Here is a 115,343-nt window from a genome sequence, read left to right as displayed (position 1 = left end):
TCTACATAAGCAGAAAGTGTGGAAGTAAAATGGAGGCGGAACCCGGAGTCGAACCGAGGTAGACGGATTTGCAATCCGCTGCATGGCCACTCTGCCATTCCGCCAAACTCTAAAGAGAGTTGGAGCGAGTAACGAGGTTCGAACTCGTGACCTCGACCTTGGCAAGGTCGCGCTCTACCAGCTGAGCTATACTCGCATTTTCACTTGAAAACAAGTGGTGCCCGGGGCCGGACTTGAACCGGCACGCTGTTACCAGCGAGGGATTTTAAATCCCTTGTGTCTACCAATTCCACCACCCGGGCATCGGGTTTTTGCAAAAGCCAACCTTAAAGTAAAGTTGGAGCGAGTAACGAGGTTCGAACTCGTGACCTCGACCTTGGCAAGGTCGCGCTCTACCAGCTGAGCTATACTCGCATAATGGTGCCCGGGGCCGGACTTGAACCGGCACGCTGTTACCAGCGAGGGATTTTAAATCCCTTGTGTCTACCAATTCCACCACCCGGGCATCGGGTTGCTTTCGCATGTGGATTTTGTTGAGAAAATGGAGGCGGAACCCGGAGTCGAACCGAGGTAGACGGATTTGCAATCCGCTGCATGGCCACTCTGCCATTCCGCCGATGTATCAAAAGTTGGAGCGAGTAACGAGGTTCGAACTCGTGACCTCGACCTTGGCAAGGTCGCGCTCTACCAGCTGAGCTATACTCGCAACATGTATTCAAAGCAATATAAAGTGCTTTAGCTACATTTCGTTTTGATGACTGTTGTCTCTCAACACGGACGCATTCTACAGAACTTCTTGATTGCGTCAATATAAAAAATGAATGTTTTTAACTGTTTGCTTATTTTTTATCTAAACCGTACTCTAATTGCTCAATATCAATTAAGATTTGAGCAACTCTCCTTTAGCAGCAAGCAAATATTGCAGCATAGACACTATCGTTAATACTGTTGCAGTTGCCAGTAATACGTAACTCAGTACCAACATCCAAGTTGAAAACTGCCAAATTAGTCCAATGATTGCCAACATCTGAGCAGCCGTTTTAAATTTCCCCAAAGAAGATACGGCAACACTCGCCCGCTTTCCTAATCCAGCCATCCACTCTCGCAGAGCTGAGATAACGATTTCACGGCTAATAATCACCACAGCAGCAAAAGTGATCCAAACATTTTGATAATGTGCTGCGATGAGCACCAATGCGACACTTACCATGACTTTGTCGGCAACAGGATCGAGAAAAGCACCGAATGGCGTTGATTGGTTTAACTTACGAGCTAGGTACCCATCTAATATATCTGTTACCGATGCCAGCCAGAAAATAAAAGCAGCGGCAAAAAAAGCCCATGAATACGGCAGATAAAACACCACAGCAAAGACGGGGATGAGAAACAACCTAAATGTTGTTAACGTGTTTGGAATATTCCACATAACTACTTAAAGAATTCTTTTTCTATATGTTCGCATGAAGTATCAAGCTTTGTCATGCAAATGGTTAAATATCTTTTCAGCCAACTGCGGACTGATCCCAGGCACTTGCCCTATTTGTTGTATATTTGCCGATTTAACGCCTTGTAAACCTCCTAAGTATTTAAGAAGCGCTTGTCTTCGCTTATTACCAACACCGCCTATCTCTTCCAATACGGACTGTGTGCGTTGTTTTTGCCTTTTATTCCTGTGTCCAGCAATAGCAAAACGGTGTGACTCGTCACGAATATGCTGTATTAAATGCAGCGCCGGAGAGTCACTTTCTAAGTTAATTGTTTTTCGACCACCATCAAACAATAGCGTTTCCAGTCCCGGCTTACGACTCGTGCCTTTTGCCACACCAATTAACATTGGGATCTTCTCTAATTGCCAATCTTCAAAAAACGCCTCAGCCCTTGCCAGCTGACCTTTGCCCCCATCTATAAAAATAATGTCAGGCACTTTGGATACATCTGTCACTTTCGCGTAGCGCTTATTTAAAGCAAAGTCCATGGCTGCGTAATCATCACCAGGCGTGATCCCAGTGACATTATAGCGACGATATTCTCTTGTATTGGGGCCCTGAGCATCAAATACAACACATGATGCAACTGTATTTTCACCCATTGTATGGCTAATATCGAAACATTCCATGCGATCTATGTCGGCTAAACCTATCGCCTCTTTTAATAAGGCATAGCGTTTACTGATCGCATCTTGAGTGCTTTGCTTAACCATAATACTATTTAAAGCATTTTTATTGGCAAGTGCCAGATACTGAGCACGTTCGGCCCGAACATTGATGCGCAGGTGCACTTTACGCTTGGCGAGTTGAGTCAAGGCTTCTGTGAGTGCATGCCGCTCAGATAACTCAAATGGCAATACAATGTCGTTAGCAATTCGCGCATTGGAGCCATTCGATACGTAATACTGACCAAGAAAAGACGTCAATATTTCATCTTCGCTTGAGTCTCTCGGTATTTTCGGGAAGTAGGTTTTGCTGCCTAGTATTTTGTGATCGCGGATCATAAGCATATGAATTGCTGACAGGCCATTGCGCTGCGCGTAGCCAATCACATCCATCTCAGCAAAATTACCAGCGACAGATTGCTGTTCTTGCATTTGTCTTAATAAGGCTATTTGATCTCGATATTTAGCTGCAGCCTCGAAATTAAGCGCCATACTGGCCTGTTCCATTCTAGACACAAGCGTTTCGATAACAAGATGTGACTTACCACTTAAAAACTGCCTAACCAGATCAACCTGCTGAGCATACTCATCATCTGTTACCTTATCGACACAAGGCGCAGAACAACGCTTTAATTGGTGTTGTAAACAAGGCCGGCTACGGGCGCGATAATAGGCATCTTCACACTGGCGCACTGGAAAAATCTTTTGCATTAACCTGAGACTTTCCGACACTGCCGCACTACTAGGAAATGGCCCGAAATACTCCCCTTTTTGCTTTCGTGCACCTCTGTGAAATGCAATTCTGGGGTGTTTATGATCAGTGAGTAAAATATAAGGGTAAGACTTATCGTCACGCAGCAGAATATTGTAACGCGGTTGGTATTTTTTAATTAAATTGTTTTCGAGCAATAATGCTTCGGTTTCTGTATTGGTCAGCGTCACTTCAATGTGGACAATATTACTGACTAACACCCGCGTTTTACTGTCGGGAATATTTGCCCTAAAGTAGCTACTTACTCTTTTTTTAAGGTTTTTTGCTTTACCGACATAAATAACCTGGTGTTCGCTATCATACATACGATAAACACCAGGCTCTGTGGTCAACGTTTTCAAAAACGCTTTGTGGTCAAACTCTGTCATTCAAATAGATATGATCAACGAGAACTATCAATATCAATCATTTTATGACGAATAGCGAGGTGCGTTAGCTCAACATCACCACTTACGTCTAATTTCTCAAACATTCTATAACGGTAGCTATTCACCGTTTTAGAGCTTAAGTTGAGCCGCTCTGCAATATCTTGTGCTTTTTCACCCTTTGTGATCATTAACATGATCTGTAGTTCTCGATCTGATAGAGATTGGAAAGGGTTTTCATCGACCTTACCACTGAACTGTGCCAACGCTATTTGCTGCGCAATCTCAGGCGCAATATAACGCTGTCCTGAATTAACCGATCGAATTGCATTGATCATCTCATCTGGCCCAGCACTTTTGGTTAAATAGCCATGTGCCCCTATCTGCATAACTTTGCTTGGGAATGGGTCTTCACAATGTACCGTGAGTACAATGACCTTAACATCTGGACAGTAACGACAAATTTTCTTAGTCGCTTCTAATCCACCTATGCCCGGCATATTCATGTCCATTAATACGATATCGGGTTCATTTTGGCGGCAAAAAGTAACCGCTTCTTCCCCAGTTTTAGCCTCTCCGACCACCTTGAAACCACGCACATCATCTAAGATGCGTTTGATCCCAGTCCTTACAAGTTCATGATCATCAACTAAAAGTACGTTAATCAATGGAACATCCTCACGCTAGCCCTTGGTAAAAAATCTTTTCTGATTCGCTTTGCGAGATTAACATATAATTTCGCAAAGCATAATCAATTACATCATGCCAACCTACAAATATACGACTATATTACTAGGTTTGATTTGGCTACTCTCCTTTTTCAGAGAATCGGTTTACCCACAACGCAATCACACCGTCACCTGTGACATTACATGCTGTACCAAAACTATCTTGTGCTAGGTAAAGTGCAATCATCAAAGCTATCGCACTTTCATCAAATCCAAGCATCGAGGTCAATAGGCCCAATGCTGACATAACGGCACCGCCTGGCGCACCAGGGGCAGCTATCATTACAACACCCAGCATGAAAATAAATGGCAACATTTCTAACAGTGATGGGACAGCCATCGTTGGAGATAAAAACATCACTGCCATTGCACAAGTTACGATGGTAATTGTCGAACCGGACAAATGAATTGTAGCACATAAAGGAACTGAAAAGTTTGCTACTTCTTCAGAAACACCGTTAGCCTTACTCGCTCTCAACGAAACAGGAATGGTCGCCGCACTCGACATAGTTCCAATCGCAGTGAAATACGCTGGTAACATATTTTTGACCAACTCCAAAGGACTGCGTTTTAGCATCAATCCAGAAACAACAAACAAAGTTGTTAACCACAACCAATGCATACCAACCGCAGCCACAAGCACCACACCAAACGTGCTAAGTGTATCAACAACCGTGCCAGCTACTGCCATCTCGGCAAATACACCTGCGATATAAAAAGGCAGCGCAGGAATAATTACTTTTGCCAACAGAGCATCAATGACGTCACGGCCTTGATCGACAACATCTTTCAACTGGCCTAAATTTAGCTGGCTGATGCCAATACCAAAAATAAATGCAGCAGCAAGTGCAGTCATCACACTCATCAGCGGCGGAATTTCTAGTTGAATATAACCTTTTAACTCGGCGCCTTTGGCAGCTTCATAGGCAACACTCCCCTCAAAGAAGCCCGTTGCAAATAATACCAGTAACACGGCCAAAGTCCCCGCGATCACAGTAGAGCTGTATGCAAAGCCGACCGTTTTACCTAAAAGGTGTCCCGATGTCTTAGGTAAACCGGCAATACCTGAAGCGATAAAGAACAAGATAATCAATGGAATTGTAAAGCTAATTAGTTGGCCTATTATGACCTTAGCCGTATATAACAGCTCGGTCAGACCTAAAGGCAAGTACAAACCTGCCAAAATACCGCCCACAATACCGGCGATGAGTTTTATTATTAGAGACATAGTTTGTCCGATCTACATTTAAACCAAGCCCCTTTTTATCATGTTTTTACCTCTTAGGTATACAAATTCGATACTTTAACTTCAGTTCGTTCACCTGAGTTCACCCGATATTAACGCAACTCAACGAGAATGAATTGTTGCTTTAAACTATTATTATTAAATTAACACCCCTTAGTTTCTGCGAATTAAACCATCTATCATGATTAGAAGTACCAGCGTTTTATGCACCCTGCTATTGTCAGCCACTGCTGTTGCCGCGCCACAGCCTATAGAGATCCCGTTTATAGACCAAGCAGCCACTATAGATGGCAAAGTTGAGGAGCCACTTTGGCAATCTGCTAAAGAAATACTCATTGATAATGTCACTTGGCCTCATGAAAACACCACAAGCCCAGTTACAACAAAGGCTTTAGTTTACGAAAATGGGGAAGCGTTGTTTATCGCATTTATTGCAAAAGACCCTACACCGAAAGAAATAAGGGCGCACTATCGTGATAGAGATAAAATCTGGAATGACGACCTTGTCGGACTCAAAATCGACTCGCTAAACACAAGTCAAAATGCCTATCAATTTTTTGTCAATCCGCTGGGCGTCCAGATGGACTCGATTGAAAACGAGCTAACCAAAAATGAAAATTCGTCTTGGAATGGCATTTGGTCTAGCAAGGGGGAAATAACACCTGATGGATACCGTGTTGAAGTTAAGATTCCATTGCGCGTGCTTAATTTTAACGATTCACAAGGCACCAAACACATGGCTATGGAGTTCCTGCGATTTTTACCAAGGGATGAAAGGCTACGTATTTCCAACATGCAACTTGACCACAATAACAGCTGCTGGATCTGCCAAATGCCAGCAGTGAGTGGGTTTGCCACAGCTAAACAAAGTAATAACTTAACAATCACACCAGCACTGGCCATTGCACACACTCAAACACGTGACATTGACGACGCTGTCGTACCTGACTTTGAAAGTGATACCAACTACGAACCTGGCCTTGATGTAAAATGGGCTGTTACACCTGATACCACTTTAAACTTAACTGTCAATCCAGACTTTTCTCAGGTTGAAGCCGACACTGGACAGTTAAGTGTTAATAACAGCTTCAGTTTATTCTTTCCTGAAAAACGCGCCTTTTTCTTAGAAAACAGCGATTACTTCTCTTCTCACTTAAATTTGGTGCATACGCGCAATGTATCTGCACCAGATTATGGCGTCAAAGCTACAAGTAGCAAACAAGGGCACACATTTGCCGGGTTTATCGCTAATGACGATTCAACACACGTGTTAGTACCCGGTAATTTAGGATCTAGTATCGTTTCGCTAGAACAAAAAAGTGAAAATGCTGCGCTGAGATATCGCTATGATGCCAATGACCAATTATCTATTGGCACAACAGGCACCATCAGGCAAAGTGAAGATTATCGTAACCAAGTCTTGAGTATTGACAGCAAGTACCGCCCAACCAAACACGATACGATTAAGCTACAAGCCATCACGACCGATACCCAGTATGACCAACACTTTATCAATGAAGTATGTGATGACGACCCTATTGAGTCTTGCGAAATTGATGAGAGCGTTTTAAGGGTGCAAAACCACGACGATCAGCAAGGGTTGGGCTATTACGCTAGCTATGAACACAATCGCAAATATTGGCGAGCATTTGGTTCATACCGTAATTACGACGCCGCACTGCGCGCTGACTTAGGATTTATTTCGCAGGTCGATTTTAATAAGTTTGTTACCGGGTTTGAATACCGTTGGTACGGGGACGAATCCAACTGGTGGAATCGCGCCAATTGGTACAGCGACTGGGATATTAGTCATAATGAGGATGGAGAGTTACTAGAAAAAGAAGTGCAATCAAACTTCAAAGTACAAGGCCCACTTCAAAGTATTATTCAGGTTGGCTTTGACCACCGTAAACGTACAGGCCAACGACATGATGAAACGCGATTAAACATAGACGGCAACACAGACATGTTCACTGAAAATTTCCAGTGGATGTATTTAGAAATGAAACCAAAAGCAGGCGTATTCGCAGGCCTTAGATTGAACACAGGCAATAAATTAGATATTGCTAACAATCGGTTAGGACAGCGATATATCGTAAAACCTACTCTAGACTTCAACCTTGGCCGCCACTTCGAAGTTAAACTGCGCCACACCTACGAACGCTTGGAGCATGACGGCGAAAATGTGTACACCGCGAATTTATCCGATGCACGTTTTACCTATCAATTTGGTATAAACAGTTATGTGCGCTTGGCAGTTATCAACCTTGATATAGAACGTAATCAAAAAAAATATATAGATGACGTCGATAGCCGCTACAAAAAGCTCAGCACCCAGCTTTTATACGCCTACAAATTAAATCCTGAAACTGTACTGTTTGTAGGCTACTCTGATAGTGGCTATCAAGATGATGATTTAAGTGATATCACCAAAGATAATAAAACCTTTTTCGCCAAATTTAGCTACGCGTGGCTACGTTGATGAAAAGCCTTGCTAATTACCCAAAGTAATTAGCAGTGCATTTTTTATTCGTTATAGCTATAAGCTTTTTTAATATATCATATAGCCATTCTTTACTTCTTGTTTTGCTACAGGATCAGTAAAGTGTGGCTATATTAAGTGTTATACACAATAGTCCTAAGCTCATTCAAGGGAACATTTATGTCTAAAGTATTTTCAGATAACAGCCTAGCAATAGGCCAAACTCCAATTGTTAAACTAAATCGAGTAACTGGCGGCAACGTATACGCCAAAGTTGAATCTCGCAACCCGAGCTTTAGCGTAAAATGTCGCATTGGTGCTTCTATGATTTGGGAAGCTGAAAAACAAGGCCTATTAGGAGATGGTAAAGAGCTAATCGAGCCAACTTCAGGTAATACAGGTATCGCCCTTGCATTTGTTGCAGCATCACGTGGCTACAAACTCACTTTAACTATGCCAAATACAATGAGTCTTGAGCGTCGTAAGTTACTTAAAGCACTAGGTGCAAACTTAGTACTGACTGAAGGTGCAAAAGGCATGAAAGGCGCTATCGAGAAAGCTAACGAAATTCTTGAAAGCGACCCTCAAAAGTATGTTCTTTTACAGCAGTTTGAAAACCCAGCAAACCCTAAAATTCACTTTGAAACAACAGGTCCTGAGATCTTTGACGCACTTGAAGGTAATATCGACTACTTCGTAGCAGGTGTTGGCACAGGTGGTACAATCTCAGGTGTAAGCCGTTTCTTGAAACAAGAAAAAGGCCTTGATGTTAAATCAATTGCTGTAGAGCCTAGTGACTCTCCAGTTATCTCTCAAACGCTTGCAGGCGAAGAGGTTAAACCAGGCCCGCACAAAATCCAAGGTATCGGCGCAGGCTTTATCCCGGGTAACCTAGATTTAGAACTCATTGACGGTGCAGAGCAAGTATCAAACGAAGATGCTATCGCAATGGCACATCAGCTAATGAAAGACGAAGGTATTCTTGTCGGTATTTCATCTGGTGCAGCAGTTGTTGCGGCTAAACGTATCGCCGAAAAACCAGAAAACGCAGATAAAAACATTGTGGTAATTTTACCAAGCGCTACTGAGCGTTACCTATCTAGCCCAATGTTCGCAGATGAATTCAGCGATCAAGAACTAGTTCAATAAACTGCCAAATATATTTATGAAGGCCGGTTTTAAACGGGCCTTCATTTCCTATCGGATAATCCAGATAATCTCCTTCGCCTTTCCTCATATTCTTACTAAACTAAATAAATAACGACAATATGGGTGCTAACTCACCACCACTGGATGGTTTACCTCCTGAAACGCTGTGGTTGAAGCATATTGTTACTCAGTTATGGTATCCGTAATATACAAAATCTGTTTAAGTCCAGTCTGTGTTTATTTGACTTGGGAAAACCAGAATGCAGCAAAATATATGCATAAGGAATTTAGTAAAATGAAATTAGTCGTAGGCCTTGTCATCAGCTATCTCATTCTGTTTACACCTCCTGCCAGCGCAAGTCTACAAGTGGGCTTTTTTAAATCAGGACAATATCAAATGATTGTCGGTGCGCCCCACGAAAACGGATACTTGTTTAGTAAGAACCCAACAAAAGAGCAACTGCATTTGGTCACACTGGACTGGCCTCCCTATATCGGCGATCAACTTTGCAATAAAGGCTGGGTATTTCAATTTACTATATCTCTGCTTGTTGATCAGGGATACCCGGTGTATGTCGAATTTTTACCTTGGGCAAGAGCTGTTAAAGCTGCCGAGTCCGGTCGAGCAGATATATTGTTCCCAGAATACTTTATTGAAGATGCATCCCCTTCTGACAACTATGAGGGGAAAACAAGACGTGAGTTACTCGCATTATCCAATGCCTACCCTGGCGGAGAAATTGGTTTTATCAAACGTCGCGGCGAGCGGGACTCATTTGAAGGAAATTTAAATGCGCTTAAGGGCACTACCATTGGCGTAGTAAGAGGGTATCAAAATACCCCTGAATTTGATGCAATGATGGACAACGGAGAGTTTGTCATTGTCAAAGCAGTTGATGACCTTCAGCTCGTTAAGCTATTAGTGGGAAAACGGGTCGACCTCATAATTGGCGATCCAAAAGTTCTGCGCTTTACGGTTAGTTACTCTAACTTATCCAAATCTGAAAAAGTGACTCTATTGCGAGCTCTTGAAGATGTTCAACCCGCGCTTCGCTACAACAACTTATTCTTCGCATTGAGCAAAAAGAAACCTCGCTGGCGGCAAGTGCTCAATGACATCAACAAAGGTCTCTATATTTTTAATAATAGTGGCGAGACTGAGCGTATTATTGAAATGGGGAGCTCAGAGTGTTATTAAAGTTTCTCTAAGCTCTTTAACAAAGAGCTTCCATAGAACCGCATGCCAACACAATCGCGTGTCACCTGACAGTATTTTTTGACTATAACTTTAACTTTCGGTAGATGGCTGATACCATGTACCCATATTAGGTCACACCTAGTATATCTATAAAAATAAAAAATATAAAAATATAAAAATAAAGGATTAAACATGAAAAAGCTTTTCTTCGCCCTTTTGGCCGTTTCCTCTTCAGCCCTGTTTACGACAAATGCGCAAGCATCAACATCTGGTCCAAAGATTGATAACCTGTACCCAACTTCATTTTACTTAAGGGGCGGTGATGGCCTGTATGTGGAGTTTCAGGCTGGTAGCATGCCTGGATGCAGTCATGGCAGAGGCGGACGCTTAGAGAAGTCAAACTTTAACTATGATCAACTGTACGCTTTGATGCTAACCATGATGACAACAAAGTCTTTCTCAGGTCGCATCATTTTCAATGAAACGAGCCACAATGGTTGGTGGAAGTGCTCAATTTCAGGTATTGAAGCATTCCCACAATAAAATGACCGTTTTTGACATTTTTTTGTAAATTAAAAGCGCCTCGAAGCGCTTTTAATTTATACCTATATACTTGTGAACTTGGATCGATAATCGCCAGTTTTTCTTAACACAGGTATCAATGGCTAATTTTGTCGCCTTCGCCTTTTGGCTGATCGGCTGTAAGTAAATAAGTTTAGGCCTAACCCCTGTTTGTTCAAACAAACCTTCTAACTCATCAATATGTTTTTGCATTGCAACTGGGTGCTTGATTTCATCCGCTCTTTGCATTGCAGAGGTCAGTACATCGTATCCACCACGCATATTAATTTTCGGTGATACCGTGACCCAAGTCTCTTTTGGAACCAAAATTTCAAATGTACCGCTGGTTTCAACTTGCGTCGTGTACCCCGACTGGTGCAATAGCTCACACAGCTCATTTAGGTCATACATACAGGGCTCACCACCGGTGATCACGATATGCTTAGCCGTATAACCTCGCTGTTCAAATTGAGTAATGATTTCCTGCGGCGTGGCATTAGCCCACCACTCTGAGTCCGCTTTTTTCTCCACCGTTTTGTCCAAACTCACTAGATAAGTCGGATTCACATCCCATGTTTGCTTTGTGTCGCACCAAGCACACCCAACAGGGCACCCTTGTAAGCGAACAAAAATAGACGGGGTACCCGTAAAGCTTGCTTCACCTTGGATGGTTTCAAAAACTTCATTAATTTTGTACAAAACAGCTCCAAACTACTCAATATATTTTGCGAAAATAACCTGCTAAAATTGTCATTTTTTCAGCGGCCGTGTAGTATATCGCGCCCTGAAGCAAACCTCTATTAAAATCGAGGCAAAACCTGAGGCATTTATCCGAGGTATCTCCAATGAGCGAAAAAGTCGTTGTTATCTATTCTGGTGGCATGGATTCTTACACCGTGCTAAACAAAGCCCTACAAGAGGGGCATGAGGTTTATGCGCTATCTTTTAACTATGGACAACGACATGTCAAAGAGTTAGAAGTAGCCAAAAGTGTCTGCGACAGTTTAAACGTAGCACATAAAATTGTTGACATATCTGCAATCAACCAACTTCTTGCTGGTTCTTCACTTACCGATGACATTGATGTGCCAGAAGGCCATTACGAAGAAGAGAGCATGAAGAGCACAATCGTGCCAAATCGTAATATGATTTTGCTCTCGCTAGCAGTTGGTTATGCAGTTTCTTTGAAAGCTAACAAAGTATTTTACGGCGCACACTCAGGTGACCATGCTATCTACCCCGATTGCAGACCTGAATTTGTAAAAAAAATGGACGATGTTTGCCGGATCGCCAACTATGACGAAGTTGAGATTGTATGTCCTTATTTAAACAATTCGAAAATTGATATTTTGACGGATGGTTTGAAGATGGGCCTAGACTATCGCCATACATGGACGTGTTATAACGGCCGTGAAAAAGCATGTGGTAAATGTGGCGCGTGCCAAGAGCGCTTGGAAGCATTTGAATTAAATAAAGCGACCGATCCACTCCCGTACGAATAAACGTCAACTGCTATGCCCAAAATTAACTTGGGTATAGCAGCTTCTGGGACTTTTTACTTCATTCATCCAATTCACAACCTGCATTTCTTCTTACATTTAATCTGACACTTGTCACTATACTCAACACAAAATTCAACTATGATTAAATCTAATCAAGTTATGGAGATTGATCTTATGTCAGGTACTACAATGGTATTTTTAATCGTACTTGTGAGTGTTGGCTTTGGTGTTATCAGTGACTTATATAGCAAGTACTTAAAAGCCAATAAACTAAGTGGGTTAAATAAACAAGAGAGCGACCAACTAAAGAACGAAATTGCACAATTAAAAGACCGTGTCGCCGTGCTAGAAAAAATTGTCACCGATGAAGGCTACCAAGTAGATAAAGAAATCAAAGGCCTTTAGCGCTTCCTGCACTCGCGCATTTATGCCATACCATCGCAAGTTTTGACTCTAGGCGAGCCGCTAATGTGCGGCTACGCCAAACCCACCGCTAAAAATGTGGCACAATGTGTATCTAACTCCACCCTAAACAACCAAGCAAAATATCCTATTCATAAACTTAAAAAAGTTGAGAATGTTAAAATACAGCACTCAAAAAATTAATATATTTAATTTTATTAATAACTTGAAAGCGGTAGGTAGCGATGTTTTTCTGATAAAATAGCCAAAGGTTAGAAGTTATAAACTATAACAAAATTGAATTTAACGACGCATAAATTACTCTTTAGTATCCCCCCTCCATAGAACAATCAGTCTCATTCATTGAGCTATTCATATCACCGAAATCAACTCGCTAGGATATACCATGTTAAAACCAAGCTTCTTGGCAGCGTCAGTTAGCCTGATACTCGCTTCTGCACCTGCTTTCACCATCACTGCGCAGGCATCTTCAAGTCAGTCTCCTGAACTAAAGCCAGAAGTTATCGAAGTAACAGGAACTCGACGCAGTTTACGTAGCATTGCCGAAAGTACAGTACCTGTCGATATCATCGGCTTGGACGAAATTAATAGCTCAGGTCAGTTGGAGTTAAGCCAAGTACTGACCACCCTTATTCCTAGTTTTAACTTTCCAAATTCACAGCTTGCCGATGGCACAGATCATGCCCGCCCAGCTGTTTTGAGAGGTTTAGCTCCTGATCACACACTAGTATTGATCAATGGCAAACGCCGCCACTCTAGTGCACTGTTAAACCTTAATGGTACTGTCGGACGAGGTTCATCAGCGGTTGATCTCAACATGATCCCTACAGCGGCAATTAAGCGCATTGAAGTGCTTAGAGACGGTGCAGCAGCACAATACGGTTCGGACGCCATTGCAGGCGTTATCAACATTGTATTGAAAGATGCGGACAGTGGCGGCTCTATAAACTTTACCTATGGTAAATATGACACGCAAATGGCCGGTGCAAAACAACTTGAAAGCGCTTATCAAGATGACCAGGGCGACCTTGCATTTAACCTAGCACAAGACCGACGCATAAGTGACGGTAACACAGGCACTCTGAGCGGTAACATCGGCCTACCTTTAGGCAAAAATGGTTATATTCACCTCAGTGCTGAAGCGCGTAATAAAGCCCCTTCAAATCGCTCAGGTTTTGACCCAAGAGAGCAGTACGCCAGAGATGAGCAAGGCAACTTAGACCCAAGAGAGTTCGAGGCCGAACGTTATAACCATAGATTTGGTAAAGCTGATATTGAAGATGTCGCATTCTTTTACAACGCAGGTTATGACCTGTCTGACACTCTGTCTGTTTATTCATTTGGCAGTTACTCAGAACGTGAAGGTAACTCGGGCGGCTTTTTCCGTCGCGCTAACGACAAAAGAAATGTCGTCGAAATTTATCCGAATGGCTTCTTGCCACAAATTACAACCAAGGTAGATGATTTTGCGTTGGCAATTGGCGCAAAATCACATCTGGCAGGATGGGATTTAGACAGCAGCGTAAACTATGGCCGAAACCAGTTCAATTTTGGTGTCACCAATAGCTTAAACACGTCAATGGGCACAACGAGCCCGACCGAGTTTGATAACGGTGCACTCATTTATGACCAGCTTACGCTCAACTTTGACGCTAAGAACAGCTTTGATTTTGGTTTGTATGAAGAAGTATTTATCACCATTGGTGGCGAATACCGCAATGAATCCTACCAAATTGAGGTTGGTGAAGAAGCGTCTTATCTGACTGTTCTCAACGCTGATGGCACTCCTGTTGCCGCTGGCGGCGCACAGGTTTTAGCAGGCTTTTCGCCGGCAAGTGCGGTTGATGAATCTCGCCATAACTTTGCACTATTCACAGAGTTTGATACGTATCTGAACGCCGACTGGAACCTAATTGCTGCTGCACGCTATGAAGATTATAGCGACTTCGGTTCTACCTTAACGGGTAAACTTGCGACACGCTATGCTATCAATGATGCTTTGTCTTTTAGAGGGGCTATCAGCACAGGGTTCCGAGCACCTTCATTAGCACAATCATCATACAAGTCAGTAGCAACAGTCTTTGAAAACGGTGTACCAAATGAAGTCGGTTTATTCCCAGTCGATACCCCGGCGGCACAAGCACTTGGCGCACGCCCTCTAGATGCAGAAGAGTCCGTAAACATGACTGCTGGTTTTATTTATACATATGATGCATTTAGTTTAACTCTTGACGCTTATCGCATAGATATAGACGACCGAATTGTACTATCAGAGAACCTAAGTGGTGACGCCGTCGAACACATTCTAAACAATGCCGGAGAGCATAATGTCCAGCGCGTCAGATACTTTACAAATGCCATCGACTCGCGCACTCAGGGTGTCGATATCGTCGCCACTTACAACTTTGATCTAAGCACTTTAGGCAGTCTTAATGTAAGTGCGGCACTTAACTTAAACGATACTGAAGTGACACGAGTCAAAAACAATCCAGCAGAGCTTGCTGCACTAGGTGATGAGTACCAATATTTTGCGCGTAGAGAAATTGCTCGCTTTGAAGAGGGAACGCCTCAAGATAAGCTCAACTTAGTTGCAACATGGCAGTATCAAAACTGGACTGCGATATTAAAAGCAACTCGCTACGGTGAAACAACAGATTCCTCAAGTACAGTCGAAAAAGACGAAGTACTAGAGGCAAAATGGATCACCGATTTAGAAGTGGCTTATCAGTACTCAGAACAGTGGCGCTTTGCTATTGGTGCAAATAACTTATTTGATCAATACCCGCAAGACACGGTTGGTAATATTGGGTTTAGTAACTTTAACCAGATCTTCCCATATTCTGCTTTCTCCGCTTACAACACGGATGGCAGGTTTGTATATGCTAAAGCCTCATATAGCTTTTAAATAAACGCCCCCTGTCACCTGTACGCATGCGTATCGGTGACAGGCATTTCCTCTCTTTCCAATCACTGCTTCGCCCCACACACAGATATTCAGCCAGTCTAAAAAACATGCTTGCCTTTTATTTTCCTTTCATGGTATTAATAAATTAATGTCACCTAAATTCACATTTACCAATAAAGTATTTAAGTGGTAATAAGGCTGAATCACCGTACTATCAGCCTGGTGAATAATAATGACATTACTTAAATATAAACCTAAGAAGTAAGTACAAACAAAAAAAGAAGGATATTTATTATGAACTTAAAGCTAAATAAAAAAAGTATTAAAAAATTAACGTCAGCTAAAAATGCACTACCTAAAGGCGCTACGCCACAAGTAGCTGGTGGCTTTGAGATGAGTGTTGATCTGTGCAATACAGATGGTGTTTGCTGGACTCAACAGCGTCCAGGCCAACCATGTGGTATTTATACGGGTAACTGTCACTAATTATATTTAGTGTAATAAAAATATGTGCGCACTAAAATGGAGCTATATCGATATTTTTTGCGCACATGCAAGCTAACCCAGCCGTACAGTTCCTATATTAAAACCAATCACAGGTAATACCCTTTCACCTTATTAAACCAGAACTTCACATCTAAAAAGTAAGATCCATAAATAACCAGTTCATTCCAAGGTGATTAAAGACCTCAAAGCAACTTTAATACTTGAAAAGAAATATAAATTTAGATAACAAATAGATAATGAAAAATATGTACTGAACGCTTTGTGCGACAAAGTTTTTATTGAAAAACATGTACCTATTTAAATTATAAATAACTGGCTTTTGTTGCAACCAAGATGGGCCAATAAAGTTTCTCCGAGCAAAAAAAATAAGCCGCATTTTTCGCGGCTTAGCTATTATTACCAGTAATGGATATATGAGTTTCTATAGTTCAAGAATTTATTTTGATATTTACATGAACCAATCGCGCGATACTCTTCACCATAGAATCCTGTGTAACGATGCACTTTAACTAACTGCCATCTGCAGTTGTCATTAAAGCTTGGATCACTTGATGACCATGCGAGCGCCTGTCCTGAGGCCATGAGTAGCCCTGCTAATACTGTACCTTGCAATAACTTATGCATGCTTAATCTCCTTAATGATTAATATGTCCGTAATGAAAAATGTTTAACTAACATTGAAAAACTTCGCTTTGTACTTTTATGGCCCTGTTCAGATTTTGACTTCTTGGACCAACTCCATACCATCGACAATACGTACAATTTATTATCGATCATCACCACTATTGAACTTATTTCGACGCCAAACACACATTGGCTACATAACACTGCTGGTCCATACTGCGCCACAATGAGCAAATAAACAGATGTACCTTATCGCTTCTTTACTGCCCTGTGTTTTGACGAAATTCCACATCAGTATTTGACAAATTAAACCCCTGCATAGTCCGCGCAATATAAACAGTCACTTCATCCGTTAATGGGTCTTTTTCTATCATCATAGGTAACGCCCCATGACCACCAGCTTGTTCATCCAGCGCGGAGCTTAAATCCATAGATAGCGTACGCACCTCGTCATCACTTGCCACAAAAACACTGATCGCACATTGATTACTGCGGCATTTTGCACGCTCGAACGGGTATATACTTAATCCGTCCGTGTCGAAAAGTTCAGTGAGTACTTGCTCTTGCGGCATCGCCCACTCTTCATCAATGGGCTCTTGTGCAAACATTGTCGCGATATTTTTATCAACCCGCTCACGTTGAGACTGGATATAAAGCTCAATGTCTTTGATAGCTAATGCTGATTGAAGTTGAGAAAAGCGCGCTTGTGATACATGGATATCTTCGTTAGGCGTGAAAAGTTGCGTCACGCCTATTTGCTCCTCAGGCAGAGAAAATACATTTGACTTTGTGCCATGCTCTGAGGAGGTCATGCTGATGGGAGCTGGGCTTTCACCCTCTAACGGTACGCCATGCTTAACTGGGACTTCGAGACATACACCGTCAACTTGATTATCAATGTGAGAGTCGGCTAGAGCGACTGCGCTCTGACGATTCGTTAAAGTATCGATAAGGTATATACTTATGAGTAAGAGAACTACGTATTTTATAGAAATTTTAGTCTTTAAAATTGCGTCGATTGTGGCCATTAAATATGCATTACATTTGGTTACCTCTTGCCGTTTTATACCGCAACAGTACAAAAAACAACCAGCAATGCAATTATTATGAGAATAGTATTGGAAGATGCGTGATTTAGTATTGTGTAATTATTCTAACGCCAATGGGTATCTTTGACTCTGGATTAAGAATTAGCACTAAAGTATTCATGGGTTCCATGCGCTTCTATCGCCATCGATAAGTTGTTCAAAGCCAGCGCATAAACAGCTTCTCGCATACCGAGGTTATCAGCTACATGCAAGGACCACGCTTTTTCAAATGCGTTGTGTATATATTCTGACAATTTTTTCGCGACTTTGTCTTCACTCCACTGCATTCCCTGACGATTTTGGCACCACTCAAAGTAGCTTACAATCACCCCTCCTGCATTGGCTAAAATATCTGGGATCACCAACGTATTTTTAGCTTTCAAAATGACATCGGCTTTTGCACTAATTGGCCCATTAGCGATTTCGACGATTGTTTTTGCTTTGATTTGTGCTGCGTTGCTGTCGGTGATCACCCCTGCGATTGCCGCTGGTACTAAGATATCGACATCGAGCTCTAACAGTGCCTGATTGGAGAGCTTGGTATGCTCTATCAATTCACATACCGAGCCTTCACAGTAAACAGCTTGAAGTTGTTTACTGTGCTGCTTTTTGAACTCAATACTTTGAATGTCCAATCCACCTTCTGCGTATATGGCTCCTTGAGAATCACTGACGGCGACAACTTTATAACCCGCTTGTTGGAGCAGTTTTGCGCATTGCGCACCACCATTACCAAATCCTTGTATGGCAACCGTTTTTTTATTCCTCTGCCAGTCAAGTTTACTGGCCAGTGCTTCAATACATAAAAACGCCCCTGTTCCTGTTGCGGTATCTCTACCACGACTACCGCCAAAGACGAGCGGCTTGCCAGTGAATGCCGATGGGGATTTACAGCGCGTAATGGTTTGATATTCATCCATCATCCAGCCCATGATCCGCTCATTGGTATACATATCCGGCGCAGGGATATCTGTATCCGGGCCAATGAAGTCGGCCATTGCGCGAACATAAGCACGGGAAAGGCGCTCTATTTCAAGTGCAGATAACGACTTTGCATCAACGGCGACGCCCCCTTTTGCCCCACCAAATGGCACATTGACCGCGGCGCACTTGAGCGTCATCCAAAGCGCCAAGGCTTCAACCTCACTTTGGTCGACATCCAAATGAAATCGGATCCCGCCCTTTGTTGGTCCCAGCAAATTATTGTAGTGGCAGCGATAGGCATTAAAGTAGGCTGTTTTCCCATTGTCTTTACGAATGGACACGTAACAAGTTAGGGTGCATAAAGGCTGACTTAAAGCCTGAAGTGTATCTCTAGAAATGTTTAGTTGATTTGCAATCGTCGCGAGCCGCACCAGTGCATCTGCCAGTATATTTTCCGCCATTGTAGGCTCCAAATGTAGGCTGTGATACTCAAACTCTAGCTCTCACTGGACGACATTTCTAATTATGTGATGAATATTCTCAATATCTTAACTAAAGGTGGGTCGATATTTCTGCAATAAAATGACTCGGCTTTTTCGGAGACATGATATACGCCTGACGCTTTGCACGAGTCAGGGCAACATAGAATAAACGCCTTTCTTCTGCATCTGGATAAGCTTCCAGATTGGGCAAAAAAGCTTCAACAAGCTCATCGTTTTTTCGCTTTGCTGGGACTGAGTCACTATCAAGGCCTGTCAAAATCGTGTAGTCAGCTTCTTTACCTTTTGCCGCATGAAATGTCATTGCACTAATATTCAAGTGTGTGTACTGCTCATTCAACAATAACAAGGCTTCTTTTGACGGCAATTGTTTATGATAACGCGCCAAAATCATCACCGACACGTTACGTGCTGAGTTGCCCGCTATTTTTTTAATTACCAAAGTGAATGAGTTCTCTGATACTTCTGGGGTGATCAAAACGGATGGCTCATCAGGCACGCTTTGTGCTCGCACTTGTTTGACAATTTGCTGAGGGTTTTGGCAGATAAAGTCACTGGCTAAATCTAACAAATCTTGACCATAGCGAAAGGTTTTATCCAATTGCATCACAGTCGATGGACCAAAGTGCTGTGCAAAATGTGTTGTTAGTGTGAGGTCAGCACCACTGAAGCGGTATATAGATTGCCAATCATCCCCAACTGCAAACAGGTGGCTACGAGAGTGTTGGGCAAGAAGTACTTTCACAAGTTCCGCACGCACAGGGGAGATATCTTGAAACTCGTCCACTAAAATATGAACCCAGGGGCTTTGAAACTGACCTGACTTTACATACTTAATCGCTCGGCTGATCATATCGTCATAGTCAATGCTCTGCTCATTGGATAAATACAACTGGTATTCAGTCAATACTGGACGAAACACCGCCAATACTGATTCATACTGCCCTTCTATGTGCTGCATATTACCTACACTTGCAGCCTGTTTATATAAACCTATCAGTTCACTAAACAGTCGCACGACACGTGACACAGACGGCGAAGCAAAATCAATTTCGGTATCACTTTTTACCAATTTAAATTCTGACTTTAGTAGCGTAAGAAAACGTGTTTTAAACTCTTGATCTTGGCACAGAGACACCAGTGTTTCATGTATAAACTGTCTTTTTTGCTGCTCGCTATTAGACATGTTTGACAATACTGGCGCACGACCCTCTACCTCCGTTAGAATAAATGTCCCAAGGCTGTGAAATGTTCGGCATGTGGCATCAAGCCTTGCATACTTTAAGCGTTGATGCATTTCATCTGCTGCGTCTTTGCCATAGGCTAACATCAGTATCTGGCTACTCTGCGCAATTTTTGACGCCAACAAATAACCCACTTTGGCAATCATCACACTGGTTTTCCCAGTGCCTGCACCGGCAAGCAATAGTTGCCTTTCATCAACCACCACACAGGCTCGACGTTGTGCAATCGTTAGCGGCTGTGCTGCTACTGAATCAAAATAGGCTTCAAAGTCATGCAACTGCTTTTTAATAAAAGCTTCCCTGAACTCATCGATATCCTGCTGCTGCCAGTGATGTACTTCTTCTAGTGTAAAACGTGTTTGACCTAGATGGGGTTCAAACCGCTTGTCTAAAGACCAAGTTAACCAATACTGGGCTAGTTCAGAGGTCATCCGCTGCGCAGCCGACAAAAGACTGTGTGATAAATAGCGCTTTTCCAGCAATGATTCTAACTTCAAAATACTTTGCTTTAGCTTGTTCACATGGGAGCTCAACCACAACTTTTGCAGCTCAAATTGTGCAAGCTCAATGTCACATGCCTGAATACGTACTTTAAAGCTCGCATCGGCTGTGAAAACCTGTATTTTTGGCGTGATCTTACCGTTGAGTATAACGGGGGGCTGAGATTGTGACTGCCACGTATACAGTTTTTTGACCGATTTAGTCTCTATTGAAATTCCTTTAGCAGAAATCGCCATGGCGCTAACGCCATCCATAATTCGAGATAATGTGTGAACAGTAAACTGCATTCAATCTTCAGCTTGAGTCGAGTGTATTGCAGAGTGTAGGGGAATCCAGCAAGGCTGTCATTGAATATTCATTGCGAAAAGCCAAATTTAAAGAGCGCTTTCAACTCTCTACAAAAGTGAAAAGGCCAGCATAGGCCGGCCTTATTGTTAAATTAGTCTAGCCAAAAGTCTTTTCTGAACTTTAAGCCAAATTCACTTCGGTCATTGCTGCGCATCACACCAACAAAGCCAGCTTGTTGCAAACGGCCAACATCATATACTTCGTTAAATACATTCTCACCATATAAGGTAATTTCTGTATCGCCTTCGCTGTTAGTATAAGAAAGATTGAATCCAAATAGCTCACGAGATTCAATGAATTCATTTGGGTTATTCACTGACTGGCCCTGCATATCAGAACGGTAAGAGTAACTTGCATTCACAGCAACCGTCGCACCTGAATCAAGGTCCATAAAGTATGAAGGGGCAACCATAACAGTCCAACGCGGCGTCAAAGCTGGTGCATTGCCTACCGTGATCCCTTGCACACCCTCATCAACATGCGTGATTTCAGAGTCTAGATAGCCCACTGAGCTGCGAATACTAAAATCATCTGTCACAGCGACTGTTGTTTCTAGCTCGATACCCTGTGCGCGTGACTCACCGGCATTTTCAATGTATGTATTGAATCCATTTGACGGGTCATTAAATGGCAATGCCAAATCTGTGTAATCTGTGATAAATACCGCAACCATCATAGACACGCGATCATGAACTTGGCCTTTAAAGCCGACTTCGTAGTTAAGCGCTTTAGTTTCATCAAATGACACAAATGCGTCTGCACCACCAAATGGGCGCGGCGGGAAACCACCACTTTGATACCCTTTTTGTATTTGAGCATAAACGTTCATATCACGATTTAATTGATAGGCCGCGTTCACATCCCAAGTTACTTCATCAAACTCAGCTTCTGCATTCTTTGCAAAGTAAGTGAAGTCCGCTTTTGCATCCTTTGAGTCTTCTGAATATCTTAAACCACCACCCAAGCTTAACTGCTCGGTAATGTCGAAACTCGCATTAAAGTAGGCTGCATAAGAGTCGGTTTCTTGTTCAATACGGAAAGAGCCCGGTGCAGCTGGCGTATTGAATGGCGAATATACGTAAGGTGCCGATGCTGTGAAGCCATCTTCGTTAAAGTAGTACAAGCCCGATACAAAATCCCAAGAATCAAATGTACCATTTAGCTGAAATTCAACTGAAAACTGATCCGCGCCACCCTCTTCAGGAAACTCTGACAAATGAAGTGGCGTGCCATCATCATCAAGGCCACCGGTGTAATCAGAACTGCGTTTGCTGGTGATAAACTTAACCGCGTAGACATCATTTACCTGCCAATCTGCGATCACTGATGCACCCCAACCAGAATAATCAGTGCTTTCAATACCAGCCACTGTTGATCCTAAATCATCAGGGTTGTCTGGTAACATGCTCTCTTTCAGTAATGGGAAGTCGCCATTGTCAGGGTTATTTGCATCAAGACCGCCTGTTACCTCAATTGTGTAAGGAGATTGTCCTGATTCGTTATCTACCCCATCAAGGGCTACATTTAAACTAAAGTCACTGCTTGGCTGCCATTTAAGCGCCAAACGACCACTCATTTCTTGTTCTTCACCAATTTCTTTTTCAGGGTTCGCTAGGTTTACCGCATGGCCAACACCATCGCGCTCTTTATAAGACGCGTTAGCTGCAAAGCTCCACTGGTCATTGATGGTTTGGTTTGTGTAGATATCTCCACCAAGTCTGCCTCGAGAGCCTACTTTCGACTCAACGCGAACAATGTCTTCACTGCCTGGCTTTTTAGTGATGATGTTAACTGCACCACCAAGTGTATTACGACCATATAGTGTGCCTTGTGGGCCACGAAGCACTTCTACACGCTCAATATTGGGCAGTGATAAGTTAGACCCCATTTGACGGCCTAAGTAAACACCATCAACATAGACACCCACGCCAGGATCTGTGGTGATAACGTGATCTTGAAGACCAATACCACGAATAAATACCGAAGCATGTGCGGCATTACCAACACCATAACGAGTGATATTTAGATTTGGAACAAATTTACCAATGTCATCTAAATTGCTCATGTTGCCTTTTTCAATAGCTTCCGAGCCAATAGAAGTGATCGCGGTTGGTGTTTCAAACAGGCTTTCAGTACGTTTACGTGCTGTAACTTCAATTTTCTCAAAAGTATTATTTTTAGCCTGAGTATCTTCAGCTGCAAAGGATGGTAAGCTCACTGCGGATAAAATCGCAGCACTAAGCGCAGATAGACCAACGCGTGGTAAAACTGTTGTCATAAAATCTCCAAAGGAATCGCCGTGTGTGTATTCAGCCTGAGGGAGGCTGCTAGCTTATGCTGTATAAAAAACAGACATAAAAAAAGATGCGTAATACGCACCTCTTTCCTCTGGAAGGTTATTATACCCAATAAATGATAAAATCTAAATAAAAATTTAATGAATATTTTTATATGCAAATATTTTACCTTTGAAAAACACTTAATTTATATAAACTGCACTTTCAAAGACAATCATTTACATCTCCAAACTCGCCATTCACTGCGTGCTCTGCCAGACTGAGCACGCGCAGATTTTATACTAAAGTAATCTTGTGTTCGCTAAGTGCCTTATCCATAAACTCGCAACTTAAAACGCCATAATCTCAACCTCATCGGCAGCTTCAAGTTCTTCATCAAGGGCTGATTGCGAGGTCGCAAGTGCCACCAGTTCAGCCTGTTGGTGAATGGTTACTGCGCTAAACAGCTCCGCAAGTTGCAACTCAACCGCCAACTGACTTTCTATATTTTGCAGTAGTTGATTCACCAACAATGAATGCCCACCTAAATTAAAAAAACTGGCTGTACAGCTGACTTTTTCGCTGTCCAAACCCAGTAACTCAGCCCAAATATACACCAGCTTTTCTTCAACTTCCGTAGACGGGGCGACATACTCACCATGTAAATTGCTACTTTCTGGGTCGGGCAATGCCTGTTTGTCAATTTTTCCATTTGGCGTAAGTGGCCACTCTTCAATAAAAATCAGTATGCTGGGCACCATATATTCAGGCAACTGGGCACCCAATGCCGCTTTTATGGCGTCAATCGAGTCCGCATTACTTGCTTCTTTGCTGTGCTGTTTTACATACCCGACAAGTTGCTGACTGTCCGCGATATGCGCTGCCACCACTTTTGCAGAGTGCACACCTGTGAGGCGGTGCAACGCACTCTCTACTTCAGCCAGTTCAATTCGGAACCCCCGGATCTTCACTTGGTCATCTATTCGCCCCATAAACTCCAAGTTATCATCTGCTAAATACCTAACTAAATCGCCTGTTTTATAAAGCTTTTTAGAACTACCTTTGACGTTATGGTCATAATATGGGTTATCGATGAAACGCTCAGCAGTCAAACTTAGCCTGTGTAAATAACCTCGTGCAAGCCCTTGTCCACCAATATAAAGTTCCCCTATCGTTCCGTGAGGCAGAACCCTCTGTGCCTCATCAAGCACATAAAACTGCGTATTTTGAATCGCTTTACCCATGTGGCAATACGACGTATCGAGGGCTGCAATGGCAGACCAAACGGTCGTCTCAGTTGGGCCATACATGTTGAAGACCTGACTGTCAGGACATTTATTGTGGAAAGTTTCTAACAGCGTCGGAGATAGGGCTTCTCCGCCACACAACAGAGACATTTTAGCGCTGCTTTGCCAGCCGAAATCGAACAAAGATTTCCATAAACTCGGCGTCGCCTGGATTAATGTGATGTGATGGTTTGTAATTAATTGGGTGATTTTTTCTGGTGTTTTGCGCTGTTCATCAGTGGCGACGATGAGTGCTGCACCTGCACCCAAAGTGACGTAAAACTCCAGAACATGAATGTCAAAATTAATGGAAGTTTGCGCTAATACCTTATCTTCACTAGATACCGATAACGCATCACACATACCTGAGATGAAATTCGACACTGATTGGTGCTCTATCATGACTCCTTTGGGTTTTCCGGTAGAGCCCGACGTATAGATAACATACGCGAGGTGTTCTGAGTTTAGCCCCAAAGTCCGTTTATCAAGATTGCGAGTATCATAGTCGACCAAAAAGTGATTCGATGTCGTCGCAAAGTCATCTAGCTCCACGACAGTCCCCTGATATGAGGTAGACAAAGATTGACCGCCAATCGTATCTGCCAGTACCACTGCGAGCTGGCTATCTTCAATCATATAGTTAAGCCGCTCTTCGGGGTAAGTCGGATCCAAAGGAACATACGCCGCCCCCGCTTTCATTATTCCGATCATGCTAATAACCATTTCTAAAGAGCGGCTCATACAAACACCTACCAAGGAGTTTGGTTGTACGCCATGATCGCCAATTAAATAATGTGCAAGTTGATTGGCCTTGTTATTCAATTCACCATAGCTCATTGAGCTGTCATGACAAATCAGCGCAACGGCGTTAGGTCTGGTATTTGCTTGGAGCTCAAAAAATTCGTGTATACACTGACTTTTTGCGTGATCAACCCAGCTGTTATTGATGCCAAGAATCAAGTGCTGAAACTGTTCATGATCAATAAAGGGAAGATCTTTCACTGCATAAGCAGCTTCGTCGCATATCGCAGAAAGTATCAGCTCGAATGATGTCAACATGCTCTGAATGGTCGAACGCTCAAACTGTTCAGCTGAAAAATGGCAGCCCAGATTCATACCGTGATAAGATTCAACCATGTTGACTGATAAGGGCACTGGAATATTTATCGGCATAGAGCGGCATTTACGAAGCGTACCTCCGATACGAGCTAATGCTTGGCTATCTCCGAGCCACTTTTCATAACTCACCACCACATCAAAAGCAGGGGCCGTGCTGTCAAAGCGAGTAAATAGGTCGAGATGCTGTTTCCCATCCACCTCATCTAATGACTCCAACAGCGCATCCCGTACAGCCCCAAGAATGATATCAAGGCTGGAATTTTCATCGACAACATGACGACTGCCAATAACCGTGTCAAAAGCCCCTAACATCTCATTTGATAAGCTGCTGCGACGAGTGGAAACCACATGACCTACATGCCAATCGGCCAAACCCGCTTTAACTAACATCACATCAAAGGCACATTTTAAAACCGTAAAAGCGGTTAACCCCTTTGATTGCGCGAACTCCTTGAGCTTACGAACTTGATTTGCGCCTATGTTGTGCTGTTCAAATAAAGTACACCTATCTTGCGGGTGCTCACTCTGAGCCAAATCTGCCCGTGTAAGTACGTCACCTTCACCCGCATGCGCATTTAATATTTGCCCCACAGGCTCTGCCATACTTTTGGCAGCATCTGGTTCCACAAGGCACGCTAAATATTGCCGCTGTACAGGTGTTAAGGCACGCCCCAAATCACGGACATAGTCTTCATATATCGAACAAAACTCTTTTAATATGATTGCTTTGCACTCTGGCTCAGCAATGGCACTGTGAACACGCAGTATCAATACACTGCCCGCGTCTTCGCATGCGCCGTCACATACAACTAACGATGCGCCAATAAGGGGCTCTGACGCGAGGTCGAAGCGCTTATTTTGCTCGGTACGTATTAACTTCTCAACGAGCTCACTATCCAACAGCTCATCCGCTGACAGGTTAAACTGTTGCAACGCTATCGCACTTTTTGGTGATACGTGCACATGCACTTGTTCGCCACTTAATACGAACCGAGTTCGAAGAATATCATGGCGAGCAACAATCGAATTTAGCGCTTTTTCCACCAACGTACTGTCAATCTGAAAGTCAAACTCCAATACCAGCGCACTATCTAAAGGTGCTTGCTCAGTCAGTGGACTTGCCAAGCTTTTTAGCACTCTTTTTAGGCGTGATGAAAGTATCCCATCAGATAGGGTGTCGCTTATTTTAGTATTCATTATTGTTTCTTTATTATTGTGATTATTTAATGAAATTTAAATCGTAAATACACCCGCCCCGTACTCTCCCATGAGTAAGTCGGCAAGAGGCTCATTTGGATTGTCTAAGGCAGCTTCCAATAAATTGCAAAATTGGTCATGCATTCGTTCAATTCTTTCTCGTTTGAATAAATCGCTCGAATATTCCCAATTGCACTCCAACTTACCGAAACTTTCAACAACGTATAACGACAAATCATATTTTGAAATGTTATCAGCAACCTGCTCTTTTTCTATACTGAGGCCCTCTAAGTCCACACTGTGATTTTGCATATAGCTCATGCTGCTCTGCTCAAACTGAAAGGCCACTTGAAATAATGCGTTATAGTTCAAATTGCGTTTTGGATTTAACTCGGTAACCAGCTGACTAAATGGCAAGTCTTGATGGCTAAAAGCATCTAATGTAGTCTTGCGCACTTTGACAAGTGCCTCACTCAAGCTCTCATCGAGGGAGACCTTTGAACGTAACACCAGCCGGTTAACAAACATGCCAATAACGTCTTTCAGTTGATGATGACTGCGATTATTGACCGCTGTGCCAACACAAATATCCGTTTCATCGCTGTACATAGACAATAGTGCTTTGTATATGGTCAATAAGGTCATAAATAACGTGCTGTCATTTTTTCTGCTAAAACGCTCCAACGGTGAAATTAAAGCATCGGGAAACGCTAGCGCCAAGGTTTCCCCGCGATATGATACCTCGGATGGTCGCGGGTAGTCGGACGGTAAAGACAGTAATTCAGGGGCACCTTTGAGCTTTTTCAACCAATACGCTTTTTGTTGCTCAATGGCGCCGCTATCAGCATGGGCTTTTTGCCAAACGGCAAAGTCTCCGTATTGAATACTCATCGCTGGCAGTGTAGCTTTATTGCCACACTGTGCACTGTATAGACTTATCAGATCACGCATCAAAACAGGGAATGATTGACCGTCTACCACCATGTGGTGCAGAGTCAGCATCAACCTATAACGCTGTTCGCCAAGTTCCACAAGCTGTGCTTTGAAAAGCCCTTGTGCACTAATATCAAATGGATACAAAGCATGCTCGGTACTTAACTTCTCAAGCGCTTCTAATTGTTCACCCCCGTGCAAATGTGCCAGCGACGTTACGGTTAATGGAGAATAGCTGTTCAGTAAAGTTAATTTTGGCTGGCCATTGACGGTAGGAAAAACTTGACGGAAAACGCTGTGGCGCTCTACCAAAGCAATGAAAGCCTGCGTCAGGGCTGGAATGTCCAGCTGACCTGTCATCAGGAAACTATCATGAATATTGTATTTTGATCCGCCTTCAATTTGCGAGATAAACCATAGGCTGCGCTGCGCAAAAGAGGGGACCCACTGTGCCTCTGGTACAGCCTCAATAGATGATATGGTGTTGTTGGTGGCATTTTCACACCATACCGACAGTGCTTTTACCGTTGGCTTTTCAAAAATCACGCGCAGTGGCACATCCATATTCATACTTTTTTGCAACTTCATGCGCAACTCACTCGCTAACAAGGAGTGCCCACCTAGACTAAAAAAGTCTGCTGTAATACAAATACTTTCCCGATTTAATAACTCTGAGAAAATGCGCAAGACTGTTTTTTCAGTGTCACTATTTGGCTGGATAATATCTGCCGTACTTGGAGCAAAGCCCGGCGCGGGTAAAGCGAGTCGATTAAGCTTGCCGCTCGGGGTCAGTGGCAGCTCGGTCATTCGTACAATTGCAGCCGGTATCATGTAGTCAGGCAAAAACTTACTAAGTTCCTCTTTAATGTCGACATCAGTTATGTTGCCATCTCTCATTTTTACATATGCGACAAGCAGTGCGCTGCTGGCAACACCTTTCTCAAGCTCCTTTATCGCAACAGCCGCAGACTCTACCTCGCCGATATTCATCAGTGCAAATTCAATCTCGCCAAGCTCTATTCTAAATCCTCTTAGTTTGACTTGTTCATCAAAACGACCTAAGAATTCAATTGCACCATCTTTTAACCGCCTCGCTCTGTCACCTGTTCTGTATACACGTGTTGGATGGCCATTTATTACAAGTGTAGGAAACCGTTCTGCGGTTAATGACTCATTATTTAAATAACACATCCCCACCTGTGGCCCACCAATATACAGCTCACCACTGACGCCGATTGGGACAGGCTGCTGCCAAGGATCAAGTACATGTATTTGCACATTCGGCATTGCAAAGCCAATGGGCACCTTTTTATCTGCTCTAAGTTCATTAAAGCGCCAGCCAGTTACATGAATCGCAGCTTCCGTAGGACCATATAGATTGACTAACTCAACCCCTTTGAGTTCGGTAATAGCTTGCGCTTGCAGCGCATAGCTTAACTCCTCGCCACTCGTAAAAAGTAGTCTTAAACCTGCTAACTCTTGGCCCTTAATTTCTTCCAAGAACAGTCTAAGCATGGCTGGAACAAAATGCACAACATTGATCTGTTCGGAGCAAATGAGCTGATAAATACGCTGCGGATCTTTGTGCGCTTCAGGCTCAGCTAACACCATTGTCGCCCCTGTGGTCAGCGGCCAGAAAATCTCAAAAATAGATACATCAAAATGGACAGGTGTTTTTTGCAGCATTCGTTCCCCAGCCTGCAATGAATATTGATGCTGGATGCCGTGCAATTTATGACATAACCCCTTGTTATGGTTCAAGACCCCTTTTGGCCGCCCAGTTGATCCGGAAGTGTAAATGGCGTACACAGGTAACTCCGGCGAGGCGCGATTTAACAAGGTGGTGGAAGGCCAACTCTGCTCAGTTGCGATCTGCTGTACTGTGATAGTCGAGCTTGCCAAACTATGACATAAATGTGTTTGTGCTAATACCAGAGAAACTTGTGCATCGGCCAACATAAAGTCCAGCCTTTGCTTTGGCAAACTGGGGTCTAAAGGCAGGTAGCAGCCGCCCGCTTTAACAATTGCCAGCATGCCGATGATCATATCCAGCGACCGCTCAGCATACAAACCGACTATCTGCCCGGGCTGAACGTCTTGAGATGTCCGCAGGCAATGCGCCAACTGGTTTGCCTTTTCATGTAGCTGACAATATGACAATGATAACTCACCATATTTGACGGCGATATTGTTCGGTGTCTGCTCGCACTGACGCTCTAACATATCGAAAAGCGTTTCATTGTTTGGACAAGCCAAATGCTGGGCATTACTTTGTGTGATCAATTGTTGCTGCTGGTTGTCCAAACTAAAAAATTGATGCATCGGTAGATCCGGGTTATTCAAAATACCATGCAGACAGCTTTCAAAATCGCGATCTAAAGCTTTGATTGTGGCTTCTTCAAACAAATCACAGTTGTAAGTCCACTCAAACTTACACCCATTTTCGAGCTCCCAAATATAAAACTCTAGATCAAACTTGCTTGGCACCTCTGTGGGAGCATTGTCTTCATCTATGGCCGATGTTACTTTCAATGTCGAGGAGCTCAGTACATCGGCCGGACCTGTTCTTTGACTCTCAAGAGAAAAAGTGATTTGTACCAGCGCATTATGAGCCATAACTCGCGGTGGATTCAGAGCCTCGACAAGCATATCGAATGGAACCAACTGATTTTCAAAGGCCTTGTGTAAGACCTCGGTAGACGATTGCAAAAACTGGTTAAAAGACTGACCAAGATCACACTCAGTTCTCAAGATAAGCGTATTGGTAAAAAAGCCAATCAACTCTGCCAGTTCTGGCCTCGCGCGGTTTGCATTAGGCGTCGCCATAACTATGTCTTTTTCACCGCTCCAACGACTGAGCACTGCCGCATAAGCACATTGCAAGACTATAAATAAGCTAACATTGTTACGCTCAGCAAACTGCTTAAGCGCAGCATAGCTTTGTTCACTAAACTTTCGACTGTACTTCTTGCCATTTAAGGTTTGTACTTCTGGCCTTTCGTTATCCAGTGGCAATTTGTGCACCGCAGGTATGTCAGCAAGGTGTGCCTGCCAGTACGTCAATTGTTTATCCAATTCCTTGTTCTCAAATTTGGATTCCATCCACAACGTGTAATCGGCAAATTGAATGGGCAATGCAGGTAATGGGTTGGCCTTACCTGAACTATAAGCAAGGTACAATAAACCGAGCTCTTTGTAGAATATCTCAAACGACCAACCATCCGCTGAAATATGATGAATATCAAATATAAGAACATGGCTTTGTGCGCTTAACTTGAGCAGTTGCGCGCGAAACATTAAGTCTTTGGACAAGTCAAAAGCAGTATTGATATCTTCCACATAGTGTTCAACTACCGCATCGTATTGCTGTTGTGGTGTTAAAGCAGTGAGGTCAACCAGCGGAAGTGAAAATTCGAAAGAGTCGTAAATACATTGATGAGGCTTACCGAACTCGTCAACTTTGATCACCGTTCTCAGGGCTTCATGACGTTGTATGATCGTTTCTATTGCTCGAAACAGCGCACTTTCATTCAACGCCCCCTCAAACCGCAAAGTGCCTGGCATGTTATAATGGATACTTGTGCCTTCGAGCATATCTATCAACCACAGTTTGCGCTGTGCATTGGACAACGGAAGTACGCTGTTTGACGTACGTTTGGGAATTTTGTCTAGTTTGGTAAAGCCCTCTTGCTGGAGCTTCAACAAGGCGATGATATCTCCTTTGTGCTTGAGTATTTTTTCTTTTAACGCAGCGGTTAAAGCCCCTTCAGGTGCCTTTAACTTAAGTTTACCCTGTTCCTGCGTTAATTGAATTCCCAAGCTTTTCAGCTCCGATAATAGAGATACTGTCATGTTGTTCATTCTTATTACCTATTTAATTATTTTTATTATTTAAAGTATGAAAATTGGCATCAATAAGCTGGTCGGTCCCAATCGATGCTATCTCAAGCCTCCAATCTATAAGTAGGTTGTGCCATTGAGTTAAATTACATGACTCAACTCCCTCTTACTCGATTGATTGGATTGAATGTCGACTAAACGCCCACGCTGCATTGTCAGCAATTGATCTGCTTGAGAGAAATACAATTCATCGTGGCCAACTACAAACACTATCTTGCCTCTTGCCTTTAGCTCGGGGAGTAATTCGGTGTAAAAGACCTTTTTAAATTCTGGGTCTTGATCTGCTGCCCATTCATCAAAAACATAAAGGCTTCGATCTTCTAAATAGCTCACTAACAAGGCCAATCGTTTTCTTTGTCCATCCGATAAACTAATTGTCGAAAACATGTCGCCTTGCAAAGACACCTTGTCATGCAGGGCCAACTTTTTAAGATATCTTTCAACCTTACCTAAATCATCTTGTGCAAACCCATATAGCTTGGTAAACAGGAAAAAATCGGTATAGATTGCACTGATGCTTTCTCGCGCTCGCCATCTGTTTTCTGGTGTGATTTGAATATCATTAAAGGTTATTTCACCTTTTGACGCGCCATAGTGGTTAGAGATTAACTTGGCTAAAGTTGACTTGCCGGACCCGTTTCCGCCGATGGCAAAAGTGATCTGCCCGCGTTGCAGCGTAAAGCTCACTGGCCCGAGATTAAACCCTTCTTGCCCTGGGTATTGATAACACAATTCCTTGATATCAATTCGGTCACACGGTAGTGGCTCATAATTTTCGTTCACTGGCTCTTGAGGCATCTCATTGATCAGCACATTGAGTTTTTTAAGTGCAACTACCCCCTGACTATAGGGCATTATTGAATTCATGATATTGGCCAAAGGCCCTATCAGATATAACGTTGCCACCACCACACTGACTAAGGTTGAATTGGAAAGTGAATAGTAGTTTCCTGCCGCATACACAATGACACCAATCGCGAGAAATCCAACTAAGTTGCCGTACTGAATTGCCATGTAAAAAATACGTCCTCCCCACAACTGCATCTCTACATAGCGGCCCTCTGCGGTGATCAATCGCTGATCTCGGTATTCTTGATATCGTTTGTGGTTCAGCTTTAACTCTTTGGCCCCGTAAATAAAACCCCTCACACTTTCTTGAATATCATCATAACTATCACGTGATTTTGCGTAAAACTTTTGTCCAAACATCATTGGGATACGATATGAAAGTACACCAAATAAAATGACTAACAATACGGTCCACAACATGTGCACATCGAGAAAAGCGATATAACCGAGCACACCTAGCACAACACTGATGTTAATAACAAAATTCGGCAAAGATGCGGCGCTGCCCGCAATCGTTGGCACATCCATTGTAATTGCGGAAATAAATCGCGAAGGTCCTATTTGCTCAAGTTCCTGAATAGGGAGCCTGTAGAGACGATCGCTCATATATACACGCAGTCCACTGGCTGCTTTGACCACAACACCTTCTAATAGGATCTGTGAAATGGCTCTTAAAATGAGCGCCGCTAAGCAAACAAAAAGGAAAGCTATCGCAAATTTGGGTTGAATGATTTCATAACCCAAAACGAACACTTTTTCTTCCTCCAAAAAATTAGCCATGAGCGCACTTTCGACACTGACAGACGCCAATATTAAGGGGATCAATGCCGCATAAGCCAACCCGCCTAACACGCCCGTAAGAATTGACAGCAATACGCGGTTTTCTCCTTGCATGATTAAAAAGTGAAAGAGCCCTTTGTTTATTTCTTCTATTTTATTGTGCCGAGGCATCTTACTTTTCTCCCGTATCCAGAGTTTGACCTAGTTCACCTTGGCCTATCGATACATATTCTCCACGCTCAAACATCTCCACCATATCTGTATAGTGCGGGCTAAACAGGTGCCCTGATTGCCCCGTATCGAGAATAAATTGCGTATCGGATAGCGCACCTAAGTCGATTAACTGTCGATAAGTTGCCCCCATGTGCTTAATGTAACCTTCATCTTTTGAGTACGAGCCACCAGCGACATTTACCGTGTACAGTCCCCCTTGAGTGGCATGTTCCTGATTAAAAAACTTTGCTAAAAATGGATGTTGTGAAAAGGTTGAATGCGGGATCGTCACCTTGTGCATATCCTGCCATTGCCACGACTTTGGGTTACCCCCAAGCATCAATTCAAGTTCATCTTTTGCATCAATCAAAGACAGCTGAGCCATTTTTTCGCAGCTTTCAATTACCTCTGTGGTGACATCGTCACACCAAGCGCGATGCGCGCCATTTATTACAGTCGCAATGAATTCAGCTTGATAGCTCGCACTGAGACCATCCAAAACGGACATCCTATTGGGGTAGCTAAATTGCACCTTTAATTCATCACCGATGATGCGACTATTAAAGTGCCGCGACCATACTCTGAAAATAACCGCCCCTGCGCTGTGCGCCGACATTTCCATGTCCCAGTCTTTTAGTACATTAACCAACTCATCCTGCGCCGATGTTTTTGCAACCGATTGAAGCAAAAACGCCACCACTTTTTCAGCGTGAATTGCATACACATCTGACTGAATTGCTGCCATATCGCCAAGCGACAACTTGTTATTTTCTTGAATATGCTGGGTCAGCAAATCACCAATGCGTTGAGCTCGAAAATCTGGTTGCCAATTGTTGGATATGATATGGGGATAAGCGGGTCCATGCATCTGGTTGTTCGCGGTAACTAGGATCCCCGACTCTGGGTTAATTTGTTGTGGCATCTCTTCAAATGGCACATAGCCTTGCCACTGATATTGAGCAGTCCACCCCGGCACTGGTAACTGACCATTTGCATCGTGACGAATTGGTATCTTACCTGCGGTAAATAGCCCAATGTTATCTGCAACATCGCCATACACAAATGCCAGTGCAGGTGCATGATGCTGCTCAAGCGCAAGGCTAAATGCTTGCTGATCACGCGCGTAGTTAACTTCTAAAAAGCTTTGCAAGCTGGTATCAACCGGATCCAATACCGACCATTTCAGTGAAAAGTGACGATCGGAACCAAATACATCGCTCAGCAAAGGGCCATTTGAGGTTGAACGCACCTGCCACTTTAAGGGTTTATATGGCGCGCGCAAAAACTCCGGGAACTGCTGAGCGACCGCTATTTCTTCAACCTTGATATTGGCTTTAAGCCATGCACCTTCGTACTCAAAGAGGTTTTCATTAACCTGATGTTGGCGCTCCAAATAAATGTCTTGCACGTCTGCCGCTAAGTTGACCCCAGACCATGCTATATGCCTATTGTGTCCAAAAATAACTGCCGGCACACCTGGGATTGTCGCACCTGTTACATCAATAAGATCCCCTTGTAATTTTGCCAAATAAAAAGTTGTTGGCAGCTGTAATCGCAGGTGTGGATCGCCACTCAATATTGGAAGACTTGACTCGGTATGTCGACCAGACACGACCCAAGCATTACTACCAACGCCCTCCCATGTAGAATGATATTGACGCTCAATCTTTTTATAAAATTCGCTAAGTGCAGCTAACTCTTGCGCTGATGCTGGCATATCGTGCGCAGGAGCAATATTGATCCCCAATAATTCACGTGCTTTGCCGCTTCCTAAATGCTTAACTACAATCGTGTTCGATAACTCCTGTTGATAATTTGCGCCTAAATTCATCGCCATTAACTTAATTAACAGCAGTGAGTCAGACTCAGACCAGGGATCGATGTCAATGTCATAATAATAAAATTCAATCGGCTTCACCTTAAGTGCCGATATCCCCTGATTCACCCCATCTGCATATGCGTTCAAAATTGCACGCGTTTTGTCGGACAGGCCATTTAACGCCAGCTCTGCGGCCGTATTTAAAGCCAAAGTTCTCATCAGTTTGTCACTAGGGAGTGCAGAGACTCCCAGTATTTCAGCCAACCGTCCTTTGCCAAGCCGACGTTGATAGTCCATTTGCCACAACCTATCTTGTGCGTGTGCCAGACCCAGGGCAAAAAAAGCGGCCAAATCTTGTTTTGCAGAGATAGTTGGCACTCCCCACTCACTTCTGGAAATAACGGCGGTGCCATGCTCACCTGCCACCTCAACAACCGAGTTGGCAGTTGGCATACCTGAACTTAACCAAAGATACATCGCCAGACATATTGCCAATAGGGGAAATAAAATCCATGCACTCAGCCGTGATAGCAGTGGGTGCTTCTCTTTTAGTGAATTAAACAAATCAATCACCTCAATAACTTGTCGCTGTCACGCAGCGCTTAAATTCAATCGAATTGTGTTTTGTACCATGCACAATACACTGTCCATTAAGCCGCACGGCTAAGTAAACCCGCCAAAGCCGCTATCGATTCGCTTCTAAAAAACTCTTTGAGCGTTACCTTTGTTTCAAAAGCGGCATTGATTTCATTAACAATCTTAATGGCTTGCATCGACGTGCCTCCCAGCTCAGTGAACCTATCGTTGATACTGATTTGATCCTCTTCCAGTACCCTGCGCCAAATGCGGTTCACATGTTTTTCCAGTGGCGTTCTCGCCCCGACAAACTGGCTATTCACCTGCAATCCTTTCAGTAATTGCTCTGTATATTCAAAGGGTTCTGTCTCTAAAACACTGCCGATGTTGTAATATCGTGGGACCATGTAGTGAGGAAGCCTGCTGCGTAAGTAGCGATATAAATCAGACTTGGTGAGCGCTGCACTGGTTGCAGCAGTTGCAACTAACACATCACCTCCACTGTGACTGCGAACGACATCGACTTTGGATGCCAACACATACCTATGCGTATCCAACACACTTTGTACTTCGATTAAGCTGGTAGGTCGGCCGTTTATTATCACCTTTTGCTGATTGTATTGGTTTATTTCCAACTCCCCACTCGCCAGTCTGCGACCAATTTCTCCGCTTTTGAACAACCGTTCTGTGGTGCAAGGATGAACGACAAATCGCGTATCTACTGTCGATGCTTTATTCCAGTATGCATCCGCGACGCCGCACCCGCTGCGATACACAGCGCCGTTAACTAGTTGGGGGCAGGCTTCTAATGCCGAGTTAAAAATATGTACTTGTTGATTGCTCAATACATTGAGTTTGTTTGCCTGCCCTTTTTTGCCATAACACCTTAACAGCGACCAACTCGCCGCTTCGGATGGCCCTTCAAAGCCATATATCAATAATTGGTCATTCCATGTCTCTATACGCGTTAACAGCTTCTGGTCTATGTGCTGTGCAACCAAGCACAGCTTATTGAGGGCTGTTGGCAACGTGACATGACTGCTTTGAAGGTACGCTAATAAAGCGGCCATTTTGTAAGGCGATGAATGCCAAGTCGTAATATCATGGTTACGGAGTGCGCGAGCCCACGCTGTTGGACTCTTTAGGTCTGCCTGATTGAGCATCACCACACACCCACCGCTGACTAAAGTGCTAAATCGCTCGAATATCGAATACTCACAATCAAACTCAGAAACCGCAAGAGTCGAGTCTTCATGGGTCACTGACAATTGTTCGTTAACATCTAATATTGAATTTATAATGCTACTTTGTGTGATTGGAATGCCTTTAGGCTCTGAGCCACATTCATCGGCTTCAAATACAATACAGGCTAAATCATTTGTCTTTGCAGCCACTTCAAGACTGATATTGGCGCTATCGGTGAACTCCTCTACTATGACCTGAGTAATGCTTGAGCATTCAACAATCTCTTCAACCAACATCATGCTCGCACCAGATAAGGTTAAAATTTGTTGCTGACGCCGAGTTGGCAGCGAGGTATCTATGGGGACAAAAGTGAACCCCGAGATCAGCGTCCCCAGCACAGCTGTGATTTGCCGCCAACCTGAGCTGATTGCAATGGCCACAATGGCATTGCTTGCCAGTTGCGCATTGTTTAGCAGTTTGGATATTTGCAATGCATCACAGTACAGTTGCTCAAAGGTAATTGAATCCGTGCCGACTCTGACCGCGGTGGCATTTGGACGGCATTTAACCTGCTCACGAATAAGTGAGACAAGTGAATGTTTTTGATAGCGGTCACAACGCTTGCCTTGCCGCTGTGCGATTAGTTCATTTTCATGGTCCGTTAGTAGCGGGACTGCACCTATTTTAAGCTCAGGCTCACTGCATAATTTAATCACAAGCTGTTTATAGTGATTAGTGAACTGTGCAATGTAGTCTTCATCAAACAGCGCAGTATTGTATTCAAGCCTCAAATTAAAACCCGTGGGCTCGCGCTGGACAAATAAGGTCAAATCAAATTTTGACGTGGCACTTGATATCGGGATTTGTGTCATTGTCAGGCCATCCAGCTCTAGCGCCACAGCGGAAGGAAAGTCTTGATAGACCAACATAACTTGGAACAGCGGTGTGTAACTCTGGCTCCGGTTTGGCTTAAGATGTTCAACAACTTTTTCAAACGGCGTACTCTGATGCTCAAAAGCCGTCCTAATAACACTATTCACGTTTTGCAATAGCGTCGAAAAACTGACTGATGGATCAACTTGGTTTCGAACTACTAGGGTATTCACAAACAAGCCGATGTTTGATTCAATTGATTTAAGCTGACGATTTGCCACAGGCGTACCTACAGCAATATCACAAGCATTGGTATAGCGATTCAATAGGACATTGAACACCGACATCAAGGTTACAAATGTCGACACTTGGTGTGAACGACTGAAAAGCTCGATTTGGTCGCGAACTTCCATCGCCAACGAGTCACGATAAATACTGCCCTGTTCGGTCAATACAGCTGGTCGCTCATAGCACGTTGGCAGAGGCAGGTAATCAGGCAGTCCAGTCAAGGACTTAGCCCAAAACGCCAGACCTGACTTAATTGCATCGTCTTGCGCTGGCTGGCGCTGCCAATGGGCGAAGTCGTGAAACTGTGCCTCAAGTGCTGGCAACGGAGCTTCTGAACGATAATAGTGAATAAACTCTTTTTTGATTACCTCTAATGACCACCCGTCGGAAACAATATGATGCATGTTTAAACAGAGCACATAGTTTTCATCGCTCAGTTTAAACACCTCAGCTTTGAAAAGGTTGCCTTTTTCCAACTCAAAGGGTTCGCTCGCAAAATCATACAAAGCAGATTGTAGCTGCGCGTCGGTGACGACCGTCACCTCTATGTTCAACGCAAACTGGGGATCTATCACTTGTCGCGGCTGGCCATTTTGCATAATTATGCGGCTGCGAAGCACAGCATGCCTGTCAACAATTGCCGCAAGAGCACGGCGTATTGATGCCATACTAACCTTGCCTTTCAGGCCTACAGCCACAGGCATGTTGTAGCTGGCTTTATCCGCTCCCTCTAATTTATCTATAAACCACAGGCGCTGCTGAGAATATGACAGCGCAATGCCCTTGGCTAATTGCGTTTGAGACACCCTTGAAACTTCGCTTTTTTGCGATGATTCACTTTGAAATGCTTTTTTTTTTAGTTGAGCCAAAAAGTTGTTCTGTTGTTCTTTAGACAACCCCGAGAACTTGCCAACTAAGTTTTTATTATTTTTCATTTTTTTAATTCGCATTTAATCTGATACTACACAACTTTGCTTAAGCCACGGTTTGCATCCGTGGCTCAATCCCCCTGCTACAGAGCTTTACAGCTTTGCTACGGGCTACCAACAAGCTTTAAAACTCGCTCTCCTGCGGCATCTCTTGCATCGCGATAGTCAGAATTTTTTCCGCTAACGCCCTAACAGTCAAAGCGTCAAAAAACGCTTTTAACGTCACTCTGATACCCACATGCTCCTCTATTTCCGCCACAATTTTTACACTGAGTAATGAATTGCCCCCGAGCTGATAAAAATTATCTTCTACGCCCACCTGTTCTAGCTGTAATACTTCTTGCCAAATATCAACTAAAAGCACTTCTAACTCGTTCTCAGGTGCCATATAGTTTGCCGCTCTAGCTTGCTCCAAAGCGATTGAAGGATCAGGAAGGCGCCTGTGGTCAAGCTTTCCAAGCTCGGTTCTTGGCAGTTGCTCTACAAACACATACACACTGGGTTGCATATACTCATTGAAGATACTCTGAGCATGCTGGCGCAAAGTGCTCTCTTCTTGAGCTTGTGTTTGCATGTCACAGCTCATTACCACATAGGCAACTATGTATTGCTTTTCTGCACTTTCTTGATGCAAACGAACAGCGACATCTTTTACGCTTTCAAGACGATAAATACCGTGCTCCACTTCGGATAAATCAATACGGAAGCCATTTAAATTAACTTGGGAATCCTTTCTTCCCAGTATAATAATATCTCCATTGCTAAGCTGCCTTGCCAAATCCCCAGTGCGATAGAGTCGCTGCTTTGCAGAAGAAAACGGGTTGTCGATGTACTTCTGCTCAGTCAATTCACTGGCATTTAAATACCCTCTGGAGATTTGATCGCCTGCCACGTATAGCTCACCTTTACCACCGCTCGGGACTGGGTTAAGGGCCTTGTCTAAAATGTAGATCTGAGTATTTGTTAAAGGCTGCCCAATCGGCGTCGTGAACGCGCCACCTTGGTAGTTTTTAGGCACTGTAAAACAGCTCACATCAGAGGTTGTTTCCGTTGAGCCGTAGAAATAACTGAGTGTCATATTACTGTGCATAAATTGCAGTTTAGAAACCAAGGTATGGTCTAAAACATCTGCACCAATAAACCAATGTCTGGGCGGCACCAAGCGAGAAAAAGCCAGCTTATCGTAGTCCAAAAGCGTTTTAATATGCGCTGGCGAGGTGGCTGTGAATGTCACCTTGTGTGTTTGCATTGCTCGCATAAACGCCGCGGGCTCATTCAGTGCATTCTGCTGCAACACAACCAATTGAGCCCCAGCGCCGAGCGCGAAACACACCTCTCGTTCAGCGCGTACAAAATTAAATGGCGTACAATGTAAAACAACATCAAGGTGGCTTGCATTAAAGGTTTCTATCATCCACTGAGTTCTATTGATCATCCCTTTGTGGATCCCCACCACGCCTTTTGGTTTTCCTGTTGAACCTGACGTATAAATCACATACGCAGCATCTGTGACAGAGACTGGCAAGTCTGGATTTTGATACTTTTCCGCACTCTCAAATAAATTGTCATCGACAATTATCTCAGTCAGCTGCTTACCACTATTGACTGACTTAGTTGCTTTATCTGCGAGCATAAATTTAGCATTTGAGTCTGCCAAAATATGTTCGCGACGCTCGCGCGGAGTCGTCGGCTCAATGAGCACACAACAGACACGCGCTTTTAACCCGCCAAGAAACGCCGCAACCATTTCTACCGAACGCTGCATACAAATGGCGACGGTACTTTCTGGTGCTAAGTTGTGTGACAACAGCGTGTGCGCAATCGCATTTGCCATGTGATTCAATTCTGAATAAGTGACTCGCTGTTGTGCGCAAACAACCGCAATTGCATCCGGTCGCACAGCGACTTGTCGTTCAAATAATTGATGCACACCTTTAACTGTGAGTGAAGCCTCTTGACCATTTGCCACTGCCAGCTGTTGCTCTGCATTATCTCTTCGAGGTAGCACAATTTGATCAATAGACTGCTCTGAATCATGAGTGAGCGACGCAATAATTTGCACGAAGCATTTTGCCAAATACTCCACCGTATCTTGCTCAAACAGCTGTGTACTGTAATTAAAACGCAGCCACACTTTTTCTGAGCACTCCACTACAGTAAGTGCTAACTCAGCCTGTGCAATCTGGCTTGGCGCTTCATAAGATGAAAGCTCGAGCCCATGCAAATTGATATTTGCGCCACTTGTTGCCAAAAAGAACTCACCCACTGACTTAAGGTCGGGCGCTTTTTGCAAGGAAAATCGTACGTTAGGGAATATATTCGCGGCGCGCAACGCGTCTCTTAACTGCGGTAACTCAAAAATACGTTGTGATGGATAGCACTTGTTTTCTAAAACTGATAGAAAAGTGTTCTTAACACTCTTAAGCAAGTCATTAAACTGCATATCTCCATATATTTTGGTACGTACAGGTTTTACATCGACGAAACATCCAGCCACTTCAGCACAGTCAACCATAGGTCGCTGAGAGATCGGCGTGCCAACAACAATATCCTCATTGCCCATAAACTTGTGAAGCAAGACATTAAAAGCACTCAATAGCAGCGTATAGGGTGTCACTCCCTGGCGCTTTGCCAGTGTATATAGGTCGCCGCGCAGTCTATCTGGCAGTTTCACGTCGAAGTTACCACCTTCAAAGTTAAACACTTTTGGGCTCTTTCTGTCCGTGGGTAATTCCGTCACCTCTGAGAATCCCTCGAATTCTCTATGCCAAAAACGCGCCGACTCTGCATACTCTTGCTGCATGCTATCGCTTGATTGCCTGTGGCAATAATCAAGGTAGCTTACATCAGAAACAACTGGCTCTGGTTGCTTGCCAGCTAAGAGCAATGCATAATTTTTTGCTACCTGCTGTATGCATTTTTGTATAGACCAGGCATCCATCGCAATGTGATGTGCCACAAAGTGGAACAAAACAGTCCCGTTATTTCTAGCAAATATCGTTGCTCTAAAAACCGGGCCGTCTTTCAAATCAAACGGTTGTGTAGCCAACGCCTGTATTTGCGCATTTAACGCTTCACGACTCCACTGTGTAGCATCTTGATAAGCTAATACCTCTTTGAACTCACACAGAGGCTTTACGACTTGTTTGGCCTCACCTGACTGCTCTTGATATACGGTACGCAGAATCGGTTGCTGCGCAATTAAAGTATCAAATGCCTGCCTAAAAATATTGATGCAAAACGCCTGCTCAGATGTACCTCTGATTAAAATTGGTAGCGATAAATTCAATGCAGTAGTATTGCTGGACTGATTGTCAATCTGCCAGAACATAGCCTGATGAGTTGACAACTCACCATTTGCTTTGGTCGCTGAGAGCTCTGTTGGCACACATTGAGAGTACTGCTCATCAACTTTCGCTTTCAGTGCACAGAGGTCATCAACCAACTGCCCTAAATTTGACGTATTTAACAACTTTTCCATCGGGTAGATGACGCCAAGTTCAGTTTCAATATCATATTGCAACTGGGCTGCTTTCATCGAGTCTATGCCATAATCTAGTAATGGCCTATTGCGTTGTGCTGATTGCTCAAAATGTAATTTCAACCAGTCAAACATAAAGTGCTCAACCACAGTATTGGGCTGCCAATGCGGGTGTTCATGGCTCCCCTTTGACGTGGTGTTTTGCGTCTTGTTCAACCCCTGATACTGATCCTGTTGATAATTTGCTTTGCACAGTGAGCGCCTCACTTTACCACTCGAAGTAATCGGGACTTGTCCTGGCTTCACTAATAACACCTCGATGTGCAAATCAAAGGTGCTGTAAATAGCCTGCTTGATACTTTTCTCTAGCTGAGCGAAGTTCACTTTTCTCAATGACGTGCGTTCTACCTCCTGTATAAGCACAACATCGGGTTGGCCACCTTGGAGTGATGATTCACCGACAAACGCAATGCCTCTGGCTGGTTTTAATGCTGCACTGACTGATTGCGCTGTGGCTTCGAGATCCTGAGGGTAGTAGTTTTTCCCCCTAAGAATAATCAAATCCTTTAACCTGCCTGACACAAAGACCTGCCCATTGTGTACAAAACCCAAATCACCAGTGCGCAAAAAACGAGCTTGATAGCCGTCCAATTGCGCGTAGAACGCTGATTGACTGAGGGCTTTTCGCTTCCAATAGCCAAGACCAATGCTGTCACCACTCACCCATATTTCACCAACTGAACCATCTTCAATTGTCGTGCCTGAATCTGGGTTGACTATTTGTAACGTCACGCCAGCTTCCACTGCCCCACAACTCACCAGTGAACACGTATCGTCGTCAGGTGCTGATTTGATCACTATATGGTGGTCTTCTAGTGCGCTTCGGTCCAGATGTACAACTGCTGGTTCGGCTGCTTTTTCAACACCGCTGACCATTAAAGTAGACTCAGCTAGGCCGTAACACGGATAGAATGCCTGCCGTTTAAAACCACAACCTTTAAATGCCTGATAAAAGTTTTCAAGGGTCTGTGGTGAAATGGGTTCCGCACCATTAAATGCTACATCCCAAGAGCTTAAATCGAGTGTTTTTTTATCCGCCTCACTGACTCGCTGCACACATAAATCAAAGGCAAAATTTGGTCCTCCACTCGTGTTAGCCTGATATTGGCTTATGGCTTTTAGCCAACGAAGCGGATTTTGCAAAAATGCAGCTGGCGACATAAGGATCGACGTCGCGCCCATATAAACTGGATGCAGTATGTTACCTATTAAGCCCATATCGTGGTATTGAGGTAACCAGCCAACGACCACGGACTCGTTAGTGTGACAAAACTTAGCTTCAATCAGAGACTGGTTGTGCAGGAGGTTACCATGACTGACCATCACCCCTTTTGGATCCCCTGTAGAGCCCGATGTATATTGCAAAAAGGCTAATTTATCTGCATCAAAAACGGGCTCGGCCCAGTTATTTTCCGCGCTGTCATCAAGCGAGTTTGTGGTGATTAGCTGAGGTTTACCTTGCTCGTCGTCTGCAAATAACCATTTGTTCACAGACTCCACACAAGATGGGTCGAGTAAAATGGCTTGAACTTCTGCGTCATTCATAATGCCGCGTAATCGTTGCCAGCTTTCAGCCCTTGCTGATGGCAAATAAACAGGCACACTGGCGACTCCAGCATATAGGCATCCAAAAAACGCTTTAACAAACTCAAGCCCCGGTGAGTACACTAACATCGCACGTTCAACGGTGCCGCACGCCTGCAAATTGCTGGCAATTGCACGCGCATCTTTATCGAGCTCTCTATAAGTAAGTGTTTGCGCTAAATCCTCACCATTTTTTAAAAAGCGATAGGCGCATTTTTCGGGCTGAACTTCAGCATAATATTTAACGATATCAACAAAACTGTTTGCTTTTTCTTTTACATTAAAACCTGTGCTTATAAGTGAATTCAATGTCATTGCTTTTCCCTAGAACCCCGCCAAATAACAACCACAAATCTGTTATTAAAATTGAATTTGAAGCTGGCCTTATTCGTCGTGGTACAACTTAATGGCATAGAGCAAAGTACTTGCACATAAAAACTATGCCTGTCCTTTGCTACTGAACAATACATAAACTTGGTTGATCAATTCGTATGAAAGACCAAAGCCGGTTTTGTATTCGCTATTTTGTATGTGTGATAACTTGTTATGAGCGTCGTCAATGCCGCTGAAGCAAGTCCGATATACACAAACAATGAAGGTTCCAGCGTGATTCGATAACTAAATTCACTGAGCCAACGACTTGCAAACATGTAAGCAATAGGCCAAGCAAGCAAATTAGCAAGCAGTAATAGTTTCAAAAAGCCGAGATTAAATAACACAGTGATATCCCATGCAGACGCGCCGACCACTTTACGTACGCTGATTTCTTTTTTCTGGTATTTCGTTGAATACGACACCAATCCAAATACGCCAAAACAAGAAATTATGGTTGTTACAATAGCCAGTGCGACCATCACCACACGATAGCTCTCCCATTGCTCAAACCCTCGTGCCAAATCGTCCTCGATAAATGTTCTAATAATTGGATACTGTGGATAGACGCTATTCCATGTGCTGTCGATATGCGCCAAACCTTCAGCAATCCCACTTTCAGACAACTCTACTGATGCATGGACAAAGCCATTAGTCTTCACCAAAAACAGGTAGGGTTTGATTGGCCCATGGCCTGCAAGCATATGAAAATCTTCTACAACACCGACAATTTTAAAAGAAAAAGGCAAACGAGAAGGCTGTATTCTATCTATGCTTTGGTTGATGGCCTCATTAGCACTGGCAAATCCAAGCTTTCGCATAGCCAATTCATTGATGATGATATTAAATTGACTTGCACCACTGTCCGGCCCGGGGTCCACCAAATCAGACGGGTGATCTTTAGAAAATAACCGACCAGCCAAAAGCTTTACGTCATAGCTTTCAAAGAATCCGTGGTCCATATCAAGTCTGTTCAATGAGATGGCGCTTGTTTCACTTTCTCCTTTGACGGCATAAGTGCCCATCAAATTGTAATCCCGTGCCGGAACGCCCGTTGAACCACCGACACTCAAAACATCAGGATGTTTTTCAAGCTCAGCTTTAAGCGTTTTGTAGTGGGGAGCAATATCGGTCCAATGGATATTATCAATCACCACCACATTTTCTTTTTCAAACTTTAAGTCCATATTTTTCATAAAGCTGACTTGTTTATATATGATCAACGTCACGATGACTAAGCCAACGGAGACTGCAAATTGTAATAACACAATTGCCTTTCTCACCCACATTGAGCCCTGCCCAAACCTCATCATACCTTTGAGTACATGTGCTGGTTGAAACTTAGATAACATAAACGCAGGATACGCGCCTGATAGTAAGCCGGTGACCAAACAAAGAAATACGAGCCACCCGATTTGTCCCATATTGCCCAATAAATCTAGCGCCATAGATTTTTGTGTCATGGCATTTACAAGTGGTAGGAAGTAATAAGTCACAATGAGCGCAAACAGTAAGGCAAAAAATGCAAGAATGAGTGATTCAATTATAAATTGAGCAAAAAGATCCCTTCTGCTGGCCCCTACAGCCTTTCTGATCCCCAGCTCTTTGGCACGCTCCGCACCTCTGGCGGTTGCCAAATTCACCACATTTGCACACGCCATCAATAAAATCGCCAGCGCCACCGCTGAAATAATATAAATTATCTGTAACCCTTTGCCGTCTTGTGCGAGTAGGTTAATACTGGCGATGGGCTTTAGTTTAAGCTCGACTTTAGTAGAGAGAGCCTCCGGTGCATTAGCAGCAACAAGCTGAGTAATTTCCCGTTCTATTGCATCAGGATCAGCCCCCGCTGTTAACTTTAAATAACTGCTTTGGTTTGCATAGTCCCAGTTTATTATGCGATCGCCATACATTTGTTTGGCACTATCCATTGATGCAAATAAACTAAAAGTGAGGTGAGAGTTATTCGGGATGTCTGCGATGACACCTGAGACTTGCATTTGATGTTTTCCATCCAACCACACCATCTGATGCAATGCGTTGCCACTGGGAAATAACTTGTTTGCCATTGTCTCTGTGATGACAACAGAGTTCGGCTGCTGGAAGGCACTTGCTCCATCTCCTGCCGTGAACTCCAAGCCGAAAACATCTACGACACTTGGATCCGTAAATAACAAATTCTCATAAAATCGGTTGTCATTTGCAGAGACCAAAAAGTTAAAGTGACCAAATCGCGTTGCACTTTCAACTTCAGCTTGGTTACTCTCGATTAAAGGAACTATTGGCCCAAATGTATATTGTGTGTGAGTCCGATCGCCATTGCTATAGCTGCGGTTCATCTCGACTCGGTATATGCGCTCTGAATCCTGCCAAAATCCATCGTATTCAAACTCATCATTAACATACAGTCCAACTAACAGAACACAGGCAAGCGCGATCCCCAAACTAATAATATTTAGCAGAGAATACAGTGGGCTATGTATAAGTCGCTTAAGTGAAAAAACTATCGTATCTACCGTCATGAGTCACCCAAATCAGCACGCAATACTTTGCTCAAGAGAGCCTGAAACCAGTTTGCCGTCCAACAAGGTTAAAATTTGATTGGCATATTGGGCATGTGCTTCTGAGTGGGTCACCATGATCACCGAAGTACCTGTTTTATTGATATCAGAAATCAATTCCATGATCTCTCTACCGAGGTTGCTGTCTAAATTACCTGTTGGCTCATCGGCAACGATTAGCTTGGGCTTATTTACTAAAGCGCGTGCGATTGCAACGCGTTGCTGCTGTCCTCCTGAGAGTTGTCCTGGATAGTGCTTGATACGATGATCCATGCCGACTTTTTTCAGCATTTCTAGCGCCAGTTCCCTTCTTTTTGCCTTGGGCATTTTGTGATACAGCAAAGCCACTTCGACATTTTCAATCACCGACAGCTCATCGATCAAATTAAACTCTTGGAAAACCACACCTACATGCTCTTTTCTTATTTTGGCAAGTTGGCTTTCTTTGTAGTTTGCGATCTCCTCGCCCATAAATTCATACTTCCCTTCAGAAGGCGTATCCAACATGCCTAAAACATTGAGAAGTGTAGATTTACCACAACCAGACGGCCCCATGATTGCCATAAACTCCCCTTGAGGCAGAGAGAGATTTATATCACTTAAAGCCGTTGTTAAGATTTCGTCTGTACGATAGTGCTTTGAAATATTTGTTAGTTTTATCATTTGAATTCTATCAGTTTGTTATATTAGTTTTTGACACAAATTGAACAATAAAATGTCGCATGAGCTTGCGTTTCGCTATCAAACAAGCCCTCCATGATCAACGGTAATCCAACTATGAATTACTCGAGGATCACAGTTTCCGAGTCAAGGAAGTTTGCATACGATGAAGAAATGATTTTTTCGCCAATTGCCAATCCAGAAATGACTTCGACATACCGATCGTTTTTACGACCTAATTTGACATGTCTTTTAATCGCAGTGTGATTTTCAGGATCCAGTACAAATACCCACTTACCGCCCGTATCCTGATAATATGCGCCGTTGTGTACCATCAAGGATGATACAGGCTCTGAGAGTTCGAGCTTTACAATGAAGTTTTGACCGCTCGTAATGTCTGTGGGTTGCTGATCAGAAAACGTTAGATCAACTTTAAATGTGCCATTGATAATTTCTGGGTAAACTCTATCTACAACGACCTGATATGGTTTCCCTTGGTATTGGATACTGCCTTTTACATTCTCTTTGACTTTAGATATATAAAACGAGCCAACGTCGGCGACAATTTTAAACCTGTCGATTTGATCAAGTTTGCCCAAGTGCTCACCTTGTGACTTTGATTCCCCTAGTTTGATATCTAAAGACGTAACCTGGCCAGATATGGGTGCCTTCACGACTAGGTCGTCCAAACTCGCTCGGATTATATTTAAATGCGCCTTAAGGCGTTGCTCACTTTCTTGAAGCTGCTGGACCTTTTCACCTCTGACACTATCTTCACTTTCTTGCTCTTGTCGGATAATCGCCAATTGGTTAGTTTTAAACTCTAGCTCTTCTTTAACCGCTTCAACGTCATCTGCACTAACGTGCCTCTGACTAATCAAACGCTGATAATTTTTTAACTTACGTGTCAGCCGTTTTATATCGTATTCGATTTCGTTACGTTCTGTTTCAAGGTTTAGGCGTTTGCTGTCAATTGAAAGTCGAGTATTTGTATTAATATCTAACTGCTCACTGACTCTTGCCTCTTGAGAGTAAACTTGAAGTTGAAATGCAGTATTCTTGAATTCAATGATTTTTTGTCCAGCTTCAACAAAGTCGCCTTTTTCAACATATAGTTTATCGACAATGCCACCTTGTATCGCATCCAAGTAAACTGTATTTAATGATTCAGCAGCACCACTCACTGGCGCCACATTTTCAAAGCTACCTTGTATAACTTTTGATGTAGTTACCCTTTCAAGCTTGACCGACGAATAATCACCTAAGTTATATTCATTATAAAAAACAACTGCACCACCTAGCAAAATACATACACCAAGCACTTTGCCAAAAACCTTCTTATAATCGGTTTTCTTTTTAACTACCACATCCATATAACAACCACCCAAAACACAAAAATTAATTTTGTGCACATTTATTATTTTTATTATTTTTTATGGTTACTGCCGTTTTATGTTCAAAAAACGGCAGTAACTTAGCGTAAAGTTAAGTGACTTTACTTTATGGACTAAAGCTCAAATTCAATTAAGTTTTCGTGCTCTAAATCAGTCTCGCCATTTTCATTTTGTTCAACAATGTTAACACTGTCGATCAGGGCAGAAATTGATTCTACACTACTATATTCAAATATCAACTTCGTCTTTATTTCAAAACCGAACTCAACCATTAACTTATTTACAACATTAATTGCGAGTAAGGATTGCCCCCCTAAAGCAAAAAAGTTAGAGGTGACACTAATGGTTTTTAAGCCTAATACCTCAGCCCAAATATCATGGACAATTCGTTCGGTCTCAGTTCTCGGCGCAATATATTCTTGTTGCGTTTCTTTCAATTTTAATTGGAGAGCCCCCTTATCAATCTTACCGCTTACAGTTCGAGGTATATCATCTATTACCGTATATACATTCGGGATCATATATGCAGGAAGTTGATTAATTATTGCTTGTTTTACATGGGTAAATAACTGCTCTTTATTCACAGAATTTTCAAGTACTAAATAAGCTACTAAATATTGCTCTGCACCTTCTTTTTCTGCCACTACAACGGCCTCTTTAATCCCCTCAAAGGCATTTAAGCAGACATCAATTTCGGACAGCTCAACTCGCAAACCGCGTAATTTAACCTGTCGATCTTTACGCTCTAAAAACTCCAGTGATCCATCAGGCATCCAGCGACAAATATCTCCGGTGCGATACCAGATATCCTTTTCACCTTGTACTAATGGGTTTGATATAAAGCTTTTAGCTGTTAACTCAGCATTATTTAGATATCCTCTCGAAATCCCGGCGCCACCAGCATATAACTCTCCGGGCACGCCAATTGGCTGAGGTTGCTGGTTTTCATTTAAAATACACAAAGCCATATCATTAAATGCAGTCCCGATATTACTGATCCCCAGCTCAATATCTAGCTGAGATATCTCTCGAGCTGAAGCGTACACCGTCACTTCAGCAGGCGCCCAAACATTAAAGAAACGGGGTCTATTTTGCGCGTCTAGTTCGTACCATGGTCTCAACATTTTGAAGTTCAAAGCTTCGCCCGCTAGGTTCACGTTCACCAGTGACAGTGCGTGACTATTAACGTCAAATAGCGATTGCAGTGTATAAAATGCGGAAGGTGTCATAGACAAATGGGTGACCTTTTCATCGACTAACAGACGATAAAGATCGCCCATATCTTCAATTAAGGTCTCGGGAATGAGCACCAGTTGCCCTCCATGCAGTAGACTTCCCCACATCTCCCAACCGGATACATCAAATACATACGAGTGGAATGCACAGCCAATATCATGTTCGGTTCGTTTCATGGCCGCAGGGCAAGCATCAAATAAACGTGTCATATTACGATGCTCAATCATAATCCCTTTGGGGGTCCCTGTACTGCCTGAAGTATAGATGATATTTGAAAGCTGAGACGGTGAGACTTTTATATCAAGGTTCGCTGGCGAGTAGTCCGAAAATAAGCTGCAATCTTCAGTTAATACCGTACTTATTCCTTGCAGCGGATAAGCAAAAATGTCTGCTTCGCGAGTCAACATAAGTTCAGCCTGTGCTTCGCTTAGGATTGCTTCCGTGCGCTGCTGCGGAAGGCTAGGATCGATGGCCACGTAGGCTCCGCCCGATTTGAGTACAGCTAAAATTGCAATATACATTTCAAACGAGCGGCCCAAGCACAGTGCAACCACTTGCTCAGAAACAATCTGGTGGCGCTCAATCAAGTAATTAGCCAAACGGTTTGCTCTATCATTTAACTCAGCATAAGTGAGCGTCTCGCCATCAAGCTTTAAAGCGATAGCACTGGGAAATTGCGCTGCGATTTGTTCAAATTGTGTGTGCAAACACCGCTGAGACTCACTTTCCAAAACACTCGCCGTCTCACAACTGCTAAGCTTCAGATCAGCTTGCTGCTTTTCCACAGACGCAGTAAACAGTGTTTTTAACTGATGTAGGTTTGGCAGATTATCAAGAACAAGTGATTCATCAACTCCAAAATCGACAAGACAAGCAATTTCATTCACACCACTGGCCGCTATCTTTTCGACAGTTGGCTTACAACTATCCACCGTGCCCAATAAAGCATTTGAATGATAATAACGCCTAAACGCGCGTTCGGTAATCGCATTGAGTTCATCAGACTGATTTAAATCTCCTGATAAAACCATATCTGCAGATTCACCAACCAACTTCGCTATTTCCTGTGGTGATCCAGCCGAGGTAACCAAGTAGCGTTTAAATGGCTCCTTCACGTGGTCAAAGATCACCGCTTCATTGTCAGCAATAAAGGTATGCGCCAGGAGTGTAACTGTCCCGTGCCCTAAATGACCTGCCTTTTTCCATGCATCACGATATGCTGCAACTTTACCAGCAAGATCATCAAGAGATTGGCCAAGTAGATGAGTTAAGACATTTTGACCCGCTTGACCAGCTCTAACAAACGCGTCGACATGGCCCGCAGTGGTCGTCCAAATCGGTATCTCGGCTTGAATAGGGCGAGGCCTGATACTCACCTCTTCGGTTTTGCCGTTACCCGAAGGCATTTCAATCGTCTCACCTTTCCACAGAGATTTGACTGTTTTTATCCCCGCTTGCAAATCATCTCTGCGACTTTCATACCCTTGCGGTGCCAACACGAAGTCTTTTGGAGACCAACCAGCTGCAAAACCAAGCCCAATTCGGCCCCCTGAAATATTGTCAATGACCGACCAATCTTCAGCTACTCGAACAGGGTTGTGCAGGGGTAATACACAGCTACCAGCTCTAATTTTGACCCGCTCAGTCATACCCGCAATGGCTGCCGCGGTGATTGCAGGGTTGGGGAACAGACCACCAAATGCACCAAAGTGTCGCTCGGGGGTCCACACCGCTTCAAATCCATGTTGATCTGCGAATTTAGCGCCTTGCATCAGCAGGTTGTACTTACCCACACGGCTGTCACCGGCATCGTTCGCAAAAAAGAACAAACTAAAGTTGACACTTTTTTCGCTCCCCTCAACCTGCAGCTCACTTGCTGTTAGTTGGTTGTATACGGAGTGAGACAAGCTGCCCTCGTTATCCGTATGCCAGTCTACATACTGGGCTGATTTTTCTTGCTCAGATAACATCGGCAGCGCTCGGATCGTCTGACTTGGCTGCGCAATAATACTTGATAGCAAACATTCAAAGTTGTCCGCCATTCGTTCGATTGTATCGGCTCTAAACAAGTCTGTTGCGTATTCCCAAACGCACTCGATCCCCGTATCTAACACTCTAAAATACAGTGTTAAGTCGTATTTGCTAAATGGCGCCGTAAACGGCACACTCTCAAATACCTGAGCTTGCTCTTCGTCAAAGTCGCCTCTTCCCCCACCGACAGTCTGACTTTGATCCATATACACCAATTGTATCTGTGCAATGGGCTCGTAACTCAAACTGCGACTTGGATTCAATTCATCAACTAAGCTTTCAAAAGGCAAATGTGCATTGGAATAGCATTTCAGTAAGTTTTGCTTTGTTGTAGCTAAAAACTCAGAGAATGTTGGATCACCCGTCAAGTCACTGCGTAATACTAAGGTATTGACAAAAAACCCAACCAACGGCTCCACTTCTTTTTGCAGTCTATTTGCAACTTGAAAACCGACAATAATGTCATCTTCGTTGCTATAACGACCAATAAAGGAAGAAAAAGCAGCCTGCATGGTCATATACAAGGTTGTCCCTTGTTCTTGGCTCAAACGGTTGAGCCCGCCAAGCACGTTATTGCCAATGGTCTTAATGTACTGTGCGCCGCGATAGCTTTGATACTTTGGTCTGGTAAAATCGGTTGGTAAATTGTTTACATCAGGGGCACCCAATAAGTACTCTTTCCAAAATTCAATTTGATTTTCCAGCTCATTTTGCGCTAACCAACGGGATTGCCAGTCGGCATAATCAATGTATTGAATTGGAAGTGGTGGCAGATCATGGGCTTCACCTTTAGTATAAGCGAAGTATATCTTACTCATTTCTTCAACAAGAATATTGACCGTCCAGTTGTCAGAGCAAATATGATGCTGACTGATACACAGGATGTCGCGATGCGCATCAAATTTGATCAATAATGCTCTTACCATCACGCCATCTTCTAGCAATGTAGGCTCCAACAAAAACTCGTCAAATAATGCTGTTGCAGCATCCATTCTTTCTGACTCACATACATCACTGACGTCTCGAGTAATTATCTCTACATCGCAATTGTCCGTAATTTGCTGTACTGGCTGACCATTTACGTTGCGGTAGCGCGTTCTCAAGATGCTGTGTCGATTGACAATTTCAGACAGCGTCTTCTTCATCGACGCAATACATACATTTTTAATAAATACGCAAAAGGCGTTATTGTATGCGGACAGCCCATCTTCCAACTGAGAAATCATCCACAACCTTTGCTGCGAAGTAGACAGGGTTGCTAGCTCGGTTTTGCCCGTAGCGTAAATAGGAGGTAGCACGAGGTCGTGCGCGCTTGCATCTCGCTTTTTTTGAATTTCGTCTGCTTGCTCAGCAACCGTCGCCAATGTGAATATGGTATCAATGGACAACTCAATCTCGAAGGTCTCCCTGATCTCCGAGATAACTCGAATCGACATCAAAGAATCAACGCCCAAGTTTAGTAAGTTGTCGTCAATTGTCAGTGTGTCATTCGCAAGATATTTTGACCAAATAGCCAATAGCTGACTTTGTGTGCTGCTCAATCCAACATCGCTTAAAACCAGACCAGCTGGTTTTTCAAGATGTTTATCTGTATGAGCGCCCTCATTATGCGCTTGGCTAGATTGCGACGCCGTATTGGCGCTGCCTATGCGCATTAACTCCGGCGCATAATAACAAGTATTGGCGAAAGGATATGTTGGTAGCGCGACTCTGCAACGCTGCTCTGCATCATAAAACTTTGCCCAGTCAATATCGTAGCCCGCCAATTGCAATTGGCTTAGTGACGTCAGCAAAGCGCTGTCAGTATGTTGAAGATGCTGTTTTGCACTGTGCGTCGTTGCGATAGACACCGCTTTTACACCACTTTCAACCCCATTTTGCGCCACTAGCTGAGACAATGTATTGCCCGGTCCAACTTCGACACAAATGACATCGGGATCCTTGAGTAATACCTGTACACAATCTGAAAACTTTACGGTGTGGCGCAGATGTTGCTCCCAATAGAGCGGCGTTTGAACTTGCTCGCTATCAGCCCAGTCGCCTGTCAAATTAGACAAAAAAGGCGTGTGCGGTGCATTCAGTGTAACACCTGACATACATGCTCTAAAATCGCTCAATATCGGTTCTAGGTGTGCACTGTGCATGGCATGAGAAGTATGCAATTGAGTCGCACTAATTTGCTGTTCTTGAAGCTGGCGTTGCAGCTGTTGAATTAACGCAGTATCGCCTGACACCACAACTCTTTGTGGTGCATTGAGCGCAGCAATAACAAGCCCTTCACAGAGGTAGCTCTCCACATCTTCTAGCTTAGCAGCGACTGCCAACATGGCCCCCTCTTGCATAGACGCAACCAACTGGCCTCGTTTTGCAACAATAGCCAGTGCATCTTCATAACGCATCACACCCGCAGCACACGCCGCAACGTATTCACCTAAGCTATGACCAAGAAATGCCTTTGCATCACATCCCCAGCTAGTGAATAGCTCAAACAACGCATATTCGAATATAAACAGTGCTGGTTGCGCATACTCAGTCGCAATCAATTCGCGGGCTTCGTAATCATTGTCGGGGTAGAACACCTCTTGTAAGGCAACGCCCGTGCTTTGCTCATACAGCTCAAACCCTTTTAACATTGAGGCTCTAAATACAGGCTCTGTGTCGAAAACATCCCGCCCCATATTAATGTATTGAGCTCCTTGACCTGGAAACAAAAAGCACAATGTCTTTGTCTTAGACTGATCTACCTGAGTGTGTTTGGTTTTACCTTGTAGTTGAGTCTTCAAATCATCGAGGCTTTTCGCCACAAAATTTGATTTGATTTTCAAGTTTTTCCTACCAAGGTGAAGGGTATATGCAATATCGGCAATGCTCGCATCTGGATTTTTGGCGATATACTCTGCCAAGTTGTTTTCCATTTCGACTAGGGCTGCGTCTGTATTAGCCGATAGCGAAATAATATGCTCATCTCTTGATGGGCCGGAATAAGGTAGCGCTTGATGACCCTCAAAAATAACGTGAGCATTACTGCCGCCCAATCCGAACGAGCTCACACCCGCACGCAATGTTCCGTCAAGCCCGCCATCCCAATTGGCACTGTGCTGATTGACATAAAATGGACTATTTTCAATATGTAGCAAAGGGCTAGCCGCAGTGTAATTTAAACTCGCTGGGAGCGTTTTATGCTGCATAGATAAAATGGTTTTAATTGCACCAGCAACGCCCGCCGCTTCGCCAGCATGACCTATATTGGATTTGACTGATCCGATGGCAATACGGCTGTCCTCAACCTCATCAAAAACTTGTTTAAGTGCGGAGATCTCTATTGGATCGCCTATTTTAGTTGCCGTACCATGGGTTTCTATATACTGAATAGAATCAGGGCTAATTTCAGCCCTTTGCAATGCATCACTGATTACCTGAGCTTGACCACTCACACTGGGGGCTGTAAATCCTACTTTGTTTTCGCCATCGTTATTGATGGCCGAGCCTTTGATCACTGCAAGAATATTATCATTGTCTTCAACGGCATCTTCCAATCGTTTAAGAACTAAAACGCCGCAGCCTTCTCCGGGCACGGTGCCCTGCGCCAACTCATCAAATGGGCGACATACGCCATCTGGAGATAGAATCATATCCTCTTGATACAAATAACCTTGCTCTGCAAGTGCGCCAATGTATACACCACCAGCTAAAGCAATATCACACTCACCTATATTTAAGGCTTGGCAAGCTAAGTGAATGTTCACCAAGGAAGTCGAGCAAGTGGTATTATTTGAAATTGCAGGTCCAGTCAAGTTCAACTTATGTGATACGCGAGAACACAAATATCCAGGTTCATTCACACTCGCCAATGCGTAACCATCTGCCATTGATGTACTTGCTAAACTTTCATCTACTTTTCTCAGCCAACGTGTATTGCTACTCGCCCCCGCGTATAAACCTATGAGTCCATCATAATTTTCACTGGTATATCCGGCATTCTCTAAGGCTTCCCAAACCACCTCGTGAAATACACCAAACTGTGGGTCCATGAATTGCGCTTCAGCGGCGCTATAGCCAAATAACTCTGCGTCAAAGCATTTTTTTCTCGCCACAAAACCCGAACGCTTGACGTAGTCAGGTTGTGAAATGGTGCTTTTCTCTAACCCCTGCTCAACTAACTCGCTTTCCTCTAGATCTTTAATACCTTCTGTACCTGAGTGTAACAACTGCCAATATTGTTCTATATTTTGTGCAGCAGGGAACCTGCCTGCCATTCCTATGACGGCGATTTCTAATCCGTTATACTCTTTCATATCTCAGTCCCAGTTTTTATTTTTGAATTGTTTTTATTAAACTTTTTCCTTGCCAACATAATTCGATTTTTCGCGCCGTCTAAGTTTTTGCGCTTAACCTTATTGACATTCGACTTGCTCACAAATTGACTTAGCTGCCCGACACTCGGGTACTGGAATAAGTCTGCAATTTGTAATGATGTATTGAGTTGATGATTGATTTCTTTACATACGGAAATCGTGTTTAATGAGTTTCCACCCACTTCGAAAAAGTTATCATCAATGCTTAATTCATTGATGCTTATACCCAGTTCCTTGCTCCAAATCTCTAGGATCACTGTTTCGACGCCGCCTTTTGCCGCGACACGCTTGCGACTTGAAACAGGCTTGGCCATCAATGCTAAACGGTCCACTTTGCCATTGGCTGACAGAGGGAAGGTGTCAACGACCGAAATGGCACTCGGTACCATGTAAGCTGGTAGTTCGAGCTGTAAGGCTTGGCGCAAACTGTTGATAAACTCAGGGCTATTTTCATTGCCATGGGTAGTTTGGACAAACGCACACAGCACTTGATTTTCAGCACGTTCTTTGACCAGCACCACGGCATCATGAACTGATTCAAGGTCTCTCATTTTGGCCTCAATTTCACCGAGTTCAACCCGCATCCCTCTGAGTTTTACTTGGCTATCTAGTCGACCCAAAAACTCTATGCTGCCGTCGCTGAGCCAACGCGCCAAATCACCGGTGCGATAAGCCTTGTGTTCAACACCTAACATGTTCAATGTCACAAATCTCTGGGCGGTCAATTGCGCCTGCTTTAAATACCCCAGACCCACTTGGCAACCAGCAATATATAGCTCTCCTTGTGCTCCTTTGGGCGCCAAATTACCCTCTTTATCGAGGATCAACAGCTTAGTATTGGCTGAGGGGTAACCTATGGGCACTCGTTTGTCTTTTCTCAAGGTGTTGAAATGCCAATACGATACTTCAATTGCCGCCTCTGTTGGCCCGTACTGATTAACCAACTCAACGTTTTCAAAGGCGTTAATCGCTTGTGCTTGAAGTTTATAATTCAGCGCTTCCCCGCTGGTCATCAGTAGCCTCAAAGACTTCAATTTAGAAGTGTCTGCATGATTGATAAACAGCTGCAACATCGAAGGTACAAAATGAATAATCGTAATGCCGTGGGCTACTATGGTGTCCGTCAAATAGTTTGGATCAGACTGCGCACCTGGCTTGGCCAATATCAAAGTACCACCAGATGTGAGTGGCCACAGTATTTCTCCCAAAGAAACATCAAAGCTCATTTGCGTTTTCTGGAGTATTTTATCATTCGGTTGCATGTTGAATTGATGCTGCAAAGTATGAAGCCGATTCACCAAACCTCCGTGGCTATTTAGCGTTCCCTTTGGCTTGCCCGTTGAGCCTGAAGTATAAAAAGCATAAGCCAAATCGGAAGGCGCCACCTGTACTTCACTCGTCGCAATATTCTCTATTTTGCATGTACCAAACACGCTGTCTTGTAACTGCATGTGAGCCTGCTCAAACTCATCTAGTAACACCAGCTGGCCCTCATAGCCTTGTAGAACAGATTGAATATGGGCGTGCGTCAATATCAGCATTGATCCAGAATCATCAATCAAGTACTTCAATCGGTCTTTAGGCAAACTCGGTTCTAGCGGCAAATATGCAGCGCCCGCTTTGAAAATGGCCAGCATGCCCACAACCAACCCAATTGAACGTTCAGTGCATACCCCAACCAATGCAGACGGTGGGAGCTGTACGGTATTTATTAAATAGTGTGCCAGTCGGTTTGCCCTTGCATTGAGCTGCGCAAAAGTCAGTTCAGTGCCTTCATACGACACAGCGATAGCATCTGGGGTTTTCGTGACTTGTAACTCAAACAGTTCATGAATACACAGCGAAGGGGAGAAATCCACAGCGGTATCATTTAGTTCATTGACCAGATGTTGCTGCTCTTGCTCTGATAACATCTGCAATTGACTAAGCGGTGTGTCAGACAGTCCTTGGTGCTGACTTAACCCAACCAGTAAATTGTGTAAGTGCTCACTCAGTTGTTGAATATACGCGTCTTGAAATAAAGTCACGTCATAAACCCAATCGATGGAGATCTCACTGTCGCTGATCTGAATATCAATATCTAAATCAAATTTCGTTTGAACACTTGTCACTTGAAAAGGCTGAACATCTATATCCACAGCCGCTGTCGAATCAAACAGTGACGCACTATGGATACCAAAGTCATTATTAATGGTTAGCATGATTTGAAATAGAGGACTGTGAGCTGTACTTCGCGGCACTTTAAGCTCATCAACCAACAGCTCAAACGGGACATCTTGATTAGATTGCGCTTCCATATGCACCGCTTTTACATAGTTGAAATACTCACCTAATGACCCTTTGTTGGTATCGACACGAAGCACCAAGGTATTTACAAAACAACCAATTAGAGCCTCTACCTCTGGTTGGAGTCTGTTCGCCACAGGCGTACCTATCACCACATCCGAGTCATTGCTATGACGAGCTAGCACCAACGCGAGTGCACCGTGAAGCAACATAAACGGGGTTAATTGATGGTGTTTAGCCAAACCAATGAGTCTGCTACTCGTCTCACTGTCCAAACAGTGTGTCACCTTTTTTCCGCGATACGCTTTAACTTGCGGACGTGCTGCGCTCAGCGGTAGGCTATGCGTCGCAGGCAGCTCAGATAACTTACTTTTCCAATACGCCAATTGTTGGCTCACAGCTGGTGTATTGAGATTATTGTGCTGCCAATTGGCGTAATCACAATACTGCACGGTAAGCTCTGGCAATGGGCTTGGCACGTCATTTAGGAAGGCGTGATATAAACTAAAAAACTCTTTCATCAATAACTGAGCAGACCAACCGTCAGAGGCGATATGATGCATATTGAGTACCAACACACCTTTGGGACTGTCGCCTTTAACAACCTCAAAGCAACTGACCCTGAGCATAGGCGCTTGCTTTAAGTCAAAAGGTTTAGCCACCTCATCATCGATAAGCGCTTGGATGTCTTGACGATTATTATCTCTCTCAATATGGTGCATCTGGTGTGATAAATCATGAACCACAACCTTGAAGTCCACCTCTGTCATAGGTATGACATGCTGATGTACCTCTTTTCCCTGCTCTTTGTAAACCGTTCTCAGAACATGATGACGCTCTATAATGGTCGCAAATACCCGCTCCAGTAAATTTAAATCTAGCTTTGATGTATATTCCAAAGCCACAGATATATTGTACTGAGATGCCCCACCCTGTAATTTATCGATAAACCACAATCTGTTTTGTGCAGAAGATAAAATGCGATAACTTGACGCTCGCTCAACAGGCACTATATGACGAGATAGAGTCTGCTCAGTGTATAAGTCACTCGGTGTTTTTATGTGACGATTTATGCGCCGTTCAATCATCGCTGCCAAGCTGACCAAGGAGTTTGATTCAAATACGCTCTGAACCGGCAACTCAACCTCAAACTGAGCGCGAATATGTGACACTAAGCGAATACTCATCAAGGAGTTTCCACCAAGCTGAAAAAAGCTCTCGGAGGTACTCAACTTGCCTGCATCTATGCCCAGAAGTTCAGCAAATATCGCCACCAATTTTTTTTCTGTCTCGGTGGTTGGTGCAACATAATCCCGAGCCGATGCACCTAAGTCAGGTAGCGGTAAGGCGCGGCGATCTACCTTGCCATTATTGGTCAATGGCCATACATCAACCACCTGTAATACACTTGGGATCATGTGATCTGGTAATTGTGCCAAGAGCTCCAACTTAACTTTTTTAACCCAGTCAAATTGCTCACTCTTTTTCAATTGATGCACAGGTTTGATATACCCGATAAGCTGCAGTTCCCCAGCCAACTCTGAAGCTATGACCAATGCTGAATCAATATCCGGGTGATCAGTCAAATGTGCCTCAACATCTCCCAACTCTAATCGAAATCCGCGTATTTTAATTTGCTGATCTTCTCTTCCAACAAATACCAGATTTCCATCATCCAGATAGCGCACCAAGTCCCCAGTGCGATACAAACGCTCGGAGCTAGCAGAGTTGTTATGATCATAAAATGGATTTGGGATAAAACGTTGTTGGGTCAATGTCGGCAGGTTGAGATAGCCTCGCGCCACCCCTTTGCCACCAATGTATAATTCGCCTATCGCACCGTAGGGCAGCAACCGCTGCTGTCGGTCTAAAATAAAATACTGCACATTCGCATTGGCACATCCAATATGGATTTGTTCACCATGGGTAACATTTCCTCGTGAACTGTATATCGTAATTTCAGTAGGGCCGTAGTAATTGTAAAATTGGACACCTAGCGCTCGCCATTTTTTGACTAACTCTAAAGAGCAGCTTTCCCCACCCGTCGCGACTACTTTAAGAGATCGATAAGTATCTGGCTTTATAACTTCGAGGATAGAGGGTGTCATAAATAAATGGGTGACATCAGCGTAAGATTCCAATTCTTTTTGAAAGTCCAAAGATGAGGCCAATCTCAATTTCGAACCAGATGCCAAAGCACACCAGTAGAGCCATATTGCCGCATCAAATGCAATGGAGGTGGCCTGATAAAATACATCGTCCGGCTCGCCGTTAAATGGTGGGCATGTCGTACTATACAACATGGTATTTGTCAGGCCCGCATGGGAAATCATCACCCCCTTTGGCTTCCCTGTGGAGCCCGAGGTATACACCACATACGCAAGGTGGTGATTGTTTAAACCCAGCGTTTCTTTGGCAATATTTTGAGAGCTATAGTGACTATACAGCTGCACATCATCCAAATCGATAACATCTCCAGAAAAGCCTGTTAGCGCGTAGTGCGCTTTTCGATGGCTAACAATGGTCGCCAGCGAAGCATCCTCAAACATATACTCGAGCCGCGTTCGAGGATAACTCGGGTCTAGTGGAATGTAGGCCCCCCCAGCTTTCAAAATCCCCAATATTCCTATTATCATTTCCAATGAACGCTCAGCGCACAGTCCAATCAGTGTGTTTGGTTTTACGTCATGCTTATGGACCAAATAATGGGCGAGTTGGTTGGCGCGCTCGTTAAGTTCTTTGTACGTCATACTTTGTGTTGCAAATATCAAAGCAACACTATTTGGCCGAATTTGTGCCTGCTGTTCTATTAACTCATGAATAAATGGCGCATGAGGATACTCCAGCTCGGTGGCATTGAGCTCGGTTACTAGGTAGTGAGTTTCTTGCTCATCGAGCATGGGCACATCATGTGGAGAAATACGCAAGTTGGATACGCTACTCAGTTCAGTGAGTAAACGACAAAAGTGCTTGTTGAATCTCTTGACTGCCTGCTCTGAAAATAGGCTTGCGTCATAAATCCAGCTTACTTCCATACCTTGCTCGTTAATATTGAGCTCTACACTCAAATCAAACTTAGCCAACACTGAGTCGAATTGGCATCGTCTAATAGTCACACCAGCCAACGATTCGTTTAACCCATCAGCGCCATTGCCAAAGTTGTCATTGTTAACTGTCATCGCAATTTGAAATAGTGGGCTGTGGCTGGTGCTTCTTGAAATATTTAGCGATTCGGCGAGTTGCTCTAGCGACACATCTTGATTTGCCTGCGCCTGTTGGTGAACTTGCTTGATATGTTCAAAATAGCTGGCAAGTGAATCTTGGTTTGTATCGACTCGCAACACCAAGGTATTCACAAAGAATCCGATCAATGAGGCCAATTCTTTTTGAGCCCGATTTGCCACTGGAGTACCTATGATAATATCAGCGCTATTACTGTGCCGAGCAAACATCAGTGACAATGCACTGTGTAACAACATAAATGGTGTCATGCCATTTTGTTTTGCTAGAGCGTGTAAATTATTACTTATCGGTGCAGGCACTGTGTCTCGAATTATACCACCTACATATTGCTTTACCGCAGGCCTAGGGTGGCATAGTGGTAAATTGTGCACCACAGGCAGATCATGTAATTGCTGAGTCCAATAGTCTATTTGTTTATCCAAGCGCTTGTTGGATAGCGACTCACGCTGCCAGTATGCATAGTCTACATACTGAATTTCTAACTCTGGTAATGGCGCTTTATTGCCTTCAATCAATGCCTGGTACAGAGTAAAAAACTCTTTCGCCAACACATCTATGGACCAACCATCTGATGCAATATGATGCATACTCAACGTCAATACAGCGTAAGCCAGATCCGTTTTGAAGTAGCTTACACGTAACATCAGATCCTCTGACAAATTGAACGCTTTTTGTTGCGCTTGCGCGGCCAACTGGCTGACCAACTGCCGTTGCTTTTCCTCACTATACTGAGTTAAATCTTCACAAGTTAATTCAAAGTCGACTGCAAAATTGGGTCGAATTGACTGTTTAATTTCACCATCCTGCTCAATGTAAACAGTTCTGAGTACTTCATGTCTGTTGACAATGGTCTTGAATACTTGCTGCATTACAGCAATGTCCAAACTCGGTGTCACCTCATATGAGACCGACATATTATATTGTGAAGACCCCTCGTGAAGTTTATCAATGAGCCACAAACCCTGTTGAGCGAAAGACGTCGGATGCAGCTGCTGTGCTAAATCGCCTCGTGCTATTTTTTTTATTCTTTTGTCTAAGGTCTTGTCCGTTAGATAGTCAATCAATTGATTTTTATTATCTTTAATTAGCTGAGCAATTTCAGGGCTTATTCTGCCCTTGGGCGCTTTGGCTTTCAAAACCCCATCGTCTAAATAAATACTCACGCCCAGCTTTGTAATTTTTGAATATACTTCCTTCACTTTTACCTCAAAACTTTTGATGCTTATTTCAATCTGAGATCAAATTAAACGCGCTTTCCCTCAAGCCTCCCAACACCAAGTTACCTAGCTCAATAACCTTAGCTTCCCAACAGCGCTAAACTTGCAAACAGCCTAAATGCACTGTTTTGAAGCTGTTGTTCTAGACCAAAACACGGCAACAATTACTTTCTGTTGGGGTATCTACTTTATGATTGAACAATCCTTGGTACTTGCCATTGATGCTTCTTGCCCTATGGCATGTACAGAAAATAAGTAAGAAGTGGCCGAGTACCAATAAGGCCACTGTAGGAAAGTTACACCCACCAACACTATCAATGCATATCGCTCATTTATATTTGAGTGACATGCCATCTACTTAGAACGGTCATTTCTTTATCGAAATTAAACATACTTTTTCAGCGACTTTGAACACAGTGCAAAGCCGCTCTGCTACTTCACTTCATTAACTTTCAAAGTAGCAACCAAAATATGCGTCATGCAGATTGATAATATTGATGTGTATTAAATGTCTATTGGCTCAAAACTACGTGCACTTAAGAAGCCTGGCCTACTAGACAGTTTTTTAGGTACATTGGAAACCGCATTGTAGGTAATAATCATGATCCTTCTGTCAGAAGCTGACATATTATTTGACGATGCGTGTATGACCTGAGGATCAAAAGCAAACCCTTCACCAGCTGCGCAAGTGACAAACTCATATTCACCATCGGATAATACGTCTTGCATAAAAGACTTTTTGACTTGGAACGTGAGATTAGATGACACGTTTTCCTGCCATACATTACTACTATTACCGCTAATAGATTCAGATACATTACCGAGTTTATGGCTGCCAAGGACAATGCAAAGCGGTCCGTTAAGCATATTCACTTCATCAAGAGGAATGGCAATATTCACCATATTTGGATGTTCAATATGGTCAAACTTCTGCCAAAAGATAAAGTCCTGGTGCCATGGCCAGTTGGCCCCTTCAAAAGCCAATTTTTGATTTATTTTAAACTGATGAACGTAAACCTGTTCACCCAACACCTTTTGTGCAAAGCTGACAAGTCTTTTATCTTGGGCTATGTCTCTGAAAAAAGAGTCATACAGGTGTGGACCGTGTATCGCTCTGATGGTGTCCGTACCCTCTTCAAAAACAACCCCTTCACTAAACTTCTTAGAGTACTCAGAAACCGCCTTAGATATTTGGTTTATCTCTTTTTCACTAAATACCGGCCCCAGCTTGCTGAACCCACTATCCTTTACGTTTAGCACTTCTAAATTCATCTATAACCTCTTTTTTATTCGTTATTTTTGGTTAAGTTAGCAAATTAATTTCAGCCCAACTTCGGCATAAAACTTGGTAAAATGCACACAATGCGCAAAATACGTCGCCTAAGCACAACTAAGCTGTGCCGCTGCCTTTTCAAACTAAATTATGTCGTCACCAAAAAGGCCCCTTCCTAGTCAATCGCCTTAGAGATGTTTGACACTAAATAAAAAAGCTCCCTACTTTTTCACTTATTGCTAAATTTTCAGTTCAATTTTTATCGTTAATATTTATTTGCCCAACGTGGTGTATGCACCTACTTTTAACCTTTTGGTTTTATCGGCTCGACCACGACTTTTCATAAAGCGCGCTATAAAGTTCTCAATATCAACATATTGCAAACATAGTGACATTGAAACTCTACAGCCACTTCAACGTATTTTTAAAGTCTGCTTCTGCTAAGAACCTGCCTGAGCACTTTGTTGCGAAACTCTCTTGGCGTAGGTACTTTGACCTCTATACAGATCGGTAAACATCAGCACAGCCTCACCGCCATTGTTTTCGAGGGTAAAAAAGTTCCCACTGCACTTGTGGCTATAAGAGTTGTTTTCTCTTAACTCGATGACTTCTTCACCGCCCTTTTCAACCAAAATTAAATCAGCGCCACTGCGTTTAATCTCAAACCGCTCCCCATCGGTTTTTTGATAGTGACCCAACAGCGCAATTTCTGCTGGCTTATCTGCGAGGCTGACTCTGGCAGGCAGTAGCTTGGTGTACTCAGCCACCATATGCAAAGTTGCCGGGCCTGGGTGAATTCCCTCATCGTTAGAAAGGCCGACAGCATGAATATCTAACTCTTTGAAATACGCACTCCATGACGCATAGCCTGGCACACGGCCTTCGTGAAAAAGAGTTGGCACTCCAAGTACATCATTAATATTGATACCCAAGCCATAGTCGATTTCTGTGCCATCGCTTAATTTTGCTCTTCTCATCATCCTCAAGTAAGAAGATTCGGATAGAATTTCGCCTTTGTGCAGGCTCATATAAAACTGACTCAGATCTGAAACTGTGGCTGAAATTGCACCTGCAGCATGCATCCAGGTCCTACTTACTTTTTCTGGGTAATATAACTTCTTAGGGGCGTTAGGCGCTGAAAAATAGCCAACCGTTTTATGTTTAGATGGCTGTTCAAAAACATAAGTGTTGTTTAGCTTTAAGGGCTTAAATATTCGCTGCTCTAAAAATTCACGATAAGTTTGACCGGATACTTCCTCTATAAGCTTACCCAACAGTATGTAGCCGGTATTTGAATACTCGTAGCTATTCAAAGGCTCTTGGTAGGGTTTACGTCTTGTGATACTTTTAATAACACGGTCAAGCCCCCTATCTCGGTGCCACAACCCCCATACTCTAGAGTCACTTAAGTAATCAGGAAAACCCGCTATGTGTGACAATATTTGGGCAACCGTTGCATGTTGATACTCTTTTGGAATTGACTTGACATAGGTGCCAAGTGGCGTATCTAGGTTGATCTTTTTTTCTTCGCTGAGAAGCAAAACAGCCACAGCGGTATAAGTCTTTGTTATCGAACCAATATCAAACACGCTTTTTTGACCAAGAGGCTCTTTGGTAGAGACATTTGCGAGTCCAACCGCCCCTCTATACAACACTTGATTGCCCTTGGTAATTTGAATACTAGAGCCTGCACTATGTTTATTGACATAACAGTGATGGATCTCAGAAAAACTTGCGCTATACACAGGTGCCACAACAGATAATCCCGCAGCTACGGTACACGCTTTTAATTTTTTGGATCTAATTTTCAGAGGTTTAATTCCCATATTCTGACCTATTAAACAGATTGAAAACCCGAAGGTGCTGACATGCCTACGAGGATTTTCCTATTTCCCTCATACGGCTCTCTGCCATGACTAAACCGCGTATTATCAATTAACATCAAGTTATGCTTTTCCCACTTAAACTTAATTCGCAAATCTTGGTTCAAGTCGCGGATCAGCTGTAACTCAGACTCATCAATTTCACTGCCATCGCCAAAGTACACATTTCTCGGTAAAAATTCTTTACCCAAGCTATTGATCAGGCTTTCCTTCATATCTTTACCAAGGCTAGAAACATGAAATAAATGGGCCTGGTTAAACCACACTTTTTTGCCTGAAACCGGGTGGACAATTGATGCAGGATTTATCTGCCAAGTTCGCAATCTATCACCGGGTAACCACTCAAAATCGATGTTCTTTTGACGACAAAATGCTTCCACTTCTCCCTTGTCGGATGTTTGAAACACTTCTTGCCAAGGCAAATCGACATCTGAGTAGTTCCTGACATATTTAAGCTGCTTGGACTCAAACTTGTCTCTTATCTCTTGTGGAATTAGATCATATAACTTGCAGCTATCTGCAATCGGCGTTTCCCCACCTACTGGCGATGCTTGCATGCACAAAAAACCGAGTCGCAATGGCCACTCATTTGAATAAGCATTTTCATTGTGCTGTAAAATAGTTTCACTGGCGTGATATTCAGTGGCCGTATAGATATTGCCCTTCAACCCTGTCCTTGGAGTTGAGCGATATTGATACTCTAGCAGCGGCCCTTGAAAAATGGTTTGCAACAATTTTGAAAATTGCCCAGTACTGACCACCTTCAAGCCTTTGATTAACACTGCGCCATTGGTTGCCACCAACGATTCTAGTTCGTCGCGATTTCTCTGTGCCCAATCCAAGGTTTTTTCGCCTTGCAAGTCCACGTTGAGTACAAGTGGTTGACCTTCAACTTCAACTAAGTCATTCATTGACATCAATCCCATGTTTATCTCCTAAAACTTAATTTCACTTTTGCCGCATAAACGCTCAACAGGAATACCTTGTGCCTGACAAAATTCCACCATTTGCATTGATTGCACTATCTGCTCAGAATCATCGCTATAATCAAGGCCCATAAAGTAGTTGTACCAAGGCTCCAAACCTAAAGCGTAAATCCACACATTTTTAGGTTTCAATGCATTGGTGATTTGAGATGCCGTTTCAAAACTACTGCCATTGAGTCGGCGTGACTCTTTTATATTTCTTGGCACAGCTTCTGTGAATAGAGCCCCATATAGCCATGTAAACGGCGCACCGACACATTCCATGCCAATTGCCATTAAGTCTAATTCCCCAAAATAAGCGCTTAGCTTTTCATACATGATGGGTTCTAGGTTAGAAGAGTCAGCACCGGCATATATTTTTTTACCGTTAAGCTGGAATAGCCAGCCCGTCTTACTTCTTATATTCAAATCACCATGCTCACCCAAAAACGGAATGCCAGTAATGCTGCCGTCAGGAACATCAATCACCTCTAAATCATCAATTTCAATTACATCAAACTTTAATTGTCTGAGGATCATTTTGAGCGATGGGTCTAACAATGAACCGCCATTGTTTTTAGGAACTAGGATACGACTTGTCTTGTGTCGAAGCTGTAATAAGGTCTCTAAGTTGACGTGATCTGAATGATTGTGCGTCAGGCAAATGTAATCTATTTTTTCCGGCAGTTGCGCAAAGCCAATCGCTTGCTCGCGATTTTTTGATGTGATATTGGCCACAACGGGATCAACCAATATGGACACATTTTTTGTCTGTAACAGTAGACCGGCATGACCGATATATTTAACAGATGTTGTCTCTATCTCTTGTGCTCTGTCTGCTGGCGCTTCGGTAGTGAATAATTCGAAAATATTTAAGCCACCTGTACAGTGCTTGCCTTCAAACAAGGCTTCAATGTCTTGTTTAGAAATTGGCTGAGTCCGTGTTTTAAACAAGGTATCCCAGAATTCACTGTCAAAGGGTTCACTGATATGGATATGGTCCGTATCTGGTAGCCTTGGCGTGCTCAGAACAAACGGCCTTTCCATCTCCTCATTTAAGACACCTAAAGACACCGATTGCAGATCTTTTCTGTAATATTCACTTTGATAAACCAAGCCCTCTATAACACGGAAACTCGGGTTGTGGTTACTGTCCATGACCAGCTCCACATACCCTTTAAGAAGGTCAGGTACCTGTTTGTAGAGCGGCTCTAAAGATTCACCACTGACGTGTTGCTTGAGCATGGCGTTGAGGGATTTCAGCGCATCAGCCAGCTCACCAAAGAGCGCATCTTCTGTTTCAAATTTATTGATCAGGGATTTTATATCTTCTAGCTGCTCTGCTTTACAATCGACAAATTCCCCCCCACCCGCGATGGTCTTATTTTCGTTTGCCATAATATGTAACTCATGGTTATTGGCAAATGACTTCATCAACCTTAGGTGAGTTTTGTTCATATATAGAGCATACTGAAACGGAGATAAAAGGTTTGGCCATGCGTACCAACTATTGACTAATGGCTCAACATAAACACTTTCTCTTAAATAATACTTCTGTGACATTTCCATCTCTTTATATTTATTATGCGGCTGGTGTGCAATTTGCCACCAGCCTTTTATTATTTTGACTTAACGTTACAGTTCCCAAACATCTTCTTCGGCATCACTACTGTCATCTGCACGCTGGGAAATTAGCCCCTCTTTGAGTCGCACTGCGGTATCTATGACTTTTACAAGCTCAGAAACCACTGGCTGCTCAAGAATTTCTTGTAAGGACAGCTCTATATCAAACTGATGTTGAATAGAAGTGTACATACGCGCTGCTAATAGCGAGTGACCGCCCAAATCAAAGAAGTTATCTTCAAGCCCAACTCGTTCGATTTGCAAAAGCTCTTGCCATATATTGCAAATTTGATGTTCTAGCTCATTCGTCGGTGCAACATAAGTTTGCTCACGATGAAGTAGTTGTGGCACTGGCAATGATTTACGGTCAACTTTACCATTCACGGTTAGAGGCATTGCTTCCAAGCTAACATAATGATTAGGCACCATATAGTCTGGTAGTAATGACGCCAAATGCTCCTTGAACTGTGGCTTTTCAATATCCTTTATTGCAACAAAATATGCAACAATATTTTCAACACCATTTAACACACGAACATCGACAACAGCCTGCTCAACACCATCCATTAACATGATTTTATTTTCGATTTCTTCTAGCTCGATTCTAAATCCGCGGATTTTCACTTGTGTGTCGGCTCTGCCAACAAAACTAAACTCACCCGAAGGTAAAATACGTACAAGGTCACCCGTTTTATAAAACCTTTGCATAGTGCAGCCTGGCAACGTCATTTCGACAAACACCTTGGCGGTCAATTCCGGCGCATTGATATACCCCCTTGCTAGTTGATCACCTGCAAGGTAAAGCTCACCAATTGCCCCCACAGGACAAGGGTTGCCATTTTCATCTATCACAGCAGCTTGAAATCCTGGATAGACATGACCCAGACTGCGAGAATGAGATACAGACCAATCACTTGACATCGCCGTTACTGTCGTTTCAGTGGGACCATATTCATTGATTAAACGACAATGTTTCTGCCATTTTTCAACTGTCGATTCTGGACACGCCTCACCACCAAGGATGAGTGTTTCCAACTTAAACTCACTTTGCCAAGACAGCGATTCTAAAATCGAAGGGGTTAAAGAGATTTGTTGCACTTCAAAATCCACCAACTGTGTTGATAGGGACTTCTCAAAGCTGCCCAAGCACAAGGTGGCGCCTGAATACAAGCTGCTCCAAATGACACCAAGACCTGCATCGAATGCCGGGGACAATATTGACATGACTTTTGACTGTGGTGGCGTACCAACCAAGCTGTTATGATTTTGTACAAAACTAGCCAAAGCTAAATGCTCAATCATCACGCCTTTTGGCATACCAGTCGATCCTGAGGTATGAATGACATAGGCCAATTGCTGCTTCTGTACTGAGACCTGGTTATCAGGCCCGACGTTCTCTACCTCAACATTTTTGGCGTATTCAAATAGCTCGTCCAAGTTAAACTGTGCAGCTGACAAGTGCTCAAAAGGATGTGCCGTCGACGGACACACTAGATACTCTGCACCACTAGATTCGATCATTTTCTCAACACGCTGAGCTGGCAACCTTTGATCAAATGGTACATATACAGCCCCCATTTGCGACAGCGCAACCATTAACACTACATTTTTTACCGAATTCTCAGCAACCACACCAACTAAGCTATTTTGCCCAACACCTTTTTCATGCAGTGCAATAGATAAGGTATGCGCTGCTGTAACAAGTTGTGCATATGAAAGTTGCTCAACGCCATCGGTTAATGCCAACGCATCCGGCATTTCAGCCGCAAAACGTTTAACAGACTCATGCACTGCAATAAATGGCGCACTCGTTTCTGTCACTTTGACACTACCCTCGGTTACACTTGCTCTTTGATTTACAAGTGCTTGTGCAACTTCTAATTCAGGCGAAGACAACATGTTTTCTATGATCAGCAAATAATTGTCGCTCATTTGCTGAATCGTTTCGGCTTCAAAAAGATCAGTGCAGTATCCCAGTGAGAAACCTATCTCATCTTCATACTCCTCAACATCTAAGCTTAAATCTAGCTTGGCGACGAGTTGTTCGGCATGCATCGGGGAAATTTCAAAATCTGTAGTCTCCAATGCGTCAACCTTGTTCGTATTCATTGAGAATATGACTTGAACGAGTGGAGCATGTGACACACTGCGGGTGATATCCAATTCTGAAACTAACTTATCAAATGGATATGACTGATGGGACTGAGCAGCCAAGCTTGTCTGTTTAACTGTTTGTAGCAAAGAATCAAACGAAGACTGCGACTCAACACCCACTCTCATCACAACAAGGTTTACGAAGAAGCCAATTAATGGCTCAACTTCTTTGCGGTCCCTATTCGCTACTGGCGTACCAAACAAAATATCTGATTCGCCACTGTAACGATTCAACAGCACAGAGAACACAGTCTGCAGTGCCATTGACAGCGTCACCCCTCGGCTCTGACAGAATGCCTTGAGCTTATTTGTTTGCGCCTGATCAAGCTTAAATGGCACTGCGCTTCCGGCAAATGACTGTCGCGCAGGACGAACTTTATCCGTTGGAATTGAGTGAATTTGTGGACTCCCAGCAAGCGCCTCTGTCCAATAGGTCTGATCGGCAAGGTATTGCTGCTCACCTTCCCACGTACGCTGCCATACCGCATAATCTTGGTACTGTACAGGCAGCAGGTTGAGCTCGGCTTCACAATTGCGCTTTTTGGCCGCATAAATGGCATTGAACTCTTTCATCAAGATGCCAATTGACCAACCGTCAAAGACAATATGGTGGAAACACAGTAATAGCGCGCCACTTTCAACATCTAAACCGTTTGTGAGCTTGACGTAACTGGCTCTAACCAGTAGGTCTTTAGCAAGGTCAAACACCTTTGTGGCATTTTCAAATTGAATTTGCGCTACTTCATGCTGGCGAGCTTGCGCATCCAAATGACTCAGGTCGACTCGATGTAATTTAAACGGTTGAGCATGTTCATAAGTGATCTGAGGCTGCTCGTCCACCGTCACAAAGTTACTTCTGAGCACCTGATGGCGCGCAACAATTTCGCCTAATGTCTGCTCAATCAGATCAACATCAAATTGGCCTGACACTTCAAAAGCAAGCGGCATGTTATATTGCGAACTGCCTTGGCCCATTTGGTCGATAAACCAAAGGCGCTCTTGTGCATGTGTCAGTGGATAGTGCGTCATATCGAGTGATGCAGGTTGAATTGCAGGCGCAAAGGTCGCCGCATCGGCTTGCTCTATCACTGCACCTTGTCCTGACAAAGAGGATGCATCAAATATTTGATGAAGCGAAATCTCAACGTTAAACGTCTCTCTAATTGCGGTTATTAGCTGTATTGCCAGCAGTGAGTGACCGCCTAACAAGAAAAAGTCACTATCTTGTGTAATAGCTGCCAATTCCACTTCAAGCAATTGTGCCCAGATGTTTGCGAGCTGGTTTTCTATTTCACCTACAGGGCCAGACGAACTGGCTTGCGTTGAGTGTGCTTGCCATTTTGGTAATGCCTTTCTATCGACTTTACCATTGGCAGTTAATGGCAACTGCGCTAAAAACACATACTGGCTAGGGCACATATAGTCATTGAGCTCTAACGCCAAAGATGCTCTTAAACTACGTTCCAGCTCCGCCAAATCCATATCAATGTCACAAGCAATATAGGCAACAAGGTGTTGAGCCGCAGTATCGTCTAACATCACATGAGCAGCAGAAATGCTTTGATGGCTCAGCAGGTGATGCTCTATCTCGCCTGTTTCTATGCGATAACCACGTACCTTCACTTGCTCATCAACTCGGCTGATAAACTCAAGATCGCCGTCATGCCTGTAGCGAACAATGTCACCCGTGCGGTAATAAGTAAGCGCTTTGCTGGTGTCATCGGAAAACTCAATAAACTTTTCTTGGGTAAGCGCTGAACGATTCATATACCCTTTAGTAACACCTGCTCCCCCGATATACAGCTCTCCTTTAGCGCCTTTGGGAACGGCTCTACCGTCTTTGTCCAATACGCGTAGAACAGTATTGTGAATTGGCGTACCAATTGGCACTGACCCCGCCGTTTGTCCTGCGTTTTCATGCGCTAAGATTTTAAATACAACACAACCTACGGTCGCTTCTGTCGGTCCATACTCATTGATAATACAGGCGTTTGGCATCACACTGTTGCGCCACTGCTCAACAGTACCCCAACTCAAATTTTCACCTCCAACAATGCACATATGCTCAACCTTTGTCTGCGACTGGCCGTACAACTTGGCAAGTGCATTTAAGTGCGACGGTGTCAATTTAAACAACATTGGAGATGCAGCGTTTGCAATAAATGCGGCCAGTGAATCTAGCTCGCGACTTCCCTGCTCAATCAATACAACTTCTTTGCCGCATACTAATGGGGTAAATAGGCTGGTAATCGTCGCATCAAAGCTCAGAGACGTACTCACTACAGCACCTTTTACGCCATCAAAATACTGCGACGCTGCATAGTTCAAGTAGTGGGCTAAATTAGCATGTGATACGGCAACGCCTTTAGGTTTACCCGTAGAACCTGAGGTGTATATTACGTAGGCCGTATCTGATGACTGGATTGAAACCTTTGCGTCCTGTAACTCTTGCTCGGAACATTGATACCAATCTTCATCAAACAGCTCATCATCGAGCATCATGAAGTCAACACCGTCTAGCGGCACACTTTCAATAGTGTGTTCATCCACCAACATCAATTCCATGCCACAGTCATCAATAATATGATTAATACGTGCACTGGGCGTTTTAGCATCAATGGGAACGTAAAAGCCACCCGCTTTTAAAACAGCAAGCATGGCAACCGTACTCTTAACACTGCGCTCCATGCAAATACCAACTGCTTGGCCAGACACCAAACCCTCATCTTGCAATGCAACGGCTAAGTGAGCCACTTTTTTCGCTAAGTCCTGATAATTCAGTTCGCCGTCCTCTGAAGACACAGCAGGTGACATCGGTAATTGCTGTGCATACTCTGCAACCTTGTCGTTTAGCGTAAAGAATGGGATAGACTCGATACCACTTTCGCTTTCTTGTAACGCTTCTTCAGCTGCATCAACTGCTAAATCAATATCACATACGCGCGCTTGTGCCTTTTCAACAAGCTGTAGTAGTACCGCCTTAAGTTGTTGACCCACAGTTTCTATATCAGCTGTGCTGTATTGCCCCAAGTGGTATTCAAATCGAATCGATAAGGTGTCGCCTAAATGCGCTATCAAGCTCAGCGGGAAGTTAGTGCGCGCATAAGGCTGCACATCGGTGATCACCAAACCAGCATTATTAACATGAGCACTCACATCTTTAATCGGGTAGTTTTCAAAGACAATCACACTGTTGTACAACTCACTGACAGCATGGCTATGAATGGCCGATTGAATTTCAGTCGCTGAAATAAAGTTATGTAACTCACGCTGACTCAATGCATCTCGTTGAGCAATTAAGAAATCACTGACCTTAACCGTGTCATCAACCTCGGCTCTGCAAGGTAAAGTGTTGATAAACAGTCCCACCATTTTGTCTATATTTTCAAGTGCAGGCGGTCTTCCTGCCGTTGTATAGCCAAAAGTCACTGTATTCTCTGAACTGTAACGGGATAGCAAGATAGCCCATGAAGACTGCAGCAATATATTCACAGTTGTCTTTATTTTTCTCGCGAACTCAACAAGAGACTGTGTTTGCTCCGAGGTCAACTGTAAAGCGAACTCTTCTTTCGACTCTGCTACTTTAGTAAGATCCATCAATGGAAGCGGTGTTGGCTCAAGATCATCAGATAGCTGCGCTTGCCAAAAGGTAAGCGACGCCGCTTGGTCCTGTTTATTTAACCACTGAATATAATTTTTGTATGGCACAACAGCTGGCAAGGTCACTGGCTTGTTTGTTAATTCAGCCTGATAAACCCTAGCCACCTCTTGAAACACCATGCTCATAGACCAACCATCCATCAAAGAATGATGGTGTGACCAAATCAAAACATAGCCATTTTCGCCCAAGTTCAGTAAATGGAATCTCATCAGCGGTGCATCAATGATGTTAAATTTGGTGTTTGCATCTTGGCAGCGAATTCGTTCTACTTCTTCTTGTTGTGCTGCTGCATCTAAATGAACAAGTGACACTTCGGACCAATTGAGCTCAACTTCATGCTGAACTAACTGATGGCAATGCCCTTCCTCAAACCCTACAAATGCAGTTTTAAAAATATCATGTCGATTTGCGATGTTATGCCATGCCGACTTCAATGTTTCGGGTATCACATGTTCAAAATCCAAACGGATCTGTGTTATGTAGGCGCCACTGTCCAGTTCACTATGGAACAATAGACCTTGCTGCATGCCTGTAGCTGGGTAAATATCTTGTACATCAAATTGAGACTGCCATTGTGTAAGCTTTTCAGCCGGAGCCAACGCCTCAGGGAATTGCTCGCTAATCGATTGCTCACCTAACGATGCAATGCAGTGGGATATAAGTCCTTGCAAGGCCTGTTGAAGGTAATTTGCCAACAAATCGGCTTGCTGTTGGCTAAAGTCAGATAAGTCAAAATTGATATTGAATTGCATACACCCATTAGTAACCATCGCAACTAAGCCCAATTTATAAGCCAGAGGTCGATTTCGGCTCGCACTATCACCTGTTGATTCCGCAGCAATGGAGAAAAACTCACCATCAACAGTGACATTGTCAAACTGGCCTAAATAGTTAAATTGGATTTTTGCTGGTTCATAATCACCCAACTCTTTTGCGAGGTCACTGCCCGCAATCACACCAAAACCAATGCCGTTTTCCGGAATATCTCGATAAGTATTTTTGACATGATTGATTATTTGCTCATACGTACATTCTCTTAAACTTTCCTCAGAGGCACCAAGAGCTACAGGGTAAATACTGGTAAACCAACCAACTGTCTCGGTCAGATCCAAGCTGCTATTGAGCGTTTCTCGACCATGCCCCTCCATATCTATTAAGAATTGATTCCCTCCACTCCACTGATGCAAAGCAATTAACAGAGAGCTCAACAGCAACTCGTTCACTTGCAAGTCATACTTTAAAATAGCCTGCGTAGTCAGTTGTCGAGTTTCTTTTTGAGTCAGGCTAATACGAGCTAGTGACTTTTGAACTTCTCGCTCTTTTATATCACACACTTCGTTAATGGGGAGAGGGCAAGTCTGCTTTGAAATAACCCCTTTCCAATACGGTAATTGCGCTGCCATACTTTCGTCAGCTGCATGCTTCTTAAGAAATGCCCCCCATGCTTTGTAAGAAGAGGATTTAGGTGCTAATTGGACACTGTCAAATGCATGGAACTGTGCAAACACAGCTTCAATATCAGACAGTAAAATACGCCATGACACACCATCCACAACAAGGTGATGTATCACAACAAATAAACGCCCTTCCCTTTCGTTATTGACATCCTCTATATAAACAAACTTCGCCAATGGCCCAGACAGCTCAAAACTTTGTTGATAGTTATTTAAGACTGCTGTCAGTTGCTTTTTATCGGACAAATCAAGCTTTTCAACCGCATACAATTCACTCAATGACTGAGCCGTACTCACTTCATGATTCGCTTGCCAAATATTGCCGTCAAGTTTAAAGCTTAGCCTCAATGCATCGTGACGCTCAATCAGTGCTTCAACAATTGCAGTCAGTGCACTACTATTAAATTCCGGCGGTGTATTTAACAAAACAGCTTGGTTGTAATAATCCAGCTCTATCCCAGAGTTTAAAAATGCCCTTTGAATTGGCAACAGTGGCATCTGACCCTCTACTGCTTCTTGAGGTACCTCAAAGCCTTTATTTGTCGTCGCTTCACGCGACAATGACCGTATCGTTGAATACTCAAACAAGTCTGCCACTGTAAAGAAAATGCCCTGATGACGCGCTTTTGCAGCCACTTGGATCGCAAGAATAGAATCACCACCTAACTCAAAAAAGTCAGCTTGCACATCTAGCGAGTCTGGAGCAACCCTTAACACCATCGCCCAAACATTACGCATTTGTGTTTCGAGGCTTGTGGTAGGTTCTGTTATCTTCAAGCTGGATTGTATGCTGCTAATGTCGGGAAGCGATGCAACATCTACTTTCCCGCTTTTCGTCAATTTAAACTCATCCACGGCTACGACAATTTTAGGCAACATGTAATCTGGCAAGTGTTTTTCAAGATTCTGACGTATCTGATTATCTAGCGACATGCCATCGTTCGCAGCGTAATATGCCACCAGCACAGTTTGCTCAGAGCGCGCAGTCTCTGTGGGCTTTACATAACCGAACAATTGCCGACGACCGGCAACTTCTTTTGCCAACACTAGCGCAGAGTTTACATTCGACAGCTGCGCTAGCTGTGATTCAACTTCCCCTAGTTCTATCCTAAAGCCACGTATTTTTACTTGATCATCTACGCGACCCATAAATTCTAAGTTGCCATCAGGTAAATAACGGACTAAGTCTCCTGTTCGATACAATCGCTTCGAACTACCCGGTACGCTTGCATCGTAATAAGGGTTATCAATGAAGCGCTGCGCAGTTAGCTCAGGGTGGTTTAAATACCCTCTGGCCAACCCAGCGCCACCGATATACAGCTCACCTGTCACACCAAAAGGCAGTAGCTGCTGAGTGTCTGACAACAGCAACATACTGGCATTGTCCATCGCTTTACCAATTGGGATAGTATTGTATGCATTTAAAACACCCCGAGTAATCGAGAAGCTCGTGCAGCCGATTGTCGACTCAGATGGACCATAATGGTTTACCAATCGACACGATGGGAAGGTTTCAAGACACTTTGATGCCAAGCCGTGTTCAAACGCCTCACCTCCTACAATAAACACATGCTCCGTATCAACTTGCTCGCCATTAAATTGGTCCAATAAAAGCATTAAGTGAGAAGGCGTCATTCGCACTAACCTGACCGAATCGCTACTGAGTGATTCTTTGACACAAGGCGCTAAGATATCTTCTTTACCGACAAGTTTTACCTCGTCACCATTAAGTAACGGTAAGTATAAACTTGGCAAACTCAAGTCAAAGCTCAGCGATGTGAATATGAGAGAACCCGCCACATTACCATCATAGTAATTGCGTTTATTTACAGACATGTAGTCCACTAAATTACGGTGTTCAACCATCACACCTTTTGGTTTGCCCGTAGAGCCCGACGTGTAAATCACATAAGCCAAATGAGTTGGCTCAAGCGCTAAAGTACTCAAGTTGGTCGTGTCATACTCAGCAAAAAGCTGATGATCACCCAGATCAATCACAGTACCAGTAAATGTGCTATCTAATACTTCAGTTGTCTGCCCTTCACACAACACAACCGTAAGACCTGCATCGTCAAGCATATGGTTCAATCGCGCTTGCGGATAACTCGGATCTAACGGCACATAAGCACCACCAGCTTTCAATACACCCAAGATACCGATGACCATTTCCAATGAACGCTCAACACATAAACCCACTAATGTATCTGGCTTCACGCCATACTGAGTCACTAAACAATGAGCAACTTGATTCGCACGCACATTCAACTCAGCATATGTTAAGTGTGTCTCTTCAAATGCCACTGCGATTTTATTAGGGTTGGCTGCTACCTGCGATTCAAACAATTCATGTACGCACTTTTCCTCTGAATAATTTGAGCCTGTGTCATTGAGTTGCGTTACTAGCTGATAACACTCAGATTGAGAAAGCATAGGCAAGCTGTGAGGCTCTACCTCACCATCAGTCACCGCACTGAGTGCAGTCAGTAAGCGACAGAAATGTTCATTTAATCTTGTGATAGCGGCTTCATTGAACAAACTCACATCATACGTCCAACTTAACCCAACCCCCTCATCATTGATGCTTACATCGATATTTAAATCGTGATCTGCTTTGACCATTTCTCGCGCGCAGTCAGCTAGCTGCGAGTGTTCTGTGTGTGTTGAAAGCATAATCTGGAATAACGGGGAATGGGCCGTATCGATAGGCACCTTTAACACCTCAAGCAAACGCTCGAATGATACATTTTGATTAGACTGTGCAGCCAAATTGACACTTTGAATATGTGCCAAATACTCTGCCAACGTCTTATGTTTTGTGTCGACACGCAATACAAGTGCATTCATCGTGCACTGCTGCGCAGACTCCAAGTCGGATTGAGTTTGTTGTACTACAGGAGTTCCTATTACGATATCTGAACTATTACAGTGTTTCGATAAAAGGAGTGATACTGCACCATGGATCAACATAAATGGCGTTAATTGAAACTTCTGAGCCAATTGTTTTAGCTGTTGTGCAACTGAACTCGGTAAATTTCCGCTTACTACCGCACCTTGTTCCTGCTTGACTTCTGGGCGGGGGTAACTAAGTGGTAATCCGTGTACAGCAGGTGCATCATCTAATTGAGCTAACCAATATTTAAGCTGACTGTCTTGCACTTCTTTGGTCGAGCTTACCTGTGGCACGTGCGTTTCACTGTCCACCTTTTCAAGCGCTAATAACGCTTTTCTGTCTACTTTGCCATTTGGCGTCAATGGCCATTCGTCCACCTTCATCAATACACTCGGTATCATGTAATCAGGCAGCGTATCGCCAAGCTCTAACTTCACTGAACTGATAAAGTCACGATCCGTACTCAAACTACTTTCGGCTGTGGCTACAAACGCAGAATTTACCCCTTTAACCGCCAAAATTTGATGCTTTATTTCATTTAACTCAACTTTGTGTCCGCGAATTTTCACCTGTTCACTTTTACGTTCAATGAACTCCAATTTACCATTGGCTAGATAGCGAACCATATCGCCAGTGCGATAGAGTACAATTTTTTGGCCGTTTACCGTCTTTTCTGTAAACATTTTCTTGGTTAAATCAGGTAGGTTTGAATACCCTGTTGATAAACCCGCCCCGGCGATAAACAACTCACCCACAGACCCTAGTGGCACGCGTTGTAGGCTACCATTCAAAACAAACAAAGATGTGCCAGCTACTGGTGAGCCTATGGCCACACTCATTTGATCACTATTCGATGGAGTCTCGGGCGAGATCACCTCAAAACAACACCCGACAGTTGATTCTGTTGGGCCATACTCATTGATAAAGGTTGCATTTGATAGATGCTTTGAGCGCCACTTATTGATAGTTTTCCAATACAGTTCCTCACCACCGATAACCAAGGTGTGTGCAACAGGACTAGAGAATTCACTGAGTCTTTCTGCAACCAACGTCATTTGAGACGGCGTCATTTTAAACACACATGGCAGCTGACAAAATTTCAAAAATCCCGCAATTGATGCAGTATCATTATCATCATCTGCTAAGAAATTCACAGTACCACCAACGGTAAGTGGGCCCAACAAGCTGGTGATGGTTGCATCAACACTTAATGTAGAGCTCACTAAGCTTTGTGTCGCGTTATTAAAATAATGTGATTTAGCATGTGCAAGATAGGCACTCAAACTAGCGTGTGAAACTTCAACCCCTTGTGGTATGCCCGTAGAGCCAGAGGTGAACAGCACATATGCTATTTGCTGTAAACCTGGTAGAGAAAACGGCTCATCATCGGCGAAATCTTCTAACCAATCATCTTGTGTAATATCTCCTTCAAGCACAAGCTCAGAAACACCTGCAACATTAAAAGGCAATACTTGCGATTCATGAGAGATAATTACACCAGCCTGCATTTGCTCGATGATTACTTGATTGCGCAGGGCAGGGTCTTGAACATCAAGTGGCACATAGCTGGCGCCAGACTTCATTACCGCCAGTACAGAAACCAGTGATTCTATACTTCTGTCTAAGTAAATACCGACTTTGTCGCTTTCACCTACATCTTCTTCACGTAAAGCACATGCTAAGTTATTGACCCGTTTATTGAGTTTCGAATAAGTTAAGCTCTGACCTGACATGGAGACCGCAATGGCGTTCGAGTTTTGTTCAACTTGCTGAGCAAATAACTCTACAACACTTGTCGCACCCAATTTTTTGGCCTGAACACCGTGCTGTTCAAACGCTACAAGCGCTTCCACTTCAGTTGGCTCTAACAGCGAGTCAAAATCAATTTCTTGAGTATGGTCTTCTACGATCTGAGTAATAATTTTCTGTAAGTAATCTCTTATTCTTTGAACGTATTGCAAGTCGAATTGTTTAACGTTCGTGTGAATTCTAAAGCCAAGAGCGTTATTAGACTGGTTGTTGATGAACTTAACCGATAACATAATATCTGTTTTCTCAAAAAAGCTACCGCTTTCAACCGCCACTTCATCAGATATGTTTTTATAGACATGAAAATCAATAAAGCTAAATGCAGCAGAGCCGAATTCAAGTTTCGAGGCTCGCTGTATCTCAATTAGAGGGTAGCTTCGGTGTGACATCAACTCCACGCTTTCACTATGCACTCTTTTTATCAATTGCTGCCATGACCCTTTCGATACATCTATTCTCATAGGAAGAGAATTCAAAAATAAGCCAAGTGTTTGCTCACTGCCCGATAGCTCAGGTCGACTATTGCTGATCACAGAGGTTACAACATCTTCTTGCCCACCTAAAAATGCCATTAAAGCAGTGTGTGCACTAAGTAATATACTTTTCTCACTTACTTTTAACTGTTTAGCGATCGCGTTCAGTCTTTCGCGCTGCTCCGCACTGAGTTCAGACACAACCTCTAGTGGATTCCCTTTTTCAAAATTAGACCACCAAGGTAAGTTTGCATTTTCTAATTGCGTCTTAAAATACTGACGACTCTTGCCCGACTCTACCGCAGCCATTTCTTGCGCAACGTTTAATGAATAAGCAGGCGGTTTTGGTTGAATAAGTAGCTCTTGTCCTGCTAATAAACGTTTGTATTGATTTATCAGTTCGGTATTGAATGAAGCAAAGCTCCAACCATCTAACAGTGAGTGATGGAACGAGATATGGAGGTAGATATCGTCATCAGTGATTGTATGCACAGCCATACGCCATGGCAATTCACCCATCTCAAACGGCGATGCGAGCTCACTTGCTAAGCACTGTTGTTCGTAAAGTGCCAAGTCATTGAGCTCGTCATCTGTTATCGCTCTGACTTTCAGTGGTAATGTAATGCGCTCATAAATTACTTGAATTGGTTGAGCACAACAGTATTCAAATGTTGACCTGAGAACCGAATGACGCTCTACAACAGCACTTAATGCCTGTGCAAATAGCTCCGGATGCCATTGTATTTTTAGTCGCACGCTTGGTACGTCGTGGTAAGTCCCCCCTCCCACATCAAGCATGTTGTGGATCAGCATACCTTGTTGGGTTGCTGTCAATGGAAAAGCGTCTTCAATTGGCGCACTTGTCATTTGCGGTAACGCCTGCCGTTGCTCTTCTGTCAGTAACGCAAATGGTTCACCCTTAACTTCAGTGGTTGATTCAGTATTCCCTTGCTCAATCGCCGCTGCTAGAGATGCGACAGATTGGTAACTAAATAGGTCTTTAACAGAGATCTGTAAACCTATTTTCGCCGCATTGGCAACCAATGAAATTGCGCGAATCGAGTCTCCACCTAGGTTGAAAAAGTTATCCTGAATCCCCACTTTTTCGCATCCTAGAGTCTGCTCAAAGACAGTACAAAGCTGTCGTTGAACTAGGGTTTCTGGCGCGTGATACTCTTCACTCACATAGTTTACCGACAAAGACAATAATGCACTGCGATTGAGCTTGCCATTTACCGTCATGGGCAGCTCTTCTAGCATGGCATAAGCCGTCGGGACCATGTGTTTTGGCAGTTTCACTTGCAAATAGCTGTGCAACGTTCGCAACAGAGCTTGAAAATCGTCGGCCTCAGCATCGTCGACCAAAGTAAAGTAAACAGCTAACTCATGACCAGATTGCTCTGTCGGCTTTGTTAATACTGCACATGACTTTATGTACGGGTGTTGGTTTAAACTCGCTTCAATTTCACCGAGCTCAATACGGAAACCTCGAATTTTGACTTGCTCATCAATACGCCCTAAATACTGTAGACTCATATCATCCAACCAGCGGACAAGGTCACCACTGCGGTATATTACGGCATTTGACTCGGCGCTAAATGGATCGGCAATAAACTTCTCAGTATTCAGCTCTGGTCGATTCAAATACCCATTTGTAACACCTTGACCGCCAACCCAAAGCTCCCCTGGGACCCCAGGAGGCTGACAATTTCCATGTTCATCAACAACGTAACAAGTCAAATCTTGTAACGGCTTACCAATAAGGCTGATGCCTTGCTCACAGTGTGCGCGCTCTATTTTTTGGTAGGTAACATGTACTGTGGTTTCTGTAATACCATACATATTGATCAGCTGTGTAGTCTCACTACCATAGCGATCCATCCACGGCGACAGTTTGGTAAAGTTCAGATATTCTCCACCAAATACGACGTAGCGCAGTTGATGTGGGCTATTGTGCTCAAGCACATATTCTGACAATTGATAAAAAGCTGAAGCTGTTTGGCTCAACACGGTGACACCGTGCGCCGCTAAAAGTTCGGCAAATCGCTGCGGCGAGCGACTGTCTTCATAAGACACCATCACCGTCTTCGCGCCGTATAATAACGCTCCCCAAAGCTCCCAAACAGAAAAGTCAAAGGCAGTAGAATGGAAGCAACTCCACACGTCTTGCTCACTAAACTGGAACTGTTGTTCCGAAGATTTAAATAATCGCAGAACATTTTTATGAGTAACTTGAACGCCTTTGGGCAACCCTGAAGAACCTGATGTATAAATAATGTAAGCCAGCAGGCTTTCTGGTAGTTCAGTCGTTACATTTGCACAGCTTAATGACGATAGCGCGTCAATACACTTAGTGTCATCAAGCGCAATACATTCAATGCGATCAGAACCCAACACAGGCAGACTCTGCAACGACGCAGAAGTAATAACCACCTTTATATCGCTGTCTTGGATAATATGCGTCAAGCGCGCTTCTGGATAATCTGGGTCCATAGGCACATAGGTACCCCCAACTTTCAGCGTTGCCAGCATCGCAACCACAAATTCAGTTGAGCGAGATAAACATATACCTACTTTATCGGACACCTTGGTACCGTGTGCGGTTAAATAGCGGGCCAATCTATTTGCTTGTTCATTGAGCTCTTGATATGACAATGAGTGTGCCTCATCACATACCGCGATACGCGTAGGGTGAGACGCCGAAATTTCTTCAAACTGTTGATGTAAATACTGATTTACTGATACTGGAGAATAGGCAGATTTGACTTCATCAATAAGTATTTGCTGCTTTTGCTGATCAACCAATTGAATATCTGCAATATTTACGTCTTTATTTGCAACCACTTGCTGACATACAGTACAGAAGTACTGTGCAAGACTTGCTATGTATTGTTCAGAAAATAGTGCGCTATCATAGGTAAACATCATTTCTAATGCATTGGTGTCCATACCCACTTCAAGCATCAAGTCAAAATTAGCCGATGTGTGTTCAATGTTGACCGGTGTTAAGCCCCACAACATGTCTCTTGGCTGCGCTTGGCTGCTCTGGTGCACTGAAAGTACAATTTGGAATAGCGGCGCCATTTGCGGGTTTCGCTCGATGCCGCAGTGCTCTAGTACCCTATCAAAAGGGACATCTTGATGTTGTAGTGCACCAAGGTTCACCTCTTTAACATACTCTAAAAAGTCACTAAATGAGGTGTAACCGTCACTATCCGTTCTCAACGATAAGAAATTAACAAAAAAACCTATCATACCTTCCAATTGGCTATTACTACGACCTGCACTCGGGGTGCCAATAACCACATCAGAATTACGCGTTGCTTTAGTAAGCATCAGAGCAAATATTGCATGGACCAATACAAATGGCGTTACAGACTGCGACTTAGCTAAGTCATCTAATGCATGTTTGGTTTGCGCTGGCAGCGAAAAGCGATGCTTGTTTCCTATTTTTTGATTTACTTCGGGCCTATTGCGCTGCAATGCAAGCTCATGTGTGACTGGCGCATCTGCTAGTTGTTTGTGCCAGTAATCGAGCTGGGCTTTAAAAATGCCCTTATCTACTTGCTTGTTTTGCCACACTGCGAAGTCGCGATACTGTACATCCAATGTCTCTTGGACAATATCCTGACCAGCATAGAGCTGACTGTAGTTTTGCATAAACTCAGCCATTAAAATCTCAAGTGACCACTCATCAAATGCAATATGGTGAATATTAAATACGATCACACCACTGTCTTGGGCCTTTTTTAAATAGCTTACTCGCAGCACCAGCTCCGATGCTAAGTCAAATGGCCTGCTAGCCTCTTCCTCTATAAAGAGTTGAATGCCGTCTGCATCTTGTGTGAAGTCATACTCTGATATGGCAAATTCAAAATCAGGCAATACTTGCTGACGCCCCTGTCCGGCGTCGTTGATATACACAGTTCTAAGCACTTCATGTTTTTCAATTATCGCAGTCAATGCCTTAGATGCCGTAGAGATGTCAAACTCTCCATTGACTTCAAATGCCCAAGGAATATTGTAGCTGGCGCTACTTTGTTCAATCTGATCAATAAACCACAGCCTTTGCTGTGCAAAAGAAAGTGGGTAACTATTGGCGTATTCGGCAGTTTTGATTTCTTCTTCTACGTTGGTCAACTTGCTTAAGTGCTCAATAATCTCATTCTTATGTAATTTTAGTTTTTCGAAAGTTTGACTATCCAACGCCCCTTTCGGGGCATCAACGCTTAACTTTCCACTATTTACTGCTAAGAACACTTGTTTTTTTTGTAGTTCTAAAATAAAGGTCATTATATTCATAGTTCAAACATCTCTCTGTCACCGCTTTGTTGAGCCGTGTTGTCTTTTCCTTTGTGTACTAATAAATCTATATATGAAGCTAATTGGTGGATCGTCGAATACTCGTACAATACGTTCACTGAGATATTCACTGAATAGGCTTTTTTCACTTCGTTGGTAAGTCGCACCATCATCAGTGAGTTGCCAGCGTTTTGATAAAAAGAAGCGTGAATATCCACAAGGTTTAGCTCAACTTCAAACAACGCAGCCCAATGCTGTGCTAAAAACCGCTCAGTCTCAGTTTCTGGCCCAGTTATTTTCTCTGGTTCTTTGGACGCAGCAGAGGCCGATAGCTCACTGAAAGCCAGTAAAGCTTCTCTGTCTATTTTGCCAACATTGGTGCGAGGCCAAGATTCTACGGCCACTATCGAGTCTGGCTGCATGTAGTAAGGGAGGCTCACCGCCAGCGACTTGCGCACTTGTTCCAACTCATCATGATTGTTTAATTCAGTTGAGTTGAGGACTACAAAGGCCGCGATGGTGTGTTCATTGCTTGGTGTTACATACGCTTTGTCTACAAAGTCAATACTCAGTAGCTTGTGCTCTATCTCTCCCAGCTCAACCCTAAATCCTTTAATATTTACCTGATGGTCATTGCGACCAATGTATTCGTATCCCCCATCAGCCAAACACTTAACCAAATCGCCTGTTTTGTAATACAAAGTACTTTGCTCATCACCGAAGTTAAGATGAACAAACCGATCCTTCGTCAGCGCTTCTTTGTGCAGGTAACCGCGCGATACCCCTGCGCCTGCAATATAGAGCTCACCTTCGTCCCCCGCCGCGACTTTTTCGCCTTGGTCATTTAAAACCAAGAATTCAACACCTTTGATAGGCACACCAATCTTGCTATTTACGCTCGGCTGGTAAATATCTTTCATCGTGACCTGATAGAACATTGAATAAATGGTGGTCTCGGTAACACCATAACCGTTGAGCAGCGCAGGCTTCGCCGTGCCATACCTTTCTACCCACGGCTGTAAATCAGCAAATTTCAACGCCTCACCAGAAAACACCACATACTTAAGGTTTAAGGAGGTGTCTTTTTCGAGTTGTACATCAACTAAATGACCAAATGCGGTTGGCGTTTGACACAGCATCGTGACTTGCTGCTCTAATAGCACGTCATACAATGCTTGTGGTGAACGAGCCGTCCAATAAGGGACAACCACAATTTTAGCGCCGCGCGTTAAGGCACCCCACAATTCCCATACGGATACATCAAATGAAAAGGAGTGGGACAGCGACCATACGTCATCTGCATCCAGCGTGAAGTGCTCTTGGTAGTTGGCAAATGTCTGAGATAGGTTGCCCTGTTCGACCATCACACCCTTTGGCTTTCCTGTAGAGCCTGAAGTATAAGTCACATAGGCTAACTCTTGAGCACACACATTGATGCCGGGGTTTGCTTTGGATTGAACAGCCAATGCGGCCTGTAAGTCAGGCTCAGATAAACTCACTAAGGGGCTGTGCTCAGCCATTGTTGCCATGTTAACTGACGCATCTGCCAGCACCAATTTTGGCTTCGCATCTGACAAGAAATATTCCAGACGCTCCATCGGGTACTCAGGATCCATCGGAATATAGGCTGCGCCCGCTTTGAACATGGCTATAATTGCAACTATATAATCTGGTGAGTGCGGTAAACAAATGCCCACCAAATCACCTTGTTCTACGCCAATTTCATTTATCAAATAATGAGATAGTTGATTCGCAGCCTCGTTTAATTGGCGATAAGTCAGACTTGTACCTTCAAAAACAACAGCTTCTTTTTCCGGGTGCAAGTGAGCCTGTTGCTCAAACTGGTTGTGCAAATTAACCAAATCATGGCTATATTTTTGCGAGGCCATTGGCTGAGAGTGAGTTTCTTGCAGGTCTCGCTCGCCAAATAACGGGAGCTGGCCCACTTGCTCAGTATCTTGTTGTGGTATGTCAGCTAGCACATTACTCAAGCACTGCTCTAACATATCCATTTGACGCTCTGTAAAGGTATCTGAATGACCCTCCAAGCGGAAGACCATCTCATCTTTTACAAACGCCTTCACAGTCAATGGGAATGTCGTTTCATCATCCGAATCCATCTCTAAGACATTCAGAGTTAATTGAGACTGCTGATCTCTAATACCTTGTTCTAGAGGATAGTTTTCAAAGACCAATAGGCTATCAAAGATCGGCCCAGCTAAATTACCAGTTTGTAATATCTCATTGAATGAAAGGAAACTGTGTTGATTAATTTGGCTAAACCTGTGATGTACATTTTTCACCCAATCTGTGAGTGATTCACTTTTTGCGACATTGACCACAACTGGCAAGGTGTTGATAAATAAACCCACTGTTTTATCAACTCCAGGTAACTGCGCTGGGCGGCCTGAAGTCGTTACCCCAAATATGACATCATCCGAAGCGAAAGTATTGGCTAAAACAAGTGCCCAAGCCCCCTGTACCACCGCATTAACCGACACATGTGCAGACCTAGCAAACTCTTGAATACGCTGAGTAACGTTTTTAGGTAAGGCAAAGTTACGTTGCCATATTTTGGGCTCTGACGAATTTAACTGGGTATTTTTATCAGAAAAATGGCCGACAAAAGTGCGCTCTTGGAGTTCATTTTTCCAAAATGCTTTCGCGCTTTTTAGGTCTTGCTGTGCCAACCAGTCGATGTAATTCTTATATGGTACTGCGCCGTCAGTGCTCGGCTGCTGACCCATTAATAAGGCATGGTAACACTGAAATACATCAGCAAAGACTAACTCTAAACTCCAACCGTCAAGTAAGGCATGATGGTGTGACCAAATTAAGTAACTTTCTCCTTCTCCTAAATCAGCCAGATTCATACGCATCAATGGCGCTATGCTTGGATCCATTCCCAGCTTTCTGTCGTTGCAGCGAATACGCTCAACGGCTTCTAATTGCTGACTTGCTTCTACTTCACTTAAGTCATGTTGGTGCCAATTAAGCTCTGCACGCTCATGGACACACTGAACTACATACCCCTCCTCAATGCCAGAAAATGAGGTTCGTAATATGGCATGTTTATCCATAACGGACTGCCATGCTTTTTGAAATAATTCAACATTTAGGTCTTTAAACTTAATTTTGTTCTGAGTGATGTAACTTTCTTTATCAAACAAGTTTTGAATGAGTAGACTGGTTTGCATGCCTGTTGCAGGATATCGCTGCACGATCCGCTCTCCATTAATATTGTTTTGATTCAAGCGCTGCTCAGATAACGCTGCGATCTCTGATAAAACAGAGTCAAATGTGTTTGCTAGTTGCGCAATTTGGTCACCACAATAGAGCGATGTATCATAGCCAATGCTGATATTCAGCTCGCCGTTTAACACGTAACCATTAGCTGAAAGCGGGTGGCTGCTGCCGCGTGTTGGGCAAACCACTTGGCCGACACTCTCTGGCGCAAATGTAAATGCCCCATCACCACCACTGACTTGGTCAAATTGACCTAAGTAGTTGAATGCCAGTTCACTGTGCACGCTACCTTGCAGCGCGGGAAGCTCGGCAAGATATTTAAGTGCACCATAGCCGATGCCATTGTTTGGCACTTTTGAAAGTTGCGTCCCCACACTGTCTATCAACTGAGCTATGTCTTGATTTTGACCAACAGCAAAATTGACAGGGTAAACCGAAGTGAACCACCCAATTGTTCCGCTTAGATCTAAGTTTGAGTTAAGCGCTTCACGTCCATGGCCTTCCATATCAATGCGGATACTTCCAATATCGAATGTACGGCTTATAGATTCAAGCAATGCACTCAGTAATAGCGCGTTAATCGAGCTATCAAAACTTTCTATCGCACTTGTGAGTATCTGATTTGTGACTTTGCTGTCGATGGCAATTGCACTCTCAGCCATAGTGCTTGCACTTTCAAATTCAGTCAGCGCTTGTTTATTTGCAATACTACTAACTTCTTGTTCAGTCACTGATGCCCAGTATGCACCTTCCTGCGCTGATAGCTCAGATGTTGCATACTCAGATAAATACTCACCCCATTGCTTGAAGGACGCGGTTTTTACTCTCGGTGTGTCATCACTGTTATTGCGTAATTGACTATAAATTCGCTCAATATCCGACATGATTATGCGCCACGAAACACCATCGACCACTAGGTGGTGAAGTACCAATAAAAGCCTATAAGCACGATTTTCATCAGTGATCAGTACTGCTTTAAATAACTCTCCTGTGGCGATATCTAAACTCGCCTGAATGGCGTCAATTTGCGGTAATATGCTCTCCCAATCACCGCCATTTAGCGCGATCTTAGCAATACCCGATTCGATGTGTGCTTGACTTACCTCCTGGTGCGTTGCTACCCAAGAGGAGTCAGCCTGTTGTTCAAAGTGCAACCGCATTGCATCATGCGTTTGATACAAGCGCGCGACAATGTGTTGTAAATCAGCCAGTGTCAGATCAACAGGAGGCTCGAGCAAAACAGCTTGGTTGTAGTGATTAATCCCATTGTCGTTTTCAAAGAATTCTTGCTGTATCGGCAACAGCTCGATAGTGCCTTCGATATCACCTTGGTCGGCAATTAAAGCGCTAGATGAGTACGCTTTATCAGCGAGGCCGCGCACTGTTGGCGTCGCAAATAGATCATTGATTGTGAAGTATAAGCCTGCTTCAGTTGCTTTTGAAACTAGCTGAATGGCGATAATGGAATCACCACCTAACTCAAAAAAGTTTCTCTTCACACTGAGTTCGTTTGGTGACAGCTTTAATAGCTGACACCACAAGCTCTGCAATTTGGCTTCAACTTCATTTTGAGGTGCAACGTATTCGTTGTGCGCACGCTCTCCGTGCCACTTTGGCAAGCGGCTTGTATCTAACTTACCGTTGACCGTTAAAGGCCACTGCTCCATCGGAATAAAGGCAGTAGGCAACATGAAATAAGGAAGTGTATTTGCCAGCTTAGCTCGAACCGCGTCAATTGCCTCGGAGTCACTCAATGCACTTTGCTCTAAAACAATGTAGGCAACAATTGACCCTTGACCTTTTGCATTATCAACGACACTAACCCAAGCACTTTTAACTTCTTCACAACGTGTAATTTTTTGTTCAACTTCTTCAAGTTCAATTCTAAAGCCATTGACTTGAACTTGATGGTCGTTTCGACCTATGTACTCAAACTCTCCATTGTCTAATTGCTTCACTAAATCGCCCGTTTTGTACAACACTTCTACCATGGGTTGTGTGGCATGAGGTTGAAATGGATTAGCAATAAAGCGTTCCGATGTGAGTTGCGGATTAAGCAAGTATCCTCGGGTGACCCCACTGCCACCGATGTGCAATTCTCCAATAGCACCTACTGGGGACGGGTTGCCATGTTGATCTAGAACCACTGCGCTTAAATGCGGTAATAAAGCCCCTATTTTACTGCTGCTGTGATCATTAAATACGTCATCGTGGGTAATGGAATAATAAGTAACATGCACACTTGTTTCGGTAATACCATACATATTCACTAACTGGGTTTTATCCAAGCCATACTTATTTACCCAAGGTCGCAATGATGAGAAAGTGAGTGCCTCACCGCCAAATATCACATACCTCAAAGCGTGCGCTGGGCAGTCCATACACTCTTTAATCAAGTTATTAAATGCACTCGGTGTTTGGTTCAGGACGGTTACCTGGTGCTCAACAAGCAAGCTATAAAACTCTCTCGGTGCACGAGATACTTCAAATGGAACAACAACCAATTTACCGCCATGCAACAGTGCTCCCCAAATCTCCCAAACTGAGAAATCAAAAGACAAGGAGTGGAACATCACCCACACCTCATCCTCTGAGAAACCAAATAAATCCGTTGTAGCACTGAACAAGCTCAGCGCATTGCGGTGCTCTACTTGCACCCCTTTTGGGTTTCCAGTTGAGCCAGAGGTATAAATCACGTAGGCAAGTTTGTCATACAGCCCTGTGTGTTTTGAAATCTCAGGACTGCAAGTACTTTGCATAGCAAAGCTGTGAACAAAGTCATCACTGTGCAGGTTCAAAAGGGTCTGTTGAGACAGTGCCGAAAAGTCAACGGTCGTTTCATCGGTAATGATCACCACTGGCTGCGCATCACCAAGAATGTATTCGATGCGTTCAACGGGGTAGCTGGCATCTAGTGGTAAGTAAGCACCACCAGCTTTTAAAATAGCCAGCACCGTCACAGCCATGTCGCACGAGCGCTGCAAGCACACACCGACCAAGCTGTCTGGTGTGACTTGATGTTGCTCCAATAGGATGTGCGCCATCTGGTTTGCTTTTTGATTCAGCTCGCTGTACGTCAGGCTTGTTTTGCCATCTTCAACGGCCGTTTTATTTGGATATCGGGCTGCCTGCAACTCGAATACTTCATGCAAAGTTTGCTGTGAGTCTTCAAACCCTTTCGCCACAAGTGACTCCAACAGCTTTTCACTATCGCCAATAACATCGAGCTGTTTTACGAACTGAGTTTGTTCGTTGAGCATACTCATAATGATGTTCGAAAGGCTGTCAGCCAATTGCTGAGCATCCGACTGCACATAGTGGCGGTTATCTAACTCAAACCTCACTTCTAGGCTATCTGTTACCGATGCCGTCAATTGAATGGCAAAATTGGTTTTTTCGAAATGTACGAGGTCCGTTACATTGATCCCCGCTTCAGCCGATTTGTTGCTAATTTGCTCATCTACTGGGTAGTTCTCAAAAACCAGTAAACTATCAAATAATGATTGCTGATCCGCAACTAACTTTTGAATTTCAGCCAGCGGTATAAAGCTCATTTCACTTGATTCAACCAGTTCTTGATGGATCTCACTTAACCATTGTTGCAAGGCCTTCTCTGGGGCCACCGTGACTTGAACTGGGATAGTATTGATAAATAGTCCCATGATGCTGTCGACATTATCGATAGTCGCTGGACGACCAGATACAACAGTACCAAAACACACATTTTCATCGTTGGAATAAATAGACAATGCATAAGCCCAAGCAGCTTGTAACAGCGTGTTGATGGTCGTATGGCCCACCTGTGCGAGTTTTTGCAACCTTGCCGTAGTATCACTATCAAAACACAGCGCGCTTGAGACTCGCTCGTTATTGCTCAGCTCTTCACTTTTGTAAAGTGGGGTTGGCGTCGCCTTAGTGAAATCAGCTAAGCGTACTTGCCATTTTTCACGCGCTTGCTCTAAATCTTGCGCGCTTAGCCATTCAATATAGTTGCGATAAGAAACCGGTTCATCCAGTGTGACCTCAACCCCTTGTGTGATTTGACGGTAATATTGCGTAACTTCATCGAAAACCAGCGTTAAACACCAACCATCAAGTAATGCATGATGGTGAGACCACAACACCTTAATTTTTCCGTCAGCAAGGGTGCACAGTGTCAGACGCATCACCGGCGCGTTATTAAAATCAAATCCTGCTTGCTTGTCTTCTTCGATTAGCTGTTCAAGTCTCGCTTCTTGTTGTTCAATAGACAATGCTGAAAGATCATGCAGAACCCAAGGCAAAGTTGCTTCTTTGCGCACCACTTGATGACAGTGGCCCGCTTCAATCCCTCTAAACTCAGTTCTAAAAATAGGGTTGCGAGCAACCACCATTTGCCACGCCGAGATAAAGCTTTCGATTTCAATGGACTCAACCGTCAACAGAGTTTGAGTTACATAACTCCCCTGTTCGCGCGTCGATTGGAACAGCAAACCTTGTTGCATACCTGTTGCGGGATACAAATCTGCAATTTGTGCGTTTGCTGCCCACTCATTGATCTGCGCTTCGTTCACCGAAGCCAGCGGGAAGTCCGACTCACAATAACGACCATGTTTAACATCGGCACAATGTGTGATGATGTCTACCAAAGCACCATTAAACGCAGCCATAAATTCTGACATCTCACTTGCGTGATAAGTATTGCTGTCATAGCTGAGGTTAAATTTAAGCTGGTTATTTTGTACCATGCCATTGAGCGCCATTAAATGCTCGGCTTTTCTCGCAAGACTAATATTTTCGCCGGTACTTTCAGATGCCAAGCTCATCAATCCCTGTTGCTCAGATGACGCATCTATTTGACCTAAATAGTTGAAGCTAAGCTCACTTTTAGAAAAACTTGCGACGTCATTTTGCCCCGTACAATGTTTCAGTAGGCCAAAACCAAGTCCCTTGTCAGGCACACTGCGATAGGCATTTTTAACCGCAGAAATAGTCTCAGCAATGTCCGAGCTTTGCGCATGAATAGTGAGCGGATAAAAAGTCGTGAACCAGCCAACGGTTTGGCTGATATCCATCGCTTCATCAAGCTCATCTCGGCCATGTCCTTCGAGGTCAAACCGTATCGCACTCACGTCACGCCAACGGTTGCTCGCTAAGCTCAATGCAGCAAATAACAGCTCGTTAATTTGAGTGCGATAACTGGCATTGCACTTGTTTAACAACAAAGCAGTATCGTTGTCGCTTAATGTAAATTGAGCCGTTTCGCGAGACCCGTGAGTACCTGCATTTTGGGTATTGATATCGCCATTGGCAAAGTTTGGCACTGCAACGCTTGCTTGCTGCTGCCAGTACTCAAGTTGATTTTGATAGTGCTCTGAACTGGCAAGCTCATGCAGAGACTCAGCCCATTGCTGGTAAGAAGTTGTTTTAGCGTTTAAAGCCAAAGTTTGCTTTTGTTCCCACTGCTGTACAAGGGTATTAAGATCTTCGGTTAAAATACGCCATGACACACCATCGACGACCAAGTGGTGAACTACCCACAACAGCTTTCCTTGTCCCTTATCCGCATCGTGGAAATATACAAGTTTGAACAGTTCGCCTTTCGCTGGGTTAAGTGTTTTTTGAATGTCGTTGGCATACGTTTCAATACTGATCTCTGGGTGCGCATTTAAATCCACTAACTGAAATGCCGCGTTAAGATCAAGCCGCTCAAGGGGGAGAAACTCTGCTTGCCACCCCGACTCTGATTTTTCAAAGCACAGGCGCAGCGCATCGTGACGCTCAACAAGCAGCTGCACAAAGTCACCGAATGGGCACTGTGCGAGCTTACTTGATACATTGAGTAACAAAGACTGATTATAGTGATGCCACTGCGTTTCATCGGCAAAAAATTCACTATGAATAGGCATAAGCTGCATCTGACCTGCACTTGGCGCTTGATCGTGAGTTTGCGCATCTGTGCAAGAAACATATTCAGTCAAGGCGCGAATGGTCTTTGCGGCAAATATGTCTTTGACTCTGAAGTGCAGCCCTTGTTGTGCAGCTTTTGACGCAATCTGGATTGAGAGAATTGAATCACCGCCGAGTTCAAAGAAATTTGCTGTCACGCTGACTTGCGCTTCATCCAATTTCAGATATTCAGCCCAAATAGCCACCAACTGGCGCTCTAACTCATTTTCAGCATGTACTATCTCGTCGTCCTGACTCGCAAAGGAAGGCTCTGGCAGCGCATTGCGGTCAATTTTCCCTGACAAAGTCTTTGGCCATTGTGCAACCTTAATAAAGGCTGCTGGGATCATGTAATCCGGCAAGGCTGTTTGTAGCTTTTCACCAAGTAACCGAGCTAATGAGCGCTCATCAGCGTGTGTACTTTCCACATACGCGATAATGCGCTTATTACCAACATCATCTTGTGCAACAATAACGATGTTGGAGACAACACCGTCGACTAAAGAGATTTGATGCTCAATTTCACTGAGTTCGATTCGATATCCACGGACTTTTACTTGTTCATCGACGCGACCAACAAACTCTAATTTGCCACTTGGTAGCGCGCGTACTAAATCACCTGTTTTGTATAATCGGGCATTTGTATCTGCTGTATAAGGGTTCGCAATAAACGCTCGTTGAGTTAATTTAGGCTGGTTGAGGTATTCCCTAGCCAACTGCGCACCAGCCAAATACAACTCGCCAATACCACCAGCAGGCACTAAGTTTAAGTTGTCATCCAATACCAATGTTTGAACATTTTTGTACGGTGTACCAATGTTAATAGGCTCTTCGAGCGAGCACTCATTTGACAGCACAGTCACCGCGGCCTCTGTAGGCCCATATTCGTTGATGACTCGACACTGAGTGAGCCAGAATTCAAGCATTTTGCTCGGTACTTTGTCCCCACCAATTACCAAGCTTTGTAAGCTTGGGTAATTTTGCTCTGGGATCGTTTTCAACATCAGTGATGTCACTGAAATGTGGCTAATATGATGCTGATCAATCAGTGCATAAAATGGTTCGTCGGCTTGCGCTATCACTGTAGTCGCACCAGAAGATAATGCACTGCACAGCAGCCCTATACCCGCGTCAAATGAGAAAGACAGAACATTCAATACCACTGAGTTTTGATCAAAGGCTAGAATATCAGTCTGGTTGTCAATAAAGTTGGCCAAAGCGCCATGCTCTATTGCCACCCCTTTTGGTTCACCTGTGGAGCCTGATGTATAGATCACATAACTTAGGTTGTGCTGACACCCATCACCTTGGGACTCAAGGTTTTCGCTGGATAAAGCGCCACAAAAGCGCTCAAACCACATTGGGTCAACAAGGATTGTTTTTTGACCCTCAAGCGGCAGCTCTGCCATGATCTCTTGCTCTGTCAGGACAATCGTCGCTGCTGTGTCTTGCAGAATATACGCAATTCGTTCCTCTGGCATACTAATGTCTACGGGAACAAACGCCCCGCCAGACTTAGCAACCGCCAACATTGAAATCGCGAATTCGATAGAGCGATTCAAGCAAATTGCGACACGGTCTTCTCGCACCAACCCTTTGTCTTGCATACTGCGCGCAAGCTGATTGGCTTTTGCATTTAGCTCTGCATAAGTGATAGTGCCAGCTTCGCTTTGGATTGCAATCGCATCAGGGTTAGAGTTGGCAGCCTGCTCTACCAGTTGATGAAAATAACCTGCTGATGGCGTGGTTGTGAAATCTGGTAGTGCTAGGCTTTGCTGGGTATCATCAAGTAACGATAACTCAGTCAGATCAACACCTATATCGTCAGCAACTGTTGCCAGTACATGCGCTAAGCTGTTCGATAACTGATTGATTGTGGCCGCATCAAACAAGTCTGAAGAGTAAATAAATTTCACTTCTAACGCGTCATCAAGCTCATTGGCAGACACCATCAAATCTAACGGAGTTCTTAGATCCAAGTCTTTAAGTACTTCCAACTCCAAGCCTGCAAATTCGAAGCGACTGCTATGCGCCCCGGTGTTATTCATATTGAGCTCAATTTGGAACAGTGGCGCATAAGCTGTGCTGCGCTGTGGGTTTACAATTTCCACAATGCGCTCAAATGGTACATCTTGGTTTTCTTGGGCCAATAAATTTACTTCACGTACTTCTTTTAGATAATCTTGGAAAGTACCTGACGTTGGCTGTGTACTTTTAAGTAACACTGTGTTGGTAAAGAAGCCAACCATATTAGCCAGTTCAGCCTGGTTTCGATTCGCCACTGGCGTACCGATGACTAAGTCATTTAAACGCCCATAGCGCATAAGCACAAGGGACAACGCTGCATGAACGAGCATAAATAAAGTGCAATTTTCTTTTGCCGCTAACTGTTTAAGCGACGCCAAAAGCGCACTTGGTAACTCTGAAACACACACACTTGTGTTGTAGCTTTGATTAACTGGTCGAGGTTTGTCTAAAGGCAAGCTATGTAAACTTGGGGCTTCACTTAGATTTTCTAACCAAAATGACTCACTGTTGCTTATCACATTAGGTTGCAGCCAGTTTCTTTGCCAGTTCGCGTAGTTAGAATAGGAAATTGTCAGTTCAGGCAGATCTGGTTGCTGACCGGCAGATAAAGCTTGATAGGTTTCAATAAATTCTTTGACGAGTACCTGCATCGACCAACCATCTGACGCAATATGGTGAACGACAACCAATAAAACCCCAAGGTCACTTTGTTGCTTCACATACGCGCAATCGATTAGCACATCATTTGATAAATCAAACTCACGCGCGTGGAACGTTTTAGTAAACTGCTCTAACTCAGTTTGCTGCTCATCTGCATTTAGATGGCTAAGGTCCACTTCAGTGACATTAAACGAATACTGAGGTTGCACACTGACTTGTGTTTCGTTCTCTACCTCATGGTAGTTTGTGCGCAGTGATTGATGTCTCTGGAGTAAAATTTCAAATGACTGCTGTGCAATATCTAGATCAAAACACCCTTTTATTTTTGCGGATAAAGGTAAATTATATTGGCTAGAACTGCCTTCAAACTGATCAATAAACCAAATTCTTTGCTGCTGAAAAGAGATAGGCTCACTGGTGTTTTCAGCACAAAATTGCGCGATTGAACTGTGCTCAACAGACACTTTTTGTGATTGCGCTTCATTTAAGTAAGCCAATAATTGTGCTTTATTTTCCTTGATTAAGTTTAGTAATTCAGGCTTTAAACCACCTTTGTGTGCACGCGCTTTAAGTTTCCCATCTTGCAGGTAAACCTCAACACCTTCTTTTGCCAATTTGATAAACAAATCTTTCATTTACAGTTCTACCTCTTCAATATCGTCGTGCGATAAATTTCTTAATTCTTGTTCTAATTGTTTATGGATCTGCAGATCTGATATGTGCTTGGATAATGATGCTAAATCATTCAATTCAAATAACTGTCGCATGGTTAACTCAATACCAAACTTGGCATTGAGTGATGCGACAAACTGGGTTGCCAACAGTGAGTGACCACCAACTTCAAAAAACGATGCCCGCATATTAATCGCACTCACTTCCACCCCGAGAACATCGGCGCATATGCTGGCGAGTTGCAGCTCATCGTCACTCTCAGGCGCTAAAAGTGTGCTTTGTGTGGGTTCAGTAATTAAACTATACAGTGACTTTTTATCGGTTTTTCCATTTGGTGTAAGAGGCATGCTATCCAACAGATAAACATGCTCTGGCACCATATAATTGGCGAGTTTTAGGCTCAGCTCCGAACGTAGTTCAAAATCAGTACTATCCTGCTGGGTAACAGCAAATGCCAATAAACGTTTGTTGCCGTTATCACCATCTACACACAAGACAGCACCGTCTTTTACTTGTGATAAAGACTGCAATACACGCTCGATTTCACCCAATTCAATGCGATAGCCATTTACCTTGACTTGGCTGTCCAGTCTGCCCACAAACTCGTATTGGCCTAATTCATTGACACGCACCAAATCGCCAGTTTTATACAGGGTGGAGGGTGAATAATTTGGCATAGATACAAACTGCTGTGCGCTTAACTCTGGACTGTTGTAGTAACCAGATGTCACACCTAAGCCACCAATTAAAAGCTCACCAACATGCCCTTGTGGCACTGGTTTTTGCCATTTGTCCAAAACATAAAACTGTGTATTTACAATTGGCTGCCCTATGGTGAGTTGATCTTTCTTAATTTCAGAAATTGACGACCACACTGTTGTCTCTGTCGGGCCATACATATTGAACATGTGCCCACCTAGGTGGTCCAGTAGTAGGTTTGCTTCTTGAATTGCAATGCCTTCTCCACCAACCAGTAGTGCTTGGAGTTGGCCCAATGCTGCAACCCCTTGTGCAGAGCGGTTCCAGCCCTTCACAAATGACGGCGTACATTGCAGATGCGTCACGTTATTCTCAATAATCAGTGCTTGAACATCTTGAACAGACAGAGCTTGTGTAGAAAACATCGACTGCTGGAACTCGACTCGGCGTCGAGTAGACTCATCTAAGCTTGCCAATACCTCATTTGAAACAAGCCCTTTGACTGGCTTTTCAGGCATCAGTACGACTTCGTGGCCCTGACAAAGGGTCCAGAAAATCTCTAACACAGATATATCAAAGCAAATACTGGTTACTGCTAACCAACGCTGAGTTGTTTCATGCGGTGCAAAATAATGATTAAGACCGGTGAAAAAGTTCACGATATTACCGTGAGTAACTTGCACACCTTTAGGTTTTCCTGTTGAACCAGACGTGTATATCACATATGCCAGTTCTTCAGCGTTTGAGGCACGACTCTCTCGTACCACAAGCTCAGAGTTACGCTCTAATTGATCAACACAGATCACGTCAACATCATCACTGGGGGCGATTAAACCTTGCATGCTCTGGGTAGTCAAAATACAACTAATCCCCGCATGTTCAATAATATAATCTAAGCGTTCAACGGGATAACTTGGGTCAAGTGGTACATATGCAGCCCCAGATTTTAGAACACCTAGCAGCGAAGCCACCATTAATTCTGAGCGTTCAACAAGCACACCTACTAATTGCTGCTCTGATTTGTTTTGTGTGACTAAACGGTGCGCAACACTGTTCGCCATCTCACTGAGCTCTGCGTAGCTGGTCTGCTTGCCTTGATAAATTAATGCAGTTTGATTTGGCGCGCTGGCAACTTGCCTCTCAAACAACTCACCCAAACCAACGGAGTCAATATCAATTGCGCTGCCGGTGCCAACACGCGCTTGCCAAATGCGCTCTTCATCGGTGGTAAATTCATGTTGAGAAAAAGCCAGCTCTGGCTGTTCAACCAAGCTAGCGATGAGTCTTTCAAAATGACTCCCCATTCGCTCGATGGTTTTCTCTGCAAATAACTCCGTGTTGTATTCCCACTCCAATAACAATCCAGATCCGTCTTCTGAAACGTTCAGCGCTAGATCATACTTGACCCCGATCTCTTCACTATCATGCACCTCGACATCTAGTTGAGGTAAGTTAAACTCAGTTTTGTCGTTGTTTTGCAACGTCAGCATGATTTGGAACAGTGGGCTATGCTGCACACTTCGTTCTGGGTGTAACGCCTCTACTAACTGCTCAAACGGAACCTGTTGGTGCTCGTAAGCAAACAGCAGCATCTCTTTGCTCTGGGCTATCAAATCGAGAAAACTTGGCTGGCCGCTTAAGTTACTTCTCAACACCAACGTATTCACGAAGAAGCCTATCAGATCTGCGACTTCCGCTTGCTCTCGGTTGGCAATTGGGCTGCCTACAACAATATCTTCCTCTTTGCTGTACAAAGACAATAAGGCGCTAAAGCTAGCATGTAGCCCCATAAATAGTGTTGCTTTAAGTGATTCACAAACACGATACAACTTCTCTGAGGTGGCTTTATCAATACGGTGAGTGAACTTTTTACCTAAGAAGGTTTGCACCTCTGGTCTTGGAAAATCGAGCGGCAGCTGATGTACAACAGGTAAGTTTTGCAGTTTTTCTTGCCAAGCATCGACTTGCTTTGAGAGGGTCTCCCCTTGCAGAACCTGCCTTTGCCAAGCGGCATAATCAGCATATTGAATTGGCAATTCAGATAGGCTAATTTGCTGCTTTTCTACTTTCGCTTGATACAGTGCGCAAAATTCGTTGATGAATAGAGTTAAAGACCAGCCATCTGACGCGATATGATGCATTGTTACAAGAAGTAAATGCTCACATGCACTAGTTTTAATTAAGTGTGCTCTGAGCATCAAATCTTGCTGTAAATTGAACCCTTCACTCTTTTCTAACTCAATAAGTTGCTCAACTCTGGTACTCTTTTGCTCAGCCGCAAACTCACTTACGTCATGAATAGGCACGTGCATATCTACATCGGACAAAATCGATTGAAGCGGCTCTGCTGAGTCCTGCTGGCGATAAACCGTACGCAATACCTCGTGACGGTTAACCAACTCCTGAAGGCTCGCAACCAGTGCACCTTCATTCAGCGTGCCTTTTAGGGTCAGGACTGCTGGAATATTATAGTGTGCATTTTGACCTTCGATTTTGTCTAGCAACCAAAGCCTTTGCTGCGCGTATGACAGTGGTAAGGCTTGGTCGCGATCGGCGCGCTCAATGCGCTCCGCTTGCTTAGGCAGCAAGCTTTCAATTGCGCTCGCTAGCTGACTTAATACCGGCTGCATAAATATCTGCTTAAGCGCCACTTTTGTACCTAATTTTTCACTCAATACTGCCGCCAATCGCGTCGCCAAAATTGAGTGGCCGCCAAGGCTGAAAAAGTCATCTGTGCGACTAATTTGTGGCACATCAAGCAAAGTCTGCCAAACACCAGCAATCAATATTTCCAATTCAGTTTCTGGGGCTTGGTAGTCATTCTCAGTCAGTCGCTGAGATACTGGTGGAAGTTTTCTTTTGTCTACCTTGCCATTCACTGTTAACGGCCAATCAGAGACCGCTACAAATGCGCCAGGCACCATGTAGTCTGGCAGAGCTTCACGGAAGCTGTTCTTCATTTGCTCAAGGTCTATCGCTTCGTCGCTCTTGAAGTAGGCAATAAGCATGTCGTTCTCAACATCCGCGATAACACAGGAATCAGTGATCCCTGCAAGGCTACTTAACACCGTATCGATGGCGCCTATTTCAACCCGGAAACCTCGTATTTTTACCTGATCATCCGCTCTGCTTACGTACTCTAACTCTCCATTGGATAGCCAACGTACAATATCGCCACTGCGGTACATCAGTGCTTGCTCAGATTGTGCAAATGGGTCGCGCACGTAGCGCTGCTCAGTTAACTTGGAATTATTTAAATAGCCACGAGAAACACAATCACCACCAATATATAGCTCACCATTCACACCAAATGGGGCCAGATTTCCACACTGGTCCAGCACGTAACAGTGGGTATTCGCAATTGAGCTACCAATAGAAATGCTGTCATGCCAACTATCTACGTCAAAGGACATGGTATTAGATGTACAAACATGTGTTTCAGAAGGCCCATACTGGTTGACAGTACGGATCTGACTGTGTCGCTTAAAGAACCTTCTGATTTCTTGAGTTACTATCAATAACGCCGCTGTCGAAATAACCACTTCAACATTGCTGAGGTAAATATCATTGTCGTTACAGTAGCAAGCGAGCATTTGCAGCATGGGATAAGGCAAGTTCAACATGCTAATTTTTTTATCAATGATAAGCGGTACAAGGAGCTCTACATTAAACTGCTCAGATTCACCTATCATGTGCAGGGTGCCGCCCTGAAGCAGTGCTAAGAAGATATCAGTAAAACTCATATCAAATGCGATAGACGAGAACTGTAAAACGCTGTGTGCTTTGTCCATTTCCGCGCAGCTACTTCTCATGCCTTGGATCATATTGACTAAAGGCTTATGAGGCATGCTGATAAGCTTAGGTTCACCCGTTGATCCAGAAGTCGAGAGGATATATGCCAAGGTGTCGACATGTTGGCTGTCGTTTAAGTTGTTGCTGCTAAATGAGTCAAAGGCTGTCCAGTCAGATAAGTTAACCACGCTCGGGGCAGCCTCACTGACTAGGTGAGCACAACTGTCTTTGGTGATCACCAGCTGCAAACCAACATCGTTTATACGCTTGGTGATAATTGACTTTGAATACTGAATGTCGAGTGGCACATATGCACCGCCCGCTTTTAAAATCGCCAGTGTGCCCAAAATTAATTCTGTTGAGCGCTCAACACATAGCCCAACTAAGGAGTCAGGACCAATGTTGTGCTGTTGCTTTAAGTACTGTGCGAGCTGGTTCGCTTTGCAATTCAACTGCTGGTAGGTCAGCTTTTCATTATTGAACACCACTGCAATTGCATCTGGTGACTTTTCCACCTGCGCTTCGAATTCCTGATGCAAGCAACGCGTTACACTGGTGGTTTGCGGATAGATACCATTAAAACCGTAAAGCAAATGAGTCGTCTCTTCTGCACTCAACAAGCTTGAGCTCATCACCGGACTGTCTACACTGTCGATAATTTGTTCAAGTGCACGCTGGAAGTAACCGCATATTCGCTCGGCAAAGTCAGTCGAAATGAACGCTTTGTCATAGCTCAATAACAGATCAAGTTCCCCTGTCATTTTTAGATTAAAGGTGGTCGAAACTTTAAAGTTACTTTTTTCAATGATCTCGCCATCAAGGATTTGGAACCCTTCTATACCCTGTAATCCCTTATAGACGTGAAAATGTACAAAGTTAAAACAGAAGTCACTGATTGGATTGTTTTGTTGCTGAACGATGTTAGCAAAAGGATAGCGACGAAAGCGCATCTGCTCTTTTTGCTGCTCAATCACCTGTTCAATCAGTTGACGCCACGACAGTGAGCTCAAGTCCGCTCTAATAGCCTGTAAGTTAACAAACAGGCCTGCGACATGCTCTGCGCCCTTTTCTTCTAACCGACCATTCACAACAGATGTGACAGTGGTATCAGTGCGGCTTGTTAGCATTGCCGCCACACGCAAATAAGCCGCCATAAGCACATCTTTAAGGCGATATTTGTTGTGTTCACAAAAGCGTTCTAGCGCCAGTATCGGCAAGCCATGAGACAACGTGCTAACCGCTATTTTTTGTGACTCACCTTTAGACGTTACCGGGCTGTATTCATGGTCGCTGAGCTTCTCTTGCCAATATGACTTGGCCACTGTATTGTCATTTTCTAACAATTCAGCTTTGACAAAATCCCTGTAGGTAAGTCCATTTTGAGGTCGAATTGGTGACTCACACAGGCCCTGTAGGCTTAAATACATCTGCAACAGCTCAGAAATTAAGCTAGCCATACTCCAACCATCAAGAATGATGTGATGCGCATCAATGAATAGCTGAAACTCTGCAGGCTTTACTTCCACCACTGAGAAGCGGATCTGACTGGGCGCAGATAGGTCGAAAGGTGTGTGAAGTAACTTCTCTATATGTTCAGCTATAAACTCCGATTGCTGCTCAGCGCTTTGTTTTGAAATATCCTGTGCGTCAAAACGCGTAATGCCATTGGCATAAACCAATTGCATCGGCTTACTAAATTTGACTAACTCAAATGCAGTTCGCAGCACCGGGTGCCTATCAAGTAAATAAGCGATCGCTTCTACAAACTTTTCTTCATCGAACTTTCCACTAATTCTCAAGCGAAATACATCGTGATAAAGCACTTCATCTTGCTCTTCACTGTAATGAAACAGTAGGCCATCCTGCATTTTGCTTAACGGGTAAGCATCTACAACTTTATTGGGTACATTAAGTGACATTTATATAGCCCTTATGCTTATTATTCTTTTCTAGCTAATATTTAATGATTCGAGAATGAGTTTGTCTTCTTCACTCAACATATCGAATGACGCATCTTGATTATTTTCAGACTCAGTTTGCTCTGGCTTCATGCTGCCCGATTGGCATAGGTTACGAATTGATTGCTGTTCAAAAATGTCGGCTACCGACATCAGGTAACCTTGCTCTTTCACCAATGCAATCACTCGCACAGCGGTAATTGAATCCCCCCCAAGGTCAAAAAAGCTCTCTGTTACACTCAGAGCTTGTTGTTCCAACACTTGGCACCACACGTCATGTAATGACTGCTCTAGGTCGTTTTCTGGCGCGACAATAAGGCTTGGTTCGCTAGATGCAGGCAAAGCCGTATTTGCCAGTTTATCTCTGTCTATTTTGCCATTCGGTAGCAGTGGCATTTCAGACATATGAACAAAGTGTTTTGGGATCCAATTTTGATGAAGGTTTTGTTTTAAAACCTCTTTGAGCTGAGCTGTTGTGGGGGGAGTCAAACTCGACGTTTCATAGTAGGCAACCAATTGATTTTCTACCTTTGCCACAAGCGCAGAAGCAATACCAGATTGCCCTTGTAATAGCGCTTCAATCTCTGCGGTTTCCACGCGCATACCGTTGATCTTGATCTGCTCATCTACACGACCTTGGTATTCAAGTAAGCCATCACTGTTTACTTTCATCAGATCGCCTGTGCGGTAAAATCTGGCAGACTTTCCTACCGCGTGTTCAATAAAACTGCTCTCATTTTGCGATGCCCGGTTATGATAACCCTCACTGACACCCGCACCGGCAATAAGCACTTCACCAATCAGGTTGGTTGGCACAATATTTTGTTCTTCATCAACAACGTACAACGTCATATTGTCAATCGCCTTACCGATTGGCAGGGACTTTAACTGTGCCACTTGGTGAGCAGGGGCAATATAGGCCGCACTGATATCCGTACACTCAGTCGGGCCGTAGATATTCGCTATCTGTGCGTGACATTTTGCATGACTTAACCATGGCTTAAGGCGTTCCAAGTCTGTTGCCTCTCCGCCAAATGCGACGAACTGCATGCCATGCAGTGCACTAAAGTTATCTGGTTGAGTCGCATCAACTAATGCATAAAACAGGCTTGGCACACAGTTAATATGTGTTACCTGATTTGTCGCAATCAACTCAGCATAATGCTCTGCGTCAAAAGTCCCCTCTTCAGGCAAAACCAATGTCGCGCCACACATCAAAGGTGCAAAGATATTTTTTATCGACGCATCAAAGCTCAATGGAATAGGTTGAAATACAACACTGTGTGTATTCATTGAAGAAAAGTTAATGTACCAATTACACAGGTTATTAAACGAGCGACGACTCACATTAACGCCTTTTGGTACACCACTTGAGCCAGAGGTATAAAGCCTATATACCAACGCCGAGTCGGTTGCTGATTGAGTCAGATTGCTCTGAGGTTCCCCTTCCAGCAAACTGTATTCATCATCTAACTCTAACAGCGCGCCATCGTAATGAGATAAATGCTCATGTTCAGGGTTTGTAGTAACAATCAGGTCAAGTTCATCATCAGCAATAATATTTCTGATCCGAGTTACCGGGTAAGCTGGATCTAACGGCAAAAATGTTGCGCCACATTTAGCTAAAGCCAGCAGTACTACTACCTGTTTGAGTGAACGTTCAATATGGACACCAACGATGGCACCACTCGACACATCAATATCCTGTAAAAAGTGGGCAAACTGATTAGCTAACTGGTTTAAATACGCATAGCTATAGCTTTGTCCATTAAACACCACTGCTTGTTTGTCTGGATCCTGTGCGACAGCTTGCTCAAACATTGAAACAAAATCAGGAATGGACTCTGCGTCAACAACCTTGCCTCTGTGTGCTTGTTCATACTCGTCGATACACAGTGACGCTAGGGTAATATCCTTAATTTCGCGGCTAGGTTCACTCACCGCCTGCTCAAGCAACACTAGATAATCTGCTAGGAAGCGCTCCACGGTTTGTGCGTCAAACAGTGCCGTGTTGTAGTGGAAATTAATATCCCAGTTGTCCGCTTCATTTTTGTCTACGCTCAGCGTTAAATCGAACTGTGCCGTATTGGTTGCTATCTCAATTTTAGAAGCCGCAACATCGGACAGTGCCAATTGCAAATTCGCCTTACCGTTGAGAATAAATTTGGTTTGGAAAAGTGGTGAGTAACTTGAGTTTCTTTTTAACTTCAAGTTATCAACAAGCAAGTCAAAAGGTATATGCTGATGATTCAAAGCACCATTCACCACATTGTGGTTATCAGCAATCAGCTGCGACAGAGAATGCTCCGCATTAATGACTTGGCGCAATACCAATTGATTCACAAAGTAACCAATGACATTCATGGTCTCGCTCACTTGGCGGTTTGCGCTATCTGTCCCGATAACAATGTCTTTGCTGCCGCTTAGTCTATATAACAAGACCTGATAGGCTGATAGCATCACAGTGTACAAAGTGGTCTGATGCGATGCTGCGAGGCTCTCTAGTTTGCGCTGAATCGATGCATCTAACGAATAGGTGATGCGACTTCCTGCAAATGATTGGGTTTTATTGCGGGGTCTATCGTATGGTAACAGCAGTAGCTCCGGTGCGCCTGTGAGCACATCCTGCCAATATTCAAAACCGCTATTTAGACGACCTTGTTGTTTTTGCCACAGTGTACAGTCTATATATGAGAGTGCAGGCTCCGCTAGAGGCTGCTGCTGTCCGTTGTACAAGCCGTTAATTTCTTCGATTAATAGCTCTGCTGACCACGCATCAAACACAATGTGGTGCAGCAAGAAGCTTAGTACTAGTTCATCATCGCCCAATTTGGCGATTTTTACTTGCAAGTTATGACCCCTTTCAAGGTCGAAATCATCTTGACCGTGACATTGTAAAAAAGCATCAAGGTCAGAAGTTGAGACCGTTGCCAAGTCATTTTGTAGTGCCACTGTATAGGGCTCAACAATTTGTTGTATCAGCGTATCGTCTTTAACTATAAATCGCGTGCGCAGTGCCGTATGGCGAGTAATTACTTGATTGATTGCCCATTCAAGTTTGGCAATATCGGTTTTTCCTTGTAGCTTAAAAGCGACATGTAACTTGAGCGTTGCACGCTGATGTTCAATTTGATCTAATACCCACAACGCCTGTTGTCCATAAGAAGCTGGCGCTTCCGTTAAACCTGATGCAGACAGTGTGCTTTGCGGTGTGACTGCGCCATCAATGGCACTCAGCTTATCTATTTCTGTGGCAAGTTCACGAATTGTCGGGTGAGCGTAAAAGTGCTCGTGGTTAAGCTGAATTGCAAAAGTGCGCTCAATCTCTGATACCGCTTTTGCCGCATCGAGAGAGTCCCCCCCCAAGGCAAAAAAGTTCGTATCTATACTGATATCTGCTTGATTGAAGATTCGTTGCCAAGTCGCATGTAGCTGAGTTTCCGTCTTGCTCATAGACGTCAAAGGCGTTTCTAGTTTGTCGCTTTGCCCCTCATGACACAAGGTGATGAGTTGCTCCGATTCAAATAGCATTTTTGTATTTGCGCGCTGCACTTTACCACTTGAGGTCAAACTAAGAGTGCCTTGACGAATGCAAACAATCTCTGCTTTTAAATCAAATTGCTCTGCCACAGCTTGTCTTGCTAGTGCCGTTAATTCATCCAGATTTTCCTTACGCGCAGCGCGGGCAAAAACTTCTTGCACCACCACAAGGCGCTGCGATGGCCCTTCACCTGTTGTGAATGCCGTGGCTCTATGGTTTACAAAAGCAGGATGCAGATCACTGACGCACTTTTCTATATCTTGTGGATAATAGTTAGCGCCCCTGACAATCAGCACATCTTTGATCCGACCTGCAATATATAGGTCATCATCGAATACAAAACCAAGATCGCCCGTTCTCAAAAATGGACCATCTCCTTCAGAGGTAAACGCATTAAATACCTCAGCTGTTTTGCTTTCATCGCCCCAATAACCTTGTGCGATACTTGGGCCTGATACCCAGATCTCACCGCACTGACCATCAGGCAATGTCGCTTTAGTGTCTTGGTCAACAATCTTAAGTGTATGTTTGGGTGGTACTTGGCCACAGCTTACTAAACGCTGGCCATCTGACTGTACTTTTTTAGCACATCGATTTGCCAATTCAGCTTTATCAAACTCTACCACCACGGGAGTACTTTGAGGCTCCCCACCACTAATAAATACAGTCGCTTCAGCCATGCCATAGCTGGGATACAATGCCGATGCGCTGAAGCCCACGGTATTAAACTTGGCGACAAATCGCTCCAAGGTAGCGGCATGGATAGGCTCTGCCGCATTAAATGCAATTTTCCAGCAAGATAGGTCTAAGCCTTCTAAGGCTTCTTCTTGAATTTTATCTACGCAAAGGTCGTAAGCAAAGTTCGGCGCTCCGCATATTGTTCCGCGATATTTGCTGATTGCCTGAAGCCAAAAGCTTGGCTTTTGGACAAATGCTGCCGGTGCCATCAAAATAGAGTGGGCGCCAAAATAGACAGGTAACAATATGGTATTAACCAACCCTAAGTCATGAAATAGTGGCAGCCAGTTAACGAAAATGTCTTCTTTTGAACACCCTGTATTGGCTTCCAAACCCTGGATATTTGCCACTATGTTGTCATGTCTTACAACAACACCTTTTGGTGTCCCGGTAGACCCAGAGGTATACTGAATAAATGCAGTGTCGTTGCTTGTCACAGATGCCAACACATCAGCCGCATCAACTTGATTCAATGTTGATAAGCTAAACAACTGACCACCTTGCAAGTCATCGTGCTCTGATAAATAGTCACTCAGTGAGTCATGCAAGCCATTGCTCGTTAACGCGATGCGCGCATTACAATTCTCAACAACCTGTTTTATCCGCTCCGTGCGCTGCTTCAATCTCGGTGGATAAAGTGGCACGGCCATGCGGCCAGCGTATAGACATGCAAAAAACAGTTTGATGAACTCTAAACCTGGGGGACACAATAAGAGTACCGGCTCGTTAGGCTGCGTTAAATTTGACAAGCGACCAGCTACGTCACGAGCAACACTATCTAGCTCAGCATAGGAAATGGTTTCTTCATTCTTATTATCAATAAACGTAAACGCTGGCTGTTGCGGTTCACTCAACGCTCTTTTTTGCAAAACATCAACTATTGAATTCATGTATATCTTCTTACTTTTATTATTTTTATTGAGACCTGTGGTTTATTGGTAACTAACTAAAAACCCAGTGCTCTCTTCCTTGCAGCTGTTTTGCTGGTATGCCTTTAGAGTGACATTCATCAACCAACATTTTTGACTGAACCAATTGCTCGTCATCCTCGTTGTAAGAGATCCCCATGAAATAGCCAAACCAAGGTTCAATGCCCAAAGCATAGACGTATACACTTTTCGCATTGAACGCGGCAGCAATGCTTGAAGCGGCTTTGTAGTCTGAACCGTTAAAACGTCTACTTTCGTTGACTTCACTCGAAACTGGCGAAGTCAACAACGCGCCGTATAACCATCTTAGCGGCCCGCCAGTGCACTCCATGCCGATGAACAACACATCAACATCGCCATACAAATCGTTGAGCCTTTTGTACAAATAGGGGTCTATGTTGGACGAATCGGCTGCTGCCATGATCTTTTTGCCTTTGGACTCTATGAGCCATGCAGATTTGCTGCGAATATTGACGTCTGCATGCTCACCAAGAAATGGCATTGCAGTTATTGTGATGTCTTCATGATCAAAGGTATCTAAATCTTCTACTTCAACCACATTTGAAAAACCCAGTGCATTTAGCATCAGCTTCATCGATGGGTCAGCTAACATACCTGAGTTACTCTTAGGAACCGCAATTTGCTTAATTTTGTGCTTGAGCTGCAATAGGGTTTCAATGCATAAATGATCCATGTGCGTATGAGTGACCATCACACAATCGATGGAGTCTGGTAAATCATCAAAAGTGACTTTGTTTACTTCTTCATCGTTCATATATGCAAGAACAGGGTCTACCATCACAGTTGCACTTGCGGTTCTAACCATCAAACCAGCATGTCCAAGATAGTCGATCTCCACCTTACCCTGTTCAACGGGCTTTGCGGTTTTCTTTGGGGGTGTCGTGGTAAACAACTCTTCGAAACTTAAGCTTCCCTCAATATCGAGAGTCTCAAATTGAGCCGCGATGTCATCGAGCTCTTGCGGTACATCACGCATACTAAATAGCGTGTTCACAAAAGGATGATTAAGTGGAATATTGAGGTGCAAATGATCGTCATCAGCAAATCTTGGGGTCGATAATACAAACTTTCTTTCTGAGCTGTGCAAGCGACCTAGGCACACAGATTGGGCACACTCTTTATAATAGGACGTTTTATAAAATAGGCTTTCTATCAAGCGAAATGACGGCTGGTTATTCAAGTCATAACATAGCTCTACAAGACCACGAAGCGGATCAGGTATTTTTTCATAAAGAGGCTCAAGTGACATGCCTTTTGCCTCTGACAATAACATCTTGTCCAGTTCACAGATGGCATCAACTAGCTCAAATAAATCACCATATTGGTCGCGAGATTTTGCAACCAGCTGCTTAACATCATCAACCTGAGATAACGGTAGATTCATCAGCGAGCTGCCGGTCATTGACTTTGCCTTGACTGATTTTGCGTGGATCTTTGCGTTCGCGACAAAAGATTTCATTGAACGCATATGCTGATTTACTAAATTCATAGCTGCTGTCGCTGGTGACATCAAATACGGCCACATAAACCACTTATTAAACAATGGTTCAAAATAAACATCAGGTCGTAAATAAACATGATTACTCATAAAATAAGACATCTCCATTTGTTGATTCTTGTAGTAACGGTGCCATTGCAGCTTTTTTTATTGAGGTTAGTTGCTGCAACCAGGTCACAAAAAATTGTTCAGAATAGGACTTCCAAAAATGCTTGGGGTCATTTAAATCGAAATTGACTGGCGGCACTGAGTTGGGGTTATTAGCGGCATCTCGTAACCACTCATTTAAAACACGGTTCGAAGTGTATTCGGGATGACCCAAACACATGGTGTTCATTTCATCCGTTGTTTGAAGCAGCGCATGAGGGTAACAATCGTTACCGGCAAGCACTGTCACAACACCATTTACTATTTGGCTGTGGACATCGCTTTCATTTAAATGTGCGTAAATGCTAAAAGGCATGGGAAAGCTTTGCTTTAAACACGAATAAGCACTATGACTGAACGACTGATTCTGCATGTCGTAGATGCCATTGTGCTTTTCTTCAATCACTTTTTTACCGATACCGATGGATTTAGCAATTGCCAACGCTCCCCAGCATATGCCCAGCAAAGGTATGCTGCGACGCTGCGCAGATTTAATGAGTGCGAGTAGTTCTTGCCAATAAACCACTTCTGAAAATGGCAATTTTTCAACCGGTGCGCCAGACACGATCAGTCCATCTAACTGGGTCGTTTCTATCACTTCTGAGTACAACGAATATGGAGGCTTAAGCGCCGCCGGTTGAGAAGCAGAGCTAGGTTTGCTGCTAAGCTTCAGCCAGTGTAGTTTTGTCGAAATACCCAAGCTTGAAAACAAAGTTTCAAGTTCACTTTGGTACTTGTCCAAATCCGGCATCAAATTTAAGATGCCAATATTTAATACAGTAGATTTATTTTTATACATTTTTTCAAACCTGTATTAGCTAGCGTTAAGATTACGGTGTTGGTGCTCGCGTTGTTCTATAACTTGCCCTGTCTCCATAAATATCAATTTGTCTGCCACGTCAAAAAACCTGTCGTCGTGACTGACTACTAGTACAGCTTTATTTTTGGCCCTCAACATTGGCAAAATATGACGATAAAAACGCTCGCGAAACTCTGGGTCTTGATCGGCTGCCCATTCATCAAATAAGTACAATTCTTTGTCTTCATAAATCGCAGAGATCAGCGCTAATCGCTTTCTTTGCCCATCGGACAAAGAAGTTTGTGAAAACCCTGAGCCGGTATATTCAACTTTGTGCGCCAACTCAAAATCTGCAATTAACTTGTTAACTTCTTTAATTTCTTGATGATCATTCTCATCAATTGAGCCGATTTTTTTAAATAGGTAGTAATCTGTGAATATCGTAAATATGCTTTGTCTAAACCCGTTTATATTTGCATCGTTTGCTTGCACATCGTCAAAATAGAGTGCGCCACTAGTAGGTTTGAAAAATAGTGATAACAGTTTGCTCAATGTCGACTTTCCAGAGCCATTACCACCGACTAAAAACACAAGTTCGCCTTTAGAAATTGATAAGTTGACAGGCCCTACAAAAAAAGGAGACTTTTCGTATTGATATACCACATCTTTAAGCGTTAAGGTCTGCCATGGCTGTTGCTTTTCAACGGCTAAGGCATACCCCTCTGACTCCAATTCATCGTATAAAATATCGAGCTTTCTATATGAGATTGCCGCCTGCATAATGCTTGGAATAGCCGATAACAATGCCGCAATGGGCCCGGTTAGATACAGCATAATCATGACCACAGAGATCAATTGGCTATTACTTATTTGCTGATAATTGGAGTAGGCAAATACCACAGTGCCAATCACCAAAAAGCAGATCATTTCTCCATAATTACCCGTAATTGAGTAAACAATGTTACTTTTGGTAGAGTAATCTTTGACTTTTTCTTCAGCCTTTATCAATTCAGACTCAAAAAAGTCTTCTTTGAGTGTTGTGTTAACTTTTAGCTCTTTGGTGCCGTAGGATAAAGCTTCAAAAGATGCCTGTAACTTGTCTCTCCATTCCCTTGATCGTGTAAAATAGTTTCCCGCCAAAATAAGAGGCACTTGATAGGTGATCACGCCAATTAGCAGCGCAATGATCAAAAAATAAAATACTGAAGAATTGACCACCCACACATAAATCAGCATGCCGAAAATGGTGATCAGGTTAATAAATAACACTGGTGCTGACTGACCACCTCCGACAATATTGTTTATGTCAGTGGTTAACGCGTTGATTAGCCTTGCTGATCCGGTGTCTTCTAATTTATCAAGTTTACTTGCCAGCACCTTCTCATAGAGTTTTTTACGAAAAGATGTGGCAAATAAAAAGCTTGCCTTGAGCAAAATGGTCTGAGAGAGCACTCTGAATATCAAAATGGCAAAACACAGCGCTAAAAACAACCCAGCTAAGGCGACATTTGACACCTGAATACCCAGTACAACAGCTGTGTTACCGCTTTGATTCGCATTGACTAGATCTTCAATTCCGATCAATAAAATGGGGATAAGTCCGGTGTAAACAACACCCGCTAAGCCACCAAACACAAGTGAAACAAAAATCGAGTTTGGTGCATATTTGGTAATTTCTTTAATTACTCGCATAATTATTCCGCTGGCCTCAAATTTAGTGTGTACTGTGATTTTGATTCGGTACTTTTGATCAGTGTATTGGTGTGCATCATCGGCATCATGTCTGCGTAGTGCGCGCTATAAATATGACCAGATTGACCTGTGGAATTAATAAAGTGATAAGAAATATCAGGTGTCAGTTCAAAAACATGTCTGAAGGTTGCCCCCGCGTTTTGAATATAGCCATCATCTTCATCGAAACGATAGTTCGCCACATTAATTGTGTGGGGAGTACCATCACCGCTGATATAGGTTTTAAAGGACGACTTTAATGCTTCCATATCACCCAATGGACGGTGCGTATATTCACGACTGACAATCTCTGACCATCGCCAATTATCTGGATTTGAGCCCACAAGTTTTGTTAGTTCGGCTTGTGCTTTGTCAAAAGCTGAGTTAATAACAGCGATACACGTCTGTTGTTGCTGTGCTGATTGCTTAATACACCAATAAGGTTCTTCCTCCAATAACCTCAATAAAGTGCCAGTCTCCACACGGCTTACTAGGCTAGACACTCGGTCATCTAACACGCTCCCTGTTCCAGCTAGTTTAAAGTGCG

At 43.6% G+C, this 115,343-nt stretch carries 41 protein-coding genes and 7 tRNA genes (1 of these 48 only partly in view); 8 read left to right on the top strand and 40 right to left on the bottom strand.

All coding sequences use genetic code 11. The features are described from left to right. Positions 1-30: 30 nt before the first annotated feature. From MHN81_RS11845 to MHN81_RS11795, 11 genes are all read right to left on the bottom strand, one after another. Positions 31-104: transfer RNA gene (locus tag MHN81_RS11845), tRNA-Cys, on the bottom strand. A gap of 16 nt (positions 105-120) precedes the next feature. Beyond that, positions 121-196 (bottom strand) — tRNA-Gly (locus MHN81_RS11840). 19 nt (positions 197-215) lie between these two features. Beyond that, positions 216-302, bottom strand: a tRNA-Leu gene (locus MHN81_RS11835). Positions 303-338: 36 nt separating this feature from the next. Continuing rightward, a tRNA-Gly gene (locus tag MHN81_RS11830) sits at positions 339-414 on the bottom strand. Positions 415-418: 4 nt separating this feature from the next. Next, positions 419-505: transfer RNA gene (locus MHN81_RS11825), tRNA-Leu, on the bottom strand. Between the two features lie 37 nt (positions 506-542). Next, positions 543-616 (bottom strand) — tRNA-Cys (locus MHN81_RS11820). A gap of 14 nt (positions 617-630) precedes the next feature. Then, positions 631-706, bottom strand: a tRNA-Gly gene (locus tag MHN81_RS11815). 174 nt (positions 707-880) lie between these two features. Continuing rightward, positions 881-1,426 carry a CDP-diacylglycerol--glycerol-3-phosphate 3-phosphatidyltransferase gene (gene pgsA / locus MHN81_RS11810; protein WP_023398755.1) on the bottom strand — a complete coding sequence of 182 codons (546 nt, stop codon included), beginning with the start codon at positions 1,424-1,426 and terminating at the stop codon, positions 881-883. A gap of 42 nt (positions 1,427-1,468) precedes the next feature. Then, complete coding sequence (gene uvrC, locus MHN81_RS11805) at positions 1,469-3,292, bottom strand: excinuclease ABC subunit UvrC (protein ID WP_239425801.1); 1,824 nt, start codon at positions 3,290-3,292, stop codon at positions 1,469-1,471. Between the two features lie 14 nt (positions 3,293-3,306). Then, complete coding sequence (gene uvrY / locus MHN81_RS11800; RefSeq protein ID WP_023398753.1) at positions 3,307-3,957, bottom strand: UvrY/SirA/GacA family response regulator transcription factor; 651 nt, start codon at positions 3,955-3,957, stop codon at positions 3,307-3,309. A gap of 139 nt (positions 3,958-4,096) precedes the next feature. After that, a complete protein-coding gene (locus MHN81_RS11795; RefSeq protein WP_023398752.1) occupies positions 4,097-5,245 on the bottom strand; it encodes a dicarboxylate/amino acid:cation symporter in 1,149 nt (382 codons plus the stop codon). Between the two features lie 199 nt (positions 5,246-5,444). Between MHN81_RS11795 and MHN81_RS11790 the strand changes: the two genes are divergently transcribed. The 4 genes from MHN81_RS11790 (at position 5,445) to MHN81_RS11775 (ending at position 10,635) form a co-directional block, all read left to right on the top strand. Beyond that, on the top strand, positions 5,445-7,745 hold the full coding sequence (locus MHN81_RS11790) for a DUF5916 domain-containing protein (protein ID WP_239425800.1): 2,301 nt from the start codon (positions 5,445-5,447) through the stop codon (positions 7,743-7,745). Positions 7,746-7,925: 180 nt separating this feature from the next. Next, positions 7,926-8,894: a cysteine synthase A gene (gene cysK, locus MHN81_RS11785; RefSeq protein WP_023398749.1), complete on the top strand. Its 969-nt coding sequence runs from the start codon at positions 7,926-7,928 to the stop codon at positions 8,892-8,894. 295 nt (positions 8,895-9,189) lie between these two features. Continuing rightward, positions 9,190-10,092, top strand: coding sequence for a transporter substrate-binding domain-containing protein (locus MHN81_RS11780; RefSeq protein ID WP_023398748.1), 903 nt, complete (start codon positions 9,190-9,192; stop codon positions 10,090-10,092). 192 nt (positions 10,093-10,284) lie between these two features. Then, on the top strand, positions 10,285-10,635 hold the full coding sequence (locus tag MHN81_RS11775) for a hypothetical protein (protein WP_023398747.1): 351 nt from the start codon (positions 10,285-10,287) through the stop codon (positions 10,633-10,635). 51 nt (positions 10,636-10,686) lie between these two features. Here the strand turns inward: MHN81_RS11775 and queE are convergent, their stop codons facing one another. Then, positions 10,687-11,352, bottom strand: a complete 666-nt coding sequence (gene queE / locus MHN81_RS11770; RefSeq protein ID WP_239425799.1) for a 7-carboxy-7-deazaguanine synthase QueE — start codon at positions 11,350-11,352, stop codon at positions 10,687-10,689. 146 nt (positions 11,353-11,498) lie between these two features. Here queE and queC point away from each other — a divergent pair, with 146 nt between their 5' ends. The 4 genes from queC to MHN81_RS11750 all read left to right on the top strand — a co-directional run bounded on the left by queC (position 11,499) and on the right by MHN81_RS11750 (position 15,969). Continuing rightward, the gene (queC, locus tag MHN81_RS11765; protein ID WP_023398745.1) at positions 11,499-12,155 is read left to right on the top strand and encodes a 7-cyano-7-deazaguanine synthase QueC; all 657 of its coding nucleotides are present in this window, start codon (positions 11,499-11,501) and stop codon (positions 12,153-12,155) included. A 174-nt stretch (positions 12,156-12,329) separates the two neighbouring features. Beyond that, a complete protein-coding gene (locus MHN81_RS11760; protein ID WP_023398744.1) occupies positions 12,330-12,560 on the top strand; it encodes a hypothetical protein in 231 nt (76 codons plus the stop codon). Between the two features lie 403 nt (positions 12,561-12,963). Continuing rightward, positions 12,964-15,483 carry a TonB-dependent receptor gene (locus tag MHN81_RS11755; RefSeq protein ID WP_239425798.1) on the top strand — a complete coding sequence of 840 codons (2,520 nt, stop codon included), beginning with the start codon at positions 12,964-12,966 and terminating at the stop codon, positions 15,481-15,483. 294 nt (positions 15,484-15,777) lie between these two features. Further along, positions 15,778-15,969, top strand: coding sequence for a hypothetical protein (locus tag MHN81_RS11750; protein ID WP_023398742.1), 192 nt, complete (start codon positions 15,778-15,780; stop codon positions 15,967-15,969). A 417-nt stretch (positions 15,970-16,386) separates the two neighbouring features. On the opposite strand, the gene MHN81_RS11745 is transcribed toward MHN81_RS11750, so the two are convergent. The 28 genes from MHN81_RS11745 to MHN81_RS11610 all read right to left on the bottom strand — a co-directional run. Continuing rightward, positions 16,387-16,614, bottom strand: coding sequence for a hypothetical protein (locus MHN81_RS11745; RefSeq protein WP_023398741.1), 228 nt, complete (start codon positions 16,612-16,614; stop codon positions 16,387-16,389). Between the two features lie 260 nt (positions 16,615-16,874). Beyond that, a complete protein-coding gene (locus MHN81_RS11740; protein WP_239425797.1) occupies positions 16,875-17,642 on the bottom strand; it encodes a hypothetical protein in 768 nt (255 codons plus the stop codon). Positions 17,643-17,797: 155 nt separating this feature from the next. Continuing rightward, complete coding sequence (locus MHN81_RS11735) at positions 17,798-19,087, bottom strand: Glu/Leu/Phe/Val dehydrogenase (protein WP_239425796.1); 1,290 nt, start codon at positions 19,085-19,087, stop codon at positions 17,798-17,800. Positions 19,088-19,178: 91 nt separating this feature from the next. Then, positions 19,179-21,158, bottom strand: a complete 1,980-nt coding sequence (locus tag MHN81_RS11730) for a UvrD-helicase domain-containing protein (protein WP_239425795.1) — start codon at positions 21,156-21,158, stop codon at positions 19,179-19,181. 152 nt (positions 21,159-21,310) lie between these two features. Then, complete coding sequence (locus MHN81_RS11725) at positions 21,311-23,497, bottom strand: TonB-dependent receptor (protein ID WP_063383398.1); 2,187 nt, start codon at positions 23,495-23,497, stop codon at positions 21,311-21,313. Positions 23,498-23,845: 348 nt separating this feature from the next. Further along, on the bottom strand, positions 23,846-27,097 hold the full coding sequence (locus MHN81_RS11720) for a non-ribosomal peptide synthetase (RefSeq protein ID WP_023398735.1): 3,252 nt from the start codon (positions 27,095-27,097) through the stop codon (positions 23,846-23,848). A 36-nt stretch (positions 27,098-27,133) separates the two neighbouring features. Then, complete coding sequence (locus tag MHN81_RS11715) at positions 27,134-31,891, bottom strand: non-ribosomal peptide synthetase (protein WP_239425794.1); 4,758 nt, start codon at positions 31,889-31,891, stop codon at positions 27,134-27,136. Between the two features lie 120 nt (positions 31,892-32,011). Beyond that, entirely contained in the window at positions 32,012-33,730 is a 1,719-nt protein-coding gene (locus MHN81_RS11710) for a cyclic peptide export ABC transporter (protein ID WP_023398733.1), read from the bottom strand. A 1-nt stretch (position 33,731) separates the two neighbouring features. Next, on the bottom strand, positions 33,732-36,155 hold the full coding sequence (locus MHN81_RS11705) for a penicillin acylase family protein (protein WP_239425793.1): 2,424 nt from the start codon (positions 36,153-36,155) through the stop codon (positions 33,732-33,734). An 86-nt stretch (positions 36,156-36,241) separates the two neighbouring features. After that, the gene (locus tag MHN81_RS11700; protein WP_239425792.1) at positions 36,242-39,448 is read right to left on the bottom strand and encodes a condensation domain-containing protein; all 3,207 of its coding nucleotides are present in this window, start codon (positions 39,446-39,448) and stop codon (positions 36,242-36,244) included. A 118-nt stretch (positions 39,449-39,566) separates the two neighbouring features. Further along, a complete protein-coding gene (locus MHN81_RS11695; RefSeq protein WP_239425791.1) occupies positions 39,567-44,882 on the bottom strand; it encodes a non-ribosomal peptide synthetase in 5,316 nt (1,771 codons plus the stop codon). Positions 44,883-45,049: 167 nt separating this feature from the next. Next, positions 45,050-47,461: an ABC transporter permease gene (locus MHN81_RS11690; RefSeq protein WP_239425790.1), complete on the bottom strand. Its 2,412-nt coding sequence runs from the start codon at positions 47,459-47,461 to the stop codon at positions 45,050-45,052. 12 nt (positions 47,462-47,473) lie between these two features. Next, on the bottom strand, positions 47,474-48,163 hold the full coding sequence (locus MHN81_RS11685; protein ID WP_023398728.1) for an ABC transporter ATP-binding protein: 690 nt from the start codon (positions 48,161-48,163) through the stop codon (positions 47,474-47,476). 119 nt (positions 48,164-48,282) lie between these two features. After that, positions 48,283-49,533 carry an HlyD family efflux transporter periplasmic adaptor subunit gene (locus MHN81_RS11680; RefSeq protein ID WP_239425789.1) on the bottom strand — a complete coding sequence of 417 codons (1,251 nt, stop codon included), beginning with the start codon at positions 49,531-49,533 and terminating at the stop codon, positions 48,283-48,285. 134 nt (positions 49,534-49,667) lie between these two features. Next, positions 49,668-57,116, bottom strand: a complete 7,449-nt coding sequence (locus tag MHN81_RS11675; protein ID WP_239425788.1) for a MupA/Atu3671 family FMN-dependent luciferase-like monooxygenase — start codon at positions 57,114-57,116, stop codon at positions 49,668-49,670. Beyond that, positions 57,113-63,904 carry a non-ribosomal peptide synthetase gene (locus MHN81_RS11670; protein ID WP_239425787.1) on the bottom strand — a complete coding sequence of 2,264 codons (6,792 nt, stop codon included), beginning with the start codon at positions 63,902-63,904 and terminating at the stop codon, positions 57,113-57,115. Before MHN81_RS11670 ends, MHN81_RS11675 begins: the two co-directional genes overlap by 4 nt. A gap of 522 nt (positions 63,905-64,426) precedes the next feature. Next, positions 64,427-65,194 carry a phytanoyl-CoA dioxygenase family protein gene (locus MHN81_RS11665; protein WP_023398724.1) on the bottom strand — a complete coding sequence of 256 codons (768 nt, stop codon included), beginning with the start codon at positions 65,192-65,194 and terminating at the stop codon, positions 64,427-64,429. A 441-nt stretch (positions 65,195-65,635) separates the two neighbouring features. After that, a complete protein-coding gene (locus MHN81_RS11660; RefSeq protein ID WP_239425786.1) occupies positions 65,636-67,021 on the bottom strand; it encodes a serine hydrolase domain-containing protein in 1,386 nt (461 codons plus the stop codon). A gap of 11 nt (positions 67,022-67,032) precedes the next feature. Further along, positions 67,033-68,004: a TauD/TfdA family dioxygenase gene (locus MHN81_RS11655; protein WP_023398721.1), complete on the bottom strand. Its 972-nt coding sequence runs from the start codon at positions 68,002-68,004 to the stop codon at positions 67,033-67,035. Between the two features lie 9 nt (positions 68,005-68,013). Next, positions 68,014-69,606, bottom strand: a complete 1,593-nt coding sequence (locus tag MHN81_RS11650; RefSeq protein WP_023398720.1) for an MBL fold metallo-hydrolase — start codon at positions 69,604-69,606, stop codon at positions 68,014-68,016. 72 nt (positions 69,607-69,678) lie between these two features. Beyond that, positions 69,679-86,409: a non-ribosomal peptide synthetase gene (locus MHN81_RS11645; RefSeq protein ID WP_239425785.1), complete on the bottom strand. Its 16,731-nt coding sequence runs from the start codon at positions 86,407-86,409 to the stop codon at positions 69,679-69,681. Continuing rightward, positions 86,406-98,906, bottom strand: a complete 12,501-nt coding sequence (locus tag MHN81_RS11640; protein ID WP_239425784.1) for a non-ribosomal peptide synthetase — start codon at positions 98,904-98,906, stop codon at positions 86,406-86,408. The genes MHN81_RS11645 and MHN81_RS11640 overlap by 4 nt, the downstream gene beginning before the upstream one ends. After that, a complete protein-coding gene (locus MHN81_RS11635) occupies positions 98,907-105,353 on the bottom strand; it encodes a non-ribosomal peptide synthetase (RefSeq protein WP_239425783.1) in 6,447 nt (2,148 codons plus the stop codon). 30 nt (positions 105,354-105,383) lie between these two features. Continuing rightward, positions 105,384-110,561, bottom strand: a complete 5,178-nt coding sequence (locus MHN81_RS11630) for a non-ribosomal peptide synthetase (RefSeq protein WP_239425782.1) — start codon at positions 110,559-110,561, stop codon at positions 105,384-105,386. A 52-nt stretch (positions 110,562-110,613) separates the two neighbouring features. Next, positions 110,614-112,209: an MBL fold metallo-hydrolase gene (locus MHN81_RS11625; RefSeq protein ID WP_239425781.1), complete on the bottom strand. Its 1,596-nt coding sequence runs from the start codon at positions 112,207-112,209 to the stop codon at positions 110,614-110,616. Next, entirely contained in the window at positions 112,202-113,065 is an 864-nt protein-coding gene (locus MHN81_RS11620) for a homoserine O-succinyltransferase (protein WP_023398714.1), read from the bottom strand. The genes MHN81_RS11625 and MHN81_RS11620 overlap by 8 nt, the downstream gene beginning before the upstream one ends. A 15-nt stretch (positions 113,066-113,080) precedes the next feature. Continuing rightward, positions 113,081-114,757 (bottom strand): cyclic peptide export ABC transporter, encoded by a 1,677-nt coding sequence (locus MHN81_RS11615; RefSeq protein WP_023398713.1) that lies wholly within the window; start codon positions 114,755-114,757, stop codon positions 113,081-113,083. 2 nt (positions 114,758-114,759) lie between these two features. Next, a protein-coding gene (locus tag MHN81_RS11610; protein ID WP_239425780.1) for a penicillin acylase family protein crosses the window boundary here: on the bottom strand, positions 114,760-115,343 show its 3' end. Its footprint extends 1,783 nt past the window's final position; only the last 584 of its 2,367 coding nucleotides appear in the window; the start codon falls outside the window, past its right edge; the stop codon is at positions 114,760-114,762.

The sequence above is a fragment of the Pseudoalteromonas sp. Of7M-16 genome (assembly GCF_022347805.1).
In the GTDB taxonomy this organism is placed as follows: Bacteria; Pseudomonadota; Gammaproteobacteria; order Enterobacterales; family Alteromonadaceae; genus Pseudoalteromonas; species Pseudoalteromonas luteoviolacea_F.
This window is presented reverse-complemented; position numbering and strand designations above follow the sequence as displayed.

What these genes read in the sequence shown, in the direction of transcription:
- MHN81_RS11625 (WP_239425781.1), bottom strand. Translation starts at nt 112,209, where the DNA reads ATGAGTAATCATGTTTATTTACGACCTGATGTTTATTTTGAACCATTG.
- MHN81_RS11760 (WP_023398744.1), top strand. Translation starts at nt 12,330, where the DNA reads ATGTCAGGTACTACAATGGTATTTTTAATCGTACTTGTGAGTGTTGGC.
- MHN81_RS11740 (WP_239425797.1), bottom strand. Translation starts at nt 17,642, where the DNA reads ATGGCCACAATCGACGCAATTTTAAAGACTAAAATTTCTATAAAATAC.
- MHN81_RS11745 (WP_023398741.1), bottom strand. Translation starts at nt 16,614, where the DNA reads ATGCATAAGTTATTGCAAGGTACAGTATTAGCAGGGCTACTCATGGCC.
- cysK (WP_023398749.1), top strand. Translation starts at nt 7,926, where the DNA reads ATGTCTAAAGTATTTTCAGATAACAGCCTAGCAATAGGCCAAACTCCA.
- MHN81_RS11790 (WP_239425800.1), top strand. Translation starts at nt 5,445, where the DNA reads ATGATTAGAAGTACCAGCGTTTTATGCACCCTGCTATTGTCAGCCACT.
- MHN81_RS11735 (WP_239425796.1), bottom strand. Translation starts at nt 19,087, where the DNA reads ATGGCGGAAAATATACTGGCAGATGCACTGGTGCGGCTCGCGACGATT.
- MHN81_RS11795 (WP_023398752.1), bottom strand. Translation starts at nt 5,245, where the DNA reads ATGTCTCTAATAATAAAACTCATCGCCGGTATTGTGGGCGGTATTTTG.
- MHN81_RS11690 (WP_239425790.1), bottom strand. Translation starts at nt 47,461, where the DNA reads ATGACGGTAGATACGATAGTTTTTTCACTTAAGCGACTTATACATAGC.
- MHN81_RS11615 (WP_023398713.1), bottom strand. Translation starts at nt 114,757, where the DNA reads ATGCGAGTAATTAAAGAAATTACCAAATATGCACCAAACTCGATTTTT.
- MHN81_RS11650 (WP_023398720.1), bottom strand. Translation starts at nt 69,606, where the DNA reads ATGTCACAGAAGTATTATTTAAGAGAAAGTGTTTATGTTGAGCCATTA.
- MHN81_RS11665 (WP_023398724.1), bottom strand. Translation starts at nt 65,194, where the DNA reads ATGAATTTAGAAGTGCTAAACGTAAAGGATAGTGGGTTCAGCAAGCTG.
- MHN81_RS11675 (WP_239425788.1), bottom strand. Translation starts at nt 57,116, where the DNA reads ATGAAAGAGTATAACGGATTAGAAATCGCCGTCATAGGAATGGCAGGC.
- MHN81_RS11725 (WP_063383398.1), bottom strand. Translation starts at nt 23,497, where the DNA reads ATGACAACAGTTTTACCACGCGTTGGTCTATCTGCGCTTAGTGCTGCG.
- MHN81_RS11730 (WP_239425795.1), bottom strand. Translation starts at nt 21,158, where the DNA reads ATGCAGTTTACTGTTCACACATTATCTCGAATTATGGATGGCGTTAGC.
- uvrC (WP_239425801.1), bottom strand. Translation starts at nt 3,292, where the DNA reads ATGACAGAGTTTGACCACAAAGCGTTTTTGAAAACGTTGACCACAGAG.
- MHN81_RS11720 (WP_023398735.1), bottom strand. Translation starts at nt 27,097, where the DNA reads ATGAATACTAAAATAAGCGACACCCTATCTGATGGGATACTTTCATCA.
- MHN81_RS11635 (WP_239425783.1), bottom strand. Translation starts at nt 105,353, where the DNA reads ATGTCACTTAATGTACCCAATAAAGTTGTAGATGCTTACCCGTTAAGC.
- MHN81_RS11640 (WP_239425784.1), bottom strand. Translation starts at nt 98,906, where the DNA reads ATGAAAGATTTGTTTATCAAATTGGCAAAAGAAGGTGTTGAGGTTTAC.
- MHN81_RS11680 (WP_239425789.1), bottom strand. Translation starts at nt 49,533, where the DNA reads ATGGATGTGGTAGTTAAAAAGAAAACCGATTATAAGAAGGTTTTTGGC.
- queC (WP_023398745.1), top strand. Translation starts at nt 11,499, where the DNA reads ATGAGCGAAAAAGTCGTTGTTATCTATTCTGGTGGCATGGATTCTTAC.
- MHN81_RS11630 (WP_239425782.1), bottom strand. Translation starts at nt 110,561, where the DNA reads ATGAATTCAATAGTTGATGTTTTGCAAAAAAGAGCGTTGAGTGAACCG.
- MHN81_RS11695 (WP_239425791.1), bottom strand. Translation starts at nt 44,882, where the DNA reads ATGACATTGAATTCACTTATAAGCACAGGTTTTAATGTAAAAGAAAAA.
- MHN81_RS11645 (WP_239425785.1), bottom strand. Translation starts at nt 86,409, where the DNA reads ATGAATATAATGACCTTTATTTTAGAACTACAAAAAAAACAAGTGTTC.
- MHN81_RS11655 (WP_023398721.1), bottom strand. Translation starts at nt 68,004, where the DNA reads ATGGGATTGATGTCAATGAATGACTTAGTTGAAGTTGAAGGTCAACCA.
- MHN81_RS11685 (WP_023398728.1), bottom strand. Translation starts at nt 48,163, where the DNA reads ATGATAAAACTAACAAATATTTCAAAGCACTATCGTACAGACGAAATC.
- MHN81_RS11700 (WP_239425792.1), bottom strand. Translation starts at nt 39,448, where the DNA reads ATGAAAAATAATAAAAACTTAGTTGGCAAGTTCTCGGGGTTGTCTAAA.
- MHN81_RS11620 (WP_023398714.1), bottom strand. Translation starts at nt 113,065, where the DNA reads ATGTATAAAAATAAATCTACTGTATTAAATATTGGCATCTTAAATTTG.
- MHN81_RS11710 (WP_023398733.1), bottom strand. Translation starts at nt 33,730, where the DNA reads ATGCCTCGGCACAATAAAATAGAAGAAATAAACAAAGGGCTCTTTCAC.
- pgsA (WP_023398755.1), bottom strand. Translation starts at nt 1,426, where the DNA reads ATGTGGAATATTCCAAACACGTTAACAACATTTAGGTTGTTTCTCATC.
- MHN81_RS11755 (WP_239425798.1), top strand. Translation starts at nt 12,964, where the DNA reads ATGTTAAAACCAAGCTTCTTGGCAGCGTCAGTTAGCCTGATACTCGCT.
- MHN81_RS11715 (WP_239425794.1), bottom strand. Translation starts at nt 31,891, where the DNA reads ATGAACAACATGACAGTATCTCTATTATCGGAGCTGAAAAGCTTGGGA.
- MHN81_RS11750 (WP_023398742.1), top strand. Translation starts at nt 15,778, where the DNA reads ATGAACTTAAAGCTAAATAAAAAAAGTATTAAAAAATTAACGTCAGCT.
- MHN81_RS11775 (WP_023398747.1), top strand. Translation starts at nt 10,285, where the DNA reads ATGAAAAAGCTTTTCTTCGCCCTTTTGGCCGTTTCCTCTTCAGCCCTG.
- MHN81_RS11780 (WP_023398748.1), top strand. Translation starts at nt 9,190, where the DNA reads ATGAAATTAGTCGTAGGCCTTGTCATCAGCTATCTCATTCTGTTTACA.
- MHN81_RS11660 (WP_239425786.1), bottom strand. Translation starts at nt 67,021, where the DNA reads ATGGGAATTAAACCTCTGAAAATTAGATCCAAAAAATTAAAAGCGTGT.